Origin of the sequence: Escherichia sp. E.sYA108, assembly GCF_011754335.1 — a bacterium.
In the GTDB taxonomy this organism is placed as follows: Bacteria; Pseudomonadota; Gammaproteobacteria; order Enterobacterales; family Enterobacteriaceae; genus Escherichia; species Escherichia coli.
Map to the genome: position 1 here is coordinate 692060 of NZ_JAAQVZ010000001.1, position 115343 is coordinate 807402.

106 protein-coding genes, 3 pseudogenes and 1 riboswitch (2 of these 110 running past the window's edge) are annotated in these 115343 nt (G+C 50.3%); of the genes and pseudogenes, 64 read left to right on the forward strand and 45 right to left on the reverse strand.

Annotation, left to right across the window (positions count from 1 at the left end):
• On the forward strand, positions 1–389 hold the 3' portion of the coding sequence (gene bacA / locus HBM92_RS03355; RefSeq protein WP_001305111.1) for an undecaprenyl-diphosphate phosphatase. The gene continues 433 nt to the left of window position 1, outside the view; only the last 389 of its 822 coding nucleotides appear in the window; the start codon falls outside the window, past its left edge; the stop codon is at positions 387–389.
• Between the two features lie 79 nt (positions 390–468).
• On the opposite strand, the gene cca is transcribed toward bacA, so the two are convergent.
• The 3 genes from cca to HBM92_RS03370 form a co-directional block, all read right to left on the reverse strand.
• Positions 469–1707: a fused tRNA nucleotidyltransferase/2',3'-cyclic phosphodiesterase/2' nucleotidase/phosphatase Cca gene (cca, locus tag HBM92_RS03360; protein ID WP_000708507.1), complete on the reverse strand. Its 1239-nt coding sequence runs from the start codon at positions 1705–1707 to the stop codon at positions 469–471.
• A 63-nt stretch (positions 1708–1770) separates the two neighbouring features.
• Positions 1771–2391, reverse strand: a complete 621-nt coding sequence (locus HBM92_RS03365) for a TIGR04211 family SH3 domain-containing protein (RefSeq protein ID WP_001125331.1) — start codon at positions 2389–2391, stop codon at positions 1771–1773.
• 342 nt (positions 2392–2733) lie between these two features.
• On the reverse strand, positions 2734–3939 hold the full coding sequence (locus HBM92_RS03370) for an RNA-guided endonuclease InsQ/TnpB family protein (protein ID WP_000908113.1): 1206 nt from the start codon (positions 3937–3939) through the stop codon (positions 2734–2736).
• 12 nt (positions 3940–3951) lie between these two features.
• Here HBM92_RS03370 and tnpA point away from each other — a divergent pair, with 12 nt between their 5' ends.
• From tnpA to hldE, 4 genes are all read left to right on the forward strand, one after another.
• Complete coding sequence (gene tnpA, locus HBM92_RS03375) at positions 3952–4404, forward strand: IS200/IS605-like element ISEc41 family transposase (protein ID WP_000266197.1); 453 nt, start codon at positions 3952–3954, stop codon at positions 4402–4404.
• A gap of 69 nt (positions 4405–4473) precedes the next feature.
• Positions 4474–5775: an inorganic triphosphatase gene (gene ygiF / locus HBM92_RS03380; protein ID WP_000046300.1), complete on the forward strand. Its 1302-nt coding sequence runs from the start codon at positions 4474–4476 to the stop codon at positions 5773–5775.
• A 22-nt stretch (positions 5776–5797) separates the two neighbouring features.
• A complete protein-coding gene (glnE, locus tag HBM92_RS03385; protein WP_001305110.1) occupies positions 5798–8638 on the forward strand; it encodes a bifunctional [glutamate--ammonia ligase]-adenylyl-L-tyrosine phosphorylase/[glutamate--ammonia-ligase] adenylyltransferase in 2841 nt (946 codons plus the stop codon).
• A gap of 47 nt (positions 8639–8685) precedes the next feature.
• On the forward strand, positions 8686–10119 hold the full coding sequence (hldE, locus tag HBM92_RS03390) for a bifunctional D-glycero-beta-D-manno-heptose-7-phosphate kinase/D-glycero-beta-D-manno-heptose 1-phosphate adenylyltransferase HldE (RefSeq protein ID WP_000869177.1): 1434 nt from the start codon (positions 8686–8688) through the stop codon (positions 10117–10119).
• A 119-nt stretch (positions 10120–10238) separates the two neighbouring features.
• Here the strand turns inward: hldE and ibsE are convergent, their stop codons facing one another.
• The 3 genes from ibsE to HBM92_RS03405 form a co-directional block, all read right to left on the reverse strand.
• Positions 10239–10298 carry a type I toxin-antitoxin system Ibs family toxin gene (gene ibsE / locus HBM92_RS03395; RefSeq protein WP_001387082.1) on the reverse strand — a complete coding sequence of 20 codons (60 nt, stop codon included), beginning with the start codon at positions 10296–10298 and terminating at the stop codon, positions 10239–10241.
• 239 nt (positions 10299–10537) lie between these two features.
• The gene (locus tag HBM92_RS03400; protein WP_001298380.1) at positions 10538–12199 is read right to left on the reverse strand and encodes a flotillin family protein; all 1662 of its coding nucleotides are present in this window, start codon (positions 12197–12199) and stop codon (positions 10538–10540) included.
• Between the two features lie 26 nt (positions 12200–12225).
• On the reverse strand, positions 12226–12855 hold the full coding sequence (locus HBM92_RS03405) for an OB-fold-containig protein (protein ID WP_000599933.1): 630 nt from the start codon (positions 12853–12855) through the stop codon (positions 12226–12228).
• 269 nt (positions 12856–13124) lie between these two features.
• Here HBM92_RS03405 and glgS point away from each other — a divergent pair, with 269 nt between their 5' ends.
• A complete protein-coding gene (gene glgS, locus HBM92_RS03410) occupies positions 13125–13325 on the forward strand; it encodes a cell surface composition regulator GlgS (protein ID WP_001296424.1) in 201 nt (66 codons plus the stop codon).
• A gap of 34 nt (positions 13326–13359) precedes the next feature.
• Here glgS and ubiK read toward each other — a convergent pair whose 3' ends face one another.
• The gene (gene ubiK, locus HBM92_RS03415; protein WP_001357687.1) at positions 13360–13659 is read right to left on the reverse strand and encodes a ubiquinone biosynthesis accessory factor UbiK; all 300 of its coding nucleotides are present in this window, start codon (positions 13657–13659) and stop codon (positions 13360–13362) included.
• 121 nt (positions 13660–13780) lie between these two features.
• Positions 13781–13929: riboswitch (FMN riboswitch) on the forward strand.
• A gap of 103 nt (positions 13930–14032) precedes the next feature.
• Here ubiK and ribB point away from each other — a divergent pair.
• Positions 14033–14686, forward strand: a complete 654-nt coding sequence (gene ribB, locus HBM92_RS03420) for a 3,4-dihydroxy-2-butanone-4-phosphate synthase (RefSeq protein WP_001076989.1) — start codon at positions 14033–14035, stop codon at positions 14684–14686.
• 53 nt (positions 14687–14739) lie between these two features.
• Here ribB and HBM92_RS03425 read toward each other — a convergent pair whose 3' ends face one another.
• The 4 genes from HBM92_RS03425 to HBM92_RS03440 form a co-directional block, all read right to left on the reverse strand.
• The gene (locus HBM92_RS03425) at positions 14740–15789 is read right to left on the reverse strand and encodes a pilus protein (protein WP_000631275.1); all 1050 of its coding nucleotides are present in this window, start codon (positions 15787–15789) and stop codon (positions 14740–14742) included.
• The gene (locus HBM92_RS03430; RefSeq protein ID WP_001366880.1) at positions 15786–16526 is read right to left on the reverse strand and encodes a molecular chaperone; all 741 of its coding nucleotides are present in this window, start codon (positions 16524–16526) and stop codon (positions 15786–15788) included. Before HBM92_RS03430 ends, HBM92_RS03425 begins: the two co-directional genes overlap by 4 nt.
• A gap of 15 nt (positions 16527–16541) precedes the next feature.
• Positions 16542–19064: a fimbria/pilus outer membrane usher protein gene (locus HBM92_RS03435; protein WP_001060676.1), complete on the reverse strand. Its 2523-nt coding sequence runs from the start codon at positions 19062–19064 to the stop codon at positions 16542–16544.
• A gap of 86 nt (positions 19065–19150) precedes the next feature.
• Positions 19151–19714, reverse strand: a complete 564-nt coding sequence (locus HBM92_RS03440) for a fimbrial-like protein (protein WP_000915007.1) — start codon at positions 19712–19714, stop codon at positions 19151–19153.
• 570 nt (positions 19715–20284) lie between these two features.
• On the opposite strand from HBM92_RS03440, the gene HBM92_RS03445 reads away from it, so the two are divergent.
• A complete protein-coding gene (locus HBM92_RS03445; protein ID WP_001296421.1) occupies positions 20285–20455 on the forward strand; it encodes a hypothetical protein in 171 nt (56 codons plus the stop codon).
• 61 nt (positions 20456–20516) lie between these two features.
• On the opposite strand, the gene zupT is transcribed toward HBM92_RS03445, so the two are convergent.
• Entirely contained in the window at positions 20517–21290 is a 774-nt protein-coding gene (gene zupT, locus HBM92_RS03450) for a zinc transporter ZupT (protein WP_001295627.1), read from the reverse strand.
• Between the two features lie 142 nt (positions 21291–21432).
• On the opposite strand from zupT, the gene ygiD reads away from it, so the two are divergent.
• Positions 21433–22221, forward strand: a complete 789-nt coding sequence (ygiD, locus tag HBM92_RS03455) for a 4,5-DOPA dioxygenase extradiol (protein WP_001443213.1) — start codon at positions 21433–21435, stop codon at positions 22219–22221.
• Between the two features lie 45 nt (positions 22222–22266).
• Here the strand turns inward: ygiD and dsbI are convergent, their stop codons facing one another.
• From dsbI to tolC, 6 genes are all read right to left on the reverse strand, one after another.
• Entirely contained in the window at positions 22267–22938 is a 672-nt protein-coding gene (gene dsbI, locus HBM92_RS03460; protein ID WP_000511506.1) for a protein-disulfide oxidoreductase DsbI, read from the reverse strand.
• Between the two features lie 14 nt (positions 22939–22952).
• A complete protein-coding gene (locus tag HBM92_RS03465) occupies positions 22953–23621 on the reverse strand; it encodes a thiol:disulfide interchange protein DsbA/DsbL (protein WP_000040020.1) in 669 nt (222 codons plus the stop codon).
• A gap of 17 nt (positions 23622–23638) precedes the next feature.
• Complete coding sequence (locus tag HBM92_RS03470) at positions 23639–25435, reverse strand: aryl-sulfate sulfotransferase (RefSeq protein WP_000459865.1); 1797 nt, start codon at positions 25433–25435, stop codon at positions 23639–23641.
• Between the two features lie 484 nt (positions 25436–25919).
• On the reverse strand, positions 25920–27080 hold the full coding sequence (locus tag HBM92_RS03475) for a glutathionylspermidine synthase family protein (protein WP_000442860.1): 1161 nt from the start codon (positions 27078–27080) through the stop codon (positions 25920–25922).
• A gap of 5 nt (positions 27081–27085) precedes the next feature.
• The gene (locus tag HBM92_RS03480; protein ID WP_000831543.1) at positions 27086–27757 is read right to left on the reverse strand and encodes a DUF1190 family protein; all 672 of its coding nucleotides are present in this window, start codon (positions 27755–27757) and stop codon (positions 27086–27088) included.
• 147 nt (positions 27758–27904) lie between these two features.
• Positions 27905–29386 carry an outer membrane channel protein TolC gene (gene tolC, locus HBM92_RS03485; RefSeq protein ID WP_000735289.1) on the reverse strand — a complete coding sequence of 494 codons (1482 nt, stop codon included), beginning with the start codon at positions 29384–29386 and terminating at the stop codon, positions 27905–27907.
• Between the two features lie 204 nt (positions 29387–29590).
• Between tolC and nudF the strand changes: the two genes are divergently transcribed.
• Genes nudF through parE form a run of 5 tightly spaced genes read left to right on the forward strand, consistent with a single transcriptional unit; the run spans position 29591 to position 33997 of the window.
• The gene (gene nudF, locus HBM92_RS03490; RefSeq protein WP_000917117.1) at positions 29591–30220 is read left to right on the forward strand and encodes an ADP-ribose diphosphatase; all 630 of its coding nucleotides are present in this window, start codon (positions 29591–29593) and stop codon (positions 30218–30220) included.
• Positions 30221–30643: a DUF1249 family protein gene (locus HBM92_RS03495; RefSeq protein ID WP_000833393.1), complete on the forward strand. Its 423-nt coding sequence runs from the start codon at positions 30221–30223 to the stop codon at positions 30641–30643. It abuts the gene before it with no gap.
• A gap of 24 nt (positions 30644–30667) precedes the next feature.
• Positions 30668–31495 (forward strand): 3',5'-cyclic-AMP phosphodiesterase, encoded by an 828-nt coding sequence (cpdA, locus tag HBM92_RS03500; RefSeq protein WP_000444744.1) that lies wholly within the window; start codon positions 30668–30670, stop codon positions 31493–31495.
• Positions 31495–32076 (forward strand): esterase YqiA, encoded by a 582-nt coding sequence (yqiA, locus tag HBM92_RS03505; RefSeq protein WP_000105733.1) that lies wholly within the window; start codon positions 31495–31497, stop codon positions 32074–32076. Before cpdA ends, yqiA begins: the two co-directional genes overlap by 1 nt.
• Before the next feature lie 28 nt (positions 32077–32104).
• Positions 32105–33997 carry a DNA topoisomerase IV subunit B gene (gene parE / locus HBM92_RS03510; protein ID WP_000195274.1) on the forward strand — a complete coding sequence of 631 codons (1893 nt, stop codon included), beginning with the start codon at positions 32105–32107 and terminating at the stop codon, positions 33995–33997.
• A 63-nt stretch (positions 33998–34060) separates the two neighbouring features.
• Here parE and HBM92_RS03515 read toward each other — a convergent pair whose 3' ends face one another.
• Entirely contained in the window at positions 34061–36202 is a 2142-nt protein-coding gene (locus HBM92_RS03515; protein WP_001240663.1) for a TonB-dependent siderophore receptor, read from the reverse strand.
• A 373-nt stretch (positions 36203–36575) separates the two neighbouring features.
• Between HBM92_RS03515 and HBM92_RS03520 the strand changes: the two genes are divergently transcribed.
• Genes HBM92_RS03520 through HBM92_RS03540 form a run of 5 tightly spaced genes read left to right on the forward strand, consistent with a single transcriptional unit; the run spans position 36576 to position 41253 of the window.
• Positions 36576–37385, forward strand: a complete 810-nt coding sequence (locus HBM92_RS03520; protein ID WP_000940870.1) for an ABC transporter ATP-binding protein — start codon at positions 36576–36578, stop codon at positions 37383–37385.
• A complete protein-coding gene (locus HBM92_RS03525; protein ID WP_000986433.1) occupies positions 37382–38365 on the forward strand; it encodes a FecCD family ABC transporter permease in 984 nt (327 codons plus the stop codon). Before HBM92_RS03520 ends, HBM92_RS03525 begins: the two co-directional genes overlap by 4 nt.
• 8 nt (positions 38366–38373) lie before the next feature.
• Positions 38374–39411 carry a FecCD family ABC transporter permease gene (locus tag HBM92_RS03530; RefSeq protein WP_001704175.1) on the forward strand — a complete coding sequence of 346 codons (1038 nt, stop codon included), beginning with the start codon at positions 38374–38376 and terminating at the stop codon, positions 39409–39411.
• Between the two features lie 10 nt (positions 39412–39421).
• A complete protein-coding gene (locus HBM92_RS03535; protein ID WP_001305106.1) occupies positions 39422–40369 on the forward strand; it encodes an iron-siderophore ABC transporter substrate-binding protein in 948 nt (315 codons plus the stop codon).
• A complete protein-coding gene (locus HBM92_RS03540; protein WP_000614960.1) occupies positions 40366–41253 on the forward strand; it encodes a MurR/RpiR family transcriptional regulator in 888 nt (295 codons plus the stop codon). The genes HBM92_RS03535 and HBM92_RS03540 overlap by 4 nt, the downstream gene beginning before the upstream one ends.
• 44 nt (positions 41254–41297) lie before the next feature.
• Here the strand turns inward: HBM92_RS03540 and HBM92_RS03545 are convergent, their stop codons facing one another.
• Entirely contained in the window at positions 41298–41612 is a 315-nt protein-coding gene (locus HBM92_RS03545; protein ID WP_000633738.1) for a putative quinol monooxygenase, read from the reverse strand.
• Positions 41613–41642: 30 nt separating this feature from the next.
• Positions 41643–42224 (reverse strand): NADPH:quinone oxidoreductase MdaB, encoded by a 582-nt coding sequence (gene mdaB, locus HBM92_RS03550; protein ID WP_000065430.1) that lies wholly within the window; start codon positions 42222–42224, stop codon positions 41643–41645.
• Positions 42225–42473: 249 nt separating this feature from the next.
• Between mdaB and HBM92_RS25215 the strand changes: the two genes are divergently transcribed.
• The 3 genes from HBM92_RS25215 to HBM92_RS03560 are packed head-to-tail and all read left to right on the forward strand — an operon-like array spanning position 42474 to position 44005.
• Complete coding sequence (locus tag HBM92_RS25215) at positions 42474–42953, forward strand: Hcp family type VI secretion system effector (RefSeq protein ID WP_000069056.1); 480 nt, start codon at positions 42474–42476, stop codon at positions 42951–42953.
• A 2-nt stretch (positions 42954–42955) separates the two neighbouring features.
• Complete coding sequence (locus HBM92_RS25220; RefSeq protein ID WP_000834021.1) at positions 42956–43666, forward strand: hypothetical protein; 711 nt, start codon at positions 42956–42958, stop codon at positions 43664–43666.
• 6 nt (positions 43667–43672) lie between these two features.
• On the forward strand, positions 43673–44005 hold the full coding sequence (locus tag HBM92_RS03560; RefSeq protein ID WP_000914696.1) for a DUF2645 family protein: 333 nt from the start codon (positions 43673–43675) through the stop codon (positions 44003–44005).
• A gap of 45 nt (positions 44006–44050) precedes the next feature.
• Here HBM92_RS03560 and qseC read toward each other — a convergent pair whose 3' ends face one another.
• The gene (gene qseC, locus HBM92_RS03565; RefSeq protein ID WP_000673390.1) at positions 44051–45400 is read right to left on the reverse strand and encodes a quorum sensing histidine kinase QseC; all 1350 of its coding nucleotides are present in this window, start codon (positions 45398–45400) and stop codon (positions 44051–44053) included.
• On the reverse strand, positions 45397–46056 hold the full coding sequence (qseB, locus tag HBM92_RS03570; protein WP_001221477.1) for a quorum sensing response regulator transcription factor QseB: 660 nt from the start codon (positions 46054–46056) through the stop codon (positions 45397–45399). The genes qseC and qseB overlap by 4 nt, the downstream gene beginning before the upstream one ends.
• A 151-nt stretch (positions 46057–46207) precedes the next feature.
• Between qseB and ygiW the strand changes: the two genes are divergently transcribed.
• From ygiW to ftsP, 6 genes are all read left to right on the forward strand, one after another.
• On the forward strand, positions 46208–46600 hold the full coding sequence (ygiW, locus tag HBM92_RS03575) for an OB fold stress tolerance protein YgiW (protein WP_000712665.1): 393 nt from the start codon (positions 46208–46210) through the stop codon (positions 46598–46600).
• Between the two features lie 52 nt (positions 46601–46652).
• A complete protein-coding gene (locus HBM92_RS03580; protein WP_000183488.1) occupies positions 46653–47135 on the forward strand; it encodes a GyrI-like domain-containing protein in 483 nt (160 codons plus the stop codon).
• 108 nt (positions 47136–47243) lie between these two features.
• The gene (locus HBM92_RS03585; protein WP_001305104.1) at positions 47244–48851 is read left to right on the forward strand and encodes an ABC transporter substrate-binding protein; all 1608 of its coding nucleotides are present in this window, start codon (positions 47244–47246) and stop codon (positions 48849–48851) included.
• A 137-nt stretch (positions 48852–48988) separates the two neighbouring features.
• Positions 48989–51247, forward strand: coding sequence for a DNA topoisomerase IV subunit A (gene parC / locus HBM92_RS03590; protein ID WP_001281890.1), 2259 nt, complete (start codon positions 48989–48991; stop codon positions 51245–51247).
• A 234-nt stretch (positions 51248–51481) separates the two neighbouring features.
• The gene (gene plsC, locus HBM92_RS03595; RefSeq protein WP_000965712.1) at positions 51482–52219 is read left to right on the forward strand and encodes a 1-acylglycerol-3-phosphate O-acyltransferase; all 738 of its coding nucleotides are present in this window, start codon (positions 51482–51484) and stop codon (positions 52217–52219) included.
• A 74-nt stretch (positions 52220–52293) separates the two neighbouring features.
• Positions 52294–53706 (forward strand): cell division protein FtsP, encoded by a 1413-nt coding sequence (gene ftsP, locus HBM92_RS03600; protein WP_000059395.1) that lies wholly within the window; start codon positions 52294–52296, stop codon positions 53704–53706.
• A 70-nt stretch (positions 53707–53776) separates the two neighbouring features.
• On the opposite strand, the gene HBM92_RS03605 is transcribed toward ftsP, so the two are convergent.
• The 7 genes from HBM92_RS03605 to HBM92_RS03635 all read right to left on the reverse strand — a co-directional run bounded on the left by HBM92_RS03605 (position 53777) and on the right by HBM92_RS03635 (position 61250).
• Positions 53777–55081: a TRAP transporter large permease gene (locus tag HBM92_RS03605; protein WP_001305102.1), complete on the reverse strand. Its 1305-nt coding sequence runs from the start codon at positions 55079–55081 to the stop codon at positions 53777–53779.
• Between the two features lie 10 nt (positions 55082–55091).
• On the reverse strand, positions 55092–55574 hold the full coding sequence (locus tag HBM92_RS03610) for a TRAP transporter small permease (protein ID WP_001259753.1): 483 nt from the start codon (positions 55572–55574) through the stop codon (positions 55092–55094).
• Positions 55575–55615: 41 nt separating this feature from the next.
• Positions 55616–56599: a TRAP transporter substrate-binding protein gene (locus HBM92_RS03615; RefSeq protein ID WP_000645961.1), complete on the reverse strand. Its 984-nt coding sequence runs from the start codon at positions 56597–56599 to the stop codon at positions 55616–55618.
• Positions 56600–56671: 72 nt separating this feature from the next.
• Entirely contained in the window at positions 56672–57682 is a 1011-nt protein-coding gene (locus HBM92_RS03620; RefSeq protein ID WP_000214542.1) for an Ldh family oxidoreductase, read from the reverse strand.
• 10 nt (positions 57683–57692) lie between these two features.
• Positions 57693–58709 (reverse strand): zinc-binding alcohol dehydrogenase family protein, encoded by a 1017-nt coding sequence (locus HBM92_RS03625; RefSeq protein ID WP_000853923.1) that lies wholly within the window; start codon positions 58707–58709, stop codon positions 57693–57695.
• The gene (locus HBM92_RS03630) at positions 58706–60178 is read right to left on the reverse strand and encodes a mannitol dehydrogenase family protein (RefSeq protein ID WP_001305101.1); all 1473 of its coding nucleotides are present in this window, start codon (positions 60176–60178) and stop codon (positions 58706–58708) included. The genes HBM92_RS03625 and HBM92_RS03630 overlap by 4 nt, the downstream gene beginning before the upstream one ends.
• A gap of 322 nt (positions 60179–60500) precedes the next feature.
• Positions 60501–61250, reverse strand: a complete 750-nt coding sequence (locus HBM92_RS03635; protein ID WP_000438650.1) for an FCD domain-containing protein — start codon at positions 61248–61250, stop codon at positions 60501–60503.
• A 251-nt stretch (positions 61251–61501) separates the two neighbouring features.
• On the opposite strand from HBM92_RS03635, the gene HBM92_RS03640 reads away from it, so the two are divergent.
• Positions 61502–63721: a YgiQ family radical SAM protein gene (locus tag HBM92_RS03640; RefSeq protein ID WP_000095186.1), complete on the forward strand. Its 2220-nt coding sequence runs from the start codon at positions 61502–61504 to the stop codon at positions 63719–63721.
• A 41-nt stretch (positions 63722–63762) separates the two neighbouring features.
• On the opposite strand, the gene yqhH is transcribed toward HBM92_RS03640, so the two are convergent.
• The 4 genes from yqhH to yqhD form a co-directional block, all read right to left on the reverse strand.
• Positions 63763–64020 (reverse strand): lipoprotein YqhH, encoded by a 258-nt coding sequence (gene yqhH / locus HBM92_RS03645; RefSeq protein ID WP_000848521.1) that lies wholly within the window; start codon positions 64018–64020, stop codon positions 63763–63765.
• A gap of 50 nt (positions 64021–64070) precedes the next feature.
• Positions 64071–64997, reverse strand: a complete 927-nt coding sequence (locus tag HBM92_RS03650) for a YbjP/YqhG family protein (protein ID WP_000691610.1) — start codon at positions 64995–64997, stop codon at positions 64071–64073.
• A gap of 199 nt (positions 64998–65196) precedes the next feature.
• Positions 65197–66024, reverse strand: a complete 828-nt coding sequence (gene dkgA, locus HBM92_RS03655; protein WP_000013157.1) for a 2,5-didehydrogluconate reductase DkgA — start codon at positions 66022–66024, stop codon at positions 65197–65199.
• Positions 66025–66128: 104 nt separating this feature from the next.
• The gene (gene yqhD, locus HBM92_RS03660) at positions 66129–67292 is read right to left on the reverse strand and encodes an alcohol dehydrogenase (RefSeq protein ID WP_001058801.1); all 1164 of its coding nucleotides are present in this window, start codon (positions 67290–67292) and stop codon (positions 66129–66131) included.
• A 193-nt stretch (positions 67293–67485) separates the two neighbouring features.
• Between yqhD and yqhC the strand changes: the two genes are divergently transcribed.
• Complete coding sequence (gene yqhC, locus HBM92_RS03665; RefSeq protein ID WP_001327190.1) at positions 67486–68385, forward strand: DNA-binding transcriptional regulator YqhC; 900 nt, start codon at positions 67486–67488, stop codon at positions 68383–68385.
• Positions 68386–68424: 39 nt separating this feature from the next.
• On the opposite strand, the gene yghB is transcribed toward yqhC, so the two are convergent.
• Positions 68425–69084: a DedA family general envelope maintenance protein YghB gene (gene yghB, locus HBM92_RS03670; protein WP_000268419.1), complete on the reverse strand. Its 660-nt coding sequence runs from the start codon at positions 69082–69084 to the stop codon at positions 68425–68427.
• Positions 69085–69223: 139 nt separating this feature from the next.
• Positions 69224–70411, reverse strand: a complete 1188-nt coding sequence (gene metC, locus HBM92_RS03675) for a cystathionine beta-lyase (RefSeq protein ID WP_001314161.1) — start codon at positions 70409–70411, stop codon at positions 69224–69226.
• 251 nt (positions 70412–70662) lie between these two features.
• Between metC and exbB the strand changes: the two genes are divergently transcribed.
• Together exbB and exbD are read left to right on the forward strand one after the other, a co-directional pair.
• Entirely contained in the window at positions 70663–71397 is a 735-nt protein-coding gene (exbB, locus tag HBM92_RS03680; RefSeq protein ID WP_000527844.1) for a tol-pal system-associated acyl-CoA thioesterase, read from the forward strand.
• A 6-nt stretch (positions 71398–71403) separates the two neighbouring features.
• Positions 71404–71829 carry a TonB system transport protein ExbD gene (gene exbD, locus HBM92_RS03685; protein ID WP_001240712.1) on the forward strand — a complete coding sequence of 142 codons (426 nt, stop codon included), beginning with the start codon at positions 71404–71406 and terminating at the stop codon, positions 71827–71829.
• Positions 71830–71867: 38 nt separating this feature from the next.
• Here exbD and yghA read toward each other — a convergent pair whose 3' ends face one another.
• Positions 71868–72752: an NADP(+)-dependent aldehyde reductase gene (yghA, locus tag HBM92_RS03690; protein WP_000018758.1), complete on the reverse strand. Its 885-nt coding sequence runs from the start codon at positions 72750–72752 to the stop codon at positions 71868–71870.
• Positions 72753–72942: 190 nt separating this feature from the next.
• Here yghA and HBM92_RS03695 point away from each other — a divergent pair, with 190 nt between their 5' ends.
• Entirely contained in the window at positions 72943–73437 is a 495-nt protein-coding gene (locus HBM92_RS03695) for a TIGR00645 family protein (protein WP_000439331.1), read from the forward strand.
• 39 nt (positions 73438–73476) lie between these two features.
• Here the strand turns inward: HBM92_RS03695 and gpr are convergent, their stop codons facing one another.
• Positions 73477–74517 carry an L-glyceraldehyde 3-phosphate reductase gene (gpr, locus tag HBM92_RS03700; protein ID WP_000262170.1) on the reverse strand — a complete coding sequence of 347 codons (1041 nt, stop codon included), beginning with the start codon at positions 74515–74517 and terminating at the stop codon, positions 73477–73479.
• A gap of 156 nt (positions 74518–74673) precedes the next feature.
• On the opposite strand from gpr, the gene yghX reads away from it, so the two are divergent.
• The 10 genes from yghX (at position 74674) to hybG (ending at position 82701) form a co-directional block, all read left to right on the forward strand.
• On the forward strand, positions 74674–75561 hold the full coding sequence (gene yghX / locus HBM92_RS03705) for a YghX family hydrolase (protein WP_001443212.1): 888 nt from the start codon (positions 74674–74676) through the stop codon (positions 75559–75561).
• Positions 75562–75679: 118 nt separating this feature from the next.
• Positions 75680–75967 (forward strand): DUF2623 family protein YghW, encoded by a 288-nt coding sequence (gene yghW, locus HBM92_RS03710; RefSeq protein WP_001059136.1) that lies wholly within the window; start codon positions 75680–75682, stop codon positions 75965–75967.
• Positions 75968–76155: 188 nt separating this feature from the next.
• Positions 76156–77274, forward strand: coding sequence for a hydrogenase 2 small subunit (gene hybO / locus HBM92_RS03715; protein ID WP_000145410.1), 1119 nt, complete (start codon positions 76156–76158; stop codon positions 77272–77274).
• A 2-nt stretch (positions 77275–77276) separates the two neighbouring features.
• Positions 77277–78263, forward strand: a complete 987-nt coding sequence (hybA, locus tag HBM92_RS03720; protein ID WP_001081868.1) for a hydrogenase 2 operon protein HybA — start codon at positions 77277–77279, stop codon at positions 78261–78263.
• Positions 78253–79431, forward strand: coding sequence for a Ni/Fe-hydrogenase cytochrome b subunit (gene hybB / locus HBM92_RS03725; RefSeq protein WP_000017687.1), 1179 nt, complete (start codon positions 78253–78255; stop codon positions 79429–79431). Before hybA ends, hybB begins: the two co-directional genes overlap by 11 nt.
• Positions 79428–81131 (forward strand): hydrogenase 2 large subunit, encoded by a 1704-nt coding sequence (hybC, locus tag HBM92_RS03730; RefSeq protein ID WP_000083050.1) that lies wholly within the window; start codon positions 79428–79430, stop codon positions 81129–81131. The genes hybB and hybC overlap by 4 nt, the downstream gene beginning before the upstream one ends.
• Positions 81131–81625, forward strand: coding sequence for a HyaD/HybD family hydrogenase maturation endopeptidase (locus HBM92_RS03735; protein WP_001221944.1), 495 nt, complete (start codon positions 81131–81133; stop codon positions 81623–81625). Before hybC ends, HBM92_RS03735 begins: the two co-directional genes overlap by 1 nt.
• Positions 81618–82106 (forward strand): hydrogenase-2 assembly chaperone, encoded by a 489-nt coding sequence (gene hybE, locus HBM92_RS03740; RefSeq protein WP_000134030.1) that lies wholly within the window; start codon positions 81618–81620, stop codon positions 82104–82106. Before HBM92_RS03735 ends, hybE begins: the two co-directional genes overlap by 8 nt.
• Complete coding sequence (hypA, locus tag HBM92_RS03745) at positions 82099–82440, forward strand: hydrogenase maturation nickel metallochaperone HypA (RefSeq protein WP_000544952.1); 342 nt, start codon at positions 82099–82101, stop codon at positions 82438–82440. Before hybE ends, hypA begins: the two co-directional genes overlap by 8 nt.
• A gap of 12 nt (positions 82441–82452) precedes the next feature.
• On the forward strand, positions 82453–82701 hold the full coding sequence (gene hybG / locus HBM92_RS03750; protein WP_000334896.1) for a hydrogenase maturation factor HybG: 249 nt from the start codon (positions 82453–82455) through the stop codon (positions 82699–82701).
• A gap of 141 nt (positions 82702–82842) precedes the next feature.
• Here hybG and yghU read toward each other — a convergent pair whose 3' ends face one another.
• Positions 82843–83709, reverse strand: a complete 867-nt coding sequence (gene yghU, locus HBM92_RS03755; RefSeq protein WP_001305097.1) for a glutathione-dependent disulfide-bond oxidoreductase — start codon at positions 83707–83709, stop codon at positions 82843–82845.
• Between the two features lie 204 nt (positions 83710–83913).
• On the opposite strand from yghU, the gene gss reads away from it, so the two are divergent.
• Together gss and pitB are read left to right on the forward strand one after the other, a co-directional pair.
• On the forward strand, positions 83914–85773 hold the full coding sequence (gss, locus tag HBM92_RS03760; protein WP_001305096.1) for a bifunctional glutathionylspermidine amidase/synthase: 1860 nt from the start codon (positions 83914–83916) through the stop codon (positions 85771–85773).
• Positions 85774–86064: 291 nt separating this feature from the next.
• The gene (gene pitB, locus HBM92_RS03765) at positions 86065–87564 is read left to right on the forward strand and encodes an inorganic phosphate transporter PitB (protein ID WP_000933266.1); all 1500 of its coding nucleotides are present in this window, start codon (positions 86065–86067) and stop codon (positions 87562–87564) included.
• A 48-nt stretch (positions 87565–87612) separates the two neighbouring features.
• Here pitB and HBM92_RS03770 read toward each other — a convergent pair whose 3' ends face one another.
• Positions 87613–88305, reverse strand: a complete 693-nt coding sequence (locus tag HBM92_RS03770; RefSeq protein WP_001190683.1) for a dTMP kinase — start codon at positions 88303–88305, stop codon at positions 87613–87615.
• A gap of 174 nt (positions 88306–88479) precedes the next feature.
• Here HBM92_RS03770 and HBM92_RS03775 point away from each other — a divergent pair, with 174 nt between their 5' ends.
• Genes HBM92_RS03775 through lptG form a run of 7 tightly spaced genes read left to right on the forward strand, consistent with a single transcriptional unit; the run spans position 88480 to position 94951 of the window.
• On the forward strand, positions 88480–89193 hold the full coding sequence (locus tag HBM92_RS03775) for a dTMP kinase (RefSeq protein ID WP_001076280.1): 714 nt from the start codon (positions 88480–88482) through the stop codon (positions 89191–89193).
• A gap of 31 nt (positions 89194–89224) precedes the next feature.
• Entirely contained in the window at positions 89225–89983 is a 759-nt protein-coding gene (locus HBM92_RS03780) for a hypothetical protein (protein ID WP_001445422.1), read from the forward strand.
• Positions 89984–90028: 45 nt separating this feature from the next.
• The gene (locus tag HBM92_RS03785; protein WP_000896898.1) at positions 90029–91378 is read left to right on the forward strand and encodes a lipopolysaccharide biosynthesis protein; all 1350 of its coding nucleotides are present in this window, start codon (positions 90029–90031) and stop codon (positions 91376–91378) included.
• Positions 91378–92202, forward strand: coding sequence for a hypothetical protein (locus tag HBM92_RS03790; RefSeq protein WP_000984978.1), 825 nt, complete (start codon positions 91378–91380; stop codon positions 92200–92202). Before HBM92_RS03785 ends, HBM92_RS03790 begins: the two co-directional genes overlap by 1 nt.
• An 11-nt stretch (positions 92203–92213) precedes the next feature.
• On the forward strand, positions 92214–92774 hold the full coding sequence (locus HBM92_RS03795; protein WP_001298770.1) for a YtfJ family protein: 561 nt from the start codon (positions 92214–92216) through the stop codon (positions 92772–92774).
• A 30-nt stretch (positions 92775–92804) separates the two neighbouring features.
• Complete coding sequence (gene lptF / locus HBM92_RS03800; protein ID WP_000779636.1) at positions 92805–93875, forward strand: LPS export ABC transporter permease LptF; 1071 nt, start codon at positions 92805–92807, stop codon at positions 93873–93875.
• Positions 93872–94951 (forward strand): LPS export ABC transporter permease LptG, encoded by a 1080-nt coding sequence (gene lptG / locus HBM92_RS03805; protein ID WP_001318997.1) that lies wholly within the window; start codon positions 93872–93874, stop codon positions 94949–94951. The genes lptF and lptG overlap by 4 nt, the downstream gene beginning before the upstream one ends.
• Positions 94952–94985: 34 nt before the next feature.
• On the opposite strand, the gene spt is transcribed toward lptG, so the two are convergent.
• From spt to HBM92_RS03825, 4 genes are read right to left on the reverse strand one after another with little or no spacing between them, the layout of a single operon-like run.
• Positions 94986–96158, reverse strand: a complete 1173-nt coding sequence (gene spt, locus HBM92_RS03810) for a serine palmitoyltransferase (protein WP_000524970.1) — start codon at positions 96156–96158, stop codon at positions 94986–94988.
• The gene (locus tag HBM92_RS03815; RefSeq protein WP_000248097.1) at positions 96158–96406 is read right to left on the reverse strand and encodes an acyl carrier protein; all 249 of its coding nucleotides are present in this window, start codon (positions 96404–96406) and stop codon (positions 96158–96160) included. The genes spt and HBM92_RS03815 overlap by 1 nt, the downstream gene beginning before the upstream one ends.
• Positions 96407–96437: 31 nt before the next feature.
• Complete coding sequence (locus tag HBM92_RS03820; RefSeq protein ID WP_001077168.1) at positions 96438–97352, reverse strand: NAD-dependent epimerase/dehydratase family protein; 915 nt, start codon at positions 97350–97352, stop codon at positions 96438–96440.
• Complete coding sequence (locus HBM92_RS03825) at positions 97349–99037, reverse strand: fatty acyl-AMP ligase (RefSeq protein WP_001326490.1); 1689 nt, start codon at positions 99035–99037, stop codon at positions 97349–97351. The genes HBM92_RS03820 and HBM92_RS03825 overlap by 4 nt, the downstream gene beginning before the upstream one ends.
• Positions 99038–99446: 409 nt before the next feature.
• Here HBM92_RS03825 and yghO point away from each other — a divergent pair, with 409 nt between their 5' ends.
• Positions 99447–100589 (forward strand): protein YghO, encoded by a 1143-nt coding sequence (gene yghO, locus HBM92_RS03830; protein WP_001300526.1) that lies wholly within the window; start codon positions 99447–99449, stop codon positions 100587–100589.
• Positions 100590–100595: 6 nt separating this feature from the next.
• On the opposite strand, the gene glcC is transcribed toward yghO, so the two are convergent.
• A complete protein-coding gene (gene glcC, locus HBM92_RS03835; protein WP_001297764.1) occupies positions 100596–101360 on the reverse strand; it encodes a transcriptional regulator GlcC in 765 nt (254 codons plus the stop codon).
• A gap of 250 nt (positions 101361–101610) precedes the next feature.
• On the opposite strand from glcC, the gene glcD reads away from it, so the two are divergent.
• From glcD to HBM92_RS03890, 11 genes and pseudogenes are all read left to right on the forward strand, one after another.
• Positions 101611–103110 (forward strand): glycolate oxidase subunit GlcD, encoded by a 1500-nt coding sequence (gene glcD, locus HBM92_RS03840; protein ID WP_000026117.1) that lies wholly within the window; start codon positions 101611–101613, stop codon positions 103108–103110.
• Positions 103110–104162, forward strand: coding sequence for a glycolate oxidase subunit GlcE (gene glcE, locus HBM92_RS03845; RefSeq protein WP_000943077.1), 1053 nt, complete (start codon positions 103110–103112; stop codon positions 104160–104162). Before glcD ends, glcE begins: the two co-directional genes overlap by 1 nt.
• Positions 104163–104172: 10 nt before the next feature.
• On the forward strand, positions 104173–105396 hold the full coding sequence (gene glcF, locus HBM92_RS03850) for a glycolate oxidase subunit GlcF (RefSeq protein ID WP_001194816.1): 1224 nt from the start codon (positions 104173–104175) through the stop codon (positions 105394–105396).
• 4 nt (positions 105397–105400) lie between these two features.
• Positions 105401–105805: a GlcG family protein gene (locus tag HBM92_RS03855; protein ID WP_000853256.1), complete on the forward strand. Its 405-nt coding sequence runs from the start codon at positions 105401–105403 to the stop codon at positions 105803–105805.
• A 21-nt stretch (positions 105806–105826) separates the two neighbouring features.
• Positions 105827–107998 (forward strand): malate synthase G, encoded by a 2172-nt coding sequence (gene glcB / locus HBM92_RS03860; RefSeq protein WP_000084104.1) that lies wholly within the window; start codon positions 105827–105829, stop codon positions 107996–107998.
• A 354-nt stretch (positions 107999–108352) separates the two neighbouring features.
• A complete protein-coding gene (glcA, locus tag HBM92_RS03865; RefSeq protein ID WP_000259320.1) occupies positions 108353–110035 on the forward strand; it encodes a glycolate permease GlcA in 1683 nt (560 codons plus the stop codon).
• Positions 110036–110170: 135 nt separating this feature from the next.
• Positions 110171–111516 (forward strand): annotated as a pseudogene (locus HBM92_RS03870) (IS4-like element IS4 family transposase).
• A 180-nt stretch (positions 111517–111696) separates the two neighbouring features.
• A pseudogene (locus HBM92_RS03875) lies at positions 111697–112113 on the forward strand (general secretion pathway protein GspK); the annotation flags it as partial.
• Positions 112110–113287 (forward strand): annotated as a pseudogene (gene gspL / locus HBM92_RS03880) (type II secretion system protein GspL). The pseudogenes HBM92_RS03875 and gspL, both read left to right, overlap by 4 nt.
• Before the next feature lies 1 nt (position 113288).
• Positions 113289–113825, forward strand: a complete 537-nt coding sequence (yghD, locus tag HBM92_RS03885; RefSeq protein WP_000942819.1) for a GspM family type II secretion system protein YghD — start codon at positions 113289–113291, stop codon at positions 113823–113825.
• A gap of 1173 nt (positions 113826–114998) precedes the next feature.
• A protein-coding gene (locus HBM92_RS03890; RefSeq protein ID WP_000124284.1) for an ABC transporter permease crosses the window boundary here: on the forward strand, positions 114999–115343 show its 5' end (the start). It continues 432 nt past the right edge of the window; only the first 345 of its 777 coding nucleotides appear in the window; it begins with the start codon at positions 114999–115001; its stop codon lies beyond the right edge, outside the window.

A 115343-nucleotide genomic window follows, 5' to 3' on the forward strand; every position in this document is an offset into this window, starting at 1 on the left:
GTGCGCCGGGTCTTGATGATATGACCTATCGTCAGGCGTTTATGATTGGCTGTTTCCAGTGTCTGGCGCTGTGGCCGGGTTTCTCCCGTTCCGGGGCGACCATTTCAGGTGGGATGCTGATGGGGGTGAGCCGTTACGCTGCTTCCGAGTTCTCGTTCCTGCTGGCGGTGCCGATGATGATGGGCGCAACGGCGCTCGATCTCTACAAAAGCTGGGGCTTCCTGACTACCGGCGATATCCCGATGTTTGCCGTTGGGTTTATCACCGCTTTTGTGGTGGCGCTGATAGCGATTAAAACCTTCCTGCAATTGATTAAGCGCATTTCGTTTATCCCGTTCGCCATTTATCGCTTTATTGTGGCGGCTGCGGTGTACGTTGTGTTCTTTTGATTGAGATATAGTGTCGGATATGACGCTTGTGCGTCTTATCCGACCTAAGGGATTTCTGCAATATACTGAATTTAAAAAGTTAATCAGGCTTTGGGCAACGTTGTTCCTTCCAGCTGGCTACCGCCGCAATCCGCCGTCGGGTCAGCTCCTCACGAATCTCCACACCTTTAAATCCTGCTTCAACGACAGCTTTTGTCGGCACTGACTGCGCCACTTCCCAGGCTTCGCGCAACCAGCGGCCTTGCGGGTAGTCCGCTGATTCAAAACCGGTTCTGCCGCGCACGTCAGCCTCGCTGGTCAGCGCCAGTTGCTCGACACGCTGTGGTTTACGCCAGGCGTCAATGGAATCAAACAATTTAACAATGGTTTTCGGGTTCAGCATTGGAAAGGTGTGGATGAGATCGTGAAACTCAGCCACCAGTCTGGCTAAATCGAGAATTTCATTTGGCACGCGCAGACGCTGGCATAGTTGTTCCACTAACTTCACACCCGCCGGGCCATGACCATGATGACGTGGCCAAAGTTCTGGCGGCGTCAGTCCTTTACCGAGATCGTGGCATAACGTTGCGAAACGGACATCGACCTGCGGACTCAGCATCGCCGCCATTGAGAGCGTCATTAAGGTATGAATACCCGTGTCGATTTCCGGATGCCACCTGGCAGGGGCCGGAACGCCAAACAGGGCGTCAATTTCCGGGAATAAAACGCGCAGTGCGCCGCAATCGCGCAGTACCTGGAAGAACACCTGGGGATTGCGGGTGGTGAGGGCGTTTTCCGTCTCTTTCCATACCCGTTCAGGCGTCAGGTGTTCCAGTTCACCCGCATGGGTCATCTCGCGCATCAGCGCCAGAGTTTCATCGGCAATACGGAAACTGAGGTGGGCATAACGCGCAGCAAAACGCGCTACGCGCAACACGCGTAACGGATCTTCGCCAAAAGCGGGGGAAACATGGCGCAACAGACGATTTTGCAGATCGCCCAGACCGTTGTACGGGTCGATAATCTCGCCGTTATCGTCCTGGGCCAGCGCATTAATGGTCAGATCGCGACGCTTAAGATCATCTTCCAGCGTGACATCCGGTGCGGCATAGCAGGTAAAACCGGTGTAACCGGAACCGGATTTCCGTTCGGTACGTGCCAGCGCATACTCTTCATGCGTTTGCGGATGCAGAAACACAGGAAAATCGCGGCCTACCTGCTGGTAGCCCGCGTCGAGCATCTCCTGTGGCGTACTGCCGACCACCACCCAATCTCTGTCTTTGACCGGTAGCCCTAACAATGCATCCCGAACAGCACCACCGACCAGATAAATCTTCACGCCATCATCCCTTCGTCAAATACACAATTCCTAATAATAAGACAGTGCAACGAAGAAGGCGATTTAGTTCATCCAGCGATCTTTGCGTTTGCGGCTTGGGATCAGGTGCGGCAGTACCAGACCGAGCAGCAAGCCAAGCCCCAGCACGCCACCGCCATACATAAACCACTGCATGATGATGGTGCGCTGTTTGTCATCCAGCTGTACGCTGGCGGCATCGACCTTTTTCTGCGCGACAATCAGCTCGTTTTTCAGTTTCTGATTTTCTTCTTTTAACCCGTTGATCACGCTGTCACTCTGCGCCACTTTTTGCTGCATTTCTGCGGTGCGCTGATTCCAGGTGTTATCGATATTGGTGAGTTTATCGGTCAGCGTTTTGACCTGATTTTCCAGATCTGGCACACGGGAACGCAGGCTTGGCTCCGTGCTAAGTTGTTTCAACGGGATCCAGGCAGTACGACCAGAGCTGTCTTTCACCTGGGCATAATTGGTGTTGGCGTCAGTTTGTAATAAGGTCACTTCCTCGCCGGCGTTAACCGTGCCCACGAGGCGATAATGATCTCCCGGACCGCTACGGACCCAGGTATTCAGTTCGTCAGAAACATAGCGCGTTTCTTCAGCGTGTGAGACGGCAGTCGCGCTAAGTGCGAGTAAAGTTAATCCGATCAGGCGTAATTTTGGCATCAGGCTGTCGTTATTGTCATGGAAAGTGGAACGATAGTAGTGGCATCAGTGTCGCTACGCAAAGCATTCGACATCAATCGGAATCCTCTGTGTCAGGTCTTGCCACTGCTTCAAACTTTTACGCCCGTCAAATTGCCCGTTGCATGGCAATTTGGCGCAAAATACTATCTACTGACAAAAAAGATCGCATTAAGTTCGCCGTTCATCGTCACTTATGTGACATAACCGATAAGTAAAGGCCTTGACATCCTCCCCCACCTTCGCGCAAAGCGACTCAGGAGGGGGATTCCCTTGTCAGGGTAGCAATACGTTGCCGCATTCCCCGGTTCCTCGCTCGACGGCTTACGCCGCCTTACGGGCGCGTCCTTTACGGACTGACGGCAATATTTGTCCTGCCGCCATGACTTCAAAACCTGCTGTTAATATATTGCGAGCGCCGTTTACATCGGCGTTTGCCGTATAGCCGCACGCGGTACAGATAAAGCTCGCCTGCGTCCTGCGGTTATTTTTCGATGTATGCCCACAACATGCGCATTTCTGACTGGTGTACGCCGGATTAATCGCCAGTACATCACCGCCGCGCCATGCCTGCTTATATTCGAGCTGGCGGCGCATTTCTGCCCAGCCCTGATCCAGTATCGCCCGGTTAAGACCTGATTTTGCCGCGACGTTGCGCCCCGGCTGGTCTACCGTACCCGCTGCTGATTTTGACATGTTCGAAACCTTTAAATCCTCAATGACTATCATCGCGTGGTTTTTGCTGATCGTCGTCGTGGTTTTATGAAGGTAATCGCGGCGGATGTTTGCGATATGAGAGTGGAAACGGGAAATCTTCGCTTTCTGCTTTTTCCAGTTGGCGGAGAATTTAACCATCCGGGCCAGACGGCGCTGTAAGCGAGCCAGCTTATCCTGATTTTTTTTTAAGCTGTTTACCGGTTCAAAGACCGTGCCGTCTGAAAGTGTTGCCAGCTTCGTTATACCTGCATCCAGGCCTATTGCGCTGGTCGATGCGTGAATCGGATCGGTAACAGCTAATTCGACCTGAAAAGACACATACCAGTGTCCGGCATGCTGGCTGATGGTGCAATTTTTAATGACGCCTTCAATCTTCCGGGACTGACGAAATTTAACCCAGCCCAGTCCTGACGGGAGTTTCACACGGCCATAATCCAGCCCACAATATTTGCTGAAATTGACGAACCGGATAGAGTCGCAGCCTTTGGTTTTCTTTTTGAAAACGGGCTTTTCAGCCGTCAGGGATTTATCAAAACAGCGATCCCATGCGCTCCGCAGGTCTTTCAGTTTCTGCTGGAGGTTGTCAGTGTAACCCTCAGAAAGAAAGGCCAGCTCAGGGAGTTTTTTCCAGCCCGTAAGTCGTTTATTCAGGTCGAAAGCTGACGGAATTTTTCCGCCCGCGTCATGAATGCTCAGTGTTTCATTCAGTGCATAGTTCCAGACAAAGCGAGCGCAACCGCACAACTGACGCAACCTTTGCGCCTGCTGGTCAGTGGGGTAGAGCCTGTATTTATATGCTTTCTGGATTAACATTTTGCATTCAGTATGTGGTTGTTTAGAATGTACAATATATCCACATTTTTTTGGGAGGGTCAATACGTGTGCGAAATCAATCGTTCACGCTATTCAGCTTACCTGTTGCATGTTCACGTTGTTTTTATGACAAAATACCGCCGTCCAGTTTTTGGTGAATTGCATCATGCAAACATGCGTCAGTATGTAGCGGAGGTATGCGCGGACTTTGGCGCCGAGTTAAAGGAATGTGACGGCGAGGCAGACCATGTTCACATGCTGATTGAATACCCACCGTTGGTGCAACTCACAAAGCTGGTAAACAGCCTTAAGTCCGTTACCAGTAGGCGGCTGCGGAATGATTTTATTGATTTGCGCGCCGCGTATTCAAAGCCCGTACTCTGGTCACGCTCTTATTTCATCGGTTCATGTGGTGGAGCACCGCTGGAAGTTGTGAAAAAGTATATTCAGAATCAGCGTGGCTGATAAACTGCGGGCTTAACAGCCCAAATTCCCCTCCCGCCTACGTTGGGGGGAGTACCCAGTGGAGGAAGGATGGCTCAGGAAATCGAATTAAAGTTTATTGTTAATCACAGTGCCGTTGAGGCGTTGCGTGACCATCTCAATACGCTGGGCGGCGAGCACCATGATCCCGTGCAGTTGCTGAATATTTACTACGAAACGCCGGATAACTGGCTGCGTGGGCACGACATGGGCTTGCGTATTCGTGGCGAAAACGGTCGCTATGAGATGACCATGAAAGTTGCAGGAAGAGTGACAGGCGGCTTACACCAGCGCCCGGAATATAACGTGGCGTTGAGCGAACCGACGCTCGACCTGGCGCAGTTACCGACGGAAGTCTGGCCGAACGGCGAATTGCCTGCCGATCTCGCTTCCCGCGTACAGCCGCTGTTTAGCACCGATTTTTATCGCGAAAAATGGCTAGTAGAGGTCGATGGCAGCCGAATTGAAATCGCTTTCGATCAGGGTGAGGTGAAAGCGGGTGAATTTGCTGAACCTATCTGTGAGCTGGAACTGGAACTGCTTAGCGGCGACATGCGTGCGGTGCTGAAACTGGCGAACCAACTGGTATCGCAAACCGGATTACGCCAGGGCAGCCTGAGCAAAGCAGCGCGTGGCTATCATCTGGCGCAGGGCAATCCGGCGCGTGAAATCAAACCGACCACCATTTTGCATGTTGCGGCAAAAGCTGATGTGGAACAGGGGCTGGAAGCGGCGCTCGAGCTGGCGTTAGCGCAATGGCAGTATCATGAAGAACTGTGGGTACGCGGCAACGATGCGGCGAAAGAGCAGGTGCTGGCAGCCATTGGCCTGGTCCGTCATACACTGATGCTGTTCGGCGGTATCGTGCCGCGTAAAGCGAGCACTCACTTACGTGATCTGCTGACTCAATGCGAGGCGACCATTGCTTCTGCGGTTTCTGCCGTAACGGCGGTCTACTCTACCGAAACGGCAATGGCGAAGCTGGCGTTGACCGAATGGCTGGTAAGCAAAGCCTGGCAGCCGTTTTTAGATGCCAAAGCGCAGAGCAAAATCAGCGATTCCTTCAAACGCTTTGCCGATATCCATCTTTCCCGCCATGCCGCTGAACTGAAAAGCGTTTTCTGCCAGCCGTTAGGCGATCGCTACCGTGACCAATTGCCACGCCTGACGCGTGATATTGACTCAATACTGTTGCTGGCGGGTTACTACGATCCTGTCGTCGCGCAAGACTGGCTGGAGAACTGGCAGGGGCTGCGTCACGCTATTGCGACCGGGCAACGCATTGAAATTGAACATTTCCGTAATGAGGCAAACAATCAGGAACCGTTCTGGTTGCACAGCGGAAAACGTTAATCAGGCAAGGATAAAATCGCTTATGAAGCCGCTCTCTTCACCGTTACAGCAGTACTGGCAGACCGTTGTTGAGCGGCTGCCAGAGCCTTTAGCCGAGGAATCACTTAGCGCACAGGCGAAGTCAGTACTTACTTTCAGTGATTTTGTGCAGGACAGCGTGATTGCGCATCCAGAGTGGCTGACGGAACTGGAAAGCCAACCGCCGCAGGCCGACGAATGGCAGCATTACGCTGCATGGCTGCAGGAGGCGCTCAGTAATGTGAGTGACGAAGCCGGGTTAATGCGCGAGCTGCGGCTATTCCGGCGGCGCATTATGGTGCGCATCGCCTGGGCGCAAACGCTGGCTCTGGTTACTGAAGAGAGCATATTGCAGCAGCTCAGCCATCTGGCGGAGACGCTGATTGTTGCGGCGCGTGACTGGCTGTATGACGCCTGCTGCCGCGAATGGGGAACGCCGTGCAATGCGCAGGGCGAAGCGCAACCGCTGCTGATTTTAGGCATGGGTAAGCTGGGCGGCGGGGAACTGAATTTCTCCTCTGATATCGATCTGATTTTTGCCTGGCCGGAACATGGTTGTACCCAGGGTGGACGCCGGGAACTGGATAACGCGCAGTTTTTTACCCGCATGGGGCAGCGGCTGATTAAAGTGCTGGATCAACCAACGCAGGATGGCTTCGTCTATCGCGTGGATATGCGGCTGCGTCCGTTTGGTGAAAGTGGCCCGCTGGTGCTGAGTTTTGCGGCGCTGGAAGATTATTACCAGGAGCAGGGGCGCGACTGGGAGCGTTACGCGATGGTCAAGGCGCGGATTATGGGGGATAGCGACGGCGTCTATGCTAACGAGTTGCGTGCGATGCTGCGTCCGTTTGTTTTCCGTCGTTACATCGATTTCAGCGTGATTCAGTCGCTGCGCAACATGAAAGGAATGATTGCCCGTGAAGTGCGTCGACGCGGTTTGACCGACAACATCAAACTTGGCGCAGGCGGCATTCGCGAAATTGAATTTATCGTCCAGGTGTTCCAGCTCATTCGCGGCGGGCGCGAACCGTCGCTGCAATCGCGCGCTTTACTGCCAACGCTCAGCGCCATTGCCGCGCTGCATCTGCTTTCTGAAAACGATGCTGAACAATTGCGAGTGGCGTATCTGTTCCTGCGGCGTCTGGAAAACCTGCTGCAAAGCATTAACGACGAACAAACCCAGACGCTTCCTTCTGATGAGCTTAACCGTGCGCGGCTGGCGTGGGCGATGGACTTTGCTGACTGGCCGCAATTGACCGGGGTGCTGACCGCACATATGGCCAATGTGCGCCGGGTGTTTAATGAATTGATTGGCGACGACGAAAGTGAAACTCAGGAAGAGTCGCTGTCGGAACAGTGGCGTGAGCTGTGGCAGGATGCGTTGCAGGAAGATGACACCACGCCAGTGCTGGCGCATCTTAGCGAGGATGATCGCAAACAGGTGCTAATGCTGATTGCTGATTTCCGCAAAGAGCTGGATAAGCGCACTATCGGGCCGCGAGGACGTCAGGTGCTCGACCATCTGATGCCACATCTGCTAAGTGATGTCTGTGCGCGTGAAGACGCTGCTGTCACGCTGTCGCGCATTACCGCCTTGCTGGTGGGGATTGTTACTCGCACCACTTATCTTGAGCTGCTTAGTGAATTCCCTGCGGCGCTTAAGCATTTGATTTCTCTGTGTGCTGCATCGCCGATGATTGCCAGCCAGCTAGCGCGTTATCCATTATTGCTGGATGAATTGCTCGATCCAAATACCCTCTACCAACCAACGGCGACGGATGCCTACCGTGATGAACTGCGCCAGTATTTGCTGCGCGTGCCGGAAGATGACGAAGAACAACAGCTTGAGGCGCTGCGTCAGTTCAAACAGGCGCAGCTGTTACGCATTGCGGCAGCGGATATCGCCGGTACGCTACCGGTAATGAAAGTGAGCGATCACTTAACCTGGCTGGCAGAAGCCATGATTGATGCCGTCGTTCAGCAGGCGTGGGTTCAAATGGTTGCCCGCTACGGTAAGCCAAATCACCTGAACGAACGCGAAGGGCGTGGTTTTGCGGTGGTCGGCTACGGCAAGCTGGGTGGCTGGGAGTTAGGCTACAGTTCCGATCTTGACCTGATCTTCCTCCATGATTGCCCAATGGATGCGATGACTGACGGCGAGCGGGAAATCGACGGGCGACAGTTTTATCTGCGTCTGGCGCAACGCATTATGCATCTGTTCAGTACGCGAACCTCTTCCGGCATTTTGTATGAAGTGGATGCACGACTGCGTCCGTCCGGGGCGGCGGGAATGCTGGTGACATCCGCAGAAGCATTTGCTGATTATCAGAAAAACGAGGCCTGGACGTGGGAGCATCAGGCGCTGGTGCGTGCGCGTGTAGTGTACGGCGATCCGCAGCTCACCGCGCACTTTGACGCAGTACGCCGGGAGATTATGACGCTGCCGCGCGAAGGCAAAACCCTGCAAACAGAAGTGCGGGAAATGCGCGAGAAAATGCGTGCCCATCTCGGCAATAAACATCGCGATCGCTTTGATATCAAAGCCGATGAAGGCGGAATTACCGATATCGAATTTATTACTCAATATCTGGTGTTGCGCTACGCTCACGAAAAACCGAAGTTAACGCGCTGGTCAGACAACGTGCGCATTCTGGAACTACTGGCGCAAAACGACATTATGGAAGAGCAGGAAGCGATGGCGCTGACCCGTGCTTACACGACGCTGCGCGATGAACTTCATCATCTGGCATTACAGGAATTGCCGGGCCATGTGTCGGAGGATTGCTTCACCGCAGAGCGTGAACTGGTGCGGGCAAGCTGGCAGAAGTGGCTGGTGGAAGAATGAAGTATGGTATTATCGCGCGCAAATTTTGAATCTCTCAGGAGACAGGAATGAAAGTAACGCTGCCAGAGTTTGAACGTGCAGGAGTGATGGTGGTTGGTGATGTGATGCTGGATCGTTACTGGTACGGTCCCACCAGTCGTATCTCGCCGGAAGCGCCGGTGCCCGTGGTTAAAGTGAATACCATCGAAGAACGTCCGGGCGGCGCGGCTAACGTGGCGATGAATATCGCTTCTCTCGGTGCTAATGCACGCCTGGTCGGGTTGACGGGCATTGACGATGCGGCGCGCGCGCTCAGTAAATCTCTGGCCGACGTCAACGTCAAATGCGACTTTGTTTCTGTACCGACGCATCCGACCATCACCAAATTACGGGTACTTTCCCGCAACCAACAACTGATCCGTCTGGATTTCGAAGAAGGTTTCGAAGGGGTTGATCCGCAGCCGCTGCACGAGCGGATTAATCAGGCACTGAGTTCGATTGGCGCGCTGGTGCTTTCTGACTACGCCAAAGGTGCGCTGGCAAGCGTACAGCAGATGATCCAACTGGCGCGTAAAGCGGGTGTTCCAGTGCTGATTGATCCAAAAGGTACCGATTTTGAGCGCTACCGCGGCGCTACGCTGTTAACGCCGAATCTCTCGGAATTTGAAGCTGTTGTCGGTAAATGTAAGACCGAAGAAGAGATTGTTGAGCGCGGCATGAAACTGATTGCCGATTACGAACTCTCGGCTCTGTTAGTGACCCGTTCCGAACAGGGTATGTCGCTGCTGCAACCGGGTAAAGCGCCGCTGCATATGCCAACCCAGGCGCAGGAAGTGTATGACGTTACCGGTGCGGGCGACACGGTGATTGGCGTCCTGGCGGCAACGCTGGCAGCGGGTAATTCGCTGGAAGAAGCCTGCTTCTTTGCCAATGCGGCGGCTGGTGTGGTGGTCGGCAAACTGGGGACATCCACGGTTTCGCCGATCGAGCTGGAAAACGCAGTACGTGGACGTGCAGATACCGGCTTTGGTGTGATGACCGAAGAGGAACTGAAGCTTGCTGTAGCGGCAGCGCGTAAACGCGGTGAAAAAGTGGTGATGACCAACGGTGTCTTTGACATCCTGCACGCCGGGCACGTCTCTTATCTGGCAAATGCCCGTAAACTGGGTGACCGTTTGATTGTCGCTGTGAACAGCGATGCCTCCACCAAACGGCTGAAAGGGGATTCCCGCCCCGTTAACCCGCTCGAACAGCGTATGATTGTGCTGGGCGCACTGGAAGCGGTCGACTGGGTGGTGTCGTTTGAAGAGGACACGCCGCAGCGCTTGATCGCCGGGATCTTGCCAGATCTGCTGGTGAAAGGCGGCGACTATAAACCAGAAGAGATTGCCGGGAGTAAAGAAGTCTGGGCCAACGGTGGCGAAGTGCTGGTGCTCAACTTTGAAGACGGTTGCTCGACGACCAACATCATCAAGAAGATCCAACTGGATAAAAAAGGCTAACTGGAAAGCGGTTCACAGATCTCGCTTCGTAGCAGGCAGGTCTATTGACGCTGTTGTTTTTTCAACCTAAAGTAAAGGAACAAGGGTAAGGGAGGATTTCTCCCCCCTCTGATGAGTTGTTAGTAAGTCGGGAAACTTAACAGTAACAACACAACCAGTATGATGACGAACTTCATCATAACCCTTTCCTTCTATAAGGCCCCTTCCTCGGGAGGGGCTTTCCCGTTTCAGCCCCTTGCTGGCTCCCCGATTGTTGATGAGCGCCGGACTCCGCGCAACGCTTTCCCAGAGGCAGTTTTGCCTTCCCCGAGCAGTCACGCAAAATGCTGCAACAGCCTGATCATTTGCACCTTTTAGCGGAACGCAGATATAAAAAATCCCCGGCTTTTTGGGCCAGGGATTATTCATAGAAGAGGGTTTACTCTGCTTTTTCTTCGACGGGAGTTGTTGAGCTTAAGGATGAAGTCAATGCCGCCAGTGAGCCGCCTGAAACGCCAATTTCATTGAGCAAGGAGTCAATCAGCGGTGCCTGTGTGCGGTAAGAGAGTGCGGCTGATAACGCTTGTTCTGCCAGGTTTCCGCCCCCCACATTCCCCGTGTTTGCATCACCCGTAGCGCCACCACGATTCAGCCCATCGACCTGAATAATTTTGATGCCGTCGATAGCCTTCATAGGCTCAACGGATTTCTCAATTACCGCAGGCAGCGCCTGCAATAATGCCAGTTTGAATTTAAGGCTGGTTTGTTCATCAGAAAGTACGTTGATAGCATCGTTCAGCGCACGTTGTGCTTCTGCTTCCGCCAGACCCTTTTTACGTGTAGCTTCGGCTAACTCAACGATAGCCGCCGCCTGCATTTCTGCGGCTTCTTTTTCTGCTTTCGCCCGCACGGTCAGTTCAACCGCTTTGGTTTCTGCATCCTGCGCTGCGGCGATCAACGCCACTTGTTTAGCACGATCGGCTTCGGCAGTCTGGCGAGTGGTTTCTACGTTTTGTTGGGCGCTTACTGCTTCTGCGAGTGCAAGGTTAGCACGCGCTTCTGCCTGGGACTGTTGTTCCGATTTGGCGGCAATAGCGATCGATTTCGTCTGGTTAGCGATTTCGGTGACCTGCTGCTGTTCGATCTCTTTAATGCGAACTTCACGTTCGGCCTCAACCTTTCTTGAGCGGACGGCCTGTTCGCGGTCGATTTCTGTTTCCTGAATCTGTCGTTCAGCCAGAATTCGCGTCTGCTCTGCTTCACGACGACGTTCAGCTTCAAAAGCCGCAATTTTCGCATTCTGCTCAGCGGTACGGGTTTTAACCTGCTGCTCCTGCTCAAGCGTCATAAACGCTTCTTGTTGTTCAATCTCCAACTTGCGCGAAAGTGCATCACGGTTTTTCTCACGCACTGCGACTTCCACATCCTGTTCAACTTCGTTACGTTCGCGACGACGGCGCTCCGTCTCCTGAGTCAGTTTGGTTAAACCTTCGGCGTCAAAGGCATTGTTCGGATTGAAATGTTCTTTCGAGGTCTGGTTAAAGTTGGTAAGTGAAACGCTTTCCAGTTCCAGGCCATTTTTCGACAGATCTTCAGCTACGGTATTTTGTACTCCCTGCACGAAGTTCTCGCGGGTATCCTGTAACTCATGCATGGTCATTTGTGCCGCTGTTGCACGGAGGGCATCGACGAATTTATCCTCGACCAGCATACGTAAATCTTCTGGTGATAGAGTGCGTTGCCCCAGCGTCTGGGCCGCAGTGGCGATGCCTTCTACTGACGGTTTTACCCGTACAAAGAAAGCCACTACAACATCAACACGCATACGATCTTTCGTAATCAGGCTATCAATAGTAGAACGGCTGACTTCCAGCTTCAGGGTATTCATATTGATGGGAATTATTTCATGAAAGATCGGCATCACGATTGCGCCACCGCTCATCACCACTTTTTGCCCACTTAAACCAGTACGAACAAATGCTTGCTCTGCCGAAGCGCGACGATAGAGCCTGGCGAAAATAATTCCAATAATAAACAGAATGCATACGGCGATAATCGCGGTAAACATCCAGGAGGGCACAGAATTAACGATATCATCCATTATTAAATTTCCTTTTGATTAATAAATCACAATATCTGGGACCAGGGATTGTTTTCCGCCAAATATCGCGTTGCAGAAAGTCGGCAAATAATTAACACTTTGTCTCCTTTAGTGAAAGTTTTTCCTTCTTCAGGCTCCAGTAACAAATAATGTATTTGGCCAAATTGATCGGTGAGTTTTCCTTCGCAGGGGTTACCTGAAGTGGCTTGATGGCCGGTAATTAATGCCATGCTACCAACATATTCTTCTTCTGTAATAGCTGAACTATGGTCGCGTGGAATCCAGGGTGCAACGACTTTACCGGTATAATGCACTGCAATAATTGTAAACAGTAAACTGACAGGAACCACGAACAGGTTGGGGAGTGGTGATTGCCAGAGCGTAACGCAGGCATGTTGCAACAGGATGCCAATAAGACCAAAAAAACCAGCGAGTAAGCAGAGGACGACGAGAGCTGGTAATCTTCCAATATTGAGATAATGAAGTGCCTGGCTAATATGACCTGTGGTTATGGAATCATAATGGTCAAGATGTGCATCAAGAGCACCGGAGAGCATGTGACCGCAGATAAGTGCAAAAATTTCTAAAAGGCCGATCAACAGTACAAAGGAAATAGCGAAAAGATAAGGGGTGTTATAGTCGGCGAATAAAATCATATGTCACTCCAATGTCCATTTAGTGACGCAATATTTACTTTGGAATAGTTTCCTTGCTTACATTTATCTTTGTTAATAATAACACATGTTAGAGAGGTTCTGGAAGAGAAAGTCTTTTAATATGGTTTTTTTATTTTTCACTAAAAAGTGTGATCGGGGACAATATATTTACGCACGTTATGTTTAAAGGCACTACACTGATTGGGGAATACTGAAATCAGAAAAAGCATATGGCCTTAAAAGGTATGCAATAACCGGAGGATGTGCTTATGGATCATAGTCTTAATTCTTTAAATAATTTCGATTTTCTCGCGCGTAGTTTTGCCAGAATGCACGCAGAAGGTCGCCCGGTCGATATTCTGGCCGTTACTGGTAACATGGATGAAGAACATAGAACCTGGTTTTGCGCACGTTATGCCTGGTATTGCCAACAGATGATGCAAACCAGAGAACTTGAATTAGAACACTGATATTACGGGCCGTCTGGCCCGTTTTTGTGGTGCTTTATTCTGCTTTATCAACTGGCGGGATAGCCGGAGGAGATTGAAGTTCTGCTACCGGATTATAGCGCGCTTCCAGTTCGCTGATGCGCTGCTCCAGTAACGCCAGTTTTTCACGAGTCCGTAACAGGACTTGCGTCTGTACGTCGAATTCTTCGCGGCTCACCAGATCGAGACGCGTCAGCTGCGCTTGTAGGGTTTGGCGGATTTTTTTCTCCACATCTTCCCCGAACTCCCTGATTCCTTTAGGCATTGATTCGTGAACCTGGCGAGCGATTTGCTCAATTTTTTTCGGGTCAATCATTGTAGTTTCCCTGTACTGATAGGTGTTGAGTGCCATTGTAGTGCGATAAGGGTAAGTCATAAACCAGAATTATGTGAAGCTATGCGTTGCTGCCGCTAATCATTAGCGTTATAGTGAATCCGCTTATTCTCAGGGCGGGGCGAAATTCCCCACCGGCGGTAAATCAACTCAGTTGAAAGCCCGCGAGCGCTTTGGGTGCGAACTCAAAGGACAGCAGATCCGGTGTAATTCCGGGGCCGACGGTTAGAGTCCGGATGGGAGAGAGTAACGATTCTGTCGGGCATGGACCCGCTCACGTTATTTTGGCTATATGCCGCCACTCCTAAGACTGCCCTGATTCTGGTAACCATAATTTTAGTGAGGTTTTTTTACCATGAATCAGACGCTACTTTCCTCTTTTGGTACGCCTTTCGAACGTGTTGAAAATGCACTGGCTGCGCTGCGTGAAGGACGCGGTGTGATGGTGCTTGATGATGAAGACCGTGAAAACGAAGGCGATATGATCTTCCCGGCAGAAACCATGACCGTTGAGCAGATGGCGCTGACCATTCGCCACGGGAGTGGTATTGTTTGCCTGTGCATTACTGACGATCGCCGTAAACAACTCGATCTGCCAATGATGGTAGAAAATAACACCAGCGCCTATGGCACCGGTTTTACCGTGACCATTGAAGCAGCTGAAGGTGTGACTACCGGTGTTTCTGCCGCTGACCGTATTACGACCGTTCGCGCAGCGATTGCCGATGGCGCAAAACCGTCAGATCTGAATCGTCCGGGCCACGTTTTCCCACTTCGCGCGCAGGCAGGTGGTGTACTGACGCGTGGCGGTCATACTGAAGCGACTATCGATCTGATGACGCTGGCAGGCTTTAAACCAGCTGGTGTGCTGTGTGAGCTGACTAATGACGATGGCACGATGGCGCGTGCACCAGAGTGCATTGAGTTTGCCAATAAACACAATATGGCGCTCGTGACTATTGAAGACCTGGTGGCATACCGTCAGGCACATGAGCGTAAAGCCAGCTAATGAGATGAAATACTAAATATGAAAATGCCGGGGTGTTCCCGGCATTTTGCTGTTTAGTGGTAGTTGATTTTAACTATCAGGTCTTTCTGAAATGGGCCATAGACGAGTGGTTCACCAGGTTTTTGGGTTAATTCGGCCTGGTAATCGCGGGTTGCCATTGCCGCACTCTGACCGGGAATATAAGTACTAAATAATTTGAACTGGTTAAATTTAATATCTTCTTGCGTTTTTTGATCAGTAATTCGCATGAGCAAGCCGTTACCTATTTCCAGATGCGTATTGTCATATAATGTATCTGAAGTAAAGAAACTGGTTGCAACATCAAACTGTTCGGTACAATCAGACGCAATGTCTTTTATGGTAGAAACGCTGAATGCTGCCTTCGGTGGGAAAGTTGCAATGGAATTCGCAGCGATCTGCCCAAAATTGACTATCTGACTTTCCGGGGAAATGCGGACGTCGACACTACAGTCAAGGAATGAAATATTATCTAACCCCGTAATCGCATAGCGTAAATTTTTCGCGTTGGGGGCCATGTTCGCCCCGCCTTCACCGTCGAATTGCAGCACGTTGACTGTGCCAAAGTTTACCGTCTGATCTCCTGCCGGGCGGCTTTTGAATTTTACATAGACGCGAAAATGGGCGTTAAATGTTACATTTTTTTGAAGAGTGCTGCCATTGCATACAGGGTCATGATAATACCCATTATAGTATTGTTCATATTTATCCAGGCACGCATGAGTATCAATTTTTTCATTTGTCCCTTCATAATCTACACCATTATAAGTCACGCCAAATGTTAAATACGGATTATTCAACATATCGGCACTATTTATTTGGGGCAATTTGATCCAGGCATAGACATTTTCTGATGGGTTATTACTTGACCATCCTGGTGCATTGTCACAATAAACTGTGATATTAATATCTCCGCTCTCCCAAATTTTTTGCCCAGGTTGCGCATTCTCTGGAATTTTGAACGTTGGTAAATCTCCATTTATGAGGGTTGTTCCTCTGTACCCATCCTGATAGCAATCAACAGCAAAAGCTGAAACGTTAAAAAAAAGGCAAAGAATCGCCAGTAGTCGAAAAAGTGTAATCATATTTTCCCCTTCTTCGCAGGAGTACTTTGGCAGAGGGACTGGACGGAATTACATACTACTTTAAACATCTCCAGCCCGCCGTAGTCCGCCACAAAGCCTAACTGGAACGTAGAGGGCAGGTTGTTTAAGTGTTGAGTCGCAGAAGCAAATGGTGCCACCATAATACTGTCCGCACCAGGCATCAGTGTCTTGCCATTAGTGCCGATATAGCCGACGGTAATATGATAAGGCGTCGGGTTATTCAGGGTCAGCCCGGCGGCGGTGCGGGTAATCGTCACTTTTTGCAGAGGAACCATCTCTCCTTCTTTTAACTCAATCGCTTTCGGTCGCCAGAACAGTTTCAGACGGCTTTGCATGGCGATTTGCATGACATTCTGTTCTTTGGCACGCGGCGGAATTTCCCGCACGTTATAGTAGAATAGCGTTTCTCGGTCCTGTGGTAAGTTATTTAACGAGGCCAGCGCCATCAGGCGAATTTGTACCTGTTCATCAGGCTCAATACGTTCCATCGGCGGCAGTGTTGAAATATAATCACGCGTTTTTTTACCGCTGGCATCTTCAATCCACGATTGAGCAAGATAAGGATCGATTTTACTTTGGTTGGTCAGGCGAACCGTTGCGCTTTTATTCGAAGCATTAAAAATGATGCGTGTCCTGTCGGGGGAGACAGTCGCCTGGGCAAAGTTGCAGATCCCCAGAAAACAAATCATTCCTGTTGTGATTAATGGTAATTTCATTATATTCATCCTGAATTATTTGACTGTTTTACAAGGTAAAATTATCGCGCTTTCACTAATGTTACTTTGGTTTGGCGGCGTGACTTCACAGGTATTATCACCCCAGGTTAAATGCAGAATACTGTTTTCCTGAATACCGCTGAGATAAACGAAGCCATCTTCCGCTACCAGGCCCACATCTTTACCTGTCGCTTTATCCGTGACATTCACACCTAGTGGAGGGAAGCGGCCATTTTCCTGACGAATAACGCCGACGATTTGGTATCCGGTGGTGGCATTCAGTTTTGCGTAGCCGATGGCACCCTGGGTGAGCGTAGTACGAATAACCGAGTTTTCGACATCGACACCTTCTGGCAGATCGTTATTGTTCACCCGCAACATGGAGGTGGTGTAGTTCGATAACGAAGGTATCACGGCGATGCCCAGCCCGTTGGTAACGGTACGGTTAGAGTTGATTTCAATGCCGGAGATGCCATCGGTATCGACCATCATGCGGGCGTTATCGCCATAGCTATAATCGTGAAGGGCGACACCATGACGTGTAGCGGTAAGTGAACCGTACCAGCCTGCGGTAACAGAATTGTACTGATTCGGCTGTACACTGCCATTAATGTTCAGGCGTCCCCACGGCGAATAGTGCTGGTAGCTGCCGCGCAGTGTTGGTTCGCCATCACGTATATTGTCGTCCGTTGCCGACGCTGAAATATTCCAGATATTGTTGCGATCTGATGAATCGTACCAGGAAATCATCTGCGAAGTATTACTGCTTCCCGTTCGCTGCATACTGTAGGAGATGTTGCGGTTTTGTTGTAAAGGTAGAGAGAAAGAGAAGTAATATTGATTCTCTTCGTCGTCATCCCAGCGGATTCGACTTACTGCCAGCGATGCAGATATACCTTTGAAATCGCCAATATCAAAGTTTTTGCTTACAGATACGGAGTAGTTGGTATTGCTGGCGCTGTCCCAATAAGTATTGCGTGTAACGTTGAGATAAGAGTTTAATTCCAGCGTTTCAAAGTACTGGTTCAAGGAAATGACATAACTCTCTTTTTCATTATCGATTGACTCATCGCCATTACGCGAGCTGAGGTACTCACTCATCGACACGTAATCTTTATCTGAGAAGCGATAACCCGCGAAGGTAATCTGACTGCCTGTCGATTCGAAATGCTTTGCATAGTTGAAGCGATAGCTGTAACCACGCAGATTGCCGCTATTTTGTTGCTGTAAAGACGCGTCTGCTCCAGTGACATCAAAAGAAAGCGAACCGAATTGGTTAAGGTTAAAGCCAATACCGGTAGTGATAGCCTGATAATCATCAGCGGTGAACATGCCACCACCATACAACGACACATTGTTCAGCCAGCCCCAGGAGGCTTCCGCCGTCCAGAAAAAGGGATTATTGATATCGTTATGCCCGACGGATGTCGGTTTTCCCAGTGACGTTTTATAGCGCACTTGCCCTTTACGGGTTAAATAGGGAATGGATGCGGAGCCAACCTGGAAGGTGCTGGTGCGGCCATCTTCTTCTTCCACTGTGACATCCAGCTGCCCCTGAAACGATTGCCCCAAATCAGAAATAGTAAAAGGGCCTGGCGCGACAGTGGTTTGATAAAGTACACGACCATTTTGTGCCACAGTTACTTTCGCGTTGGTCTGCGCGATGCCGGTAATTTGTGGCGCATAACCCTGTAAATCTGGCGGCAGCATGCTTTCATCACTTTCCAGCGATGCGCCAGTAAAGTGGAAGGTATCGTAAAGATTGGAGCTCAGGTCGTACTGGCCCATAGTGAATTTTGACGACCAGGAGGGGATAGGGCGAAACAGATAAGTTCGCGCAAATTCGCTGTCGCGGTTTACCGAGCGTCCATCAGCAAAATTCTGATTATATTGGTAATCGCTACGTAAGCGCCATGCGCCGAGGTTAAAGCCTAACGTACCATAGGAGCTGACGTTTTGGGTGCTGTCTCCGTGATGTGGGGCATACTGGCTGGCGTACACGTTGTAATCAAGGATAAACCCGGTGATACCGGTATCCCAAAACTCTGGTGGCGTCCAGTTTGTTGCCTGGTATTTTAACCATGCCTGGGGAACACTTAGCGATAATATCATCGTAGCTTTATCAAGTCGTGTCGTTAACTCCTGACGTTGGCTTAAATCGAGACATTCGCTGCCAGCTATGTTTTGCAATGATTCAATAAATTCCGTATTAAGACCGAAATTAGTCAAATTTTCTTTGGTTAAGCAGAGTAACGAACCACTTTCATTATCGGCTTTTACCCATTCCAGTATTAACGTTTGTGGCAACATATTTTTATTTATTTGCACACGAACGAGGTATCTACCAGGGGGGATATAGCCTTTTTTCTCAAAACGAGAGATGTCGATATTCTCACGGTCTTCTGCGTCAATCATATCGACGTTGAATTCTACGGCGTGGACTGGCAAAACGAAGAGTAGGGAACACACAACGCCAGACAGGGCATTTTTAATTGCATGGGATAACTTATCCCGGGAAAACGTGTTTTTATTGTTCATAAAAATCCATTTCTAAAAAGGCCCAAAGTTGCCGATGAAATTTCATCGGCTTTACCGCCTGGCGTTGTGTAGGTATTGACTACCGATTACTTGTAGTCGAGTACGTAATTAGCCTGTGCCTGCACGTTACCCGGGGTCGCGGTGCGTCCCAGAGACTCCATACGGGCTTTAAAGTTCAACTCCTGGTAAGAGTTAGTCGTCGGGAAGTTGATAGTGATTGGAGTGCCAAGAGTCACGTTGGTGTTGTCTGATTTCACCAGACGTACGCCTACATCAGTTGCGCCGCCGATGTTACCTTCCAGAGTGTTTTTAAGCAGGTTGGAGTCGGTAGCGTCAACACTGGCAGAACTAAAGGTGATTTTGACTTTATCAACAGTGTTAGTGCCGTCAGATAAAATACAATCCTGCAAATGAATGGTGACATCTACAGGCAGTGATTTCTGACCGCTTTTTAATACGGTATCAGCAACTTCACCGAGGTTTATTGTCTGATCTTCATCACCAGGAGCAATAGAACAAGGTGCATCGATAACTTCACCTTTAAAAGTAATTTTACCTGAACCCTGATTAGCATCGTCAGCAAGAGCGTTAAAAGCAACGCCTGATAACAATGCGGTTGCGAACATAGATAACAATGTTTTTTTTAACATGACTATAATCCTTTATAAATGGATGAGGAAAATACAGGTTTGAATTTAATATTAATTCAGCTATGGACATTACCATAACCAGAGATAATTTGACTCGTTATTTATATTAAATGCTGATTAAGTAAAACTTAAAATATAATTCCCCGTTATATATTGAGGTGTATATATCTAGATATTTGTTGTTTATCGTTATTTGTGATAATTTTTTTGTATGAATTGCGGCGAAAAAACAACCGTTTGTTGACAAAGGTTTACGCCTAATGTTGTAAAGGGGGGAGTGTATACTTATTATAACGAGTAGGGGCTTAATAATCGTGAAGATATAATATATATCTAGCGATGCTTATTAATTTATATTATTAATTAGTAATGTTTTATCGGGGGATAATATATATTAATAGTCTTGGTTGTTCTTTTTTTAACCAGATATGGTATATAATACAACACTTACTATGATCGAAATCATATACTTGATCCAGAATTATGCGAGTATATGAATGTATTCAACGATGGATATGTGAAATTTTAACGCTAAATGTTTAGTAATGTTAAATTTTGAAGGTGAAAAGGATGTTTATTGCCTGGTACTGGATTGTATTAATTGTTCTACTGGCTGGTGGCTATTTTCTTCATCTTAAACGTTACTGTAAAGCTTTTCGCCATGACAGAGATGCGCTGTTAGCTGCCCGAAGTAAATTAGATAAACGCTCCGATAAAGAAGTGTTTGAAAAGCATCAATAATACCTTTAATAACGATACAGATGTTGCCTTTAGCAATGGGCAACATCTGTCATTATCGTCTTTAACCAATTCCCGCCGTTTGTAGCAGCACTAAACTGAATCCCATCACTGACATTCCACATAGTACGCCATAGCTGGGGTTATTATTGGGGTCGATCTCTTTGGCGAGCGGCATTAATTCGTCAACGGAGAGCGCCACCATAATTCCTGCAACCGCCGCCATGATTGCCGCCATGACCACCGGAGAAATCATGCTACCGAGGATTAACCATGCCAGCACACCACCAAGAATTTCTGCCAGCCCGGAAATGCCCGCCCACAGAATCGCGGTACGTTTCGATCCTGTTGCAGCGTAAACCGGGCCTGCAACCGCCAGACCTTCAGGAATATTGTGCAACGCTACGGCCAGGGCGATGCCAAATCCCAGCTCCAGGTTGCTGCTCGCCGTGACAAAGGTGGCAATCCCTTCCGGGAAGTTATGCAGACTGATGCCGAGAGTGAGCAGAATGGCTGTGCGCTTGATCGATTTTGGCAACGGCTGCACCGATTTTTGCATTAAATCCTGCGGATGCGCATGTGGCAACATGCGGTCCAGGCCAAAATAGCCAAGCAGACCGAAGATAAACATTCCATAACCCAACACAGGCGACATTCCTTCGGCGGCTAATGCGGCAGGAAGCATTTCCATTAATGAGATGAGCAACATGATCCCCGCCGCAAATCCTAGCGAAAACGCCAGTAAGCGGTTCGAGGGTTTTTGCCCGAGAACGCCGAGAAACGCGCCAATAAACGTGGCTGCCCCCGCCAGTATGGTCAGAATGAGAGGTACTGACATCGACAACTCCTTATAAATCTTCACCTTCAGGCAGATCGTCAAAATAACTGATGATCATCATCATTGTTATCCGGGTTCTTACTCCGCCGAACAAGCGTATTGTGAGGATATCAAAATGACACCTTTAGTTAAGGATATCATCATGTCTTCAACACGTATGCCAGCATTGTTTTTAGGTCACGGTAGTCCGATGAACGTGCTGGAAGATAATTTGTATACCCGCAGCTGGCAGACGTTGGGGATGACATTGCCACGCCCGCAAGCAATAGTGGTGGTTTCGGCTCATTGGTTTACCCGTGGAACAGGAGTGACCGCGATGGAGATGCCGCCCACGATTCATGACTTTGGTGGCTTCCCGCAGGCGCTGTACGATACGCATTATCCTGCTCCGGGTTCACCTGCGCTGGCACAGCATCTGGTTGAGCTGTTAGCGCCGGTTCCTGTGGCGCTGGATAAAGAAGCCTGGGGCTTTGACCACGGTTCCTGGGGCGTGCTGATTAAGATGTACCCTGACGCCGATATCCCGATGGTGCAGTTGAGTATCGACAGTAGCAAACCTGCCGCCTGGCATTTCGAAATGGGGCGCAAACTCGCGGCGCTGCGTGATGAAGGGATAATGTTGGTCGCCAGTGGCAACGTGGTACATAACCTGCGTACAGTGAAGTGGCACGGTGATAGTTCACCGTATCCGTGGGCGACGTCGTTTAATGAGTATGTGAAAGCGAATCTGACGTGGCAAGGGCCGGTGGAACAACATCCTCTGGTGAATTATCTCGACCATGAAGGTGGCGCGTTATCGAACCCAACGCCAGAGCACTATCTGCCGTTGTTGTATGTCTTAGGGGCGTGGGATGGGCAGGAGCCAATTACCATTCCGGTCGATGGTATAGAAATGGGCAGTTTAAGTATGCTGTCGGTGCAGATAGGTTAATAAAAGAACCCGAAGCCAGAATGACTGGCTTCGGGTGTTGCTGAGTTAGCCTCTGATGATTTTAAGCGCCCATGCGCCACTCATAATGACCAGCAGCACCAGACACATACCAAAAGCCAGCATACAAGCCTGAGCCATATTCATAAAATGCCATGGTGGTAGCAGATACCAGCCTTCAGATTGCTGATACATTTCCACAAACCACTGTTGCGTGCTGCTCAGTGTGACGCCATCAGGAACGATTGGTGCGTCATAGCCACAATCCCCGGTAGGCTTGAACCAATTTGGTGCCCACTGTGCCAGCGGCAGGTTAAAGGGAAAAGTTGGATCGGTAGAGCAACCCTGTACGCCAAACAGTGAATCGGGATCCGGATTATGTACTGCATGGTGGATATCGTTCAGTTTGAGCGAAAACTTCAGTCCCAAAATGCTGCCGTAAAATGCCATCACGCAGCCAATTAGCTTTAGGATGATGTTCTTTGGGTTGATCGCTGCAACCAATCCTCCAATAACCATCACAAACATGGCGTAGCGAATGTATACACATTGCTCACAGGGTGCCATGTAGAGATAGATCTGGAAGAAAGAGTGCGCCAGGATAATTAACGCGCCCATCGCAACGGCCATTAACAACCACAACAAGCGTTGCTCCTGCCATCTGACCAGTGTGTCAACTGGTGATGTGCGAAGATCTTTCCACATTCCCTTAATACCCATAGCCTGTTTCCCTGTTATTTGCTTGCTAACTCACGGATAAGGTCTGCCATCGCGTCGATGGATTTGATGCTCTTGGTGTAGATCAAGTACTTACCATTAACGACATAGGCTGGAACCCCCTGGATTTTGGCGACATCATAAGAGGCTTTCCATTTTTCCAGTGTTTCTTGAACTGCTGGTTCTTTCAGTGCCGCTTCAAAATCCGCCTGACTCATACCTGCGGCATCCAGACCGGTTTTGATAAAAGCAGCCGGATCTTTACCGTCAGACCAGCGTTCTTTTTTGTCGTGATAAGCCGCGTAGTAGGCAAACTTGGCTTTCTTAAACTGAGAGTTAGCATCAAATAAGGAAATGCCTGCTGCTTTATCTTTATTGATCAAGACCGCAAAGACTTCGCTTGCTTGTTTGCCGTATTCACCTTTTGTTTCCAGATGGAACGGCGTGAAAGCAACGATATCTTTCACTTTTTCCGATACCGGACCGGTAACCGCTTTGTCGTACTTGTAACAGAACGGGCAGGCGTAGCTAAATACCTTAATCAGCGTTTTGTCGGCATTCGGAATAGGTTTTTCCAGAACCATGTAATCCGTGCCTTCGGTAAATGCAGAAGCGGTAAATGAAACAGCCAAAGCTGCGGTAAGCAGTATGGTTTTAAATAGTGATGAGATCCCTAATTTCGACATTTTTATTCCCTTCTTAATTATTTGAACATCTGTTGTGGACGGACTAACAGCGCACGGTAGTGAGTCTGATTGGGTTTATCTGACAGCACGTCGATTTCCACTTTCACTTCTTTGGTTTTGTAATCGATTTCGTTCAACTTACCGACGGTTGGCTGCCCGACATCGAACAAATGAATAGAACCACCGAAGCCAAACATGGTGTTACGGTCGGCTTGATATTCAATGATGGAGGTAATCGGGCTATAGAAATCGTAGCCACGTTCTTTACCGTATTCCCACACTTGCTGAACGGTGCCTTTCTTCTCATCAATCTTATATTCCACAAAGCGGGAGTATTTCATGGTTGGTAAGGCAGGTTGTTCCAGATGACGCCCATCGCCATTATCAAAAATGGTGAGCGTTCCTTTACTGGAAATCCAGGCGGTATGCTGGGTGTAGGTAAAATCGAAGTCTGAGTTTTCGCACAGGCCATTTTCGTTACAGGTAATAGGTTTACCGTTAGCGTCCACCGGTTTCAGCAGCTTGCTGGCCAGCGGTTTTTCCCAACCTTTAGAGGGCGCAAGGATCCATTTCACTTGCTTATCACGACCAATCTTCACAACACCCTGGTGGCGAGAGGAGAGGATGATAGAGTCATCTTTTGCGTCATAGGCGATAGAGTTCACGTGCGCCCAGTTGCGGCCTGGCCCTACACCCAGCGCGTCGCCGAACGGTGTATCTGGTTCCAGTTTTGCCTGTTGTCCTGCATGGGCAAGGTCAACGTTAACGCAAACTGCACCTGCATCCAGCGCGCCGAGCAGTGCATCGCGTTTCGGATCGAGGATCTTGGTCAGATCCCATACATCGACAACGCGACCAGATTTATCGACTTCGAGGATATGGTCACGAATGGTGGTGACGTGTACGCCGTCATCGCGACGATAGTTACTCTTACCTACGCGCAACAGTACCGTGCCATTTGGCGTCTCAATGGACTCATGAGTGGCGTCAGCAAATCCGCGCGGTAGTTTGTGATCTTCGAGCACCTGCCCCATCATGTCGAACTCGTACCAGTGCTGACCTTGTACAGCGGTAAAGGTGCCGCGTGGCGTTTCGCGGATACCCATCAGATAACCACGCTTGTTGATATCGCGGTCACGACCATCGTAGAAAGTGTCTTGATCCAGCCACCAGCGGTATTCACCTTCGGTATCGACGATGAAAGTAAAGGGCGCGATATCAAAAGGGAGTGCGCCGGTTGCCGGACCCGCATCAAGGATACCGGCATTTTTATCTTTCTCACCATGCCAGTGGAGATCGGAACCTTGGGCGGTAAAGGTGTGGGTATTAACCAGATAGAGGCGATCTTCAAAACCCGGTGCGACTTTAATAACTTTGGTCTGTTGTAAATCGGAGATAGAGCGGTTATCCATGTAATTATTGACGATGGCCGAAGTGTGCACCACATAATCATCTTTCATGACCTTGCCGTTTTCTTTCCACTCAACGGTCACTTTGTTAGCAAATTTCTGATAAAGACCAAAAATCGGTACACCATCGTAAGTTTTTAGTGATTCCTGACCCACGGGATAGCTGATTTCTACGCCTTTTTCGCCCTTCCCATGGACGGTAACTTTGACGTCAGAAATAACATGGCTATCTAAGTCAACCAAAGCGGTCAGTGGTGCATTGCCGTAGGGATCGACAATGACCGCACCCAGTTGCCCGGCAGGTGGCGCTGGTTTAAAACCCGCAGCCATCACCCCCGATGCTGACAAACCCAGGGTTATCGCCACAGTTCCGGCTACGAGTGTTTTTCTATATTTATCAAACATGGATATATCTCCTTATATAACGCAAATATATAATAATGATGAATATCGACTGTTGAGAGGGTGCTAATAAATTCGTTACGTGAATATAAATATTAATTCAATAAAGAGTGAGAATGTTTTTGTGTTTCTTTTAAATATGTTGTTATTCAGTGAAACAAATATTTATGTTTAATGGATAGTAGGGGGGCAATATATCAATCACAATGTTCAATACTGTGTAGTGTGATCCCTGCAACATTGTTTTTTAATTATTAAATTTAAATCTGGTGAGATAAAAGTAAAGTATTTAAATAATATCAAATAGTTATGTTGTGATGTATTCACTTACTTTAATTACAATATCGCTTGCATATGACGATTTAACATTAAATTGAGTATTAATGTTAAATAAAGGTTGGATATGTATGTGTTTATATATTGATGGGAGTTATGAATGGTGGATTATAAGAGATTGCCCCGCTTATCGGGGCAATATTAAGCTGTATTACTCAACAAAAATATGCGGATAAAACCGAGACATATCTTGGGTGATCAATGCACGGTCTTCACGAATGCCAATTCCGGCAGGTTGATCGTTCACCAGCCAGCTACCAATCAGCATATAGCTGTCGCCGAATTTCGGTAACGGGTGGAATTGCTGAACAATCATCCCTTCTTCGCCATACGGACCTTCCGCTGCTTCAATGGTTTTGCCGTTCTCAATGATCGACACGTTTGCGCCTTCACGGGAGAAGATCGGTTTAACCACATATTTTTCCATTTGCGGATGATCATCTTCCGCAAAATAAGCGGGCAGCAGGTTCGGGTGATTCGGGAACATCTCCCACAGTAGCGGTAGAAGCGCTTTGTTGGAGATAATGCTCTTCCACGCCGGTTCCAGCCAGCGTACGCCTGCATCCTCCAGCTTGGTGGAGAACATCTCACGCAACATAAATTCCCACGGATACAGCTTGAACAGGTTGGAAATCACCTGATCCTGTAAATCCGTGAACTGACCTTTTTCACCTAACCCGATATCGTCGATGTAGAGGAACTCGGTAGCGATTTCAGCTTCCGTTGCGCAGTCCTGCAAATACTGAATGGTTCCGCGATCTTCCACCGTGTCGCGACAGCAGGTGAGATGCAGCAACTGGAAGCCATACTGTTCACGCAGCTCAACGAAGCGATCGATCAGCTTTTCTTGCAAACTGTTAAACTGGTCGCTGCCCTCCGGCAAGTTACCGGCGTTAAGCTGATCTTCCAGCCAGATCCACTGAAAGAACGCCGCCTCGTATAGTGACGTTGGCGTATCGGCGTTATTTTCCAGAAGTTTAGGTTCGCCAGTACCATCCCATGCCAGATCAAGACGCGAATAAAGCGATGGCTGGTGCGTCAGCCATGACTGGCGCACAAAACTCCATGTGTGTTTTGGAATGCGGAATTTGGTCATCAGCTCATCGCTGGCGATCACTTTTTCCACCACTTTCAGGCACATCTGGTGCAGTTCGGCGGTGACTTCTTCCAGCTTTTCAACCTGGGCGAGGGTCAACTTGTAGTAAGCATCTTCACACCAGTACGGCTCGCCGTACATGGTGTGAAAATTGAAACCGTATTCGTGGGCTTTTTCGCGCCAGTCCGGGCGCTCGGTAATACTGACTCTTTCCATCGGTATCAGCCACCCATTGAACGAGAAGAGGTGCCGGTTGCGCTACGCTGCATAGTGCTTTGTTTGGCAACAGATTCACCAAAACCGCCACGGGTAACAGTAGTAGTGGTCGCCGGTTTTGGTGCCATTGCCGTCTTCGGTACGGTCATGGTTCGGCCTGGCTGGGCTGCGCCATAGTTTTTACCGGTCGCGTCGGTATATTTACCGTAAGCCGGGCTGGCCGGGTTTTTCGAGGAGAACAGCGGCTGCTGTGCAAATCCCGCGCCGCCGCCCATCAGACGCCCCATCATGTAACCGGCCATCAGCGGCATCCAGAAACTCCCGCTGGATTGCTGGGCCTGCGCCTGGTTTTCTGGTGCCATGCCAGCCTGGGCTGGTGCCTGCTGGCACTGACCTTCACCAAATTCAGCAACACAGTCTTCACGGGTGGCGTATTTCGGCGCAGTACGTTCGGCTTCTTTCAGCGCATTGTTGTACGCGGTGGTACATTCGGCGCTTTTGCCTGGGTTTGCAGCTGAACAGTCGTCAGCATTTTGATAGAGAGACACTGTTTCATCACTCTTTTCACAGCCAGCCAGCATAAAAACAGTGGCAACCGCGAGAGCGACTGGTGTCAGATGGCGTGCGCTCCAGTTTTTGCGGAACGATGCGTGGCGTATGGATTTTGTCCGTTTCATTTTTGTCTTCCGGGACCAGTGGTAAATACCCATCAGAATAGAGGATGGCTGGTCGAAATTGAAGCGAGAAGGGGGAAGAATGCGGCAGATAACCCGTATCTTTACGTTGCCTTACGTTCAGACGGGGCCGAAGCCCCGTCGTCGTCATCAGTTACGGAAAGGGTTATGACCGTTACTGGTGGTAGTGCGTGCGGATGTTTGCTGAACGACGGGTGCCGGGCTATCAGGCGCATAACCATCAGCAATAGCATTCTGTTCCGGCGTTTGCGGGGCAACGTTTTCCGGATTAGTGGAAACCGGTTTGCTCAGCGCATTGTTCAGTGCCAGCAGATCCTGCTCGTTCAACGTACCCAGGGCTGACTTAATATTCAGCTGATTAATCAGGTAGTTATAACGCGCATTCGCCAGCTCTTGCTTGGCGTTGTACAGCGTGGTGGTCGCATCCAACACATCAACAATGGTACGCGTACCGACCGAGTAACCCGCTTCCATCGCGTCTAATGAGCTTTGAGCGGAAACTACGGCTTGTTTGTAGGCGTTAATGCTACTAATAGAAGCATTAATGTTGTTGAAGGAGGAACGTACGGTTTGCACGACGCTACGATGCGCGCTTTCCAGTTGCTCGCTGGCACCAACAAAGTTGTACTGGGCCTGTTTCACCTGCGAGTTAACCATTCCGCCCTGATAAATCGGCAGCGAGAAGCTCAGGCCAACTTTGTTCTGGCCCATATTGCTATCGTCATACTGGGTACCAGCGGCACCACGGGTTTTTGAACCGCTGTAAGAGGTGTCAGAAATTCCGGTAGAGGCCGTCAAATCCAGAGTCGGTAAGTGACCGTCCTGCGCCTGGCGAATTTGCTCGCGCGCCAGGTCTTGGCTCAAACGTGCCTGTAACAGGGACAGGTTGCGTTTTTCGGCTTCTTTCAGCAGCGTGTTAACCGGCTGTGGTTTGTCGGTTTTAAAGTTTTCGACATTCAGCGCCGCCAGTTCCGGATAGTAGTTACCGGTGATCTGGCGCAGCTGCTCTACCGCGTTATCAAGGTTATTACGTGCGGTCACTTCGTTCGCCAGCACGGTATCGTACTGTGCGCGGGCGTTCTGCACGTCGGTGATCGCTACCAGGCCCACGTTAAAACGTTGGGTGGTTTGATCTAATTGACGGTAGATCGCTTCTTTTTGCGCCTGTGTATAGGAAAGAACGTCAATCGCATTCAACACGTTGAAATAAGCGGTCGCGGTGTTGAGGATCAAGGTTTGTTGATCGGTCTGATACGTGACGTCCTGAATCCCAGCTGCTTTTTCCTGCAGCGTTAACGCACGCCATTTCGACATATCAAAAATGGATTGAGTTAACTGCAGGGACGCACTGGTCGCGTTAGAGTTGATGCCGTTCGCGTCGCGGTAGCCGTTGCTATAGGTGTAATCTGCACCTAAACCTAGCTGTGGCAGTAATGGACTGCGCGCTTCATTAATTTTTTCAAAGGCAGCATCACGATCGGCGGCAGACTTACGCAATTCCGGGTTACTAAGGCGTGCTTGCTGATAAACTTGCATCAGGTTCTCGGCCTGGCTCAACGAACTGAACCCAGAGAGGCTCAGGCCGATAAGAATGGGGAGCAATTTCTTCATTTGCATTCCTTGTGGTGAAGCAGTATTTAGCGCGATCAAACTGTAAAATTATTGCGGATTCTAGCAGAAGCCGCTACCGCAAAAGGTTGGCGTTACGTGCCATAGGGCGTTAATGTGCCTCAATTTAACACATGACTGCTCAAACGGCAGTCAAACGTCGCTGAAATTCACATTTAATTCACTATTAGTGCCAGGACATTAACAATGCTTAAGCCAGACAACCTGCCCGTTACATTTGGCAAAAACGATGTAGAAATTATTGCACGAGAAACACTTTATCGCGGCTTTTTTTCATTAGATCTTTATAGATTTCGTCATCGTCTATTCAACGGGCAAATGAGTCATGAGGTACGGCGGGAAATTTTTGAGCGCGGTCACGCCGCAGTCTTGCTACCCTTTGACCCAGTGCGTGATGAAGTTGTGCTGATTGAGCAGATTCGGATTGCCGCGTACGACACCAGCGAAACCCCCTGGCTACTGGAGATGGTTGCCGGGATGATTGAAGAGGGTGAAAGTGTGGAAGATGTTGCCCGTCGCGAAGCGATTGAAGAGGCGGGACTGATAGTCAAACGGACCAAACCGGTGTTAAGTTTCCTGGCAAGCCCGGGGGGCACCAGTGAGCGTTCGTCAATTATGGTGGGCGAAGTGGACGCCACGACCGCAAGCGGTATTCACGGTCTGGCTGATGAAAACGAAGATATTCGCGTTCATGTGGTAAGCCGGGAACAGGCATACCAGTGGGTAGAAGAGGGGAAAATCGACAACGCAGCGTCGGTCATCGCTTTGCAATGGCTGCAGCTGCATCATCAAGCGTTAAAAAATGAGTGGGCATAAATGAAGCGTTACACACCTGACTTTCCTGAAATGATGCGCCTGTGCGAGATGAACTTTTCACAATTGCGCCGTTTGTTACCGCGCAATGACGCACCCGGCGAAACTGTAAGCTATCAGGTGGCAAACGCACAATATCGGCTGACGATTGTGGAATCGACCCGATACACTACCCTGGTGACAATAGAACAGACTGCGCCCGCGATCAGTTACTGGAGCCTTCCGTCAATGACGGTGCGTCTGTATCATGACGCGATGGTGGCTGAAGTGTGTTCAAGCCAGCAGATTTTTCGCTTCAAAGCGCGGTATGATTATCCTAATAAAAAGTTGCATCAACGCGACGAAAAGCATCAAATTAATCAGTTTTTAGCGGACTGGTTGCGATACTGTTTAGCACATGGAGCGATGGCGATTCCGGTTTATTAGCGTCGTGAAACCTAAGGACACCATTTGGAAAGCCTGTTAACCCTTCCTCTGGCTGGTGAGGCCAGAGTCAGGATTTTACAAATTACCGACACTCACCTGTTTGCACAAAAGCACGAAGCCCTGTTAGGGGTAAACACCTGGGAAAGCTACCAGGCGGTGCTGGAGGCGATTCGGCCACACCAGCACGAATTCGACCTGATTGTCGCGACAGGTGATTTAGCGCAGGATCAATCCTCTGCGGCCTATCAGCATTTCGCTGAAGGCATCGCAAGTTTTCGTGCGCCCTGCGTCTGGCTGCCGGGCAACCACGATTTCCAGCCCGCGATGTACAGCGCGTTACAGGATGCGGGTATCTCCCCGGCGAAGCGCGTGTTTATTGGTGAGCAATGGCAAATCCTGTTGCTGGATAGCCAGGTGTTTGGCGTGCCGCACGGTGAGCTGAGCGAGTTTCAGCTTGAGTGGCTGGAACGTAAACTGGCCGATGCGCCAGAACGCCATACGTTGCTGCTGCTGCATCATCATCCGCTACCTGCGGGTTGTAGTTGGCTTGATCAACACAGCCTGCGTAACGCGGGCGAACTGGATACCGTGCTGGCGAAGTTTCCGCACGTCAAATACTTGCTGTGCGGTCATATTCATCAGGAGCTGGATCTCGACTGGAACGGTCGCCGCTTGCTGGCAACGCCGTCGACCTGTGTGCAGTTTAAGCCGCACTGTTCTAACTTTACGCTGGACACCATCGCGCCCGGCTGGCGTACTCTCGAGTTACATGCTGATGGCACGCTGACCACCGAGGTGCATCGCCTGGCGGACGCACGCTTCCAACCTGATACCGCTTCAGAAGGCTACTGATGTCTACGCTTCTTTATTTACACGGTTTCAACAGCTCGCCGCGCTCTGCAAAAGCGAGCTTGTTAAAAAACTGGCTGGCGGAACATCACCCTGACGTTGAGATGATCATTCCGCAGTTGCCGCCGTATCCTTCTGACGCGGCAGAACTGCTGGAATCCATTGTCCTGGAACATGGCGGCGATTCGCTGGGTATTGTCGGTTCGTCACTGGGGGGATATTACGCCACCTGGTTGTCGCAATGTTTTATGCTGCCCGCAGTGGTGGTCAACCCGGCGGTGCGCCCGTTTGAACTGCTGACGGACTATCTCGGTCAGAACGAGAACCCCTACACCGGGCAGCAATATGTGCTAGAGTCACGCCATATTTACGATCTCAAAGTCATGCAGATTGACCCGCTGGAAGCGCCGGATTTGATCTGGCTGCTGCAACAGACGGGAGATGAAGTGCTGGATTACCGCCAGGCGGTGGCGTACTACGCTTCCTGCCGCCAGACTGTCATAGAAGGCGGCAACCACGCATTCACGGGCTTCGAAGATTATTTCAACCCGATCGTCGATTTTCTTGGTCTGCACCATCTCTGACGATCAACTCGAATTGCTAACTTAAACCATGACGCAAACTTATAACGCTGATGCCATTGAGGTACTCACCGGGCTTGAGCCGGTTCGCCGCCGTCCGGGGATGTATACCGATACCACTCGCCCTAACCATTTGGGGCAAGAAGTTATTGATAACAGTGTCGATGAAGCACTGGCGGGCCACGCAAAACGCGTGGATGTAATCTTACATGCCGACCAGTCGTTAGAAGTGATTGACGATGGGCGCGGGATGCCGGTAGATATTCACCCGGAAGAGGGGGTACCGGCGGTTGAACTGATTCTTTGCCGTCTGCACGCGGGCGGTAAATTCTCTAACAAAAATTACCAGTTCTCTGGCGGCCTGCATGGCGTGGGGATTTCGGTAGTTAACGCCCTGTCGAAGCGCGTAGAAGTTAACGTACGCCGCGATGGTCAGATCTATAACATCGCCTTTGAAAATGGCGAAAAGGTGCAAGATTTACAGGTTGTCGGCACTTGCGGTAAACGCAATACCGGTACCAGCGTGCACTTCTGGCCGGATGAAACCTTCTTTGACAGCCCGCGTTTTTCTGTTTCACGCCTGACGCATGTGCTGAAAGCCAAAGCGGTACTGTGCCCGGGCGTTGAGATCACTTTTAAAGATGAGATCAACAACACCGAACAGCGCTGGTGCTATCAGGACGGTCTGAATGATTACCTGGCGGAAGCGGTAAACGGTTTACCGACGCTGCCAGAAAAACCGTTTATCGGTAATTTCGCTGGCGATACTGAAGCGGTGGACTGGGCGCTACTGTGGCTGCCGGAAGGCGGTGAACTGCTGACCGAAAGCTACGTCAACCTGATCCCAACGATGCAGGGCGGTACCCATGTTAATGGCCTGCGTCAGGGCCTGCTGGACGCGATGCGTGAGTTCTGTGAATACCGCAACATTCTGCCGCGCGGTGTAAAGCTGTCGGCGGAAGATATCTGGGATCGCTGCGCCTATGTGCTGTCAGTAAAAATGCAGGATCCGCAGTTTGCCGGGCAGACCAAAGAACGTCTCTCTTCGCGTCAGTGTGCGGCATTCGTTTCGGGCGTGGTGAAAGATGCCTTCATCCTGTGGCTGAACCAGAACGTTCAGGCGGCGGAGCTGTTGGCAGAGATGGCGATTTCCAGCGCCCAGCGTCGTATGCGTGCGGCTAAAAAAGTGGTGCGTAAAAAGCTAACCAGCGGCCCGGCGTTGCCTGGTAAATTGGCTGACTGTACCGCGCAGGATCTTAACCGTACCGAACTATTCCTTGTGGAAGGTGACTCCGCAGGCGGATCTGCCAAGCAGGCGCGCGATCGCGAATATCAGGCGATCATGCCACTGAAAGGTAAGATCCTTAATACCTGGGAAGTCTCTTCCGACGAAGTGCTGGCTTCGCAGGAAGTGCACGATATTTCGGTAGCTATCGGTATCGATCCTGACAGCGACGATTTGAGCCAGCTTCGTTACGGCAAGATCTGTATCCTGGCGGATGCTGACTCCGATGGTCTGCACATTGCCACGCTGCTCTGCGCTTTGTTTGTAAAACACTTCCGCGCATTGGTGAAACACGGTCACGTTTACGTTGCACTGCCACCGCTCTACCGTATTGACCTCGGGAAAGAGGTTTATTACGCGCTGACGGAAGAAGAGAAAGAGGGCGTACTTGAGCAATTAAAACGCAAGAAAGGCAAGCCAAACGTCCAGCGTTTTAAAGGTCTCGGGGAAATGAACCCGATGCAATTGCGCGAAACCACGCTTGATCCGAACACTCGCCGTCTGGTGCAGTTGACTATCGATGATGAAGACGATCAGCGTACTGACGCGATGATGGATATGCTGCTGGCGAAGAAACGCTCGGAAGATCGCCGCAATTGGTTGCAAGAAAAAGGCGACATGGCAGAGATTGAGGTCTGATAATCCTCCCGCCAGAAGAATAAAACATAGCCCGGTATACAAGTGTATACCGGGCTTTTTTGATCAAAATTCCATTTTCACCGTGAATTGCACTTCACGCGGATCGCCAATCTGGTTGCCCAGATTATTTGTGGCGATGGAAGAGGTGTAATACGTTTTATCAAACAGGTTTTTGACGTTTAATTGCAGAGTGACCGGATACTGCAATTTCATTTTGTATGCGGCGAAGGCATCGGCAACGAAATAGCCAGGCAGATAATAGTCAGCCCCATTGGTTGCCGAACGACGGCTTACACCATGTCCGCCACCGCCAAACGTCAGTGTGTTATTGCCTGGCATGTTATGAATATCATAGGTCAGGAATAGCGAACCGGTATGACGAGGAACATTCGGCAATGGTTTCCCTGCATAATCAGGATCTTCCAGAACCTTTGCATCGGTATAGCCGTAGCTGGCAATGATATTAATGTTTTCAGTTAATGCTCCCGCAAGGTCGACTTCTACCCCTCTTGAACGAACGCGGCCTGCCGTTTTGGCGATGGTTTCATCACCAATACTTTCGGTATACAACACATTACGTTTATGGATATCAAACAGCGCAATATCTGCGGTGATACCATCGAATAGCTCGAATTTTGCCCCGACTTCGTAAGCATTAGATGATTCTGGTGGAAGATCGCCAATGTAGCTGGCAATTGACGACTGCGGCATAAATGTTTGCGAATAATTGGCAAATAAGGATACCGATGGCGTCAGTTTGTAGACTAACCCCAGTTTGGGCGTCCATTGTTCATCGCGGCTGTCAGTATTGACATTAAAAGGACGGCCTTTACCCGCATATTGCGTGTAATACTGATAGCGGATCCCGGCGACGGCAATCCAGTTATCGGTCAGATAGAGCGCGTCCTGTGCATAAGCTGAGTAGTTCTCCTGTTTGATCGTCTGATCGCTGTCCGACGCCGAAACCGTTGTACATTTGCTGGTATTACCATAAACAGGGTTGTATATATTGAAATCTTTAGCTTTTTTACAGCGAATCATATCTGTACGCAGAAGATCATAATATTCATATGACACCCCACCCAGAATCTCATTATAGAATCCGGCAATATCAACATTCCCTTGCAGATCCGCACGAGTAGCATGCATACGCTGGGTAGATCCCTGAGTTGCATCAACACGCCGTGTCAGTGTTCCTGTCGTTGCATCATACGCGGTAACACGCGCCTGATTATCGCTGTATTTATCCTGGCTGTAGCTGTAATCAAAGCGCGCTGTCCACTGGCTATTGAGATGATATTCTGCGTTGAGTTGCGCCAGATCGGACTGACCATCTGTAATATTAAACGGTTCGTCAAAACGTATTTTTCGATCAACGTTTACGGGCTGTTTCGTCGTAAGGTCGAAAATCGTTCCACGATCGAATGGAGTTTTATAGTCCCGATGGGAATAGAGCATGGTTACTGTTGCATTATCACCAAACCAGGTGAGTGACGGGGCAATAAATGTACTGCGCTCTTTACCGAAGTTTCGCCAGTAATCTTCATCCTGCACTTCCCCGGTAAGGCGATACGCCAGCTGAGTGCCTTCAATGGGACCTGTGATATCAAGTTGCCCAGTGCCGCCACCAAAACTGGAGGAGGTGGCTGAAACCGAACCATGGAATGTTTTTTCCGGGCGCTTGGTCACGACGTTAATCAGTCCGCCAGGATCGAGAATGCCATACAGCGTGGAGGCCGGGCCTTTTAGCACTTCCACACGCTCTGTTGCGGCGTTGAAACTACGAGGAAGTACGGTTCGCAGACCGTTGGTCATGATGGAGCCATCCCGGTTTGCGCCAAACCCACGGCGTACAAAAGCATCCTGAGTCCCGCCTAATGTATTGGTCTGTACCACGTTACTGACGTTATAAAGCGCCTCATCCAGCGTTGTCGCATTCTGGTTTTCCAGAACCTGATCGCTAACCGTATTGACCACCTGCGGGATATCCAGCATCGGCATATCGGTTAATGTCGCCGTGGAGGTGCTCAGAGGTTGATAACCATCGGTTGCCTCAGTTGCGGTATTTGCATCTGCTGTAACAGTGATTGTTTCGCCATCTTTGGTCGTTACAGAGTCTGTTGCATGAATCATCGGTGCCGCAAAAAGCAGTGAAAAGAGCGCCCGACCTTTGAGTCCTGAGAATGAAGGTGTGAACATAGCCATTTAGTCTGTTATCCCAAAAACTCGCGGATTGTCGCGAGTGAAAATTGTTTCTTATTGCTCACTAAGCACTATCCGTTTGTTATTTCGCCATCGGATATGTAATTGAGAATCATTCAATCACGCAGTAATGTAGTAGTAAATGAGAAATAACAAAAAATTGCTACATGTGTTTTTATGAAAAGTTTATACAATTTGATTGCTTTTAATTTATTGATATTTAATGTTTTTATTTTTATGTATAAAAATAGTTTACCTGTTATTTACCTTGTTTTTGTGTGGCTTTTAACTGCTTGACTACTACATTTTGTGGCGTCAAACTCTCAAAGGAGAATGAGTTTTATTTTTGTTTGTCTTTGATTAAGTTGGCGTACACGTGGCACATAACGCAAAAGGGCAGGGGCTGATCCTCGACAATGTTTCTGCCGGGTATCACAAGAAGATCATTGTTGATGGTGTTTCTTTCTCCGTTCCCACAGAAAAAATGACCGTTCTGGTTGGGGCAAACGGCTGTGGAAAGTCGACGTTGCTCAGCACCATTGCACGTATCTTGCAACCTATGGGCGGTTCGATATTGCTTGATGGCAAAGCGATTCACGAGCAACCAACGAAAGCGTTATCCCGTAGACTTGGGATCTTGCCGCAGTCGCCATTATTGCCGGAGGGCTTAACCGTTTATGAACTGGTGTCGCGTGGGCGTTTTCCCTGGCAAAATTTCATACGTCAATGGAGCGACGCCGATGAGCAGGCGGTGGAAGATGCCCTGAAATTAACCGGTACGCAGGAGTTTGCACATTTACCTGTTGAAAAACTCTCTGGTGGGCAGCGCCAGCGTTGCTGGATTGCGATGGTGTTGGCGCAAAAGACGCCTTATATCCTGCTGGATGAACCCACAACCTGGCTTGATTTACGTTATCAGGTTGAAATTCTTGAGTTATTACATGATTTAACGCGTCATCACGGGCGTACAGTCGTCGTGGTGTTGCATGATCTGAATTTTGCCGTCAATTATGGCGATACGTTGATATTTTTACGCCAGGGGAAAGTGGTGCGTGTGTTGAATGAGGGGGAGCATTGCACGCCTGAACTGGTAAAAGCGGTCTTTGACGTTGATGTTCACGCATCAATAAATCCTCTGACGGGAAAGCCGTTCTTCATGCCGTTTCGTGGTGTAGAAAAAGTATGATGCGCACAGGGCTGGTTACTGTAATTTTCCTCGCCTTACTGCTGGTGGGATGCGTGGTATATCCAGGGATTGGTGCCCGATTTATTGCACCACAAACGGTGTTGCAGGCATTTCTTCATTTTGATCCGCAAAACTTCGATCACAACGTAATTGTAAGACTCCGTTTGCCGCGTTTAGCGGCAGCATTGCTTACCGGTGCTTCTCTTGGTGTTGCTGGTGCTTTGTTGCAGGCTGTCATTCGTAACCCATTGGGGGAGCCACATATTTTAGGCTTAAATGCCGGAGCCGCTCTTGCTGTCGTTGCCGCCAGTGCGCTTGGACTGGCCTTTCCGGTTGGACGCCCACTGCTGGCATCTACGGGGGGCGCGTTATTGTTCCTGTTGATATTGCTGCTTTCCTCCGCAGGGCGTTCAGGGGTAACGCCAATGAAAGTTACTTTATGCGGCGTGGCGCTATCGGCGTTCGTGTCCTCAATAACGGCTGCAATCCTGATTCTTGACGAACAAACACTGCTGGCGATGCGGACATGGCTAGCAGGTGATTTAGCGGGGCAGGATTGGGCGACGCTGGGTACGTCCGCCTGGTTTTCTCTGGGGGGATTTGTGTTAGCCCTTTACCTTGCACCCTCCCTTAACATGTTGGCACTGGGCGATCGCATGGCGCAGGGGCTGGGCGTCTCTGTACTCCGCACGCGAACATTTACCCTGCTTGCGATCGCGTTGCTCTGTGGCGCAGCCGTATCGATTGCTGGCCCCATTGGTTTTGTCGGCCTGCTAGTACCGCAGATTGTCCGGCGTCTGGTATCAGCGGATCTGCGCGTTCTGCTCCCTCTTTCAGCTTGTGTCGGCGCACTTTTGTTATTACTGGCAGATATTATTGCCCGGACGCTTTTCACGCCCCATGAGTTAGCGACCGGTGTCATGACGGCGTTAGTTGGTGCGCCCGTTTTTGTCATTATGGCGACGAGGATGTTCAAATGAGTCGGATAATGAACGTCGGGCTACGACCACTACGTGTTGGTAAGTTTTCGACACTGGTACGCCCTAAAAATCTGGTGTTGCTTGGTGGGTTGTTTCTGTTTGCGGTTGGAATACTGATATTCGGTCTGATGCAGGGTTCTTTCTTTGTTCCGGCATCGGAAGTAGGACGAGCGTTGTTTGCTCCAGAAAACGTAAGCACAGACGCACGTTATATTGTGCAGGATATTCGCTTGCCGAGAGTCATCATGGCATTGCTATGCGGGGCCATGTTAGGTATGGCGGGGGCCGCAATGCAATCCATTGCACGTAATGGCCTTGCCGATCCTGGTTTAATCGGCGTCAAAGAAGGATGTAGCGTGGCTGTGCTGTGGCTGATTTTCCAGTTTCCAATGCTGGGAATGTTCTGGCGTCCAGTGGCTGGTCTTGCTGGTGGCCTGTTGGTGGCTTTAATCGTGATTTTTTGTGCGCGCGATATTTCCCGCCCGCGATTTGTTCTGATTGGTATTGGTGTTTCCTGGTTTTTCGCCGCCGGTATCGGTGTATTTATGACCACTGCAGATGTTCGAGATGTACAAACTGCATTGATGTGGTTATCGGGAAGCCTGCATGCAGCTAACTGGATGTTAGTCGGTATTTCAGCCTGTTGGATGTTGCCAGCCGCTCTTTTATTGCTGTTCACCGCCAGGACTGCGGATATCGCTCTGCTTGGTCATCAGGTTGCAACCGGGTTAGGGGTGAATAGTTCTCGTCTGGCGTTGTTACGTGTCGCCGCACCCATAATCCTGACAGCCGTCTGCGTTTCGTGTGTTGGTAACATCGGTTTTGTCGGATTGATAGCACCCCATATATCACGTTTTATTCTACGTGGCGGGCAGACGACATTACTGCTGGGGAGCGCGGTATCGGGGGCGTTGTTAGTTATTCTGGCGGATAGCATTGGTCGTTTGGCTTTTTTGCCTTTGCAACTGCCTGCCGGAATCATTATCTCACTGATTGGTGGACCATTTTTTTTGCTACTGCTCTGGCAGCGCAGGAACAGTTTTTAACGGGAGTTATATGCGTTTATTTTTTTCTCTGCTGATACTGTTGTCATTTTTTTCCCGTGCAACAGAACCTGTTCAGGTATTTACTGATGATTTAGGGCGCAAAGTCACTGTTCCTGCTCATCCAAAGAGAATTGTCTCTTTACACGATCTTGATATCACTATTCCTCTGATTGAGCTCGGTGTACCTCCTGTCGCCAGCCACGGGCGAACTCGGCCTGACGGTAGCCATTTCATTCGATCTGGCGCGTTATTGACAGGTGTCGACTTTGATAATTCATCGATCGCCTTTATTGGTACCGCTGATATTGATATTGAAGCGATTGTGGCGGCAAAGCCTGACCTGATCATCACAGAACCGACCCGTAATACGCCCATTGAACAACTTGAAAAAATTGCGCCCACGGTGAGCATTGATCATCTCAAAGGGGGCGCGCCAGAAATCTATCGCAAGCTGGCAGAACTTACAGGAACGCAGTCGCAGCTGGCGATACTTGAACGCCGCTATCAGGCACAAATCAATGCGCTGAAGGCGACGCTGGACAGCCAAAAAATAACGGTATCGGTGATTCAGGCAAACCAGGGAAAAATTAATGTGATGCATAGCTATCATTCGCTGGGACGGGTATTACGCGATGCTGGTTTTCGTTTTCCGCCGCTGATTGAGAGCATTCCTGAAGGTGGGCGAATGGATGTGAGCGCGGAGCGTTTACCTGAACTGGATGCCGATTTTGTTTTTGCAACCTGGCGCGGTGACACCGGTGGTAAACCTCAGGATGAGCTGGCAGCAATGGAAAAAGTCATGCCGGGATGGTGTCAGTTTCTGACTGCCTGTCGTTCCGGGCGTTATGTGCTGATTTCTCGTGAAGAGGCAATTTCTAACTCCTTTGCATCTCTGGGGCTGATGGCTGCGCAGATACAATCACAAATTGCAGGGCGACCTCTACCGGAAGATAAATGATCCAGAAAGATAAAGTGCGGGTTGATATTTTTGGTGAGCGTTTTCGCACTCGCGCGAGTCAGTTAACGCCTGGGTTAAGAGTTGTCGCCAGCTACATTAATGAGCATCGTGAAGTGGTACTCGAGCAAACGGCGATGGAAATTGCGGCCACGTTGAACACTTCCGATGCCACAGTTATCAGGGCTATACAGGCCCTGGGGTTTGCCGGGCTGCGTGATCTGAAACGCACTCTGGAACAGTGGCTTGGTCCAGCCCTTAGTTCCAGCGAAAAGATGTCTACGACGGTGAGTAACTTGACGAGCGATGTTAACACCGCAATCGACTTTGTTCTTGAAGGGCATTTGTATACCTGTAATGTCCTGTCAGAGCCTGAAAACCGCCACGCGCTTGCGCAAGCTGTAGCGTTGTTGGTGCAGGCACGGCAAGTCGCTATTTTTGGTATTGGCGCTTCGGGTATTCTGGCGGACTATACCGCACGACTATTCAACCGCATAGGTTTGCCTGCCACGGCACTAAACCGTACGGGTATTGGCCTTGCCGAGCAACTGATCGCGCTTCAACGTGGCGATGTTCTGATCATGATGGCGCAAAAATCTGCGCACCGGGAAGGGCTGACAACGCTTCGTGAGGCGAGGCGGCTGGGGATCCCTGTTATTTTGCTGACAAACGCGCTGGATTCACGTTTTAGCAAAGACGCCAGTATCGTGATTCATGTTCCGCGCGGGGATGAAAAAGGGAAAACGCCGCTACATGGTACGGTATTGTTGTGTCTGGAAATGATTGTCTGGTCGGTAGCTTCCGCAGTGCCGCAGCGTGCGGTTAAAACCATTAAGCGAATTAACGATTTCCATCGAGGACTGAAAACGGGAAGAAAGAATGGCTAATCTGGGCTGAGACCGGTAGCAGCACCGGCCTCTTTTTAGAAATGTCAAAGCCCCGGCTGCAGGATACGAATATTCATCTCCAGCACGTCACCTTTTACGGCTTCGCTATATGCTTTCATGTGCGGGGTTTGCAGATGCGCTTCAAGATGCGCGATGCTTTCCCACTGCTCAATCATCACGATAGAATCCGGTGCCATAGACTGGAAACTCACGCCAGCAGCGCAATCCACCATTGGCGCATAGCCGTGGCAACCTTCTTCTTTCAGTACGGTTGGAACGATTTTAGCAAACTGATCCAACACTGCCTGACGGTGATGTTGACCAGGACGAGTACGGATTTCTGCGATTACTGTAATCATGGTTAACTCCTTCTAAAGCCAGAGCTCTAGTTAACCAAAAATTTCCACAAGATGCTTGCGATATTCTTCAGTATAGCGGGGAACATCAGGCATTTTTATCACGTCATTAGCGATAAATGTCGGCAGCGGTTCCATGCCAAGGAATTGGTTTGCTTTATGGAACGGCAGGTACACACCGTCAACACCAACGCCGTGGAAGAACTGATCTTTTTCGGTGAAGGCTTCCATTGGTGCGTTCCAGGTCAGTGAAAGCATATATTTTTTGCCCTGTACCAGGCCGCCGGAACCGTATTTTTTTGATGGATCTTTGCGGGTACGACCATCGCTGGCATACAGAGTCCCGTGACCTTCGGTGAATACATCATCAATATATTTTTTCACTGTCCACGGCGCGCCCATCCACCAGCCTGGCATCTGCCAGATCACCACATCAGCCCAGAGAAAGTTTTGTACTTCCGCTTTGACATCGTAGTCGCTGTCGGCGCGAACAATGCGGACATCATGCCCGAGGTCGCGCAGTGTGCCATCCGCGACTTCGGTCAGGGTGTCGTTCAGTTGACCATTGGAGTGGGCGAATTTTTTCGCGCCGTTGATAATCAGGATGTTGCTCATTTTTTAACCTCAAGGTGAGACGTTTGCCGACTATAGTACGTCACAGAGCGGTACGGTGAAATTAGCAAAATGTGCAAAGTCTTTTGCGAATTTAGCAAAAGTCTGATCTTTCTCTGATTCACCGATGCGGGATAAATATTTTCTGAAAATGACAATACTTAAATCAACTTCCCATAAGCTCCCACAGGAGAGATGTATTATGCAAATGATACAGGAGTTTTTCGGAAAAAATGATTATGGAGAATATATATGTCAAATATGATATACTTATCAATTAAAGGGAAAATACAAGGTTTGATCTCTGAGGGTTGTGGTTCGTATGCATCTATTGGTAATAAATATCAAATAAATCATGTGGATGAAATTTTTGTTTTACAGTTCGACCATTCTTTAAGTCGAGAGTATAATGTAGTGCATCACCCCATAAAATTTTACAAGCCAATAGATAAATCCTCCCCTTTATTAAATGCCGCTCTTTCTGAAAATGAAGAGTTATCAGCTGTATTTAATTTTTATAGAATTAATTCTGGCGGTTGTATTGAAAGGTTTTACACAATTGAATTGCAAGGAGCACATTTATCGAATATTCTGACATGTTATCCACACTCAATTACACATGCGGGTAATCAGCCGGAAGATGTCATTGTTCTTAATTATAAAAATATAACATGGAAGCACCATATCGCGAGTACGGAATCATATAGTTGTTGGGAAGAAAGGATTTTTTAAATATGAAAAGCGATCTCACTATAAAAAATAGATATTGTACAATTCCACAAGCGAAGTTCCGTAAATGGGATGAAATGGACGTTTTACTCTGGAAGTTAGGAAAAAATGATTCGCGTCGCCGTTCAGGAGTATATTATTTAAATGCTTATAAAGATGCATATGTACAATATAATAGAGACAAAATAATTAAACATGCATACGCCGCTGGAATTCGTCCAGAGTTACTGGGCGGCGTGGCCTGGATTGAGTCAGGAGGTATGCCTGAAAATTATAAGTTTCAGATATATGAAACAAAAAGAATGATCGGATTGTTAGATATGCCTGAAAATAAAACATCATTTGGCTCAATGGGTATACAAATACGAACCGCAGCGATTACTCTAGGTCTAGACCCTTCAGAATTAACTACCAGAAATCAGTTAGAGTTAGCGACATGCCTAATGGAGGATGATTTTACCTTTCAAATTGCTGCTACTTATTTAAGAGATCTTGTTCTTTTTGATTATCCCTCTTCGGCAACACTGTATATGACGAATGAGCAGTATATTATGGCTGGTATTAGATATAATCGTGGTGTTGAACGAGATTTGGGTTTTTTTATTTGTTTAATTAATAATTTGCCTGCGCGTGATACAGATGATTATAAATTCATCTCTTATGGTATGAGGTTGTTAGAGATTAGAGAACATATCAAAAAATTGATTAATGAGTAATCAGATATGTTAAAAAAACAACTACTATCAATATTTGAAGCACTATTATATATAATGCTTACTTATTGGTTAATAGATTCTTTTTTTGCTTTCAATAAGTATGACTGGATGCTTGAGTCGGGAGACAATATTTGCAGTATACCTTCTGTTTCAGGCGAAGATCGTATATTGCAAGCAATGATTGCAGCATTTTTTCTTCTGACACCACTTATTATTCTTATCTTAAGAAAACTCTTTATGCGGGAAATGTTCGAGTTTTGGCTATATGTATTCTCGCTCGTTATTTGTCTGGGTTGTGGTTGGTGGCTTTTTTGGGGACGGTTTATATTTTGCTATTAGTAAAGTCTATGAGAGTCGTTTTAACGGCTCTCATAGACAGAGAAGTTACCAGCTTACCTTCGCCTCAAATCCACCTTGTTCCGCATTCCCAAAATCAACATTCATGCCATGCAATTTGGCGATTCGCTGGACAATCGATAGCCCAAGTCCACTGCCGGTAGCGGTTTGTCCGGGTGGGCGATAGAAGCGTTCGCCAATTCGCGCCAGTGCCTCTGGTGTCACACCGGGGCCGTTATCCCTCACGATGAAATTATCGGCATTCAGCGTGACGTCTACCACGCTACCTTGTGGACTGTAACGCACGGCGTTATCCAGCAAATTTCGCACCAACAAACTTAGCAATAGCGGTTGTCCGGTGCGTTTGATGCCGTTGGCTTTGAGTGTCAGTCGCACGTCAATTTTCGCCTGCTGCGCCGTGTGGTAAATATCCATCACCGACGATTGCAGGAGATCTTCAAGCGGGATCTCCGCGACGTCCTGAAGGTTATCCAGTGAGTCCAGCCGCGATAGCGTGAGCAGTTGATCAACCAGACGAGTAGCGCGATCGATCCCGGAATGTAATTGGAGCAGCGCTTTTTTCCGCGCCTGCGGATCATCGTCAGAGAGTTGAGCAACTTCGGTTTGCACTTTCAGCGCCGTTAACGGGCTACGAAGTTCGTGAGCTGCGTCGGAGGTAAAGCGTCGTTCACGAACCATCATCGTATGTGTGCGGGCGAACAGTTGATTTAGCGACTCAACCAGTGGGCGCACTTCGCTGGGTACGCCCGTCGCGTTTAGTGGTTTTTCCGAGTCTGGGTCACGCATACGTAGTGCCAGCGCCAGTTTGTTCAGCGGCGCGAGTTCACGACCCAGTAGTACCATCATGATGATTAACATAATCGGCAGTGCGACCAGCCACGGGATCAATTGTCCGGCAACAATCGCCAGCGCCATGTCTTCACGGTATTCCCATTCCTGACCCACAACGATGCGATATTTGCCATCAGGTGAGGTCATCCAGACAAAACGCCAGGGATCGTCTTCACCGACCAGTTGCCCGTCAGCAAAACCTTCCCGCTGATAGCTATAGGGAATATCTTCTCCGTTATCGCCATCGTTAAGGACCATTCTGCCGTCGTGGGTAAAGATGGCAAAAGTCAGCGCATCGTCATCAACATGACCGTGTTTTAATTTATTTGGCGTCTGTGCCATGCGATCCGCCGCGTTGATTTCGTTGAGATCGAGCGTACTTAACCGTTTGGCAAACAGCATCAGTTGGGTGTCGAACAACTCATCGACGTTATCCGTTGTTTGTTTCCAGGCGACAAAGCTGGAAAGCAGCCAGGTCACCGAGGCCAGAATTAAAAAGATTAGCGTCAGCCTGACTCGCAGACTAAGACGTTGGGTAAATTTCATTTCTCACCTAATGTGTAGCCAATACCATGCACGGTACGAATAAAATCACTGCCGAGTTTGCGTCGCAGATGATGCACATGCACTTCAACGGCATTACTGGTGACCTCTTCGTCCCAGGTATACAGTTTCTCTTCAATCAGTTTGCGCGGCAGTACCCGACCAGCGTTACGCATCAGTAATTCCAGCAGGGCAAATTCTTTTGGTTTCAGCGTTAAGGGTTCGCCAGCCAGCGTGGCGATACGTTTGCCGGGGTCTAGCATGACGTTGCCGTGGCGCAGCTCGTTGCTGGCCTGGCCGTTGGTTCGGCGCATCAGAGCTTCCAGCCTGGCGGCGACTTCTATCAACGCAAAAGGTTTACACAGATAATCGTCAGCTCCCAGACGCAGCCCTTCTACACGTTCCGCCAGCGCATCGCGCGCAGTCAGGATCAATACCGGCTCACGCTGACCTTTTTCTCGCCATTCGCGCAAAATATCGCGACCATCCATGCCCGGTAAGGTTAAATCCAGGATCACCGCATCATAAGGTGCGCTATATAGCGCCTCTTTTCCCTGACGACCTTGTGTAAACCAGTCGACGCGAAAACCCATTTTACTAAGGCCCGTTTTGATGCCGTCGCCAATCAGCATGTCATCTTCTATCAGTAAAATTCGCATTTTTTCATCCCTGCGATAACCGTATTTGCTGCCAGTAAACCGTGTTGTAACGCGCTCTGTACAGCATTAAATTTTATTTTTTTCCCTTAAGAAGTTGTTAAGGACTATCTTGTTAAATGCTCGGAAACAGACATTAAAGGGAGTAATAAACATGAAAAAATTCGCAGCAGTAATCGCAGTAATGGCCCTGTGCAGTACACCGGTTATGGCAGCAGAGCAGGGAGGTTTTTCTGGCCCATCGACAACGCAAAGTCAGGCCGGAGGATTCCAGGGGCCGAACGGCAGCGTAACGACCGTAGAAAGCGCAAAATCCCTGCGTGACGACACCTGGGTAACCCTACGCGGCAATATCGTTGAACGCATCTCTGACGATCTCTATGTGTTCAAAGATGCCAGCGGTACTATCAATGTTGATATCGACCACAAACGCTGGAACGGCGTGACGGTGACGCCGAAAGATACGGTTGAGATTCAGGGGGAAGTCGATAAAGACTGGAATTCTGTTGAAATTGACGTCAAACAGATCCGCAAAGTAAATCCGTAATTGTTACCGCTCCCGGGACGCGTTCCCGGGAATAATTTCGCAGGGAGGCAAAATGACAAACCTGACACTGGATGTAAATATTATCGATTTCCCATCAATCCCTGTGGCGATGTTGCCGCACCGCTGTAGCCCTGAGTTGCTCAACTACAGCGTGGCGAAATTTATCATGTGGCGTAAAGAGACGGGGCTTTCTCCTGTTAACCAAAGCCAGACTTTTGGCGTCGCCTGGGACGACCCTGCCACCACCGCACCGGAAGCGTTTCGCTTTGATATCTGCGGCAGCGTTAGCGAACCGATCCCCGATAATCGTTATGGCGTGAGTAATGGCGAACTTACCGGTGGGCGTTATGCTGTTGCCCGCCATGTTGGCGAGCTGGACGATATTTCACACACGATATGGGGCATCATTCGCCACTGGCTACCTGCAAGCGGCGAAAAAATGCGCAAAGCCCCGATCCTGTTTCACTACACCAATCTTGCCGAAGAGATGACAGAGCGGCGACTGGAAACGGATATTTATGTGCCGTTGGCGTGATGGGGAATCTTTACCGGAGTGTGAGCCAAATCACTCGCGATAAGTTTGAGCAAACAATGCCACAGGCGTATTGTTGTCGGGCTTATAATTTCTCCGGTAAGGAATACCATGTATACGCGAAATTTATTATGGCTGGTCAGCCTGGTAAGTGCGGCTCCTCTCTACGCTGCTGACGTTCCCGCCAACACACCGCTCGCCCCGCAACAAGTCTTTCGTTACAACAATCATAGCGACCCAGGCACGCTCGACCCGCAAAAGGTAGAGGAGAATACTGCCGCGCAGATTGTGCTGGATCTGTTTGAAGGTCTGGTATGGATGGACGGTGAAGGCCAGGTGCAGCCCGCTCAGGCTGAACGCTGGGAGATACTTGACGGCGGCAAGCGCTATATTTTCCATCTGCGTAGCGGTTTGCAGTGGTCAGACGGTCAGCCTCTGACGGCAGAGGATTTTGTCCTCGGCTGGCAGCGCGCGGTTGACCCGAAAACGGCAAGCCCTTTTGCTGGCTATCTGGCACAGGCGCACATTAACAATGCCGCGGCTATTGTTGCGGGTAAAGCAGATGTTACATCGCTGGGTGTCAAAGCGACGGATGATCGTACTCTTGAAGTTACGCTTGAGCAGCCAGTTCCTTGGTTCACGACGATGCTCGCCTGGCCGACGCTGTTCCCGGTTCCTCATCATGTCATCGCTAAACATGGCGATAGCTGGAGTAAGCCAGAGAACATGGTTTACAACGGTGCCTTTGTGCTTGATAAATGGGTAGTTAACGAAAAGATTACTGCACGCAAAAATCCAAAGTACCGCGATGCGCAACATACAGTATTGCAACAGGTTGAGTATCTGGCGCTGGATAATTCGGTCACCGGCTATAACCGCTATCGCGCGGGAGAGGTCGATCTCACCTGGGTTCCGGCGCAGCAAATTCCCGCCATTGAAAAATCACTGCCTGGCGAGCTACGAATTATCCCGCGTCTGAACAGCGAATATTACAACTTTAACCTTGAGAAACCGCCATTTAACGATGTGCGGGTGCGTCGGGCGCTATATCTTACGGTTGATCGACAGCTTATTGCGCAAAAGGTACTGGGGTTGAGAACGCCCGCAACCACGCTGACGCCGCCAGAGGTAAAAGGCTTTAGCGCGACGACGTTCGATGAACTGCAAAAGCCAATGAGTGAGCGTGTCGCGATGGCAAAAGTCTTGCTGAAACAGGCGGGATACGACGCCTCTCATCCGCTACGCTTTGAGCTGTTCTACAACAAGTACGATCTGCATGAAAAGACCGCGATAGCGTTGTCTTCCGAATGGAAAAAATGGCTGGGTGCACAGGTGACGCTGCGCACAATGGAGTGGAAAACCTATCTTGATGCCCGACGAGCCGGTGATTTTATGCTGTCTCGGCAGTCGTGGGATGCGACGTACAATGATGCCTCCAGCTTCCTGAACACGCTCAAAAGCGATAGTGAAGAAAACGTCGGTCACTGGAAAAATGCGCAGTATGACGCCTTACTAAACCAGGCCACGCAGATCACTGATGCAACAAAGCGTAATGCGTTGTATCAGCAGGCAGAAGTGATCATCAACCAGCAGGCACCGCTGATTCCCATCTACTATCAGCCGTTAATCAAACTGCTTAAACCCTACGTTGGCGGTTTTCCGCTGCATAATCCCCAGGATTATGTCTACAGCAAAGAGTTGTATATCAAGGCACATTGATGCCTTTATCGCCGTCGGAGCACGTCCGGCGGCGCTATTCACGCTGATCTCCTGTGACTCGACGCGGCAGATAATGTAGTATCTCCGGCAATATTGCCCCTTTGAAGGCTGGCGAATAAGTTGAGGAATCAGAATTAATGAGCGATATGGCAGAGCGCCTTGCGCTACATGAATTTACGGAAAACGCCTACTTAAACTACTCCATGTACGTGATCATGGACCGTGCGTTGCCGTTTATTGGTGATGGTCTGAAACCCGTTCAGCGGCGCATTGTGTATGCGATGTCTGAACTGGGCCTGAATGCCAGCGCCAAATTTAAAAAATCTGCCCGTACCGTCGGTGACGTACTGGGTAAATACCATCCGCACGGCGATAGTGCCTGTTATGAAGCGATGGTCCTGATGGCGCAGCCGTTCTCTTACCGTTATCCGCTGGTTGATGGTCAGGGGAACTGGGGGGCGCCGGACGATCCGAAATCGTTCGCGGCAATGCGTTACACCGAATCCCGGTTGTCGAAATATTCCGAACTGCTATTGAGCGAGCTGGGGCAGGGGACGGCTGACTGGGTGCCAAACTTCGACGGCACTTTGCAGGAGCCGAAAATGCTACCTGCCCGTCTGCCAAACATTTTGCTTAACGGCACCACCGGTATTGCCGTCGGCATGGCGACCGATATTCCACCGCATAACCTGCGTGAAGTGGCTCAGGCGGCAATCGCATTAATCGACCAACCGAAAACCACGCTCGATCAGCTGCTGGATATCGTGCAGGGGCCGGATTATCCGACTGAAGCGGAAATTATCACTTCGCGCGCCGAGATTCGTAAAATCTACGAGAACGGACGTGGTTCAGTGCGTATGCGCGCGGTGTGGAAGAAAGAAGATGGCGCGGTGGTTATCAGCGCATTGCCGCATCAGGTTTCAGGTGCGCGCGTACTGGAGCAAATTGCTGCGCAAATGCGCAACAAAAAGCTGCCGATGGTTGACGATCTGCGCGATGAATCTGACCACGAGAACCCGACCCGTCTGGTGATTGTGCCGCGTTCCAACCGCGTGGATATGGATCAGGTGATGAACCACCTCTTTGCTACCACCGATCTGGAAAAGAGCTATCGCATTAACCTCAATATGATCGGTCTGGATGGTCGTCCGGCGGTGAAAAACCTGCTGGAAATCCTCTCCGAATGGCTGGTGTTCCGCCGCGATACCGTGCGCCGCCGACTGAACTATCGTCTGGAGAAAGTCCTCAAGCGCCTGCATATCCTCGAAGGTTTGCTGGTGGCGTTTCTCAATATCGACGAAGTGATTGAGATCATTCGTAATGAAGATGAACCGAAACCGGCGCTGATGTCGCGGTTTGGCCTTACGGAAACCCAGGCGGAAGCGATCCTCGAACTGAAACTGCGTCATCTTGCCAAACTGGAAGAGATGAAGATTCGCGGTGAGCAGAGTGAGCTGGAAAAAGAGCGCGACCAGTTGCAGGGCATTTTGGCTTCCGAGCGTAAAATGAATAACCTGCTGAAGAAAGAACTGCAGGCAGACGCGCAAGCCTACGGTGACGAACGTCGTTCGCCGTTGCAGGAACGCGAAGAAGCGAAAGCGATGAGCGAGCACGACATGCTGCCGTCTGAACCTGTCACCATTGTGCTGTCGCAGATGGGCTGGGTACGCAGCGCTAAAGGCCATGATATCGACGCGCCGGGCCTGAATTATAAAGCGGGCGATAGCTTCAAAGCGGCGGTGAAAGGTAAGAGCAACCAACCGGTAGTGTTTGTTGATTCCACCGGTCGTAGCTATGCCATCGACCCGATTACGCTGCCGTCGGCGCGTGGTCAGGGCGAGCCGCTCACCGGCAAATTAACGTTGCCCCCTGGAGCGACCGTTGACCATATGCTGATGGAAAGCGACGATCAGAAACTGCTGATGGCTTCCGATGCGGGTTACGGTTTCGTCTGCACCTTTAACGATCTGGTGGCGCGTAACCGTGCAGGTAAGGCTTTGATCACCTTACCGGAAAATGCCCATGTTATGCCGCCGGTGGTGATTGAAGATGCTTCCGATATGCTGCTGGCAATCACTCAGGCAGGCCGTATGTTGATGTTCCCGGTAAGCGATCTGCCGCAGCTGTCGAAGGGCAAAGGCAACAAGATTATCAACATTCCATCGGCAGAAGCCGCGCGTGGCGAGGATGGCCTGGCGCAACTGTACGTTCTGCCGCCGCAAAGCACGCTGACCATTCATGTTGGGAAACGCAAAATTAAACTGCGTCCGGAAGAGCTACAGAAAGTCACTGGCGAACGTGGACGCCGCGGTACGTTGATGCGCGGTTTGCAGCGTATCGATCGTGTTGAGATCGACTCTCCTCGCCGTGCCAGCAGCGGTGATAGCGAAGAGTAATATGCCGGGGAGGGCGCTGTTTCCTCCCGCTTGCAAGGAACGCCGGATGAAACGTTAAGTCGTCATCCGGCAGCGTATTCAACCCCCGGAAACGATAAAAATTCCCTTGAAACCGTTGTTTATTCATGCGTTGCGATTAACAATACGCTTTTCCAGAGAGCGGCTTTTAACAATGCCCTAACCTGATTTTCAGGTGACGTACAATGCCAGTCTCTCAGACCTTCAGAGGGTGTTATGCTATATATCTTTCGTCTTATTATTACCGTGATTTACAGCATCTTAGTCTGTGTATTCGGCTCCATTTACTGCCTTTTCAGCCCGCGTAACCCGAAACATGTGGCCACCTTTGGGCATATGTTTGGCCGTCTTGCGCCGCTTTTCGGCCTGAAAGTGGAGTGCCGCAAACCTGCAGACGCTGAAAGCTACGGCAATGCTATCTATATTGCTAACCACCAGAACAATTATGACATGGTGACGGCATCGAACATTGTGCAGCCGCCGACAGTGACGGTAGGTAAAAAGAGCTTGCTGTGGATCCCCTTCTTCGGGCAGTTGTACTGGTTAACCGGCAACTTATTGATCGACAGAAACAATCGCACTAAAGCTCACGGCACTATTGCGGAAGTAGTGAATCACTTCAAAAAACGCCGTATTTCCATCTGGATGTTCCCGGAAGGAACCCGCAGCCGTGGTCGCGGCCTGCTGCCGTTCAAGACCGGGGCATTTCACGCGGCAATTGCGGCGGGCGTCCCGATTATACCCGTGTGCGTCTCTACAACTTCGAATAAGATTAATCTTAATCGGCTACACAACGGTCTGGTGATTGTCGAAATGCTGCCGCCAATTGACGTCAGTCAGTATGGCAAAGATCAGGTTCGCGAGTTGGCTGCCCATTGTCGTTCGATAATGGAACAAAAAATCGCCGAGCTCGATAAAGAAGTCGCAGAACGCGAAGCCGCCGGAAAAGTTTAAGTCGGCAATCTGTATTTTTGCGGGGAACACTTTCCTGCACGGTATTACTTTAGCCAGTTTTACATGGAGCAAATATGTCACTCAGTCGGCGTCAGTTCATTCAGGCATCGGGGATTGCACTTTGTGCAGGCGCTGTTCCCCTGAAGGCCAGCGCAGCCGGGCAACAGCAACCGCTACCCGTTCCGCCGCTGCTTGAATCTCGCCGTGGGCAACCGCTGTTTATGACTGTACAACGTGCGCACTGGTCATTTACGCCAGGGACACGCGCGTCGGTTTGGGGAATCAATGGTCGTTACCTGGGGCCGACTATCCGCGTCTGGAAGGGCGACGATGTTAAGCTTATTTACAGCAACCGCCTGACAGAAAATGTCTCAATGACGGTGGCCGGGCTACAGGTACCTGGCCCGCTGATGGGCGGTCCGGCACGGATGATGTCGCCAAACGCTGACTGGGCACCCGTACTGCCCATTCGCCAGAACGCAGCTACTCTGTGGTATCACGCCAATACTCCCAACCGCACGGCTCAGCAGGTCTATAACGGCCTTGCCGGAATGTGGCTGGTGGAAGATGAAGTCAGTAAATCGCTGCCTATCCCCAACCATTATGGTGTGGATGATTTTCCTGTCATTATTCAGGATAAACGGCTGGATAACTTTGGTACGCCAGAATACAACGAACCGGGAAGCGGCGGCTTTGTTGGTGATACGCTGCTGGTTAACGGTGTACAAAGCCCGTACGTTGAAGTCTCGCGTGGCTGGGTGCGCTTGCGTCTGTTGAACGCGTCGAACTCTCGTCGCTATCAACTACAGATGAGCGATGGTCGCCCGTTACATGTGATTTCTGGCGATCAGGGATTCCTGCCCGCTCCTGTATCGGTGAAGCAACTTTCGCTGGCACCGGGCGAGCGTCGTGAGATTCTGGTGGATATGAGCAACGGTGATGAAGTGTCGATTACCTGTGGCGAAGCGGCGAGCATTGTTGATCGTATTCGTGGCTTCTTTGAGCCATCCAGCATTCTGGTTTCTACGCTGGTGCTAACGCTGCGCCCAACCGGCCTTCTGCCGCTGGTCACTGACAGTCTTCCGATGCGCTTGCTGCCAACTGAAATCATGGCCGGTTCGCCGATTCGCAGTCGCGATATTAGTCTGGGTGATGACCCGGGTATTAATGGACAACTGTGGGACGTCAACCGTATTGATGTCACCGCGCAGCAAGGAACGTGGGAACGCTGGACGGTGCGCGCGGACGAGCCGCAAGCGTTCCATATTGAAGGCGTGATGTTCCAGATCCGTAACGTGAATGGCGCGATGCCGTTCCCGGAAGACAGAGGCTGGAAAGATACCGTTTGGGTTGACGGACAAGTGGAGCTGCTTGTTTATTTCGGTCAGCCTTCCTGGGCGCACTTCCCGTTCTACTTCAACAGTCAGACGCTGGAAATGGCGGACCGTGGCTCGATTGGGCAACTGTTGGTCAATCCGGTACCGTAATGGACCAATTCAATGCCCCACAGAGTGGTGGGGCATTGAAAATTACTCAGTATGCAGTCTTCATTGTGTATCAGGTCGAAAATAATCCTGGCAGCATCAGACTAAGCTGCGGGAAATAACAAATAATTGCCATTACTACAAACAATGCCAGAAACATCGGCAGTAATGGTTTTATTGCCCTGTCGATACTGACCTTACCAATGCTGCACCCCACAAACAGAATGGTGCCGACAGGTGGTGTGCAAAGGCCAATGGTTAAGTTGAAAACCATAATTATGCCGAAGTGAATCGGATCAATCCCCAGATGCTGGGCGATCGGCAGGAAAATAGGTGTAAATATCAGGATCGCCGGCGTGATATCCATAAAGGTACCGACGATCAACAGAATGATATTGATAATAAACAGAATGACCCATTTGTTATCCGAAACGCGGGTAATCAGTTCGTTGATCAACTCAGGAACATCAGCATTCGTCATGGCCCATGACATCCCCATCGAGCAGCCTACCAGTAACAGAACAATTGAACTGGTTACTACCGAATCTAACAGAATATCATTGAGCTTCTTAAGAGTGATTTCCCGGTAAATCATCGCCAGGGCTAAACTATAAATTACCGCAATTGCCGATGCTTCTGTAGGCGTAAATACCCCGGCGATAATACCGCCAATAATGATAAAAATAAGCATCAGGCTAGGAATTGATTCGCGGAATACTTGTAAAAACTGACGAAAATTGATGCGTTCGGCCACCGGATAATGGTTACGTCGGGCATAAAGTGCAGCTACAAACATTAAGGCAACAGCGGTGAGGATGCCCGGCAGATATCCAGCTAAGAACAACGCAGCGACAGAAGTCCCGCCACTGGCGAGGGAATAAACAATCAACACATTGCTCGGTGGGATCATCAGGCCAATGGGTGCAGAGGCAATATTAACCGCTGCTGAAAACGCCGGATCATATCCCTCTTTTTCTTGCAGTGGTGACATAATCCCACCTACCGCTGCGGCTGACGCAACGGCTGAACCTGAAATCGCACCAAACAGTGTATTCGCGAGGATATTACAATGAGCCAGTGAGCCAGGAAGACGCCCAACTAATGCTTGCGCCAGGTTAACCAGTCGTCTGGCTATACCACCGGTATTCATAATGTTTCCGGCTAACACGAAGAAGGGAATGGCTAATAGCGTAAAGCCATCCAGCCCCACAGTCATCTTTTGCGAAATCACAGAAATGGCGGCATCGGGTGGTAAGGCAGTAATAATAGATAACAGCGAAGAAAGACCAATCGCAAAAGTAATTGGCACACCTATTGCCAGCATGACGGCAAAACTGCCAAATAAAATTAAGACGGGGTAGATATATTCAAAGTCCATATTTCCCTCGTTAATGAAAATTCCGTTTACGATAGTTGTCAATAATATTCATTACTGAATACCAGACCAGAATAAGCCCACTGACAGGCATAACCCAATATACTTTATCCATTGGCCATTTTAATACTGGAGAGATTTGTCCAACATGTTGTGCTTTTTCAACAACAATATTCCCGCCATAGATCATGAAAATAACCGCAAAGACCGTAATAATAATTTGGATAAAACTGTCAAGCGTCAGAACAGATGCAGCCGGAAGTTTTTGAGCCAACAAATCAATGGCCAGATGTTTTTTTAACCCCGCAGTATATACACCGCCAAGTAAAATCATCCACATAAATAAAATCTGGGTGAACTCATCAAGCACAGTGCTGGGAGCGTTAAAAATAAAACGTGCAATAACTTGCCAGGTTACGCAGAACACCATAATGGCGAGAATAATGCAGCAACATCCGGCAAGGATCTTATTAAGAATATGAGTGAGTGTTCGCATAAGTCTTCCATGAAAAGGCAGGAATTACCTGCCCATTAGGGTTACATACTTTCTACTAGCTCAAGGTTTTTGGCTGATTGTGCATCTTTCGCCTTGAATTCATCGTATAACGGTTTGACGCGTTCTTTGAAAGCGGATTTATCAACATCAACAACTGTTGCGTTCATCCCTTTCATTTTGTCGTAGGCTTCTTTTTCAGCCGCAGGCCAGATGACGTCCTTCATCTGCATCATTGACTCATCGGCTGCTTTTAATAATGCCGTGCGCTCTTTATCACCAAGTTTATTTAACACGTCGGTGCTGATAATTAACACATCAGGTACCATGGTGTGTTCATCACGTGAATAGACTTTTGCGACTTCGGCGTGACGCATATCGGCATAGACAACGGTATTGTTCTCTCCGCCATCAACCACTCCTTGCTGAAGTGCGGTGTAGAGTTCGCCTTGCGCCATCGGGGTAGCGACACCACCGAGTGCTTTCATCATTGCAATGGCGCTGGGGCTTTGTTGAACCCTGATTTTCATTCCCGCTAAATCTTCAGGTTTTGTAATCGGTTTATTGGAATAAAAACTTCTCGCACCGCCGTCATAGTACGTAATACCAACAAAACCTTTGCTTTCTGATGAATTAAGTATTTTTTTACCTAAATCACTTTGCAGAACACGATAATAGTGATCACGGTCGCGGAATAAGAACGGCAGACTGAAAAGGCTGTAATCCGGAGCAAATGATTCTAGTGATGCAGCATTAACCTTAACCATCTGTAATGCACCGGAGTTCATTAATTCCAGTGATTCACGCTCATTACCTAATGTCGCATTTGGGTAAATGCGAATAACTAATTCACCATTAGAATACTCTTTGGTTTTATCCGCTAAATAGCTTAATGCTTTATGGACAGCATGGCTTTTATCCTGATTATGACTCAGTTTTAATGTTGTTTTTGCCAGTGTGGTATTAGATATTAATAAACAACTGGTTAACAGCATAAGCGATGCCGTCAGAGGACGAAGTGCTTTCATATCCTGCTCCTGGTTAATATAACAGAAACGATAAATACAGCGCTTTTCTATCGTTATAATAAAAAATAGTGATTAATTCTCTGCCAGATAATGGAATATTCCTGCCGGAACCGGAATACCTTCCTGTTGGCATTTTTCTTTGTAGTGCATTTGCGGATCGTTCGGCGCTAACACTTTTTCGACACCAGGAGCCGGTTTAACGGCATGCAGCTCCGTGACCATTTTCGCCATAGTTTTTGCAAAAACAGGATTGCCGAGCTTTTTCGGATCGATGGCAATAACCAAACTTGCCAGCTTACGCATCTTGTCATAATCACCATACATGCGAACAATATGGTTGCCAAAATTCGCATTCATCAGCACGCCAGTCAGTGCATCAATAGCCAGTGCAATGCCTGAACCTTTGTGTTGGCCGAAAGGTAGCAGGTTTTCAATCTTATACGGATCAGTGGTGCCATAACCGTTTTTATCTATCGCCAGCCCTTCACCAATATGTTTTCCGGTTTCCTTTGCATGAAGTATTTTGCCGAAAGCCGTGGCACTGGTCGCCATATCAACAATCATCGGATGGCTGTTTTCCACCGGGAAACCAAAGGCGATGGGGTTAGTTCCCAAAAAGCGCTCGGCGCCGCCATGGGGAGCCACACAGGTATCGGTTTGCGTCATTACGATAGCAACCAACCCTTTGTTGGTGATCATCTCTGCAAAATAAGATAACGCACCACAGTGAGACGTGTTTTTAACGCTAACAAAACCGAGACCCTCTTGCTGGGCCAGTTTAATAGCGTGCTCAGTGGCGCTAATTAATGCGGAATGCCCCATTCCGTCGTCAGAGTCGAGAATGGCCACTGACGGTGAAATTTGCTCAATGCTAAACTGCGGGGCTTTATTTAACCCTCCGGCAGCAAGGCGGGTGCAATAATGTTCGACACGCATAACACCATGTGAATGCACACCGGTAATATCGGCATGTACTAAAACATCTGTCACCTGTTGTGTGGTGTCGGTATCCAGCCCGGCGGTATGTAATTTGTGGTGCACCAGTGATTTTAAATTTTCTTCACTGACATAAACAGTTGTCATATTTGTTCCCTTAAAAAGTGATCACACCCTTGACCATATTTTTATTTTCTACAACGTTACGCTGGTAATCTTCGCCAACACTAAAGAAATTGAACGCCTGGTTTTTCATTAAATTTTCGTGAATTTTATTGCTGCGCATCAGTTCAATCACCAACGCAAAATCTTCCCGTGTGGCATTGCGGCTGCTGAGTAACGTTGTCTCTTTTTTATGGAAGGTCGGATCGTCAATAACAAGTTCACCAATGTACAAACCGATGAAAACAATTTTGCCGCCATGACGAATAAGATTGACATCATGACTCATTGAAGCTTTATTTCCCGTCGCATCCAGTACTACGCAAGCCAGTTCGCCTCCAAAGGCCTCACGAAGCGCGGCAATAAAATCTTCCTGTGTGGGATTGAAGGCATTAATCGCCAGATGATCCACAACGTGCTGGCGACGTTGACAGTCAATATCAGCAACAACAACATGTGCCCCTTTAGCCCGGGCGATGGCTGCGGTAGCCAGACCGATTGGCCCAGCGCCAATCACCAGTACGTTTTGTTCAGCCTTGATCTCTGCCCGACGAACGGCATGTGCACCAATGGCGAAACATTCAACCAATGCTCCGGCACTGTCGCTGACCTCGTCAGGGAGAGGCACAAGGTTGTCTTCACGTACCGCAAGGTACTCACTAAAACCCCCATCCTGATGCACGCCATACAGCGAAACACGTTCGCAGCAGTTCGTTTTCTCTTCCCGACAGGCTGCGCACTCGCCACACGGAATGCATGGGATGACGGAATAGCGCTGGCCTGATTGTGCTGTTTGGCACTGGCTGCCTCGCGAAACCGCTTCGGCGCATATTTCATGACCTAATACACGTGGGTAGCTAAAAAAAGGCTGTCTGCCGGCAAAAGCGTGAATATCAGTACCACAAATACCCACAGCTTTTATTTTTAACAGCACTTCATTATCTGCTGGTGTGGGAATATCCTTTTCCACATATTCCATAACGCCAGGCTGCTGACAAATTAATGTTTTCATTTCTGCTCATCCGATAATAATTGGCTGATGGTGGCCTTGATGCCTTTGTTTTTTATATTTGCAAAGGCGATTTTTATTTCATTTATAAATGGCTGATGGTTGCTTAAATCACCAAATATGGCGCTAAGGTGCAGTAATGCGAGCGCCTGTTGCCATGCGTCTTGTTGTTCCTTTATTAGCGCCTGAAATTGTTCATTCATTGGATCCGCGACAGACTGGCTTTTCTCAACAGCTTCAATGACATAATGCAACCAACCAGCAACGAGCAGTGACAGAACAGCATTGTTTTGTTTTTGCTGATGCAATTTCAGCCAGGGCGTCAGCGCACGCTGGGGAAGCTTTTGTGAACCGTCCATAGCGATTTGCCCGGTACGGTGTGCAACATTACGGTTGCTAAAGCGTTCAATTAACAGGTCGGCGTATTCCTGGGCGTCGATATTTAAGTCTGGATTAAGTGTTCGGGCTTGTTCATTAATCATCAGTTGGCGGGTAATGGAACGAAAATCAGCGTCTTCCATGCATTGCCAGATAAATTCATAGCCAGCCAGTGAGCCGTTATAGGCCAGAAATGAATGGCCACCGTTTAACATGCGTAACTTCATCTCTTCATAAGGCTGAACATTGCTGACAAACATCGCGCCTGCTTTATCCCATTGTGGTCGCCCATGCACAAAATTATCTTCAATCACCCACTGACGAAATGATTCGCAGACGATCCCGCAGGGATCGGCATAACCGGTTTTAGTTTCCAGTAAGGCGAATTGCGATTCGGTCATTGCCGGAACAATGCGATCGACCATCGTGCCTGGAAATGAGACATTTTCTTCGATCCACTGAGCCAGGGGCTGGTCCAGTTGTCGGGCAAAACCGAGAACGGCATTTCGCGTCAGATGCCCATTGTCTGGCAAGTTGTCGCAGGAGAGCACGCTAAAAGCGGCGAGCCCTGCCGCTTTACGTTGTTGCAAAGCACAGACGATCAAGCCAATAGCCGACTGAGGCGCATCCGGGTTTTGTAGATCGTGTTTGATTAATCCATTGGTGAGATCAAGCGATCGCGTTTGCGAATCGAGACAATAGCCTTTCTCGGTGATGGTTAATGAAACGATTTTTACCTGAGGTTCAGTCAATTTCTGGATTGCTGCGGCAATGCCATCCACGGGGGTATGAATACCGCCAGTTACCGAACGCACAAGGCGTGAGGTAGATTGCGATGCAGATGTTTCCACAACCGAAAACAGCCCATTTTGCGCATTTAAGTTTTCGATCAGTTGAGCATCACCAAACAGGTTGATCTCAAAGATCCCCCAGTGGGTGTCAGAAAGCTGATTAGTGAGATCCGTGTAGACAGCCTGGTGTCCGCGATGAAAAGCGCCAAAACCAATATGGACAATATCTGCCTGTAACCCGCCCCGAGGCCAGGTGGTTACCTGATCATAGTGGGCGGCATCGATACTTTCGTTCCCTGACATTATGCTCTTACTCCTGGTGGCTTGTGTGTATACCAATTTACATAATTCATTAGACCAAAAACAGAGAGATGCATCACGCTTGCAGAGAAAGGTAAAAGTACGAAACAGAACAACAAGGCGTTATTTATATCTGTATCAATGAGTTATATGAATAAAATGAAAGGAAAGTTTTTTAGAGGTCAGTTTTTAGGATAATTGCCGCTAATCTAAGATATCTGATGATAGTCGATTTATTAGACCAATTAAAAAGAGAGCGTGTACCAGTGGAGGGCGGAAGGCAGAGCCGGCGTTATTTTTTCCGCCAGCTCTGGACTAATGAAGGTTAACGAGCGAAGAAAAAGTCATCAAAATCGCTGATGGAAGCGTCTTGTTTGAAGATTTTGATCAGTTCATTTTTGCTGTTTTCCAGATGTCTCCAGGACGCTTCCCTGGCGAGCTCTGAATCTTTCTGTTGCAGAGCCAGGAAAATAGCCCGGTGATCTTCCAGCCATTGCAGACGCAAATGCTTTTCATGCAGGTACTTGTAGTTAAGTTTCTTCCAGCGGGGGTTTTCTGTACGAACTGCCCGCCATAATTCAGCAGCTTGTTTGATGAGTACCCGATTTTGCGTCGCTTCGGCAATAATGCTATGAAATCGGTGATCCAGGTCTTCAAATTTATCACTTTCCGCAGCGATGGCTTTTTCCTGTAATCCAATGATTTTCTTCAACTCTTGTAACTCGTTAAAGCTGATCTGGCTGGCAGCAAAACCGGTAATATTGCTCTCAATTACCTGACGTGCCTGTAACAGTTCAAACGGGCCAATTTCTGAATAGGGCATTAATGATTTCTGGTTGAGCTTATCGGTGGAGTCGACAAAGAAAATCCCTGACCCTTGCTTCACATTCAATACGCCTTTCAGTTCCAGCATAATGATGGCTTCACGAATGGTAGTTCGGCTGGTATTAAACCGCTCGCTCAGTTCACGTTCTGAAGGTAAGCGTTCTCCGGCCTTAAATACGCCTGAATACAGCAGCTCTTCAATCTGTAGACCAATATCGTAATAGCGGCGCTTTGTAATAACCTGTTCCATACCTTGCCTTACTGTGGGTGTCCTCGGATAGCCGATCGACGTGCAATATGATTTGAACGTTGCTGAGCGGCATAAATAGTAGCGGCAGTTGCCACGATACCGCCAGCCTTAAATGTGCTTGCCCAAGTCGGGCAGTGAAAAACCTCACCAGGGTATTTCGCCACCGTTCATCAACATCACTTCATTTCCGCGCGTGATACAGCGTATAATCCCCGGCCTTTGATTATTTTTTTACCATTTCTGGAAGCAAAATGAGCTCTATCTCCCTGATCCAACCGGATCGCGACCTGTTCTCCTGGCCGCAGTACTGGGCCGCCTGTTTTGGACCGGCACCGTTTTTGCCGATGTCACGTGAAGAGATGGATCAACTAGGCTGGGATAGCTGCGACATCATTTTGGTTACTGGCGACGCGTATGTCGATCACCCAAGCTTCGGGATGGCGATTTGCGGTCGTATGCTGGAAGCGCAGGGCTTTCGCGTCGGGATCATCGCCCAGCCAGACTGGAGCAGTAAAGACGACTTTATGCGTCTGGGTAAACCGAATCTGTTTTTCGGTGTTACTGCTGGCAACATGGACTCGATGATCAACCGCTATACCGCCGATCGCCGTTTACGTCATGACGATGCCTACACACCGGATAACGTCGCGGGTAAGCGTCCGGATCGCGCCACACTGGTTTATACCCAGCGTTGTAAAGAGGCGTGGAAAGATGTGCCGGTGATCCTCGGCGGTATTGAGGCCAGCCTGCGCCGTACCGCGCATTATGATTACTGGTCGGATACCGTGCGCCGTTCGGTGTTGGTGGATTCCAAAGCTGACATGCTGATGTTCGGTAACGGCGAGCGTCCGCTGGTGGAAGTGGCGCACCGTCTGGCGATGGGCGAGCCGATTAGTGAAATCCGCGATGTGCGTAATACCGCGATTATCGTAAAAGAGGCGTTGCCTGGCTGGAGCGGTGTGGATTCCACCCGTCTTGATACCCCAGGGAAAATCGACCCAATCCCGCATCCGTATGGCGAAGATTTGCCGTGCGCGGATAACAAACCGGTAGCTCCGAAAAAGCAGGAAGCCAAAGCTGTAACCGTGCAGCCACCACGCCCGAAACCGTGGGAAAAAACCTACGTGTTGCTGCCTTCTTTCGAGAAAGTGAAGGGCGATAAAGTGCTGTACGCCCATGCTTCGCGCATTCTGCACCACGAAACTAACCCAGGCTGCGCCCGCGCATTGATGCAAAAACATGGCGACCGCTATGTATGGATCAACCCGCCTGCTATTCCGCTTTCTACCGAAGAGATGGATAGCGTCTTTGCGCTGCCGTACAAGCGCGTGCCGCATCCGGCTTACGGTAATGCCCGAATTCCGGCTTACGAAATGATTCGTTTCTCGGTCAACATTATGCGTGGCTGCTTTGGCGGCTGCTCTTTCTGTTCTATTACCGAGCACGAAGGGCGCATTATTCAGAGCCGTTCCGAAGATTCGATTATTAATGAGATCGAAGCGATCCGCGACACTGTTCCAGGTTTTACGGGCGTGATTTCCGATCTCGGTGGGCCTACTGCCAACATGTATATGTTGCGCTGCAAATCGCCACGCGCTGAGCAAACCTGCCGTCGTTTGTCGTGCGTTTATCCGGATATTTGTCCGCACATGGACACTAACCATGAACCGACGATCAACCTCTATCGCCGTGCGCGCGATCTGAAAGGCATTAAAAAGATCCTGATTGCCTCTGGTGTGCGTTATGACATCGCCGTAGAAGATCCGCGCTATATCAAAGAGCTGGCGACCCATCACGTTGGCGGTTATCTGAAGATTGCCCCGGAACATACCGAAGAAGGGCCGTTATCGAAGATGATGAAGCCGGGCATGGGCAGCTATGACCGCTTTAAAGAGCTGTTCGATACTTACTCGAAACAGGCAGGTAAAGAACAGTATCTGATCCCGTATTTCATCTCCGCGCACCCGGGTACGCGTGATGAAGATATGGTGAATCTGGCGCTATGGCTGAAAAAGCATCGCTTCCGCCTCGACCAGGTGCAGAACTTCTATCCGTCGCCGCTGGCTAACTCGACCACCATGTATTACACCGGCAAAAACCCGCTGGCGAAGATTGGTTATAAGAGTGAAGACGTCTTCGTACCGAAGGGCGACAAGCAGCGTCGCCTGCATAAAGCGTTGTTGCGTTACCACGATCCGGCAAACTGGCCGTTAATCCGCCAGGCGCTGGAAGCGATGGGCAAAAAGCATCTGATTGGCAGCCGTCGCGATTGCTTAGTGCCTGCGCCAACCATTGAAGAGATGCGTGAAGCTCGCCGTCAGAACCGCAATACCCGTCCGGCGTTGACTAAACATACGCCGATGGCGACCCAGCGTCAGACGCCTGCTACGGCAAAAAAAGCGTCGTCTACGCAATCTCGCCTGCAGAATGCTGGTGCGAAGAAACGCCCTAAAGCGGCGGTTGGACGTTAAAAAATATCCCCGGTAACAGAATGCTGCCGGGGATTTTTTTATCATTCTGCGTACATACGCAAGCAGCGCAGGCAGTCGAAATAGTCCTGTGCATCAAGACGCGTATTGGCTCTGTTAGCTTCGGATTTGGCAGCATAGATTTGTGGGCGTAATGCTTTCATATCCTGCTCAAGCCGGGCGATTTTGGCATTTAATGTTTGCACATTGCTCGCCAGCTGATTGATCTTTTGCTCATTGACGCAGCCACTGAGCAAGCAGGTTGCCAGAACAACAGCTCCCACGGTGAAAATCGTTTTCATATAGTGTTCCCTTTTATTTATTGTTCCGGCTAATTGTTATTTAATTCAGCTCATTGTTTTAATCTGGCGGCGGTTTTTGCCTCAATCTGCTTAAGTAGGCTGCCGCTGTTCGGGCGGATAAAATCAGCGATTTCCCACTTACCTTCGCGCCGCTGTAAAATCAGTTCTTGCTCTTCGTTGTTGCCATTGGTCAGCGTAAAGCGAACATGAATGCGGGCGGAATCGGTGGTTTTCTCCAGGACTCGAATTTCATCAACGCGTGAAAATAACGACTCTTCGCCAAAACAGATCGGATTGTCGTAAATAAATTGCCGTTCTATTGGCATATCTTCATCGGGATTGTTGGCCGTCTTGAAGGTGGTTTTATAGAAGGCATTGACCGCCTGGCGGTAAGAGTCGGAAACCACCCACGTCCACGGCCAGCTATAATCAGCAATATGTTCAAAGAGTTCGGCAACAAAGGCTTCCGGCTGTTCTTTTTGCAACGAAGCTATAGCGGCCAGTGTTTTTTCATTCTCGCTATTAACCGCTTGTAAGACGCTGCCATGATTGCTGACAATATCGTCAATGACCCAACGACCATTTTCCGCCACCATTTTCAGTGTCTGCGAGGTCTTTTCTTTATCGTCTTGAAAGATACGAAAGCGCACAATGGCATCGGCATGATCGGCGTCAGTTTGGGTTATCGCTACGCTTTCTAACACCAGATCGCCAAAATCCTGACAATCACAAACCGGATCATAATCCAGCCAGCCAATATTGCCCGGCAGCGTAAGATTGTCGTTCAGGGTAAGCGCCTGTTGAATACGCGCAGAAGTTATCGCTCGCTCTCCGGTTTCACCAAAATAAGGGGCAGTGGCATCTGATTTATAGTTCTGATAAATATGCCGGACTGTTTGTTCTACGGTCTGTGAGGGGGGCTGTGCGTGTACGGTAAAACTTGCCAGGGCTGCTAAAAACAGAAGTATTATTTTCATCTGTTTTTCACCTCTCCGTTGCGTTTATCCCGGATATAGATGAGTTGTTCTTTTAAGAGCTTCCGGCTCTGCATGATGATGTCCTTATATTTGGCATTCCTGAACAAGGAAGAGTAGCAACGGGCGGGACGCGAGGGGAATAAATGATTTCTGAAAAGTCCGGTAGCGGAACATTACCGCCACCGGGAGAATTTGCACGTTAGCCGCCGAACTGGTCAGGATCGGGACCGAGACGCTTGCCCTGATCGAGTTTTGCAATTTCGCCAAGTTCGTCTTTGTCGAGACGGAAATCCCAGACATCAAAGTTTTCGACAATGCGTGAAGGTGTGACCGATTTTGGGATCACCACCAGGCCGCTATCCAGATGCCAGCGGATAACAATCTGCGCAGGGGTTTTGCCGTATTTATCTGCCAGATCGCGAATGACTTTCTGATCGAAAACGCCTTTCCCTCCTTGCGCTAATGGGCTCCAGGATTCGGTCTGGATTTTGTGTGTCGCGTTCCAGGCATGTAGCTGGCGTTGTTGCATCAGCGGGTGAAGTTCGATCTGGTTTATCACAGGCGTCACGCCAGTTTCATCAATCAGGCGTTGCAGGTGATGGATCTGGAAGTTGCACACGCCGATGCTTTTGATTAATCCCTCTTTTTGCAATTCGATCATGCCTTTCCATGCTTTGACATAATGGTCGATAGCGGGAACGGGCCAGTGCATTAAATAGAGGTCGATATAATCAAGCTGGAGTTTTTTCAGGCTGTCGAGCAGGGCTTCGCGGGGGCGCTTGTGGTCGTCGTTCCACAGCTTAGTGGTGATGAACAGTTCTTCTCTGTTGACTGAGGCATTTTTCAGGGCTTTGCCGACACCTTCTTCGTTCTTGTAGGCCGCGGCGGTATCAATCGAGCGATAACCCACTTCTAACGCTTTTTGAATGGCGGTGATTACTTCCTCATTACTTGCTTGCCAGACGCCCAGTCCCAGCTGGGGCATGACATTGCCATCCTGTAGCTTAATAACGGTTGGATTAGCCATACGTTCCTCCTTTATATGAACTCACCGGAGCAGGCTCCGGTGAGGTGTTGTGAACTTAAGTCTGGACGAAATGCCCGAAAACGAAAGTTTGAGGCGTAAAAAGCTTAGCGGGCGGCTTCGTATATACGGCGGCTGACATCCAGCGTAATGTCATGATTTTCGCCCAGTTGGGTCATGCCGTGCTCTTCCAGTTTTTTCAGCAAAGCCGGGATGGAGCTGCCGTCCAGACCGTAGTCGGAGAGGTGGGTCAGCACGCCTAATTGCTCAAAGAAATTGCGGGTTGCGGCAATCGCGGCGTCAATACGCTCATCGTCTGAACCTTCAGTGATGTTCCAGACGCGTTCAGCATATTGCAGCAGCTTAGCGCGCTTGGTATCGCGTTTTTCATTCCACAGTGCAGGCAGGACGATAGCCAGTGTTTGCGCGTGATCCAGACCGTGCATCGCAGTCAGTTCGTGGCCCAGCATATGCGTTGCCCAGTCCTGCGGTACGCCAGCGCCGATCAAACCGTTCAGCGCCTGAGTCGCCGCCCACATGACGTTGGCGCGCACATCGTAGTTTTCTGGCTCTTTCAGGGCTTTCGGACCATCTTCGATCAGCGTCAGCAAAATGCCTTCTGCGAAACGGTCCTGAATTTTGGCATCAACCGGTTTGGTAACATACTGTTCCACGGTGTGTACAAAGGCGTCCACTACGCCGTTAGCCACCTGACGCGGCGGCAGGGTGTAGGTATAAACCGGATCGAGCACGGCAAATACGGGCTGAACATGGGCAGAATGGAACGCCTGCTTGTCGCCTGTGGTTTTACGGGAGATCACCGCGCCTGCGTTGGATTCTGAACCGGTTGCTGGCAGCGTCAGCACACAGCCCATCGGGATGGCGCTTTTAATCTCTTTACCGCCCGTTTGCAGAATGTGCCACGGATCGATATTTTCCGGATAGTTAGCCGCTGCGGCGATAAATTTGGTGCCGTCCAGTACAGAACCGCCGCCAACCGCCAGCAGGAACGTCACTTTCTGTTCGCGAACCAGTTTCACGGCGTTCATCAGCGTTTCATAAGCCGGGTTTGGTTCAATACCGCCAAATTCCAGTACGTCCATGCCTTTCAGGGCATCCAGAACTTGATCGAGAACGCCGGTTTTTTTCACGCTGCCGCCGCCGTAGGTAATCAATACGCGAGCATCGTGAGGAATTTGTTCGCGTAAACCAGCGATTGCGCCTTTACCAAACAGAATGCGGGTTGGGGTGTGCAGATTAAAGTTGTTCATTACTTGCTCCCTTTGCTGGGTCAATATGAGGGCAGAGATCGGTCTGCCTGATGTTTTTCATTGTGGTCGCCAGCGCCGTACCTCTCAATGCTCATTTCTGCCAATGTCTTGCCTATTTCTCCAGAGTGCTGGAGAAATGCTACAAAATTGCGCACAATCAAATTGCCGCATTATTCCTAAGAAATTACGCGATATGAAACGTGAAGAGATTTGCCGCTTGCTGGCGGATAAAGTTAATAAACTGAAAAATAAAGAAAATAGTTTGTCAGAGCTGTTGCCCGATGTGCGTTTGTTGTATGGCGAGACGCCTTTCGCACGCACACCGGTGATGTACGAGCCTGGCATCATAATTCTCTTTTCCGGGCATAAAATCGGTTATATCAATGAACGCGTGTTTCGTTATGATGCCAATGAATACCTGCTGCTGACGGTGCCGTTGCCGTTTGAGTGCGAAACCTATGCCACGTCAGAGGTGCCGCTGGCAGGGTTGCGTCTCAATGTCGATATTTTGCAGTTACAGGAACTGTTGATGGAAATTGGCGAAGATGAGCATTTCCAGCCGTCGATGGCAGCCAGCGGGATTAACTCTGCCACGTTATCAGAAGAGATTTTATGCGTGGCGGAGCGGTTACTCGACGTGATGGAGCGACCGCTGGATGCGCGTATTCTCGGCAAACAGATCATCCGCGAAATTCTGTACTACGTGCTGACCGGACCTTGCGGCGGCGCGTTACTGGCACTGGTCAGCCGCCAGACTCACTTCAGCCTGATTAGTCGCGTGCTGAAACGGATTGAGAATAAATACACCGAAAACCTGAGCGTCGAGCAACTGGCGGCAGAAGCCAACATGAGCGTATCGGCGTTCCACCATAATTTTAAGTCTGTCACCAGCACCTCGCCGTTGCAGTATTTGAAGAATTACCGTCTGCATAAGGCGCGGATGATGATCATCCACGACGGCATGAAGGCCAGCGCGGCGGCGATGCGCGTCGGCTATGAAAGCGCATCGCAATTTAGCCGTGAGTTTAAACGTTACTTCGGTGTGACGCCGGGGGAAGATGCGGCAAGAATGCGGGCGATGCAGGGGAATTAAATACGTTCCCGGTACAGCAACCGGGAACGGGGAAAATCGTCAGGCGTTACAGTATTTTTTTTTAATCACCACAAACAGCGTGCCCAACAAGCCAGCGGTTAACAAGGCAATTGGCAGGATCATCAGGAACGTCATTACCTGATCTTCATGTCGTTTAACGAACGGAATCATACTTAAGGCATAGCCGAAACTGGTTACCACGCTGACCCACAGCAATCCGCTTAACCAGTTGAAAAACTGGAAGCGGCGGTTTGGCAGACCGGAAATTCCCGCCATGGTTGGCAGCAGCGTACGGACAAATGCAAGAAAACGTCCAGCCAGCAGCGCCAGCAGACCGTGGCGGTCAAACATGCAGGTGGCGCGCTGGTGATATTTAGCAGGAAGCTGTGCCAGCCAGCCTTTCACCGTTTTGGTATTCCCTAACCAGCGCCCCTGAATATAACTTAGCCAGCAGCCCAGACTTGCTGCGGCGGTCAGAATCGCAATCGTAGGCAGAAAATCCATAACCCCCTGGGCAATCAATGCGCCTGCCAGTATCAACAAGCTGTCGCCTGGCAAAAATGAGGCGGGCAGCAAGCCGTTTTCTAAAAACAGCGTGGCAAACATAACAAAGTAAACAACGCTAACAATATGAGGGTCCGCCAGCGCGGCAAAGTCGTGTTGCCAGAGCGCAGCGATGATATCTTGAATAACAGCCATGGACTTTCCTGTGGAACAGCGTTTAAGCCTTTATCTGCCTATTGTACTCCTGAATCGTCCGGGACGCCTTGATCCCGGACGCAACAATTTAAGACTTTTCACAATAAAATGTCTGCAAAATTGTCCAAAAGTGGCAATGTTATACAATTCGCGCAAAACCGGCGTCCAGATCGGCAATCAGATCGTCGACATCTTCCAGACCAATATGCAGGCGAATCAAGGTCCCGCTAAAATCGATCTTGCCTTGTGGGCGAATGGCGGCGATATGTTCTGGTTGATTTGCCAGGATCAACGATTCATACCCGCCCCACGAGTAGGCCATGCTGAATAAACTGAAGTTATCCAGATAGTTCGCCAGCTCTTCATCATTGAGTTTTTTCTTAAGCACAAAGGAAAATAGCCCGCTGCTGCCTGTAAAGTCTCGTTTCCAGAATTCGTGGCCTTTACTGCCAGGCAGAGCAGGGTGGTTAACTCGCGCTACTTGGGGATGTTCTGCCAGCCATTCAGCCACTTTCAGACTGCTTTCATGATGTTGGCGCAAACGCACACCTAATGTGCGCAGGCCACGGCTGGTTATATAGGCGGTATCGGCATCGACCATCTGGCCCATCAGATAGGCATTCTCTCGCAGCTGCTCCCAGCAACGGGCATTGCACACCGCAGTGCCAATCATCGCATCTGAATGCCCAACCAGATATTTGGTGGCGGCCTGAATAGAAACATCGATGCCAAAATCCAGCGCCTTAAACAGCACACCGGCTGCCCAGGTGTTGTCGATCATAATGATGGCATCCGGGACCACACTGCGTACGGCGGCAACAATCGCCGGAACATCGTGGACTTCCATGGTGATGGAACCTGGCGATTCCAGAAACACGATTTTAGTGTTTGGCTGCAGATGCTTAACGATATCGGCACCAATCAGCGGATCAAACCACGATGTCGTTACGCCCAGTTTGCTGAGGATTTTGCTACAGAAATCCTGACTCGGTTCATAGGCGGTGTTGGTCATCAACACATGATCGCCCTGTTCGACAAAAGCAAGAATGGAATTAGCAACCGCTGCCGCCCCGCAGGGAAATAGCACACAGCCTGCGCCACCTTCCAGTTCACACATCGCTTGTTGTAAGGAGAAATGGGTTAACGTTCCACGCCGTCCATAGAACAACTCGCCATTGGCGCGATTACGTGTCGCGTGTTTTTTGGCTTCTACACTGTCAAAGACCAGCGAAGACGCGCGCTGAATCACGCTATTTACCGCACCGAGCGTGTATTTTTTGCTGCGTCCTGCATTCACCAGTTGAGTATCAAGCTTTTTGTCCGCCATGTCGGGATTCCTGTTTTTATACGTCTGGATGTCTAAACTAGCATGAATATTCGCGGGCGCATCCTGAAGAATTGGCATAAAGCAGAAAATTTTCGCAAATGGCGTGCTGGTTACTTTTTTACTGCGTAAACGCAAGGAAAAGAAAGCAAAGGTACGGCAGTATGCAAATAGTAATGAGAACGACTATCAATTCGACGTCGTTTTGATATTATTATGCACAGATTTTGTGACTTGCGTCCTGGAGATACACAGTGGGTAATAATTTAATGCAGACGGACCTCTCCGTCTGGGGTATGTATCAGCACGCCGATATTGTCGTTAAGTGCGTGATGATTGGGCTTATTTTGGCCTCCGTAGTCACCTGGGCAATCTTCTTCAGTAAGAGCGTGGAGTTCTTCAATCAGAAGCGTCGTCTTAAGCGCGAGCAGCAACTGCTGGCTGAAGCGCGTTCCTTAAACCAGGCCAACGATATCGCCGCTGATTTTGGTAGCAAAAGCTTGAGCCTGCATTTGCTCAATGAAGCGCAGAATGAGCTGGAACTGTCAGAAGGCAGCGACGATAACGAAGGTATTAAAGAACGTACCAGCTTCCGTCTGGAGCGTCGGGTCGCCGCAGTAGGTCGTCAAATGGGCCGTGGTAACGGCTATCTGGCAACCATCGGCGCGATTTCGCCGTTCGTTGGTCTGTTTGGTACGGTCTGGGGCATCATGAACAGCTTTATTGGTATCGCGCAAACGCAGACCACTAACCTGGCAGTCGTTGCGCCGGGTATTGCAGAAGCTCTGTTAGCAACGGCAATCGGCCTCGTGGCAGCGATTCCTGCGGTCGTTATCTATAACGTATTTGCACGCCAGATTGGCGGCTTTAAAGCGATGCTGGGTGATGTTGCAGCGCAGGTATTGTTGCTGCAAAGCCGTGACCTGGATCTGGAAGCCAGCGCCGCTGCGCATCCGGTTCGTGTCGCACAAAAATTACGTGCAGGATAATGTCCGATGGCGATGCATCTTAACGAAAACCTCGACGATAACGGCGAAATGCATGATATCAACGTGACGCCGTTTATCGACGTGATGTTGGTTTTGCTGATTATCTTTATGGTGGCGGCACCGTTAGCGACGGTAGATGTGAAGGTGAATTTGCCTGCTTCTACCAGCACGCCGCAGCCGCGCCCGGAAAAACCGGTTTATCTGTCGGTGAAAGCAGACAACTCGATGTTTATTGGTAACGATCCGGTCACCGATGAAACAATGATTACGGCGTTGAATGCGTTAACCGAAGGCAAGAAAGACACCACCATCTTCTTCCGTGCGGATAAAACTGTCGATTACGAGACGTTGATGAAGGTAATGGATACGCTGCATCAGGCGGGTTACCTGAAAATAGGTCTGGTCGGCGAAGAAACTGCGAAAGCGAAATAAAAATGATGCCCGGTTGCTTTTCACAACCGGGCATTTTTTTAACCTAAATGCTCGCCGCCGCAGACACCGTGCACTTCTGCGGTGACGTAGCTCGACTCCTGACTTGCCAGGTAAACATATACAGGGGCCAGCTCCGCCGGTTGCCCCGCACGCTTCATCGGCGTTTTCTGACCAAACTGCGGGATCTTATCCTGCGTTTGTCCGCCAGAAATTTGCAGTGCTGTCCAGATCGGGCCTGGCGCGACAATATTCACCCGAATACCTTTCTCCGCGACCTGTTTTGCCAGGCCACGGCTGTAGTTCAGAATTGCCGCCTTCGTAGCCGCATAGTCCAGTAAATGCGGGCTTGGCTGGTATGCCTGGATTGAGGAAGTGGTGATGATACTTGCACCTTTCGGTAGCAGGGGGATCGCTTCCTGGGTTAGCCAGAACAACGCGAAAACGTTAATGGCAAAGGTCTTTTGAAACTGTTCGCTGGTGAGGTCTGCAATATCAGGAATGGCAACCTGTTTCCCGGCTACCAGCGCCATAATATCCAGCCCGCCTAACGCCTTGTGTGCTTCGTGAACCAGCGAACGGGCGAATTTCTCATCGCTTAAATCGCCTGGCAGCAGAACGGCTTTGCGTCCGCATTCTTCAATGATCTTTTTCACATCCTGAGCGTCTTCTTCTTCCACGGGAAGATAACTGATCGCCACGTCAGCCCCTTCACGCGCGTAAGCAATGGCGGCAGCGCGACCGATTCCGGAATCGCCCCCTGTCACCAGTGCTTTACGATCTTTCAGGCGACCGCTACCAACATAGGTTTTCTCGCCGCAATCCGGTACCGGTGTCATCTTCGCCTGGATGCCTGGCGTCGGTTGTTTCTGTTTGGGATATTCACCAGTGTAATACTGCGTGGTCGGGTCTTTTAAATGAGACATCGTTTTTCTCCCTTCAGGTTCAACGTCCTTTAAGGGTAGACGCTCTCGATGCGTTGATAAGGGAACCAGGAAGATCCCTAACCCTCAGAATTATGCGACAAAGGTTTAACGTATATGTTGATTTGCTGTTGCGTGCTGTTTACTTAATTGCGATATACTGTTGCCCGTTTTAACTACACGACAGGAATGTATGGAACGTTTTCTTGAAAATGCAATGTATGCTTCTCGCTGGCTGCTTGCCCCCGTGTACTTTGGCCTTTCGCTGGCGTTAGTTGCCCTGGCGCTGAAGTTCTTCCAGGAGATTATTCACGTACTGCCGAATATCTTCTCGATGGCGGAATCAGATTTGATCCTCGTGTTGCTGTCGCTGGTGGATATGACGCTGGTTGGCGGTTTGCTGGTGATGGTGATGTTTTCCGGTTACGAGAATTTCGTCTCACAACTCGATATCTCTGAGAACAAAGAGAAGCTGAACTGGCTGGGGAAAATGGACGCAACGTCGCTGAAAAACAAAGTAGCAGCGTCGATTGTGGCAATTTCTTCCATTCACTTACTGCGCGTCTTTATGGATGCGAAAAATGTCCCTGATAACAAACTGATGTGGTACGTCATTATCCATCTGACGTTTGTGCTCTCTGCATTTGTGATGGGCTATCTTGACCGACTGACTCGTCATAATCACTGATCTGATTCGGGCGCGGTTCTCGCGCCCGTTATTAACAGGTCATTTATCGGAAGACGCCTGCCACAGATTCAGCTCTCCATCGGCGATATGCTGATCAATCTGCGCCAGCTCCTCGGTGCTAAATGTCAGATTATTCAGCGCCTGCACGTTCTCCTCAAGTTGCTCCGCGCGGCTGGCACCAATCAATACCGACGTCACTCGCTCATCTTTCAGCAACCAGCTTAACGCCATTTGCGCCATTGATTGTCCACGCTGCTGTGCCATTTCATGCAATAAGCGCAGGCTGTTGAGGTTGGCTTCGGTGAGCATTTTCGGCGTCAGACCACGAACTTTATTCCCTTCACGATGCATCCGTGAATCTTGCGGAATACCGTTGAGATATTTTCCGGTCAGCAATCCCTGAGCCAGTGGAGTAAAGGCAATGCAGCCCACGCCGTTATTTTGCAGGGTATCCAGCAGGCCGCTTTTATCCACCCAGCGGTTCAGTAAATTGTACGAAGGTTGATGAATTAACAGCGGAATTTTCCACTCGCGCAGCAACTCGACCATTTTTTGCGTCCGCTCTGGCGAGTAAGAGGAGATCCCGACATACAGCGCCTTACCGCTTTGTACCGCATGAGCCAGCGCAGAGGCGGTTTCTTCCATCGGCGTATTTTCATCGACGCGATGAGAGTAAAAGATATCGACATACTCAAGCCCCATACGCTTCAGGCTTTGGTCGAGGCTGGCGAGCAGGTATTTACGTGAGCCGCCAGAGCCATATGGGCCGGGCCACATATCGTATCCGGCTTTGGTAGAGATAATCAGTTCATCGCGATAAGCGGCAAAATCCTCGCGCAGCAGGCGACCAAAGTTCTCTTCTGCGCTTCCTGGAGGCGGCCCGTAATTGTTGGCTAAATCAAAGTGCGTAATGCCTAAATCAAACGCTTTACGCAGGATCGCACGCTGTGATTCCAGCGCGTTAACGTGACCGAAATTGTGCCATAAACCGAGCGATAACGCGGGTAGGCGTAAACCACTTTTTCCGCAATAGCGGTACTGCATCTGCCCGTAACGTTCGGGATTCGCTAACCAGACCATGACCTCTCCTTTCCACCGTTCAATTTCGAAACAATGTTTCTAGTTTAGCGATTCGCCTGCGCGTATCCCGTAGTCTGGCTCACAGAGTGACGAAAAACTGGGCAAAAACACGCGCTTATGCTTTGCTTAAAAAAACACCAGTTGAGGAGTGCAACGATGCCGCGTTTAACTGCCAAAGCTTTCCCACAAGAGTTGCTGGATTACTACGACTATTACGCTCACGGGAAAATCTCGAAACGTGAGTTCCTCAACCTTGCGGCGAAGTATGCGGTGGGCGGGATGACGGCATTAGCGCTGTTTGATTTGCTCAAGCCAAATTATGCGCTGGCGACTCAGGTAGAGTTTACCGACCCGGAAATTGTTGCAGAGTACATCACGTATCCCTCGCCAAATGGTCACGGCGAGGTACGGGGTTATCTGGTGAAGCCCGCAAAAATGAGCGGTAAAACGCCAGCCGTGGTAGTGGTGCATGAGAATCGAGGGCTGAATCCGTATATCGAAGATGTGACGCGGCGAGTGGCGAAGGAAGGGTACATCGCCCTGGCGCCAGACGGTTTAAGCTCAGTAGGTGGCTATCCTGGTAACGATGATAAAGGCCGCGAACTGCAACAGCAGGTTGATCCAACCAAACTGATGAATGATTTCTTTGCCGCAATTGAGTTTATGCAACGCTATCCGCAAGCGACAGGCAAAGTGTATATTAGCGGATTTTGCTATGGCGGGGGCGTATCGAACGCGGCAGCAGTCGCGTATCCGGAACTGGCCTGCGCGGTGCCGTTTTATGGGCGTCAGGCACCCACTGCCGATGTGGCGAAGATTGAAGCGCCTTTACTGCTCCACTACGCTGAACTGGATAGCCGAATCAACGAGGGCTGGCCCGCTTACGAGGCGGCGTTGAAAGCCAATAATAAGGTCTATGAGGCGTATATATATCCGGGGGTTAATCACGGATTCCATAATGATTCCACGCCCCGTTATGACAAATCTGCCGCCGATCTTGCCTGGCAAAGGACGCTGAAATGGTTCGATAAATATCTCTCCTGATGGGTTTATCTCTTACAGGATTACGTCTTAAACAAGCATGAAAAAATAGCGTGCGCAAATGTCGTTCTTTGCCTAAAATATCGCTATATATGACAATATATAGCGAATGAGGTGAACGATGAATAACCATTTTGGTAAAGGCTTAATGGCGGGATTAAAAGCAACGCATGCCGACAGTGCGGTTAATGTGACAAAATTCTGTGCCGATTATAAACGCGGTTTTGTATTAGGCTACTCACACCGGATGTACGAAAAGACCGGAGATCGCCAGCTTAGCGCCTGGGAAGCGGGTATTCTGACGCGCCGTTATGGACTGGATAAAGAGATGGTAATGGATTTCTTTCGTGAGAATAATTCCTGTTCTACGTTGCGCTTTTTTATGGCCGGTTATCGCCTAGAAAATTGATCAAACATACGTATTATCTTGCTTTAATTAATTACACTAATGCTTCTTCCCTTCGTTTTAGTGCCCCGCCGCAGTATCATGATATCGATAACCATAATAAATGTGTGGTAAATGGCGCATCGATCGCATTATTGATTTTGCGATTGAGGCAAAATATATGCCAGGTCTTCGCAACGGAATAACTATAAATGACTGGAGATAACACCCTCATCCATTCTCACGGCATTAACCGTCGTGATTTCATGAAGCTTTGTGCAGCATTAGCCGCCACCATGGGGTTAAGTAGCAAAGCCGCTGCAGAGATGGCCGAATCGGTTACTAACCCGCAGCGTCCGCCAGTTATCTGGATTGGCGCGCAGGAGTGCACCGGTTGTACGGAATCTCTGCTTCGTGCAACGCATCCAACGGTAGAAAACCTCGTGCTGGAGACTATCTCTCTGGAGTATCACGAAGTGCTTTCCGCCGCCTTCGGTCATCAGGTCGAAGAGAACAAACATAACGCTCTCGAGAAGTACAAAGGGCAGTATGTGTTAGTGGTGGATGGTTCCATCCCATTAAAAGATAACGGTATTTATTGCATGGTTGCCGGTGAGCCGATTGTGGATCACATCCGCAAAGCGGCGGAAGGCGCAGCAGCCATTATCGCTATCGGTTCCTGCTCTGCGTGGGGCGGTGTTGCCGCAGCTGGAGTTAACCCAACTGGCGCAGTCAGCCTGCAAGAAGTTCTACCGGGCAAAACCGTTATCAATATTCCTGGCTGCCCGCCGAACCCGCACAACTTCCTCGCGACCGTTGCGCACATCATCACTTACGGCAAACCGCCGAAACTGGATGACAAAAACCGTCCGACTTTCGCCTATGGTCGTCTGATTCACGAACACTGTGAACGTCGCCCGCACTTCGATGCTGGTCGTTTTGCCAAAGAGTTCGGTGATGAAGGTCACCGCGAAGGCTGGTGCCTGTACCACCTCGGCTGTAAAGGGCCAGAAACTTACGGCAACTGCTCAACGCTGCAATTCTGCGATGTTGGCGGCGTGTGGCCGGTAGCGATTGGTCACCCGTGCTATGGCTGTAACGAAGAAGGTATCGGCTTCCATAAAGGCATCCATCAGCTTGCCAACGTCGAAAACCAGACTCCGCGTTCACAGAAACCGGACGTTAACGCTAAAGAAGGCGGCAACGTCTCGGCAGGCGCTATTGGTTTGCTCGGCGGTGTGGTTGGGCTGGTTGCCGGTGTCAGCGTGATGGCGGTGCGTGAACTGGGTCGTCAGCAAAAGAAAGATAACGCTGACTCACGGGGAGAATAACCGTGAACAGACGTAATTTTATTAAAGCAGCCTCCTGCGGGGCATTGCTGACGGGCGCGCTGCCGTCTGTCAGTCATGCGGCTGCTGAAAACCGCCCGCCAATTCCGGGATCGCTGGGGATGTTGTACGACTCGACCTTGTGCGTAGGCTGCCAGGCTTGCGTCACCAAGTGTCAGGATATCAACTTCCCTGAACGTAACCCGCAAGGGGAACAGACCTGGTCGAACAACGACAAACTGTCGCCGTATACCAATAACATCATTCAGGTGTGGACCAGCGGCACAGGGGTCAACAAAGACCAGGAGGAGAATGGCTACGCGTACATTAAGAAACAGTGTATGCACTGCGTCGATCCGAACTGTGTCTCTGTGTGCCCGGTCTCTGCACTGAAAAAAGATCCGAAAACCGGCATTGTCCATTACGACAAAGATGTGTGCACCGGCTGCCGTTACTGCATGGTCGCCTGCCCATACAACGTGCCGAAGTACGACTACAACAACCCGTTTGGTGCGCTGCATAAGTGCGAGTTGTGCAACCAGAAAGGTGTGGAACGTCTCGATAAAGGCGGTCTGCCTGGCTGTGTAGAAGTGTGCCCGGCGGGCGCGGTGATTTTTGGTACGCGTGAAGAGCTGATGGCGGAGGCGAAAAAACGTCTGGCGCTGAAGCCGGGCAGCGAATACCACTATCCGCGTCAGACGCTGAAATCTGGCGACACTTACCTGCATACGGTGCCGAAATATTATCCGCATCTGTACGGCGAGAAAGAGGGCGGCGGTACTCAGGTTCTGGTACTGACGGGTGTGCCTTATGAAAATCTCGACCTGCCGAAACTGGACGATCTTTCTACTGGTGCGCGTTCCGAACATGTCCAACACACCCTGTATAAAGGCATGATGCTACCACTGGCTGTGCTGGCGGGCTTAACCGTGCTGGTTCGTCGCAACACTAAAAACGACCATCACGACGGAGGAGACGATCATGAGTCATGATCCACAACCGCTGGGCGGCAAAATCATCAGTAAACCGGTCATGATTTTTGGACCGTTAATCGTCATCTGTATGCTCCTGATTGTGAAGCGTCTGGTGTTCGGTCTGGGCTCTGTCTCCGACCTGAACGGCGGCTTCCCGTGGGGCGTGTGGATCGCGTTTGACCTGCTGATCGGTACCGGCTTTGCCTGTGGCGGCTGGGCGCTGGCGTGGGCAGTATACGTCTTTAACCGTGGGCAATACCATCCGCTGGTGCGTCCGGCGCTGTTGGCGAGTCTGTTTGGTTATTCACTGGGTGGCTTGTCGATCACTATCGACGTGGGTCGCTACTGGAACCTGCCGTACTTCTACATTCCGGGTCACTTCAACGTGAACTCGGTACTGTTCGAGACGGCGGTCTGTATGACCATCTACATCGGTGTGATGGCACTGGAGTTTGCTCCGGCATTGTTTGAACGTCTGGGCTGGAAGCTGTCACTCAAACGTCTGAACAAGGTGATGTTCTTTATCATCGCGCTTGGTGCGCTGCTGCCAACTATGCACCAGTCTTCAATGGGATCGCTGATGATCTCGGCGGGCTACAAGGTGCATCCGCTGTGGCAAAGCTATGAAATGTTGCCGCTGTTCTCGCTGCTGACGGCGTTCATCATGGGCTTCTCGATTGTCATCTTTGAAGGTTCGTTGGTGCAGGCGGGTCTGCGTGGCAACGGTCCGGATGAAAAGAGTCTGTTCGTTAAGCTGACCAATACCATCAGTGTGTTGCTGGCGATTTTCATCGTGCTGCGCTTTGGCGAGCTTATCTATCGCGACAAGCTGTCGTTAGCGTTTGCCGGTGACTTCTACTCCGTGATGTTCTGGATTGAAGTCCTGCTGATGCTCTTCCCGCTGGTGGTTCTGCGTGTGGCGAAGTTGCGTAATGATTCCCGCATGCTGTTCCTGTCAGCACTGAGTGCACTGTTAGGTTGTGCAACCTGGCGTCTGACCTATTCGCTGGTGGCATTCAACCCGGGTGGCGGTTACGCCTACTTCCCGACCTGGGAAGAACTGTTGATTTCTATTGGTTTTGTGGCTATTGAGATTTGCGCTTATATCGTACTCATTCGTCTACTGCCGATACTTCCTCCTTTAAAACAAAACGATCATAATCGTCATGAGGCGAGCAAAGCATGAGCCAGAGAATTACTATTGATCCGGTAACCCGTATTGAAGGGCATTTACGCATCGATTGCGAAATCGAAAATGGCGTCGTTTCGAAAGCATGGGCTTCCGGTACCATGTGGCGCGGCATGGAAGAGATCGTGAAAAACCGCGATCCGCGCGATGCATGGATGATTGTGCAACGTATCTGTGGCGTATGTACTACCACTCACGCGCTGTCTTCCGTTCGTGCGGCAGAAAGTGCGCTGAATATCGACGTTCCGGTTAACGCGCAATACATCCGTAACATCATTCTGGCTGCGCACACCACGCATGACCATATTGTTCATTTCTATCAGCTTTCGGCGCTGGACTGGGTGGACATCACTTCTGCACTGCAAGCTGATCCAGCCAAAGCCTCCGAAATGCTGAAAGGCGTTTCGACCTGGCATCTGAACAGCCCGGAAGAGTTCACCAAAGTTCAGAACAAGATCAAAGATCTGGTTGCCAGCGGTCAGTTGGGTATTTTCGCCAATGGCTACTGGGGTCACCCGGCAATGAAACTGCCGCCGGAAGTGAACCTGATTGCGGTAGCGCACTACCTGCAGGCGCTGGAGTGCCAGCGTGACGCTAACCGCGTTGTGGCGCTGCTGGGCGGTAAAACGCCGCATATTCAGAACCTGGCGGTAGGTGGTGTCGCGAACCCGATCAACCTCGACGGTCTGGGTGTGCTGAACCTTGAGCGCCTGATGTACATCAAGTCCTTCATCGACAAGCTGAGCGACTTTGTTGAGCAGGTTTACAAGGTTGATACTGCAGTTATCGCTGCGTTCTACCCGGAATGGCTGACGCGCGGTAAAGGTGCGGTGAACTACCTGAGCGTGCCGGAATTCCCGACCGACAGTAAAAATGGCAGCTTCCTGTTCCCGGGCGGCTACATTGAGAATGCGGATCTGTCCTCGTATCGTCCGATCACTTCTCATTCCGATGAATACCTGATCAAAGGAATTCAGGAAAGCGCGAAGCACTCCTGGTATAAAGACGAAGCGCCGCAGGCACCGTGGGAAGGTACCACCATTCCGGCTTATGATGGTTGGTCTGACGACGGTAAATATTCCTGGGTGAAATCACCGACTTTCTACGGCAAAACGGTAGAAGTGGGTCCGCTGGCTAACATGCTGGTGAAACTGGCGGCAGGACGCGAGTCTACCCAGAACAAACTGAATGAAATCGTTGCGATTTATCAGAAACTGACTGGCAACACGCTGGAAGTGGCGCAGCTGCACTCCACGCTGGGCCGTATTATTGGTCGTACCGTTCACTGCTGTGAATTGCAGGATATCCTGCAAAATCAATACAGTGCACTGATCACCAATATCGGCAAAGGCGATCACACCACCTTTGTGAAGCCGAACATTCCGGCAACGGGTGAGTTCAAAGGCGTAGGCTTCCTCGAAGCACCGCGCGGTATGCTCTCTCACTGGATGGTGATCAAAGACGGTATCATCAGCAACTACCAGGCAGTTGTTCCATCAACCTGGAACTCTGGCCCGCGTAACTTCAATGATGACGTCGGTCCTTACGAGCAGTCGCTGGTGGGTACACCGGTTGCCGATCCGAATAAACCGCTGGAAGTGGTGCGTACCATTCACTCCTTCGACCCGTGCATGGCCTGTGCGGTACACGTAGTGGATGCCGACGGCAACGAAGTGGTTTCAGTGAAGGTTCTGTAATGCGTATTTTAGTCTTAGGGGTCGGCAATATTTTGCTGACCGATGAAGCCATCGGTGTGCGGATTGTTGAAGCGTTAGAGCAACGATACATTCTGCCGGATTATGTTGAGATCCTCGATGGCGGCACGGCGGGAATGGAGCTGCTTGGTGACATGGCAAATCGCGATCATCTGATTATTGCGGATGCCATTGTCTCGAAAAAGAACGCGCCGGGAACGATGATGATCCTGCGGGATGAAGAAGTTCCGGCGTTGTTTACCAACAAAATCTCTCCGCATCAGCTTGGCCTGGCCGACGTATTGTCGGCCCTGCGCTTCACTGGCGAGTTTCCGAAAAAGCTGACCCTGGTCGGCGTGATCCCGGAATCACTGGAGCCGCACATCGGTTTGACGCCGACGGTCGAATCGATGATTGAACCTGCGCTTGAGCAGGTTCTGGCTGCGCTGCGCGAATCAGGCGTGGAAGCTATCCCACGGGAGGCGACTCATGACTGAAGAGATAGCAGGTTTCCAGACCTCCCCGAAGGCGCAAGTACAGGTAGCTTTTGAAGAAATTGCCCGGCGTTCGATGCATGATCTCTCTTTTCTGCATCCTTCAATGCCGGTGTATGTTTCTGACTTTACGCTGTTCGAAGGTCAGTGGACGGGGTGTGTGATCACCCCGTGGATGCTGAGTGCAGTTATCTTCCCCGGCCCGGATCAACTCTGGCCGCTGCGCAAAGTGAGTGAAAAAATTGGTCTGCAACTGCCGTATGGCACTATGACCTTTACTGTTGGTGAACTGGACGGTGTTTCGCAATACCTCTCCTGCTCGCTGATGTCGCCGCTTTCGCACAGCATGTCGATTGAAGAGGGCCAACGGCTGACGGATGACTGCGCCCGAATGATCCTTTCGCTGCCAGTCACCAATCCGGATGTACCACACGCAGGGCGTCGTGCCCTGCTATTTGGCCGCAGGAGTGGCGAAAATGCATGAGTTGTCGCTTTGCCAGAGCGCCGTTGAAATTATCCAACGGCAGGCGGAGCAGCACGATGTTAAGCGCGTCACCGCCGTGTGGCTGGAAATTGGTGCACTCTCCTGCGTTGAGGAGAGCGCCGTCCGTTTTAGTTTTGAAATTGTCTGCCACGGAACGGTAGCGCAAGGGTGCGATTTACATATCGTCTATAAACCCGCCCAGGCCTGGTGTTGGGATTGCAGCCAGGTGGTGGAGATTCATCAGCACGATGCGCAGTGTCCGATCTGTCATGGCGAGCGGTTGCGTGTCGATACCGGCGATTCGCTAATCGTCAAAAGTATTGAAGTTGAATAACCGGAGTTAACAATGTGTATTGGCGTTCCAGGCCAGGTGCTGGCTGTCGGTGAAGATATTCACCAGCTTGCGCAGGTTGAAGTATGTGGTATCAAGCGCGACGTGAATATCGCCCTGATTTGTGAAGGTAACCCTGCCGATCTGCTGGGCCAGTGGGTACTGGTACACGTCGGATTTGCCATGAGCATTATCGATGAAGACGAAGCCAAAGCCACATTAGACGCACTGCGCCAAATGGATTACGACATTACCAGCGCGTGATGATTAAAGCCGGATGCTTTCGTAGGCCTGATAAGACGCGGCAGCGTCGCATCAGGCATTGTGCCTGATTGCCGGATGCGGCGTGAACGCCTTATCCGGCCTACATTGGTCTGGATGGCTTGCTGCGACGAACGCTAACCATTACCCCTGACGCTTATCTTCCGTATTTGTCTCGAAATCACTGGCGTCATGGCGCTCATGCAACTGCTCGTTCAGCGGTCCGTTGATGCGGTTAACAATACGCCCACGCTTCACTGCCGGACGTTCGCCCACTTCTTTCGCCCAGCGTTGTACATGCTTATAACTGCCCGCATCAAGAAACTCTGCGGCGTCATATACGCCGCCTAACACCACATTGCCAAACCATGGCCAAATCGCCATATCCGCAATGGTGTACTCATCGCCCGCAACAAACTTATGCTGCGCCAGTTGCTTATCCAGCACGTCGAGAAGGCGCTTGGCTTCCATAGTAAAGCGGTTGATGGCGTACTCAATTTTCACCGGCGCGTAATGGTAAAAGTGACCAAAACCACCGCCGAGGAACGGTGCCGCGCCCTGTAACCAGAACAGCCAGCTCATCGTTTCAGTACGCTTTGCCAGATCCTGCGGCAAGAAGTAGCCAAATTTCTCCGCCAGATAAAGCAGAATCGAGCCTGACTCAAACACGCGGATCGGCGGATTATGGGTATGATCGCGCAATGCCGGGATCTTCGAATTCGGGTTCACTTCGACAAAGCCGCTGGAGAATTGATCGCCATCGCCAATGCGAATCAGCCAGGCGTCGTACTCTGCACCAGTAACGCCCAGTGCCAGCAGCTCCTCAAGCATAATCGTTACTTTCTGACCGTTCGGCGTTCCCAGCGAATAAAGTTGCAATGGATGTTTGCCCACCGGCAGCGTTTTTTCATGCGTCGGACCAGAAACCGGGCGATTGATACTGGCGAACGCGCCGCCAGCGGATTTATCCCACGTCCAGACTTTCGCGGGCTGATAAGTATTGTCTGTCATAGTGAGTTGCCTTCTGAGTGGTAGTGTTGAAGCAGTGTAGCAGGTCACTTGCTGTACAGAATGTGAATTTTTTAACCCTTTGCGCCAGCCGCTGCGATGAGGTGTATGATTAGTCTGACCTCTGTCCGGTTAATGTCGCTGAGCAGGTAATCAGAGCACAACAATTACGCCAACTGCTTAGGTTGTATTGTTAAAGGTAAAGTGATGAGCAAAGGAACGACCAGCCAGGATGCCCCGTTCGGGACATTATTGGGCTACGCCCCAGGTGGGGTAGCAATCTACTCTTCAGATTACAGTTCTCTCGATCCGCAGGAATACGAAGATGACGCCGTATTCCGTAGCTATATCGACGATGAATATATGGGCCACAAATGGCAATGCGTTGAATTTGCTCGCCGTTTTCTCTTTCTGAACTACGGTGTAGTCTTCACTGACGTGGGTATGGCATGGGAGATTTTCTCACTGCGCTTCCTGCGTGAAGTGGTCAATGACAACATCCTGCCATTGCAGGCATTTCCTAACGGTTCGCCGCGTGCACCGGTAGCGGGGGCGCTTCTTATCTGGGATAAAGGCGGTGAATTTAAAGACACTGGCCATGTCGCCATCATTACCCAATTGCATGGCAACAAAGTCCGTATTGCGGAACAGAACGTGATTCATACCCCGTTGCCGCAAGGGCAACAGTGGACACGCGAGCTGGAGATGGTGGTCGAAAACGGCGGCTATACCCTGAAAGACACCTTCGATGACACCACTATTCTGGGCTGGATGATCCAGACGGAAGATACCGAATACAGCTTGCCACAGCCGGAAATTGCAGGCGAACTGCTGAAAATCAGCGGGGCGCGTCTGGAAAACAAAGGCCAGTTTGACGGTAAATGGCTGGATGAAAAAGATCCGCTGCAAAACGCCTATGTACAGGCCAACGGCCAGGTGATCAATCAGGATCCGTATCATTACTACACCATTACCGAGAGTGCCGAGCAGGAGCTGATTAAAGCCACCAACGAGCTGCACCTGATGTATCTTCACGCCACCGACAAGGTGCTGAAAGATGACAACCTGCTGGCGCTGTTTGACATTCCGAAAATCCTCTGGCCACGTTTGCGTCTCTCCTGGCAGCGTCGCCGTCATCATATGATCACTGGTCGTATGGATTTCTGCATGGATGAACGTGGCCTGAAAGTCTACGAATACAACGCCGATTCTGCCTCCTGTCATACCGAAGCGGGCTTGATCCTCGAACGTTGGGCGGAGCAGGGCTATAAAGGCAACGGCTTCAATCCTGCGGAAGGACTGATTAACGAACTGGCTGGCGCGTGGAAACACAGTCGTGCACGTCCGTTTGTCCATATCATGCAGGACAAAGATATCGAGGAAAACTATCACGCGCAGTTTATGGAGCAGGCGCTGCACCAGGCGGGCTTTGAAACGCGTATCTTGCGTGGGTTGGATGAACTGGGCTGGGATGCTGCCGGGCAACTGATTGATGGGGAAGGGCGACTGGTTAACTGCGTATGGAAAACCTGGGCGTGGGAAACGGCATTTGATCAAATCCGCGAAGTGAGCGACCGTGAATTTGCCGCAGTGCCGATCCGTACCGGGCATCCACAAAATGAAGTTCGTCTGATAGACGTTCTGTTACGCCCGGAAGTGTTGGTTTTTGAGCCGCTATGGACGGTGATCCCCGGTAACAAAGCGATTCTGCCGATCCTCTGGTCTCTGTTCCCGCACCATCGTTATCTGTTGGATACTGACTTCACCGTGAATGATGAGCTGGTGAAAACCGGTTATGCCGTTAAACCGATCGCCGGTCGCTGTGGCAGTAACATCGACCTCGTCAGCCATCATGAAGAGGTGCTGGACAAAACCAGCGGTAAATTTGCCGAGCAGAAAAACATCTATCAGCAACTGTGGTGTTTGCCGAAAGTGGACGGTAAATACATTCAGGTATGTACTTTCACCGTTGGCGGCAACTACGGTGGGACGTGTTTGCGCGGTGATGAATCACTGGTCATCAAAAAAGAGAGTGATATTGAACCGTTAATTGTGGTGAAAGAGTAATACATGTTGTAGCAACCCCGTACTGATTATGAAGAATAATCAGTACGGGGATTAATCAAAATATTCAATATTTATATATTTCAATATTTATTCATTTCATATATGAATATATTAACAAGTGGAATACCTGTGTTTTGATTATTTTTAAAGGTTTTGAATGAAGGCTTATTGTCTGATACACAAGAAATAACACGCTTTTTATCGTTAAAAAATGATATTTCACTTTGCCCACGCCGTGAAAGTCACTGATAATGCCTCCGTTCGTAAATTCAAAATGGCGTAATCTAATATATGCTAAATTTATTTGTTGGCCTTGATATATATACGGGGCTTTTGTTATTACTTGCTCTGGCATTTGTGTTGTTCTATGAAGCAATCAATGGTTTTCATGACACGGCGAATGCGGTGGCAACCGTTATTTATACCCGTGCCATGCAACCACAGCTTGCTGTGGTCATGGCGGCATTTTTTAACTTTTTTGGCGTATTGCTTGGCGGGCTTAGCGTTGCCTATGCCATCGTCCATATGTTGCCAACCGATTTGTTGCTGAATATGGGGTCAACTCACGGTCTGGCGATGGTCTTTTCCATGCTGCTGGCGGCGATTATCTGGAATCTGGGAACGTGGTTCTTTGGTTTACCGGCCTCCAGTTCGCACACTTTGATTGGTGCGATTATCGGCATTGGTTTAACCAACGCGCTGTTAAATGGTTCGTCGGTGATGGATGCGTTAAACCTGCGCGAAGTCACCAAGATTTTCTCTTCACTCATTGTCTCTCCCATCGTGGGGCTGGTGATTGCGGGGGGGCTAATTTTTCTGCTACGCCGTTTCTGGAGTGGGACGAAAAAGCGTGACCGTATTCACCGCATTCCGGAAGATCGCAAAAAGAAAAAAGGCAAACGTAAGCCGCCATTCTGGACGCGTATTGCCCTCATTGTTTCCGCTGCGGGCGTGGCGTTTTCGCACGGCGCGAACGACGGGCAGAAAGGAATTGGTCTGGTGATGCTGGTGCTGGTGGGGATTGCTCCCGCCGGGTTTGTCGTCAATATGAATGCGTCCGGCTATGAAATTACCCGTACCCGCGATGCCGTCACCAACTTCGAACACTACCTGCAACAGCATCCTGAACTGCCGCAGAAGTTGATTACGATGGAACCTCCATTGCCTGCGACATCGACTGATGGCACGCAAGTAACAGAGTTTCACTGTCATCCGGCAAATACCTTTGATGCGATTGCGCGCGTTAAAACGATGCTGCCAGGCAATATGGAAAGTTACGAGCCGTTAAGCGTGAGTCAGCGCAGCCAGCTGCGCCGCATTATGCTGTGCATCTCTGATACCTCCGCGAAGCTGGCGAAACTGCCAGGCGTCAGTAAAGAAGACCAGAACCTGCTGAAAAAACTGCGCAGCGATATGTTAAGCACCATTGAGTACGCACCGGTATGGATCATCATGGCGGTAGCACTGGCGCTCGGCATCGGCACCATGATTGGCTGGCGTCGTGTAGCGATGACCATCGGTGAGAAGATTGGTAAGCGCGGCATGACGTATGCGCAAGGCATGGCGGCACAAATGACGGCGGCAGTGTCTATCGGCCTTGCCAGTTATATTGGGATGCCCGTCTCCACAACACACGTACTCTCGTCTGCAGTAGCAGGAACGATGGTGGTGGACGGCGGTGGGTTACAGCGTAAAACGGTAACCAGCATCCTGATGGCGTGGGTGTTTACTTTACCGGCGGCGATTTTTCTTTCTGGTGGGTTGTACTGGATAGCATTGCAGTTGATTTAACCTTCCTGAAAATGCCCGGTCCTGGCGATCGGGCATTTCCATTTTTCACTAGTGATAACCACGCGCGGTCATAAAATCCGTAATCGCTTTTTCTGCATCAACCAGCACCTTTTCCAGTGGCTGATTGGCGTCGATATCAACCAGTTGTGCACCACCAAAGGTTAACTGTGGCGTTATGGCAATCTTCCTCGCCAGCGATTCCCGTTTATGGTCGGGTTTACGCGCGCAGGCAACTTCAAGGTCAACATTGAGTTTGATGACCAGATCGGGCTTGTGGCTCGCCATCCAGTGAAATGCTTTACGTTCCTGACTTGCCAGCCATGAGACAAAACGACCACCTTCAACGTTAGGCGGAAACACCGTACCATCATAAGCGCCAGGAATCTGGTCCTGCGGATAACGGTCGGTTAAAACAATTAACCCGCGACGACGACAGGCAAGCATATGACGAAAGCGCAGTAAGCGGCGGGCGACAAACGCTGTAATTACCAGCGCCGGAACTGGTCCAGGCAATTTTTTTGCTGTTTTTACCTGATTTCGTTCAATTGTTTTATGTAAGGATTTTCCCATCAACGGTAATTTTGTCACTGCACGACCAACATTTCCGGCCTGTTTTCCTAAATGAACCCTTTCGGCAGCACCATATTTTTCGACAACGGTAATAAGATGTTCACACACCGTTGACTTGCCTGAACCATCGCTACCAATAACGGCAATTAATGGAGGTATTATTGACTGCATGAATATATCCTTAAATTTAAATATCCATCCAAAATATTTATTTGGTTAATATGTTTTTGATGAAAGCGTAATTCAGGTCAATGTCACAATTAACCATTGTCACAATAAGGTTGAACGGATATTCTGAGCACGGACCACGTAATATTCAATACATTATTTGCTGCCGGGTTTTTCGTGAATCAACGTAATATGTCAATAATTAATTCCACGCCAGTGCGTGTTATTGCCATTGTAGGATGTGATGGTTCAGGTAAATCGACCCTCACGGCAAGCCTGGTAAATGAACTGGCATCAAGAATGCCAACAGAACACATTTATCTCGGGCAATCGTCCGGGCGAATTGGCGAATGGATTTCACAGCTACCTGTTATTGGCGCACCTTTTGGGCGTTATTTGCGAAGTAAAGCGGCACATGTGCACGAAAAGCCCTCAACACCGCCTGGCAATATTACTGCGCTGGTTATCTATCTGCTTTCCTGCTGGCGGGCGTACAAGTTTCGCAAAATGTTGTGTAAAAACCAGCAAGGCTATCTGCTCATCACCGACCGCTACCCGCAGGTTGAAGTGCCGGGTTTCCGCTTTGATGGCCCGCAATTGGCAAAAACCACGGGCGGTAACGGTTGGATAAAAATGTTAAGGCAGCGTGAGCTGAAGCTGTACCAATGGATGGCTTCTTATTTGCCTGTATTGTTGATTCGTCTTGGCATTGATGAACAAACCGCGTTTGCGCGTAAACCTGACCACCAACTGGCAGCGTTACAGGAAAAAATCGCCGTTACGCCGCAACTGACATTCAATGGCGCCAGGATCCTTGAACTGGATGGGCGACACCCCGCCGATGAAATTCTGCAAGCGTCACTACGCGCAATTCACGCCGCGCTTTCCTGATCACCAAAATGGATAGGGGATGATTAAACGAATGGATGCACTACAAACACAAACTGTTAAGAGTACAACCGCGCCGCAGCCCAACTACATTCCGGGGCTGATTGCGGTGGTCGGGTGTGATGGCACCGGTAAATCCACACTGACAAATGACCTGGTGAAATCGCTGCAACAACACTGGCAAACCGAGCGGCGCTATCTGGGGCTGCTCTCCGGCGAAGACGGCGACAAAATCAAACGATTGCCGTTGGTTGGTGTCTGGCTCGAACGGCGACTGGCGGCCAAATCCTCGAAAACCCAAAGCATGAAAACCAAATCTCCGGCGCTATGGGCGGCGGTGATTATGTACTGCTTCTCGCTGCGAAGAATGGCGAATCTGCGCAAGGTTCAGCGACTGGCGCAAAGTGGCGTTCTGGTGGTCAGCGATCGCTTCCCGCAGGCTGAAATTTCGGGCTTTTATTATGACGGACCGGGGATTGGCGTCGAACGTGCGACCGGGAAAATCAGCAGGTTTCTGGCGCAGCGTGAACGGCGTTTATACCAAAAAATGGCGCAATACCGTCCTGAATTAATCATTCGCCTGGGCATTGATATTGATACTGCCATCTCCCGCAAGCCTGACCATGACTATGCCGAGCTGCAGGACAAAATCGGTGTTATGTCGACGATTGGCTATAACGGCACAAAAATTCTTGAGATTGATTCCAGAGCGCCTTACAGCGAGGTGCTGGAACAGGCACAGAAGGCGGTTTCTCTGGTTGCCATCGTTTCTGACCGCCGAAGTTTAACTTAAGGCTGGCGGGATACTTTTTACTATCAACGATAAGGTCAGGCTGAATTGGCGGGTTTTAACATCAAACATTGGTTTGCAGATGGCGCGTTTCGCACCATTATTCGCAATAGCGCCTGGTTAGGCTCCAGTAATGTTGTGAGCGCTTTGCTGGGGCTGTTGGCGCTCTCGTGTGCCGGTAAAGGGATGACGCCCGCCATGTTTGGCGTACTGGTAATTGTGCAATCGTACGCCAAATCGATCAGCGATTTTATTAAGTTTCAGACATGGCAGCTGGTGGTTCAGTACGGAACACCAGCATTAACCAACAATAATCCGCAGCAATTCCGCAATGTCGTCTCATTTTCCTTCTCGCTGGATATCGTCAGCGGCGCGGTGGCGATTGTCGGCGGCATTGCCTTACTCCCTTTTCTTTCCCATTCATTAGGTCTGGATGACCAAAGCTTTTGGCTGGCAGCGCTGTATTGCACGCTCATTCCTTCAATGGCTTCCTCCACGCCGACCGGCATTCTGCGTGCGGTAGATCGCTTCGATCTAATTGCTGTACAGCAAGCGACGAAACCTTTTCTGCGCGCAGCGGGGAGCGTCGTAACCTGGTATTTTGACTTTGGTTTTGCGGGTTTTGTTATTGCCTGGTACGTGTCGAATCTGGTTGGCGGCACCATGTACTGGTGGTTTGCCGCGCGCGAATTACGCCGCAGAAATATCCATAACGCCTTCAAATTGAATCTGTTTGAGTCTGCCCGACACATTAAAGGCGCGTGGAGTTTTGTCTGGTCAACCAACATTGCCCACTCCATCTGGTCGGCGCGTAACTCGTGCAGCACAGTGTTGGTGGGGATCGTGTTAGGACCCGCTGCTGCCGGGTTATTTAAAATCGCCATGACATTCTTCGATGCCGCCGGAACGCCAGCGGGTTTACTGGGCAAAAGTTTTTATCCAGAGGTGATGCGTTTAGATCCACGCACCATCAGACCGTGGTTGTTAGGCGTGAAGTCCGGTTTACTGGCGGGCGGAATCGGTATTCTGGTGGCGCTCGCGGTGTTGATCGTCGGCAAGCCGCTCATTTCGCTGGTGTTTGGCGTTAAGTATCTCGAAGCGTATGACCTGATTCAGGTGATGCTGGGCGCAATTGTGATTTCGATGCTGGGCTTCCCACAGGAGTCATTGCTATTGATGGCGGGAAAACAGCGCGCTTTTCTCGTGGCGCAAACCATCGCCTCAATCGGCTACATCGTATTGCTGTTCATGTTCTGTCATCTGTTTGGCGTGCTGGGGGCTGCATTTGCTTACTTCGGTGGGCAATGTCTGGATGTGGTGCTCTCGCTAATTCCGACCTTAAAGGCATTTTTTCAGCGCCATTCCTTGCTTTATAACTCAACCGGAGAGAAATCCTGATGATGAGAAAATATTTCCCGCTTGAGGCGAGCGAGCGTCTATTTGTTGCGATTGAAGAAGATGATGTCGTTGATGCACAGGTTAGTTTGCCGCCGACTATTGCACTAAGTTGTACCACCGAAATCATTCATGATAATTACGCGTTATGCCTGCAATTCTGGCTCAATGGCGTTGATCGTCAGGAGTTACTGCGTTTAGTTCGCAAACAAGCCAAAGGCGATGAGCTGACTGCTGATGAGCGCAAACAATTTAAATACATGCGAGCGCGCTACAAGCACCTGCGTTTTGCGCAACGGCTGTATTTAAAGAAGCATCAGGCCGGATTTTTATTCGGCAAAACGACCGTTTTTCTGGGGCGTTTTCAGGACGGCTTTCGTAACGGTAAGAAAAATATTGTGTCGTATTACGGCAACCTGTTACGGATTTATTTAAGCTCTCCGGTCTGGTCGTTGGTGAACTATTCATTACGCCATAGCCAGTTAGAAAGCGTAAGCAGTTTTATTGCCTATCGGCAAAAGCAAATGCATACCCTGAAAGAGATTATTGCCAAACCGCGACTAACCGGTAGGGAATTTCATGATGTGCGAAAAATCATCAGCCAGCAGGTTTCTTATTACGACACCTTAAGATCGCTTGATCCTGAAAATAAAGAGGCGTTACAGATATCCCGCTTCCTCGCCGCCATTAATGGCCTGATGGGAGATAAACACGACGACATGGTGGCGGATGATATGGAAAACCGCCAGTCGTATGATGCACCGGTGGCGCTGGATAGCGATATTCGTCAGCGCTTAGAGCTGCTGATTTCGCGTTTTCCGCTATAGCCGGAGCAATGATGTCATCTCGTTTGATTATTGCGTTGATTATCATGCTCTTAGCCCCGGGTGTGCAGGCACACAATTTCGTCACTGGCAAAACGGTTACCCCTGTTTATATCCAGGAAGGCGGCGAGCTGCTTCTGAATAGCGACGACGAAATTCACTACCAAAAGTGGAACAGCACACAATTAGCGGGAAAAGTCCGCATTATTCAGTATATCGCCGGGCGTAAGTCGGCGAAGAAAAAGAACTCACTGTTAATTAAAGCGGTTGAAGCGGCAAACTTTCCGCAGGATCGTTTTCAGCCCACCACCATTGTGAACACCGATGATGCCATCTTTGGTACTGGCTATTTTGTTGTTGGCAAAATCGAAAAAAATAAACGCCGCTATCCGTGGGCGCAATTCGTTATTGACGGCAATGGACAGGGACGCGTTGCCTGGCGCTTGCCGGAGCAGAGTTCAACCATTCTGGTGCTGAATAAAGCCGGGCAAATTCAGTGGGCAAAGGACGGCAGCCTGACGCCGGAAGAGGTAGATCATGTCATTGCGTTGGCGCAGAAACTGATCAATGAATAAAAAACTCAAAGGATTGAGGGCGTTAGTGAGATGAAGCTGGTTGAACACTACATCATGCGTGGTACGCGCCGTCTGGTGCTGATTATCGTCGGTTTTCTGATCTTTATTTTCGCCAGCTACTCCGCACAGCGTTATCTGACCGAAGCGGCAAATGGGACATTAGCTCTTGATGTTGTGCTGGATATCGTTTTCTACAAAGTACTGATTGCACTGGAGATGTTGTTACCTGTTGGTCTGTATGTGTCAGTTGGCGTGACGCTAGGGCAGATGTATACCGACTCGGAAATTACCGCTATCTCTGCGGCGGGGGGCAGTCCGGGACGCTTGTACAAAGCCGTTCTTTATCTGGCGATACCGCTAAGTATTTTTGTCACCCTTCTGTCGATGTATGGTCGTCCGTGGGCTTATGCGCAGATTTATCAACTGGAGCAGCAGTCGCAGTCGGAGCTGGATGTTCGCCAGTTGCGGGCAAAGAAATTTAACACTAACGATAACGGACGAATGATCCTTTCGCAGACGGTTGATCAGGATAATAATCGCCTGACTGACGCGCTGATTTATACTTCTACTGCCAATCGAACCCGCATTTTCCGCGCCCGTTCGGTTGATGTGGTTGACCCATCACCCGAGAAACCGACCGTTATGTTGCACAACGGCACTGCCTATCTTATCGATCATCAGGGGCGTGATGACAACGAACAGATCTACCGTAATCTGCAATTACATCTGAATCCGCTGGATCAAAGCCCTAACGTCAAACGCAAAGCGAAATCGGTCACGGAGCTGGCGCGCTCCGTCTTTCCAGCCGATCATGCCGAACTGCAATGGCGGCAAAGCCGTGGCCTGACCGCATTGTTGATGGCGCTGCTGGCCATTTCATTAAGTCGGGTAAAACCGCGGCAAGGGCGATTTTCAACGTTATTGCCACTGACGTTGCTGTTTATTGCCATTTTTTATGGCGGTGACGTCTGCCGTACGCTGGTGGCTAACGGCGCGATTCCCCTCATTCCTGGTTTGTGGTTAGTACCCGGACTCATGCTAATGGGCCTGCTGATGCTGGTCGCACGCGACTTCTCTTTGCTGCAGAAATTTTCCCGATGAATGTTTTCAGCCGCTATTTAATCCGTCATCTCTTTCTCGGTTTTGCCGCCGCCGCAGGGCTATTGCTGCCGCTTTTTACCACCTTCAACCTGATTAACGAACTGGATGATGTCAGCCCGGGCGGTTATCGCTGGACTCAGGCGGTGCTGGTGGTGCTAATGACCTTACCGCGCACACTGGTCGAACTTTCGCCATTTATCGCCTTATTGGGAGGGATTGTCGGCCTGGGGCAGTTATCGAAAAACAGTGAGCTTACCGCCATTCGCAGCATGGGGTTTTCTATCTTCCGTATTGCACTGGTGGCGCTGGTTGCAGGGATATTGTGGACTGTTTCGTTAGGCGCGATAGATGAGTGGGTAGCGTCGCCATTACAGCAACAGGCGTTGCAAATCAAATCGACCGCCACCGCGTTGGGGGAGGACGATGACATTACCGGCAATATGCTGTGGGCCAGGCGTGGTAATGAATTTGTGACGGTGAAATCGCTGAACGAGCAGGGCCAGCCGGTGGGCGTGGAGATTTTTCATTATCGCGACGATCTCTCGCTCGAATCCTACATTTATGCACGCAGTGCCACCATTGAAGACGACAAAACGTGGATCCTGCATGGTGTGAATCATAAAAAATGGCTGAATGGCAAAGAAACGCTGGAAACATTAGATAATCTTGCCTGGCAATCGGCCTTCACCAGTATGGATCTTGAAGAGTTATCAATGCCGGGCAATACTTTTTCTGTCCGTCAGCTTAATCATTACATCCATTATTTGCAGGAAACCGGGCAACCCAGCAGCGAATACCGCCTTGCACTGTGGGAAAAACTGGGGCAACCCATCCTGACCCTGGCGATGATTTTGCTGGCTGTGCCGTTTACCTTTAGCGCCCCGCGCTCGCCAGGGATGGGTAGCCGTCTCGCTGTAGGTGTCATCGTTGGCTTACTCACCTGGATCAGCTATCAAATCATGGTCAATCTGGGATTGCTATTTGCGTTGAGCGCACCTGTTACCGCGCTCGGTTTACCGATAGCGTTTGTGCTGGTGGCGTTGAGCCTGGTGTATTGGTATGACAGACAACATTAAACCCGCCGTGGCGCAACACCACGGCGGGCTCACATTACTGCTTCAGAGTAGCAAATGCCTGAATGATGGCATCGATTTGCTCACGACTGTGAGCAGCGTTTACGCTACAGCGCAGCAGCGTGATGCCTGCAGGCGCGGCAGGTGGCAGGATAAGATTCACATAAACGCCCAGCGAAATAAGCTCGCGCCAGATGCGTAAACCGTCCTCTTTCGAACCGATTATTACCGGCACTACCGGGCTAATATGTGAACTTAACTCATAACCCAGTTTTTGCAGACCGTCATACAGATGGTTGGCATTATCCATCAGCTTTTGCCGCAGCTCTGGTTGTGTGGCAATAGTTCTTAACGACGAGCGCACGGTCGCAATGCAGGACGGAGAAGGAGAGGCGGTAAAAATATACGGGCGGCTGCCGTAGCGCAGCACTTCCATCGCTTCCGAACCGACAGCAAAACCGCCAATCGAGGCCAGACTTTTACTGAAGGTGCCAACGATAATATCCACATCATCTTCAACGCCGACAGCTTCAGCCAGTCCGCGCCCCGTTGCGCCTAACACGCCAAACGAATGCGCTTCATCGACAATCAAATAACCACCGAGACGACGTTTGATATCAACAATTTCCGCTAACGGCGCAACGTCACCGAGCATGCTGTAGATACCCTCAACGATGATAATCGCCTCTTTCGCCCGTTCACCGAGGCGAACCATGCGCCGTTCCAGATCTTTAGCATCGTTATGGCGGAAACGAATAATTTCCGCGCCACCGAGAGAACAGGCGTCATAAATACTGGCGTGGCTGTCGGCATCCAGTAACACCACGGCGTTATGGTCGGCAAGTGCGCTGATGACGCCTAAATTAGCGGTATAACCGGTTGAAAAAACGATAGCGGTAGGGCGATTGAAAAACTCGGCAATCTCTTTCTCTAACGCCAGGTGCGGCGCATAACTGCCGTTTGCCATACGAGAACCGGTGGTGCCGGTACCTTGGGCCGCTAACGCGGCCTGACCTTCGCTGATGGCATCATGATTAAAGGTTAAACCGAGATAATTATTGGTCCCGGCCAGAATCACTTTTTTATTGCCGATCCGGCCTTCGGTGGCGGAATACACTTCATCAATACAGGTGCCAAACGGTGTTAACCCGTTGTCACTAAATTGCAGGCGCTCGCCAGCAAGGCGCGCATATTTATCGTATAGCCCCATTATTTATTCTCCAGCCATGGAAGTAGAGTTTCCATTAATTGCGCAGGGGTTTTGACATCCAGCAGAATATTAATAGGAATGGAAATATCGAATCTGTCTTCCAGCATCATTAAGAGATCCATCACTTTGATCGACTCCAGGCCAAGATCGTTGACGAGATCGCTGTCGGGCTTAATTTCCACACCGTTTTCGACCAAATCCTGTAAACAGGAAAGGATGTAATCCATTACTATTTCACGATTTACCATAGAAACGTTAACACACCTTTAAACAAGACAATCAAAATAGCCCGTTGCGTAATGCGTGTTCCAGGCTAATCCCGGGAAACCAATTAATATCTTCAGAAATACGGTTATTACTTGCCGACCAGTCGGCGTGGGTTAATTCACGAATTTTCGAGCGGGTCAGCATAGGTTCTTTACCTGCCAGGCGACTCAACGCGGTACTGATATCCGCAAGGCCGGTGAGTACCGGCAGAGGAATGCCAACCATTCGCACGGAACCACAGCGGACATCGGCAACAAGCTGTTGGACACGTTGCCAGTCATAGCCGCCGGCGACGCCATCGCATAATTCATAGGTTTGCGTCTGTACAGTTTCGGCGCTTAACCACTGACCCACTGCTTGCGCGAAATCGGTGACGTGCAGAAAAGAGAGCTGTGTATCTGGCGCACCAAGTCGTGGCAGCAGGCCGCGCAGCATCCAGTCAAACAGCGGTTTTAACTCTTTATCGCCGGGACCATACACGGCTGTCGGGCGAAAAACGCCCAGCGTAATTTCGTCCGCCATTGCTGCCAGTCGTTGCTCGGCGACGTATTTGGATTTTGCATACCAGGAGAGCTCGGGATGGCGCGCCGCCAGCGAAGAGATAAACAGAAAACGTTGGCAAAAGCCGCTCTCTTTTGCTGCTTGCATCAGGCGCAGGCTGCCGTCAACGTTACAGCGGGTGAAAATCTCTTCTTTGTGCCCGCGCACTTGCCCGGCGCAATGGACCACTACGCTGGCTCCGGCAACCAGCTCGCTAAGTGAATGAGTATCTTCCAGCGAACCGCGCACCCAGGTGAGATTATCATTGACGTGAGCGCGGGCAGTACGCGTCAATGCGCGAACGTGAAAGCCGCGGGCGAGCAGGTTATCGATAATATATTTACCGATAAACCCGGTAGCGCCCGTCACCGCGACAGTTTGATTCATGCCAGGGATTCCTGCACATTAAGACTGGCAGCATAAGCCTTCTGATAACGTTTTTTCGCTTCCGCACGGGCAGGCTTGCCGGAGGACGTTCGGGGAATACTGTGGGGCGGCAACAGATCGATAGCCGCGGTCACGCCAAATTCGCTTTGGATCCGTGCCGCCAGCGCGTGGATAAGCTGCCCGCGACGTTCTTCGTCGCTGATCCGACACTGGATCTGCAAAATGATTTTTTCCTGGGCGGTAACAAAAGCAATCGCATCGCCAGAATGAATTTCCGGTTCCTGTTCCGCTATATATTCAATATCCTGCGGCCAGATATTACGGCCACGAATAATAATCAGATCTTTAATGCGTCCGGTGACATACAGATAACCGTCCAGCAGATAACCGAGGTCGCCGGTGTCTAACCAGCCCGTCGCGGCAATCTCGTCTTGCGAAACCTGGTCGCCAAAGTAACCGCTCATCAGACTGGGACCGGAGATGCAAATATGGCCTACCACACGTTCCGCGACCGGCATACCTGCTTCATTGCGGATTTCAATACCATGTTCCGGCAACGCTTTGCCGCAGTTGACGAAAGTCGATACGGCGCGTGTCTCTGCACCCGGCGCGACGGCTTTACCCTGATATTCGAGGATGTCGCGATCCACTTCGTTAACCACAACCCCGGAGGCTTCATCAGAGAAGCTGACAGCCAGCGCATTTTCTGCCAGTCCGTAGCACGGCATGAAAGTTTTATTGTCAAAGTTAACCTGACGGAAACATTCAGCGAATTGATGGAGTTGTTCTGCGGAGATGGGTTCTGCACCAATACCAGCGACGCGCCAGCAGGAAAGATCCAGTTCAGCGAGATCTTTTTCATTCACGCGGCGCTGGCACAATTCATAGCCAAACGGCGGCGCAACGGAAACGGTGCCGCGATTTTTACTGATCAATTTAAGCCATTGCAGAGGACGCATGGCAAAATCCTGAGTGCGCAAATAATCTACTGAAAGCTGCGTGGCGACGGGGGTCAGGAGAAAGCCGACCAGTCCCATATCATGGTAGAAAGGCAGCCAGGAGACGCAGCGGTCGCCAGGGCGTAATTTAATGCCGTCGTGGCTTATAGCACGTAGATTAGCCATCACTTCGCGATGGGTGATAATGACGCCACGGGGAAAACGGGTGCTGCCGGAGGTGTACTGGAGGTAGGCGATATCGTTCGGAACTGGACGCTGGAGCGCAACATCGGCTTCCGGTAATGCCTTAAACCAGGCGTGGCTTAAAACATGTAATTCGGGGTTGTCATGCGTCGCGGCATTGACCAGTGGCAACCACTCATCACCAGTGATAATGGCTGCGGGCTGGCAACTTGCCAGTAAACCCTGCAATTTGGCGCTCCAGGAATCCCGCTGACCAACGCCCATTGGAATCGCCAACGGGACGGCGACTAAGCCGGCATACTGGCAGGCAAAAAAAGCCTCTACGAACTCGCTACTTGTTTCGGCAATCAGTGCCACGCGATCGCCTTTTTTCAGGTTCAGCGATAACAACCGCTTCGCACCAGCTTCGGCACGTGCTTTTAACGTCTGATATTCCAGTTGATCTTCAAGTTGGCAACGTCTGTCATAAAAATTCATTCCGGCGCTACTCAGAGCGGCGTAGTCCAAAGCATCAACAAGCGTTGGAAAATCGGCATAGCGCATAGGTAGGGAATGCGTAAAGATTTTATTAGACATATACACCACGAAAAAATTGGATATCCAAAATAAAATGACAATAATGCGGTGGATTATATAGGCATAAAAGATAAATGAGATAGTATTTTCATCAGTGTGAAAATGAACATTGATTTAAATAATGAGTTTGAGTTTTTTTGTTTTTATTGTGAATGATATTTAATTTATGAATATATTAAGAAGAAGCCTTGTCCGGTCGCCTTAAATCGACAAAAGGCATTGTGGCGCTTCTGTGTAGTCTCTGACCTTATCGTAATCATTAATAAATACTATTTATTCGTCGTTTGTATTCATTGGGTTGATTATTAAGGTGCCGTTCGTTGCTGTTGCAACCTGTTTGTCACCGTTAATTATTTGTTACCCACAGAACAGAACTATGGAATGCGATCTGCTGATGATTAAAATTGAAAAAGTAATTAATAAAAATGACCTTAAGGCATTTATCGCTTTTCCGTCATCACTTTATCCCGACGATCCAAACTGGATACCCCCTTTATTCATTGAACGCAACGAGCATTTGTCTGCGAAAAATCCGGGGACGGACCATATCATCTGGCAGGCGTGGGTGGCAAAAAAAGCGGGGCAGATAGTTGGGCGTATTACCGCGCAAATAGATACCTTGCACCGCGAGCGTTACGGCAAAGATACCGGTCATTTCGGCATGATTGACGCCATTGATGATCCGCAGGTTTTTGCCGCGTTGTTTGGCGCAGCGGAAGCGTGGTTGAAGTCACAAGGTGCAAGTAAGATCAGCGGTCCTTTCAGCCTGAATATCAATCAGGAAAGCGGATTACTGATTGAAGGTTTTGACACACCACCCTGTGCGATGATGCCACACGGCAAACCGTGGTATGCCGCGCATATTGAACAACTGGGTTATCACAAAGGCATTGATTTACTGGCGTGGTGGATGCAGCGAACCGATCTCACTTTCTCTCCGGCGCTAAAAAAACTGATGGATCAGGTGCGCAAAAAGGTGACCATTCGCTGCATCAATCGTCAGCGGTTTGCCGAAGAGATGCAGATCCTGCGTGAGATTTTCAACTCTGGCTGGCAGCACAACTGGGGATTTGTGCCGTTTACCGAACATGAATTCGCGACCATGGGCGATCAACTTAAATATCTGGTGCCGGACGATATGATCTATATCGCTGAGATTGATTCTGCACCCTGCGCGTTTATTGTCGGCTTGCCGAACATCAACGAGGCGATTGCCGATCTGAACGGATCGCTCTTTCCCTTCGGCTGGGCAAAATTGCTGTGGCGTTTGAAAGTCAGCGGTGTGCGAACTGCGCGAGTACCGCTGATGGGCGTGCGCGACGAGTATCAGTTCAGCCGCATCGGCCCGGTGATTGCGCTGTTATTGATTGAAGCCTTACGCGATCCGTTTGCCCGCCGGAAGATCGATGCGCTGGAGATGTCATGGATCCTCGAAACCAATACAGGCATGAATAACATGCTGGAACGCATTGGGGCGGAGCCGTACAAGCGTTACCGATTGTATGAAAAGCAGATTTAATACCAGCTAACTCAGGTTCATCTCCAGCGGCACCGCCGAGCGAATCAAATGGTGGCCTTCCAGCTCGATATCGTGGAGATTCTTTTTCACGGTCCGCACATGATCGCGTGCTGCGCGCTGGGCGACGTGCGGCAGCCGCTGCAACACCGCGTTGTAGATCCGCGCATGCTGGCGATCGATCTGCTTTTTTTGCTGTGGTCGATGGTAGAGATTATTTACGCTGGCAAACACTGAATTAAACATCAGATCGGTCAATGATTGCAGCGTAAACACCAGCACCTGATTGTGAGAAGCCTGACAAATGGCGAGATGGAAAGCGTGATCCAACTGCGCATGTTCGATCAGCGAAATCTCTTTGTTGTTCTCACTGGCGGCGAGCATTTTTTCATAACAGCGGGTTATCACAACAAAATCAGCCTGCGTTCCCAGCGTTGCCGCCAGCCTTGCCGATTCGCCCTCCAGTAATGCGCGAACGTCGAGCAGATCGTACAGCGTTCGCGGCTGCGTACTGAACAGATGGATCAGCGGGCTGGTGTCCTGCACCCGATTAAGCCGTGCGACACGAGAATCGCGACCCTGCGCCGTTTCAATAATCCCGCGCCCGCGCAGCACGGTCAGCCCTTCACGCAGTGCGGAGCGTGAGAAGCCGAGCTTTTCACACAGTCGACGTTCCGAGGGAAGCGGCTGACCGACCTTCAGTACGCCGTCGATAATTAACCGTTCGATACTCTCTGCAACCACTTCGCAAATAGGGCGACGTTCATCTTTCATTCCCGGACCTCGTGCACAGGTAGGACCAATTTTTCTGTTCTTAACTCGCAAAACACGCACATCACGTAAGTGATTATGTTACATCAATTTAACATTGAGTTAACCAAGACAAGGTCACAGAGCTGGAAAAAAAATGGTCTGACCGGTAGCTAAAGAGATAGACGAAAACGAAAAGCCCGCTTAATAACTGTTCACAGAAGCAGCGCGCAAAAATCAGCTGCCACACAACACAACAAAGCGAAGCCTACTCATGAGCATCTTGTACGAAGAGCGTCTTGATGGCGCTTTACCCGATGTCGACCGCACATCGGTACTGATGGCACTGCGTGAGCATGTCCCTGGACTTGAGATCCTGCATACCGATGAGGAGATCATTCCTTACGAGTGTGACGGGTTGAGCGCGTATCGCACGCGTCCATTACTGGTTGTTCTGCCTAAGCAAATGGAACAGGTGACAGCGATTCTGGCTGTCTGCCATCGCCTGCGTGTACCGGTGGTGACCCGTGGTGCAGGCACCGGGCTTTCTGGTGGCGCGCTGCCGCTGGAAAAAGGTGTGTTGTTGGTGATGGCGCGCTTTAAAGAGATCCTCGACATTAACCCCGTTGGTCGCCGCGCGCGCGTGCAGCCAGGCGTGCGTAACCTGGCGATCTCCCAGGCCGTTGCACCGCATAATCTCTACTACGCACCGGACCCTTCCTCACAAATCGCCTGTTCCATTGGCGGCAATGTGGCTGAAAATGCCGGCGGCGTCCACTGCCTGAAATATGGTCTGACCGTACATAACCTGCTGAAAATTGAAGTGCAAACGCTGGACGGCGAGGCACTGACGCTTGGATCGGACGCGCTGGATTCACCTGGTTTTGACCTGCTGGCGCTGTTCACCGGATCGGAAGGTATGCTCGGCGTGACCACCGAAGTGACGGTAAAACTGCTGCCGAAGCCGCCCGTGGCGCGGGTTCTGTTAGCCAGCTTTGACTCGGTAGAAAAAGCCGGACTTGCGGTTGGTGACATCATCGCCAATGGCATTATCCCCGGCGGGCTGGAGATGATGGATAACCTGTCGATCCGCGCGGCGGAAGATTTTATTCATGCCGGTTATCCCGTCGACGCCGAAGCGATTTTGTTATGCGAGCTGGACGGCGTGGAGTCTGACGTACAGGAAGACTGCGAGCGGGTTAACGACATCTTGTTGAAAGCGGGCGCGACTGACGTCCGTCTGGCACAGGACGAAGCAGAGCGCGTACGTTTCTGGGCCGGTCGCAAAAATGCGTTCCCGGCGGTAGGACGTATCTCCCCGGATTACTACTGCATGGATGGCACCATCCCGCGTCGCGCCCTGCCTGGCGTACTGGAAGGCATTGCCCGTTTATCGCAGCAATATGATTTACGTGTTGCCAACGTCTTTCATGCCGGAGACGGCAACATGCACCCGTTAATCCTTTTCGATGCCAACGAACCCGGTGAATTTGCCCGCGCGGAAGAACTGGGCGGGAAGATCCTCGAACTCTGCGTTGAAGTTGGCGGCAGCATCAGTGGGGAACATGGCATCGGGCGCGAAAAAATCAATCAAATGTGCGCCCAGTTCAACAGCGATGAAATCACGACCTTCCATGCGGTCAAGGCGGCGTTTGACCCCGATGGTTTGCTGAACCCAGGAAAAAACATTCCCACGCTACACCGCTGTGCTGAATTTGGTGCCATGCATGTGCATCACGGTCATTTACCTTTTCCTGAACTGGAGCGTTTCTGATGCTACGCGAGTGTGATTACAGCCAGGCGCTGCTGGAGCAGGTGAATCAGGCGATTAGCGATAAAACGCCGCTGGTGATTCAGGGCAGCAATAGCAAAGCCTTTTTAGGTCGCCCTGTCACCGGGCAAACGCTGGATGTGCGTTGTCATCGCGGCATTGTTAATTACGACCCGACCGAGCTGGTGATAACCGCGCGTGCCGGAACGCCGCTGGTGGCGATTGAAGCAGCGCTGGAGAGCGCCGGGCAAATGCTCCCCTGCGAGCCGCCGCATTATGGTGAAGAAGCCACCTGGGGCGGGATGGTCGCTTGCGGGCTGGCGGGGCCGCGTCGCCCGTGGAGTGGTTCGGTCCGCGATTTTGTCCTCGGCACGCGCATCATTACCGGCACTGGAAAACATCTGCGTTTTGGTGGCGAAGTGATGAAAAACGTTGCCGGATACGATCTCTCACGGTTAATGGCCGGAAGCTACGGTTGTCTTGGCGTGCTCACTGAAATCTCGATGAAAGTGTTACCGCGACCGCGCGCCTCCCTGAGCCTGCGTCGGGAAATCAGCCTGCAAGAAGCCATGAATGAAATCGCCCAGTGGCAACTCCAGCCGCTACCCATTAGTGGCTTATGTTACTTCGACAATGCGTTGTGGATCCGCCTTGAGGGCGGCGAAGGATCGGTAAAAGCAGCGCGTGAACTGCTGGGTGGCGAAGAGGTTGCAGGTCAGTTCTGGCAGCAATTGCGTGAACAACAACTGCCGTTCTTCTCGTTACCAGGTACCTCATGGCGCATTTCATTACCCAGTGATGCGCCGATGATGGATTTACCCGGCGAGCAACTGATCGACTGGGGCGGGGCGTTACGCTGGCTGAAATCGACAGCCGATGATAATCAAATCCATCGCATCGCCCGCAACGCGGGCGGTCATGCGACCCGCTTTAGTGCCGGAGACGGTGGCTTTGCCCCGCTACCGGCACCTTTATTCCGCTATCACCAGCAGCTTAAACAGCAGCTCGATCCTTGCGGCGTGTTTAACCCCGGTCGCATGTACGCGGAACTTTGAGGAGCAGGCTATGCAAACCCGATTAACAGAAGAGATGCGGCAGAACGCGCGCGCGCTGGAAGCCGACAGCATCCTGCGCGCCTGTGTTCACTGCGGATTTTGTACCGCAACCTGCCCAACCTATCAGCTTCTGGGCGATGAACTGGACGGGCCGCGCGGGCGCATCTATCTGATTAAACAGGTGCTGGAAGGTAACGAAGTCACGCTTAAAACACAGGAGCATCTCGATCGCTGTCTCACTTGCCGCAATTGTGAAACCACCTGTCCTTCTGGTGTGCGTTATCACAATTTGCTGGATATCGGGCGTGATATTGTCGAGCAGAAAGTGAAACGCCCACTGCCGGAGCGAATGCTGCGCGAAGGATTGCGCCAGGTAGTGCCGCGTCCGGCGGTCTTCCGTGCGCTGACGCAGGTAGGGCTGGTGCTGCGACCGTTTTTACCGGAACAGGTCAGAGCAAAACTGCCTGCTGAAACCGTGAAAGCTAAACCGCGTCCACCACTGCGCCATAAGCGTCGGGTTTTAATGCTGGAAGGCTGCGCCCAGCCTACGCTTTCGCCCAACACCAACGCGGCAACTGCGCGAGTGCTGGATCGTCTGGGGATCAGCGTCATGCCAGCTAACGAAGCAGGCTGTTGTGGCGCGGTGGACTATCATCTTAATGCGCAAGAGAAAGGGTTAGCGCGGGCGCGCAATAATATTGATGCCTGGTGGCCCGCGATTGAAGCAGGTGCCGAGGCAATTTTGCAAACCGCCAGCGGTTGTGGCGCGTTTGTCAAAGAGTATGGGCAGATGCTGAAAAACGATGCGTTGTATGCCGATAAAGCGCGTCTGGTCAGTGAACTGGCGGTCGATTTAGTCGAACTTCTGCGCGAGGAACCGCTGGAAAAACTGGCAATTCGCGGCGATAAAAAACTGGCCTTCCACTGCCCGTGTACCCTACAACATGCGCAAAAGCTGAACGGCGAAGTGGAAAAAGTGTTGCTTCGTCTTGGATTTACCTTAACGGACGTTCCCGACAGCCATCTGTGCTGCGGTTCAGCGGGAACATATGCGTTAACGCATCCCGATCTGGCACGCCAGCTGCGGGATAACAAAATGAATGCGCTGGAAAGCGGCAAACCGGAAATGATCGTCACCGCCAACATTGGTTGCCAGACGCATCTGGCGAGCGCCGGTCGTACCTCTGTGCGTCACTGGATTGAAATTGTAGAACAAGCCCTTGAAAAGGAATAACAAAATGAAAACTAAAGTCATTCTTAGCCAGCAAATGGCGAGTGCAATTATTGCCGCAGGTCAGGAAGAGGCGCAGAAAAATAACTGGTCTGTTTCCATTGCTGTTGCCGATGACGGCGGTCATCTGCTGGCGTTAAGTCGCATGGACGATTGCGCGCCGATTGCGGCTTACATCTCCCAGGAGAAAGCGCGTACCGCCGCGCTGGGGCGTCGTGAAACTAAGGGCTATGAAGAGATGGTGAACAACGGACGTACCGCGTTCGTGACTGCGCCGTTACTGACGTCGCTGGAAGGTGGCGTACCGGTTGTTGTGGATGGGCAAATTATTGGTGCCGTGGGCGTTTCTGGTTTAACCGGAGCACAGGATGCGCAGGTCGCGAAAGCGGCAGCAGCGGTGTTGGCGAAATAAGCGAAAACGAGGAGATAAACAATGAGTCAAACCATAACCCAGGGCCGTTTACGCATTGACGCCAATTTTAAACGTTTTGTGGATGAAGAAGTTTTACCTGGCGTGGAACTGGATGCTGCCGCGTTTTGGCACAATGTTGATGAGATCGTTCACGATCTGGCGCCAGAGAATCGTCAGTTGCTGGCAGAGCGCGATCGCATTCAGGCGGCGCTTGATGAGTGGCATCGCAGCAATCCGGGGCCGGTAAAAGATAAAGCGGCCTATAAATCTTTCCTGCGTGAACTGGGCTACCTGGTGCCACAGCCTGACCACGTTACGGTGGAAACCACGGGCATCGACAGCGAAATCACCAGTCAGGCGGGGCCACAGCTGGTGGTTCCGGCGATGAACGCCCGCTACGCGTTGAACGCGGCGAACGCTCGCTGGGGCTCACTGTACGATGCGTTATACGGCAGCGACATCATCCCGCAGGAAGGGGCGATGGTCAGCGGCTACGATCCGCAGCGTGGTGAGCAGGTTATCGCCTGGGTTCGGCGTTTCCTCGATGAATCACTACCGCTGGAAAATGGCAGCTATCAGGATGTGGTGGCGTTTAAGGTGGTCGATAAACAATTACGCATCCAGTTGAAAAATGGTAAAGAAACCACGTTACGTACTCCAGCACAGTTTGTCGGTTACCGTGGCGATACTGCTGCGCCGACCTGCATTTTGCTGAAAAATAACGGCCTGCATATTGAGCTACAAATCGATGCCAACGGGCGGATTGGCAAAGACGATTCGGCGCACATCAACGATGTTATCGTCGAAGCGGCCATCAGTACCATTCTCGACTGCGAAGATTCGGTTGCGGCGGTTGATGCGGAAGATAAAATCCTGCTGTACCGCAACCTGCTGGGCCTGATGCAGGGGACTCTGCAAGAGAAAATGGAGAAGAACGGTCGGCAAATCGTGCGTAAACTGAATGACGATCGTCAGTACACTGCCGCCGATGGATCTGAAATTTCTCTGCACGGACGCTCGTTGCTGTTTATCCGCAACGTGGGTCATTTGATGACCATTCCTGTGATTTGGGACAGCGAAGGCAATGAAATCCCGGAAGGCATTCTTGATGGCGTCATGACTGGCGCGATTGCCCTCTATGATTTAAAAGTGCAGAAAAACTCGCGCACTGGCAGCGTCTATATTGTGAAACCGAAAATGCACGGTCCGCAGGAAGTGGCGTTCGCCAACAAACTGTTTTCCCGCGTTGAGACAATGCTCGGTATGGCACCGAATACCCTGAAAATGGGCATTATGGATGAAGAACGCCGGACCTCGCTGAACTTGCGTAGCTGTATCGCTCAGGCGCGCAACCGCGTGGCGTTCATCAATACCGGTTTCCTCGACCGTACCGGCGATGAAATGCATTCGGTGATGGAAGCGGGCCCGATGCTGCGTAAAAACCAGATGAAATCGACGCCGTGGATCAAAGCCTACGAACGTAATAACGTGCTTTCCGGTCTGTTCTGTGGGCTACGTGGAAAAGCGCAAATCGGTAAAGGCATGTGGGCAATGCCGGACCTGATGGCAGACATGTACAGCCAGAAGGGCGACCAATTGCGTGCCGGGGCAAACACGGCCTGGGTTCCGTCGCCAACTGCCGCTACGCTCCATGCGCTGCACTACCACCAAACCAACGTACAGAGCGTGCAAGCCAACATTGCCCAGACCGAGTTCAATGCTGAATTTGAACCGCTGCTGGACGATCTGCTGACTATTCCGGTTGCTGAAAACGCTAACTGGTCGGTGGAAGAGATCCAACAAGAGCTGGATAACAACGTGCAGGGGATTCTGGGGTACGTGGTGCGTTGGGTGGAGCAGGGGATTGGTTGTTCAAAAGTGCCGGATATTCATAACGTGGCGCTGATGGAAGACCGCGCAACGCTGCGTATCTCCAGCCAGCATATCGCCAACTGGTTACGTCACGGTATTCTGACCAAAGAACAGGTGCAGGCGTCGCTGGAGAATATGGCGAAAGTGGTTGATCAGCAAAACGCTGGCGATCCGGCTTATCGTCCGATGGCGGGGAATTTCGCTAACTCGTGTGCTTTTAAAGCTGCCAGCGATTTAATCTTCCTCGGCGTGAAACAGCCAAACGGCTATACCGAACCGTTATTACACGCCTGGCGTTTACGCGAAAAAGAAAGTCATTAATAGCGTCAAAAAAGCCCCGGCAAGTTTTATTGTCGGGGCTATGATAGTAACTGCGGTAGTACATTTATCCCGGAAATAACCGGAGCGATTATCAGGGTTTAACAATATTAAATACCCGTAGCGCATTACTAGCGGGCCTAAAACAACAATATGGACATCTTAACGATACTCTGCGCCTGCGTGTGCGGAACAGAAACCCTTACCCGATATACTTGTTATGCCAGAGGTAGCAATTGCGTTAGCAGCGTACTGTTGCTGTAAAGTATAACGCCTATATTTTACAGTTCAGTCCTCTTTTGCTTATTACAACCTTAAGTATATCAAGCATATAAAGATAATAAGAGACTGAACAATATGGTTACCTGGACCCAAATGTATATGCCGATGGGAGGACTGGGGCTATCCGCTCTGGTCGCCCTGATCCCGATAATATTCTTCTTCGTTGCACTCGCGGTATTACGTCTGAAAGGACATGTCGCCGGAGCAACAACCCTTATATTATCTATTCTGATTGCGATATTCGCCTTTAAAATGCCGATTGATATGGCATTTGCTGCTGCGGGCTATGGCTTTATTTATGGATTATGGCCTATTGCGTGGATTATTGTTGCGGCGGTGTTCCTGTATAAATTAACCGTTGCCAGCGGTCAGTTTGATATTATCCGCAGCTCGGTTATCTCCATCACTGACGATCAGCGTTTGCAGGTGTTACTGATTGGTTTCTCCTTTGGCGCGCTGCTGGAAGGGGCGGCTGGCTTTGGTGCGCCGGTGGCGATTACCGGTGCGCTGCTGGTGGGCCTGGGCTTCAAACCGTTATACGCGGCGGGGCTGTGTCTGATTGCCAACACTGCGCCGGTGGCGTTTGGTGCGTTGGGCGTGCCGATTCTGGTCGCCGGTCAGGTAACGGGAATCGATCCGTTCCACATTGGCGCAATGGCGGGACGTCAGTTACCGTTCCTGTCGGTTCTTGTGCCGTTCTGGCTGGTAGCAATGATGGACGGCTGGAAAGGGGTGAAAGAGACGTGGCCAGCGGCGCTGGTTGCTGGGGGAAGCTTCGCTGTCACGCAGTTCTTTACCTCTAACTATATTGGTCCGGAACTGCCGGATATTACTTCGGCGCTGGTGAGTATCGTCTCACTCGCTTTATTCCTTAAAGTCTGGCGGCCGAAAAATACCGAAACGGCAATCAGCATGGGACAATCCGCATGTGCGATGGTGGTGAATAAACCATCTTCTGGCGGTCCCGTGCCTTCAGAATATAGTCTGGGGCAAATCATTCGTGCGTGGTCACCGTTTTTAATCTTAACGGTGTTGGTCACCATCTGGACCATGAAGCCGTTTAAAGCGTTATTTGCTCCGGGCGGCGCGTTTTATTCACTGGTGATTAATTTCCAGATCCCTCATTTGCATCAACAAGTCTTGAAAGCGGCCCCCATTGTCGCCCAGCCGACGCCAATGGACGCGGTGTTTAAATTCGACCCCCTCTCTGCTGGTGGCACCGCTATTTTTATTGCGGCGATTATCTCTATCTTCATCCTCGGCGTGGGGATCAAGAAAGGTATTGGCGTCTTTGCCGAAACGCTAATTAGTCTGAAGTGGCCGATACTGTCGATTGGCATGGTGCTGGCATTTGCCTTCGTCACCAACTATTCCGGTATGTCCACCACGCTGGCGCTGGTACTGGCTGGTACAGGCGTGATGTTCCCATTCTTCTCACCGTTTCTCGGCTGGCTGGGCGTATTCCTTACCGGCTCGGACACTTCTTCAAACGCCCTGTTTGGTTCACTGCAATCGACCACGGCGCAGCAAATCAACGTCTCTGACACCCTGCTGGTGGCAGCAAACACCAGCGGCGGCGTAACTGGCAAGATGATCTCCCCGCAATCTATCGCCGTGGCCTGCGCCGCGACGGGCATGGTGGGTCGAGAATCTGAACTGTTCCGCTACACCGTGAAGCACAGTCTGATTTTTGCCAGCGTTATCGGCATTATCACGCTGTTGCAGGCGTATGTGTTTACCGGGATGTTAGTTTCGTAAGTCAATAAAGCCGGATGATCGTTAATATCATCCGGCTTCGTTGTGCACAGAAAACCCCCAGCTAGGCTGTAATGCCGATCAGTTAAGGATCAGTTGACCGATCCAGTGGCTGTGTAAGAATCCGGAAACGCTCACTTGTTTCCGGATTTTTTTATGCACATTGGACAGGCTCTTGATCTGGTATCCCGTTACGATTCTCTGCGTAACCCACTGACTTCTCTGGGGGATTACCTCGACCCCGAACTCATCTCTCGTTGCCTTGCCGAATCAGGTACTGTAACGCTACGCAAGCGCCGTCTTCCCCTCGAAATGATGGTCTGGTGTATTGTTGGCATGGCGCTTGAGCGTAAAGAACCTCTTCACCAGATTGTGAATCGCCTGGACATCATGCTGCCGGGCAATCGCCCCTTCGTTGCCCCCAGTGCCGTTATTCAGGCCCGCCAGCGCCTGGGAAGTGAGGCTGTCCGCCGCGTGTTCACGAAAACAGCGCAGCTCTGGCATAACGCCACGCCGCATCCGCACTGGTGCGGCCTGACCCTGCTGGCCATCGATGGTGTGTTCTGGCGCACACCGGATACACCAGAGAACGATGCAGCCTTCCCCCGCCAGACACATGCCGGGAACCCGGCGCTCTACCCGCAGGTCAAAATGGTCTGCCAGATGGAACTGACCAGCCATCTGCTGACGGCTGCAGCCTTCGGCACGATGAAGAACAGCGAAAATGAGCTTGCTGAGCAACTTATAGAACAAACCGGCGATAACACTCTGACGTTAATGGATAAAGGTTATTACTCACTGGGACTGTTAAATGCCTGGAGCCTGGCGGGAGAACACCGCCACTGGATGATACCTCTCAGAAAGGGAGCGCAATATGAAGAGATCAGAAAACTGGGTAAAGGCGATCATCTGGTGAAGCTGAAAACCAGCCCGCAGGCACGAAAAAAGTGGCCGGGACTGGGAAATGAAGTGACAGCCCGCCTGCTGACCGTGACGCGCAAAGGAAAAGTCTGCCATCTGCTGACGTCGATGACGGACGCCATGCGCTTCCCCGGAGGAGAAATGGCGGAACTGTACAGTCATCGCTGGGAAATCGAACTGGGATACAGGGAGATAAAACAGACGATGCAACTGAGCAGGCTGACGCTGAGAAGTAAAAAACCGGAGCTTGTGGAGCAAGAGCTGTGGGGTGTCTTACTGGCTTATAATCTGGTGAGATATCAGATGATTAAAATGGCGGAACATCTGAAAGGTTACTGGCCGAATCAACTGAGTTTCTCAGAATCATGCGGAATGGTGATGAGAATGCTGATGACATTGCAGGGCGCTTCACCGGGACGTATACCGGAGCTGATGCGCGATCTTGCAAGTATGGGACAACTTGTGAAATTACCGACAAGAAGGGAAAGGGCCTTCCCGAGAGTGGTAAAGGAGAGGCCTGGAAATACCCCACAGCCCCGAAAAAGAGCCAGTCAGTTGCTTAACTGACTGGCATTACAGCTAGGCTGGGGGTTCCGGAAAGCTTTCAGCTTTGAGCCAGTTATTAAAACCCCTTTTGATTTGTTAAAACACCTTGCGGTCTGGCAACTGCAAGTGTCAAACAAGAAATCAAAAGGGGGTCCCAATGGGGAACGAAAAGAGCTTAGCGCACACCCGATGGAACGCGCGTGGTACAGGGAATGGACGCCGGGCTTTATCAAAAACTGAAACCGTTGGTCTGTGCGCTGCCGATGGCCCGCCAGCAAATCAACATCAATACATTAGATGTCACGCAAAGTGTGATTCTTGAGGCGCTGTTTGACCCGTGGTTAAGCCCTGTTCAGGCGCGGGCGTTATTACAACAACGTCCGGCGAAGGGCTGGGAAGATGTCGATCAGTTTCTTGCACAGCCGCTACTTGCAGACGTCGATGAGCGTACTAAAAAACAGCTAAAAACCGTCCTGAGCGTGGACAGCAATTACTTCTGGCTGCGTTCAGATATCACCGTGAATGAGATTGAACTGACGATGAATTCGTTAATTGTCCGCATGGGCCCACAACACTTTTCTGTTCTCTGGCATCAGACAGGAGAAAGTGAGTGAGTTTCATGCTTGAGATTTTTTTCCCGCTTTGCGCCGCTGATCCCATCCGTTGGCAGCGCCATACACCCGACGTGGAGCACGGTATCTGGCCTGACGTTGCTGATGAATGTCTCCAGCAATGGCTGCAAACTGATGCGATTCGACTCTACATTCCCGGCGAATGGATCAGCGTCTGGCAGGTTGAACTGCCTGATGTGCCCCGCAAGCAGATACCGACGATTCTGCCCGCCTTGCTGGAAGAAGAGCTGAACCAGGATATCGATGAACTGCATTTTGCCCCGTTGAAAATCGACCAGCAACTGGCAACCGTAGCTGTGATTCACCAGCAGCATATGCGCAACATTGCGCAGTGGTTGCAGGCAAACGGCATCACCCGCGCTACCGTCGCGCCGGACTGGATGTCCATTCCTTGTGGGTTTATGGCTGGCGATGCGCAACGGGTTATCTGCCGCATCGATGAATGCCGGGGATGGAGCGCCGGGCGGGCGCTGGCTCCGGTCATGTTCCGCGCACAGCTCAATGAGCAGAATTTACCGATTTCACTAACCGTGGTCGGCATTGCACCGGAAGAACTGTCTGCATGGGCTGGTGCGGACGCGAACGCCTGACCGTTACGGCTCTGCCCGCCATTACCACTTATGGCGAACCGGAAGGGAACCTGCTAACAGGGCCGTGGCAGCCTCGTGTCAGCTACCGAAAACAGTGGGCGCGCTGGCGGGTGATGATTCTGCCGATATTGCTGATTCTGGTTGCGCTGGTAGTGGAACGGGGCGTGACGTTATGGAGCGTCAGCGAACAGGTGGCGCAAAGCCGCACCCAGGCGGAGAAACAGTTCTTAACGCTATTCCTGGAGCAGAAGCGGATTGTGAATTTACGCTCTCAGATGACGATGGCGCTGAAAAAATATCGCCCACAGGCCGACGATACCTGGCTGCTCGCAGAATTGTCAGTGATCGCCAGTACCCTGAAATCAGCGTCACTTTCCGACATCGAAATGCGTGGTTTCACCTTTGATCAAAAACGCCAGACGCTTCACCTTCAGCTACGGGCTGCGAACTTTGCCAGCTTCGACAAACTGCGTAGCGCACTGGCGGCAGATTATGTTGTGCAACAGGACGCGTTACAGAAAGAGGGTGATGCGGTTTCCGGCGGCGTAACGTTGCGGAGGAAATAACATGTTACGCGATAAATTTATTCACTATTTTCAGCAATGGCGTGAACGCCAGTTAAGCCGTGGCGAACACTGGCTGACACAACACCTGGCGGGGCGTTCTCCGCGTGAAAAAGGCATGTTACTGGCAGCGGTAGTGTTCCTGTTTAGCGCCGGATATTACGTCCTCATCTGGCAGCCGTTGAGCGAACGGATAGAACAACAGGAGACGATGTTGCAGCAGCTGGTGGCGATGAACGCGCGACTGAAGAGCGCCGCGCCGAATATTATTGCGGCGCGAAAATCCGGCACGACAACGCCAGCACAGGTATCGCGGGTCATCAGCGACAGCGCTTCCGCGCACTCTGTGGTCATCAAACGGATTGCCGAGCGTGGGGAGAATATTCAGGTCTGGATAGAACCTGTGGTGTTTAATGACCTGCTGAACTGGTTAAAGGCGCTGGATGAAAAGTACGCGCTGCGGGTGGCACAAATTGATGTCAGTGCGGGTGAGAAGCCTGGGATGGTGAATGTGCAGCGACTGGAGTTTGGGCGGGGGTAGGTATTGCCATTTCCTTAACCCCACCTGATAACCCTTAGCCCAATGGTGAGTGCGGAACTGTCAAACCCGCTCACCGGGCTGAGTTTCGATGTAGCAAGAATTATCTCCCTCCAGACCACCACGGAATATTCGGTAACACTGAAGGAACCTGTTTTTCACCATGTAGCCTTCGTTAATCGACACCTTTCTCAGACTGTAAAGTTGCTTAAGTGTTTTGACACATTATGATTATTAATAGTTGTAATAAATCATTGAGTAACAATTGATAGGCCAAAACATATAGGATAATTCTAGTGTGATCTGTATTTTGTGTAACCTGGAAGTTAGTAAAATTCCTGGAGATAATCAGAAAGGGAATTTCAAATAAGCATAATAATTTCCAGTGAAACTATTCGTCGATTTTAAGAAATGTCTGCTCAGGTATATCTACTGAGGGATGGTGTTGGTTGTAACACTGGTTAAAATAAACACACAAAAATAATCAAGATGTATATTTTAATCGACAAAAATAATTACTCGCGGAATTATTGATGGGTGTTAAATAACACCGTTTAAATGTGATGTAAATCACAAATGTGACTGTAAAGAGGGTGCTGTAGATATAAATAAGAAGTACATGAGTGAATTTTAAATAGGGAAATAGTTTCTTGCTAAACAATTTATTGGTAATCAATCGCATGCGTTCTGGTTTGAGATAGATTACAGGTGTTACTACGCATAAAATTCATGGGTGGTATTATAATCAAGTAGTTAACAGTAATAGTGAAAAATAATTTCTTGCGAAATTAGCGGCCCGTTTTGAATAAGTGTGTTCCGGAGTAATCCAGAACGCATGCTGCTTTACATCTTTTTCAAGCCATATTGGTTAAGCAAAAAGAAGTAGAAATAATTTCCTGAGAAATTAACTCAACATTCTGAAACGGCCAGTTTTCTGAAATTACCAGAAGACCGAATACATTCATGCCTGAAGAATGGATTAGAAGAAACGAGACGGAAATAGATCTATTTATCCCTGCGGAAATAATTTCTGCTGAAATTGTTTGCGGCTATTAAAAAGGTCAAACCGTCTGACTAAATTTTATCCAGTTACAAACAAGTATTACCTCCAGTGTATTGGTAGCTGTTAAGCCAGGGGCGGTAGCATACCTGAAGAGAATAGGATCACATCACCAAATGGCAAGAAGTGGATTTGAAGTCCAGAAAGTCACCGTAGAGGCATTATTTCTACGAGAAATACGAACACGCTTTGGTAAGTTCCGTCTGGGATATCTGTGGGCGATTCTCGAACCCTCTGCGCATTTGCTGATACTGTTGGGCATTTTTGGTTACATTATGCACCGCACGATGCCAGACATCTCGTTCCCGGTGTTTTTACTTAATGGCCTGATTCCCTTTTTTATCTTTAGCAGTATCAGCAAACGTTCTGTAAGTGCTATTGAAGCGAACCAGGGGCTGTTTAATTATCGCCCAGTAAAACCCATCGATACGATCATTGCGCGCGCCCTGCTTGAGACGCTG

What these genes read in the sequence shown, in the direction of transcription:
- HBM92_RS03365 (WP_001125331.1), bottom strand. Translation starts at nt 2,391, where the DNA reads ATGCCAAAATTACGCCTGATCGGATTAACTTTACTCGCACTTAGCGCG.
- HBM92_RS03370 (WP_000908113.1), bottom strand. Translation starts at nt 3,939, where the DNA reads ATGTTAATCCAGAAAGCATATAAATACAGGCTCTACCCCACTGACCAG.
- tnpA (WP_000266197.1), top strand. Translation starts at nt 3,952, where the DNA reads ATGTGGTTGTTTAGAATGTACAATATATCCACATTTTTTTGGGAGGGT.
- ygiF (WP_000046300.1), top strand. Translation starts at nt 4,474, where the DNA reads ATGGCTCAGGAAATCGAATTAAAGTTTATTGTTAATCACAGTGCCGTT.
- glnE (WP_001305110.1), top strand. Translation starts at nt 5,798, where the DNA reads ATGAAGCCGCTCTCTTCACCGTTACAGCAGTACTGGCAGACCGTTGTT.
- hldE (WP_000869177.1), top strand. Translation starts at nt 8,686, where the DNA reads ATGAAAGTAACGCTGCCAGAGTTTGAACGTGCAGGAGTGATGGTGGTT.
- HBM92_RS03400 (WP_001298380.1), bottom strand. Translation starts at nt 12,199, where the DNA reads ATGGATGATATCGTTAATTCTGTGCCCTCCTGGATGTTTACCGCGATT.
- HBM92_RS03405 (WP_000599933.1), bottom strand. Translation starts at nt 12,855, where the DNA reads ATGATTTTATTCGCCGACTATAACACCCCTTATCTTTTCGCTATTTCC.
- glgS (WP_001296424.1), top strand. Translation starts at nt 13,125, where the DNA reads ATGGATCATAGTCTTAATTCTTTAAATAATTTCGATTTTCTCGCGCGT.
- ubiK (WP_001357687.1), bottom strand. Translation starts at nt 13,659, where the DNA reads ATGATTGACCCGAAAAAAATTGAGCAAATCGCTCGCCAGGTTCACGAA.
- ribB (WP_001076989.1), top strand. Translation starts at nt 14,033, where the DNA reads ATGAATCAGACGCTACTTTCCTCTTTTGGTACGCCTTTCGAACGTGTT.
- HBM92_RS03425 (WP_000631275.1), bottom strand. Translation starts at nt 15,789, where the DNA reads ATGATTACACTTTTTCGACTACTGGCGATTCTTTGCCTTTTTTTTAAC.
- HBM92_RS03430 (WP_001366880.1), bottom strand. Translation starts at nt 16,526, where the DNA reads ATGAAATTACCATTAATCACAACAGGAATGATTTGTTTTCTGGGGATC.
- HBM92_RS03435 (WP_001060676.1), bottom strand. Translation starts at nt 19,064, where the DNA reads ATGAACAATAAAAACACGTTTTCCCGGGATAAGTTATCCCATGCAATT.
- HBM92_RS03440 (WP_000915007.1), bottom strand. Translation starts at nt 19,714, where the DNA reads ATGTTAAAAAAAACATTGTTATCTATGTTCGCAACCGCATTGTTATCA.
- HBM92_RS03445 (WP_001296421.1), top strand. Translation starts at nt 20,285, where the DNA reads ATGTTTATTGCCTGGTACTGGATTGTATTAATTGTTCTACTGGCTGGT.
- zupT (WP_001295627.1), bottom strand. Translation starts at nt 21,290, where the DNA reads ATGTCAGTACCTCTCATTCTGACCATACTGGCGGGGGCAGCCACGTTT.
- ygiD (WP_001443213.1), top strand. Translation starts at nt 21,433, where the DNA reads ATGTCTTCAACACGTATGCCAGCATTGTTTTTAGGTCACGGTAGTCCG.
- dsbI (WP_000511506.1), bottom strand. Translation starts at nt 22,938, where the DNA reads ATGGGTATTAAGGGAATGTGGAAAGATCTTCGCACATCACCAGTTGAC.
- HBM92_RS03465 (WP_000040020.1), bottom strand. Translation starts at nt 23,621, where the DNA reads ATGTCGAAATTAGGGATCTCATCACTATTTAAAACCATACTGCTTACC.
- HBM92_RS03470 (WP_000459865.1), bottom strand. Translation starts at nt 25,435, where the DNA reads ATGTTTGATAAATATAGAAAAACACTCGTAGCCGGAACTGTGGCGATA.
- HBM92_RS03475 (WP_000442860.1), bottom strand. Translation starts at nt 27,080, where the DNA reads ATGGAAAGAGTCAGTATTACCGAGCGCCCGGACTGGCGCGAAAAAGCC.
- HBM92_RS03480 (WP_000831543.1), bottom strand. Translation starts at nt 27,757, where the DNA reads ATGAAACGGACAAAATCCATACGCCACGCATCGTTCCGCAAAAACTGG.
- tolC (WP_000735289.1), bottom strand. Translation starts at nt 29,386, where the DNA reads ATGAAGAAATTGCTCCCCATTCTTATCGGCCTGAGCCTCTCTGGGTTC.
- nudF (WP_000917117.1), top strand. Translation starts at nt 29,591, where the DNA reads ATGCTTAAGCCAGACAACCTGCCCGTTACATTTGGCAAAAACGATGTA.
- HBM92_RS03495 (WP_000833393.1), top strand. Translation starts at nt 30,221, where the DNA reads ATGAAGCGTTACACACCTGACTTTCCTGAAATGATGCGCCTGTGCGAG.
- yqiA (WP_000105733.1), top strand. Translation starts at nt 31,495, where the DNA reads ATGTCTACGCTTCTTTATTTACACGGTTTCAACAGCTCGCCGCGCTCT.
- parE (WP_000195274.1), top strand. Translation starts at nt 32,105, where the DNA reads ATGACGCAAACTTATAACGCTGATGCCATTGAGGTACTCACCGGGCTT.
- HBM92_RS03515 (WP_001240663.1), bottom strand. Translation starts at nt 36,202, where the DNA reads ATGGCTATGTTCACACCTTCATTCTCAGGACTCAAAGGTCGGGCGCTC.
- HBM92_RS03525 (WP_000986433.1), top strand. Translation starts at nt 37,382, where the DNA reads ATGATGCGCACAGGGCTGGTTACTGTAATTTTCCTCGCCTTACTGCTG.
- HBM92_RS03530 (WP_001704175.1), top strand. Translation starts at nt 38,374, where the DNA reads ATGAACGTCGGGCTACGACCACTACGTGTTGGTAAGTTTTCGACACTG.
- HBM92_RS03535 (WP_001305106.1), top strand. Translation starts at nt 39,422, where the DNA reads ATGCGTTTATTTTTTTCTCTGCTGATACTGTTGTCATTTTTTTCCCGT.
- HBM92_RS03540 (WP_000614960.1), top strand. Translation starts at nt 40,366, where the DNA reads ATGATCCAGAAAGATAAAGTGCGGGTTGATATTTTTGGTGAGCGTTTT.
- HBM92_RS03545 (WP_000633738.1), bottom strand. Translation starts at nt 41,612, where the DNA reads ATGATTACAGTAATCGCAGAAATCCGTACTCGTCCTGGTCAACATCAC.
- mdaB (WP_000065430.1), bottom strand. Translation starts at nt 42,224, where the DNA reads ATGAGCAACATCCTGATTATCAACGGCGCGAAAAAATTCGCCCACTCC.
- HBM92_RS25215 (WP_000069056.1), top strand. Translation starts at nt 42,474, where the DNA reads ATGTCAAATATGATATACTTATCAATTAAAGGGAAAATACAAGGTTTG.
- HBM92_RS25220 (WP_000834021.1), top strand. Translation starts at nt 42,956, where the DNA reads ATGAAAAGCGATCTCACTATAAAAAATAGATATTGTACAATTCCACAA.
- HBM92_RS03560 (WP_000914696.1), top strand. Translation starts at nt 43,673, where the DNA reads ATGTTAAAAAAACAACTACTATCAATATTTGAAGCACTATTATATATA.
- qseC (WP_000673390.1), bottom strand. Translation starts at nt 45,400, where the DNA reads ATGAAATTTACCCAACGTCTTAGTCTGCGAGTCAGGCTGACGCTAATC.
- qseB (WP_001221477.1), bottom strand. Translation starts at nt 46,056, where the DNA reads ATGCGAATTTTACTGATAGAAGATGACATGCTGATTGGCGACGGCATC.
- ygiW (WP_000712665.1), top strand. Translation starts at nt 46,208, where the DNA reads ATGAAAAAATTCGCAGCAGTAATCGCAGTAATGGCCCTGTGCAGTACA.
- HBM92_RS03580 (WP_000183488.1), top strand. Translation starts at nt 46,653, where the DNA reads ATGACAAACCTGACACTGGATGTAAATATTATCGATTTCCCATCAATC.
- HBM92_RS03585 (WP_001305104.1), top strand. Translation starts at nt 47,244, where the DNA reads ATGTATACGCGAAATTTATTATGGCTGGTCAGCCTGGTAAGTGCGGCT.
- parC (WP_001281890.1), top strand. Translation starts at nt 48,989, where the DNA reads ATGAGCGATATGGCAGAGCGCCTTGCGCTACATGAATTTACGGAAAAC.
- plsC (WP_000965712.1), top strand. Translation starts at nt 51,482, where the DNA reads ATGCTATATATCTTTCGTCTTATTATTACCGTGATTTACAGCATCTTA.
- ftsP (WP_000059395.1), top strand. Translation starts at nt 52,294, where the DNA reads ATGTCACTCAGTCGGCGTCAGTTCATTCAGGCATCGGGGATTGCACTT.
- HBM92_RS03605 (WP_001305102.1), bottom strand. Translation starts at nt 55,081, where the DNA reads ATGGACTTTGAATATATCTACCCCGTCTTAATTTTATTTGGCAGTTTT.
- HBM92_RS03610 (WP_001259753.1), bottom strand. Translation starts at nt 55,574, where the DNA reads ATGCGAACACTCACTCATATTCTTAATAAGATCCTTGCCGGATGTTGC.
- HBM92_RS03615 (WP_000645961.1), bottom strand. Translation starts at nt 56,599, where the DNA reads ATGAAAGCACTTCGTCCTCTGACGGCATCGCTTATGCTGTTAACCAGT.
- HBM92_RS03620 (WP_000214542.1), bottom strand. Translation starts at nt 57,682, where the DNA reads ATGACAACTGTTTATGTCAGTGAAGAAAATTTAAAATCACTGGTGCAC.
- HBM92_RS03625 (WP_000853923.1), bottom strand. Translation starts at nt 58,709, where the DNA reads ATGAAAACATTAATTTGTCAGCAGCCTGGCGTTATGGAATATGTGGAA.
- HBM92_RS03630 (WP_001305101.1), bottom strand. Translation starts at nt 60,178, where the DNA reads ATGTCAGGGAACGAAAGTATCGATGCCGCCCACTATGATCAGGTAACC.
- HBM92_RS03635 (WP_000438650.1), bottom strand. Translation starts at nt 61,250, where the DNA reads ATGGAACAGGTTATTACAAAGCGCCGCTATTACGATATTGGTCTACAG.
- HBM92_RS03640 (WP_000095186.1), top strand. Translation starts at nt 61,502, where the DNA reads ATGAGCTCTATCTCCCTGATCCAACCGGATCGCGACCTGTTCTCCTGG.
- yqhH (WP_000848521.1), bottom strand. Translation starts at nt 64,020, where the DNA reads ATGAAAACGATTTTCACCGTGGGAGCTGTTGTTCTGGCAACCTGCTTG.
- HBM92_RS03650 (WP_000691610.1), bottom strand. Translation starts at nt 64,997, where the DNA reads ATGAAAATAATACTTCTGTTTTTAGCAGCCCTGGCAAGTTTTACCGTA.
- dkgA (WP_000013157.1), bottom strand. Translation starts at nt 66,024, where the DNA reads ATGGCTAATCCAACCGTTATTAAGCTACAGGATGGCAATGTCATGCCC.
- yqhD (WP_001058801.1), bottom strand. Translation starts at nt 67,292, where the DNA reads ATGAACAACTTTAATCTGCACACCCCAACCCGCATTCTGTTTGGTAAA.
- yqhC (WP_001327190.1), top strand. Translation starts at nt 67,486, where the DNA reads ATGAAACGTGAAGAGATTTGCCGCTTGCTGGCGGATAAAGTTAATAAA.
- yghB (WP_000268419.1), bottom strand. Translation starts at nt 69,084, where the DNA reads ATGGCTGTTATTCAAGATATCATCGCTGCGCTCTGGCAACACGACTTT.
- metC (WP_001314161.1), bottom strand. Translation starts at nt 70,411, where the DNA reads ATGGCGGACAAAAAGCTTGATACTCAACTGGTGAATGCAGGACGCAGC.
- exbD (WP_001240712.1), top strand. Translation starts at nt 71,404, where the DNA reads ATGGCGATGCATCTTAACGAAAACCTCGACGATAACGGCGAAATGCAT.
- yghA (WP_000018758.1), bottom strand. Translation starts at nt 72,752, where the DNA reads ATGTCTCATTTAAAAGACCCGACCACGCAGTATTACACTGGTGAATAT.
- HBM92_RS03695 (WP_000439331.1), top strand. Translation starts at nt 72,943, where the DNA reads ATGGAACGTTTTCTTGAAAATGCAATGTATGCTTCTCGCTGGCTGCTT.
- gpr (WP_000262170.1), bottom strand. Translation starts at nt 74,517, where the DNA reads ATGGTCTGGTTAGCGAATCCCGAACGTTACGGGCAGATGCAGTACCGC.
- yghX (WP_001443212.1), top strand. Translation starts at nt 74,674, where the DNA reads ATGCCGCGTTTAACTGCCAAAGCTTTCCCACAAGAGTTGCTGGATTAC.
- yghW (WP_001059136.1), top strand. Translation starts at nt 75,680, where the DNA reads ATGAATAACCATTTTGGTAAAGGCTTAATGGCGGGATTAAAAGCAACG.
- hybO (WP_000145410.1), top strand. Translation starts at nt 76,156, where the DNA reads ATGACTGGAGATAACACCCTCATCCATTCTCACGGCATTAACCGTCGT.
- hybB (WP_000017687.1), top strand. Translation starts at nt 78,253, where the DNA reads ATGAGTCATGATCCACAACCGCTGGGCGGCAAAATCATCAGTAAACCG.
- hybC (WP_000083050.1), top strand. Translation starts at nt 79,428, where the DNA reads ATGAGCCAGAGAATTACTATTGATCCGGTAACCCGTATTGAAGGGCAT.
- HBM92_RS03735 (WP_001221944.1), top strand. Translation starts at nt 81,131, where the DNA reads ATGCGTATTTTAGTCTTAGGGGTCGGCAATATTTTGCTGACCGATGAA.
- hybE (WP_000134030.1), top strand. Translation starts at nt 81,618, where the DNA reads ATGACTGAAGAGATAGCAGGTTTCCAGACCTCCCCGAAGGCGCAAGTA.
- hypA (WP_000544952.1), top strand. Translation starts at nt 82,099, where the DNA reads ATGCATGAGTTGTCGCTTTGCCAGAGCGCCGTTGAAATTATCCAACGG.
- hybG (WP_000334896.1), top strand. Translation starts at nt 82,453, where the DNA reads ATGTGTATTGGCGTTCCAGGCCAGGTGCTGGCTGTCGGTGAAGATATT.
- yghU (WP_001305097.1), bottom strand. Translation starts at nt 83,709, where the DNA reads ATGACAGACAATACTTATCAGCCCGCGAAAGTCTGGACGTGGGATAAA.
- gss (WP_001305096.1), top strand. Translation starts at nt 83,914, where the DNA reads ATGAGCAAAGGAACGACCAGCCAGGATGCCCCGTTCGGGACATTATTG.
- pitB (WP_000933266.1), top strand. Translation starts at nt 86,065, where the DNA reads ATGCTAAATTTATTTGTTGGCCTTGATATATATACGGGGCTTTTGTTA.
- HBM92_RS03770 (WP_001190683.1), bottom strand. Translation starts at nt 88,305, where the DNA reads ATGCAGTCAATAATACCTCCATTAATTGCCGTTATTGGTAGCGATGGT.
- HBM92_RS03780 (WP_001445422.1), top strand. Translation starts at nt 89,225, where the DNA reads ATGGATGCACTACAAACACAAACTGTTAAGAGTACAACCGCGCCGCAG.
- HBM92_RS03790 (WP_000984978.1), top strand. Translation starts at nt 91,378, where the DNA reads ATGATGAGAAAATATTTCCCGCTTGAGGCGAGCGAGCGTCTATTTGTT.
- HBM92_RS03795 (WP_001298770.1), top strand. Translation starts at nt 92,214, where the DNA reads ATGTCATCTCGTTTGATTATTGCGTTGATTATCATGCTCTTAGCCCCG.
- lptF (WP_000779636.1), top strand. Translation starts at nt 92,805, where the DNA reads ATGAAGCTGGTTGAACACTACATCATGCGTGGTACGCGCCGTCTGGTG.
- lptG (WP_001318997.1), top strand. Translation starts at nt 93,872, where the DNA reads ATGAATGTTTTCAGCCGCTATTTAATCCGTCATCTCTTTCTCGGTTTT.
- spt (WP_000524970.1), bottom strand. Translation starts at nt 96,158, where the DNA reads ATGGGGCTATACGATAAATATGCGCGCCTTGCTGGCGAGCGCCTGCAA.
- HBM92_RS03815 (WP_000248097.1), bottom strand. Translation starts at nt 96,406, where the DNA reads ATGGTAAATCGTGAAATAGTAATGGATTACATCCTTTCCTGTTTACAG.
- HBM92_RS03820 (WP_001077168.1), bottom strand. Translation starts at nt 97,352, where the DNA reads ATGAATCAAACTGTCGCGGTGACGGGCGCTACCGGGTTTATCGGTAAA.
- HBM92_RS03825 (WP_001326490.1), bottom strand. Translation starts at nt 99,037, where the DNA reads ATGCGCTATGCCGATTTTCCAACGCTTGTTGATGCTTTGGACTACGCC.
- yghO (WP_001300526.1), top strand. Translation starts at nt 99,447, where the DNA reads ATGGAATGCGATCTGCTGATGATTAAAATTGAAAAAGTAATTAATAAA.
- glcC (WP_001297764.1), bottom strand. Translation starts at nt 101,360, where the DNA reads ATGAAAGATGAACGTCGCCCTATTTGCGAAGTGGTTGCAGAGAGTATC.
- glcD (WP_000026117.1), top strand. Translation starts at nt 101,611, where the DNA reads ATGAGCATCTTGTACGAAGAGCGTCTTGATGGCGCTTTACCCGATGTC.
- glcE (WP_000943077.1), top strand. Translation starts at nt 103,110, where the DNA reads ATGCTACGCGAGTGTGATTACAGCCAGGCGCTGCTGGAGCAGGTGAAT.
- glcF (WP_001194816.1), top strand. Translation starts at nt 104,173, where the DNA reads ATGCAAACCCGATTAACAGAAGAGATGCGGCAGAACGCGCGCGCGCTG.
- HBM92_RS03855 (WP_000853256.1), top strand. Translation starts at nt 105,401, where the DNA reads ATGAAAACTAAAGTCATTCTTAGCCAGCAAATGGCGAGTGCAATTATT.
- glcB (WP_000084104.1), top strand. Translation starts at nt 105,827, where the DNA reads ATGAGTCAAACCATAACCCAGGGCCGTTTACGCATTGACGCCAATTTT.
- glcA (WP_000259320.1), top strand. Translation starts at nt 108,353, where the DNA reads ATGGTTACCTGGACCCAAATGTATATGCCGATGGGAGGACTGGGGCTA.
- yghD (WP_000942819.1), top strand. Translation starts at nt 113,289, where the DNA reads ATGTTACGCGATAAATTTATTCACTATTTTCAGCAATGGCGTGAACGC.